This window comes from Corallococcus silvisoli (genome assembly GCF_009909145.1).
Lineage (GTDB): Bacteria > Myxococcota > Myxococcia > Myxococcales > Myxococcaceae > Corallococcus > Corallococcus silvisoli.
The window spans coordinates 1-115343 of sequence record NZ_JAAAPJ010000002.1; the positions used below are offsets into that span (position 1 = coordinate 1).

Annotated in this window: 62 protein-coding genes and 2 pseudogenes (1 of these 64 running past the window's edge); 26 read left to right on the plus strand and 38 right to left on the minus strand. The window is 70.4% G+C overall.

The genetic code is table 11. From position 1 onward, the window contains the following. A pseudogene (locus GTY96_RS37500) lies at positions 1-199 on the plus strand (ISNCY family transposase); the annotation flags it as partial. Here GTY96_RS37500 and GTY96_RS05935 read toward each other — a convergent pair. The 6 genes and pseudogenes from GTY96_RS05935 to GTY96_RS05960 form a co-directional block, all read right to left on the minus strand. After that, a pseudogene (locus tag GTY96_RS05935) lies at positions 196-485 on the minus strand (transposase); the annotation flags it as partial. The pseudogenes GTY96_RS37500 and GTY96_RS05935 overlap by 4 nt on opposite strands. 121 nt (positions 486-606) lie before the next feature. Next, positions 607-1071 (minus strand): SUKH-3 domain-containing protein, encoded by a 465-nt coding sequence (locus tag GTY96_RS05940; protein ID WP_161664155.1) that lies wholly within the window; start codon positions 1069-1071, stop codon positions 607-609. Between the two features lie 10 nt (positions 1072-1081). Then, positions 1082-15055, minus strand: coding sequence for an RHS repeat-associated core domain-containing protein (locus GTY96_RS05945; RefSeq protein ID WP_161664156.1), 13974 nt, complete (start codon positions 15053-15055; stop codon positions 1082-1084). Positions 15056-15063: 8 nt separating this feature from the next. Next, positions 15064-15909 (minus strand): peptidylprolyl isomerase, encoded by an 846-nt coding sequence (locus GTY96_RS05950; RefSeq protein WP_143902068.1) that lies wholly within the window; start codon positions 15907-15909, stop codon positions 15064-15066. Further along, entirely contained in the window at positions 15906-47153 is a 31248-nt protein-coding gene (locus GTY96_RS05955; RefSeq protein ID WP_161664157.1) for an Ig-like domain-containing protein, read from the minus strand. Before GTY96_RS05955 ends, GTY96_RS05950 begins: the two co-directional genes overlap by 4 nt. 28 nt (positions 47154-47181) lie before the next feature. Continuing rightward, positions 47182-48087 (minus strand): peptidylprolyl isomerase, encoded by a 906-nt coding sequence (locus GTY96_RS05960; protein WP_161664158.1) that lies wholly within the window; start codon positions 48085-48087, stop codon positions 47182-47184. A 179-nt stretch (positions 48088-48266) separates the two neighbouring features. Here GTY96_RS05960 and GTY96_RS05965 point away from each other — a divergent pair, with 179 nt between their 5' ends. Further along, complete coding sequence (locus GTY96_RS05965; protein WP_235685421.1) at positions 48267-49223, plus strand: peptidyl-prolyl cis-trans isomerase; 957 nt, start codon at positions 48267-48269, stop codon at positions 49221-49223. A gap of 376 nt (positions 49224-49599) precedes the next feature. Here GTY96_RS05965 and GTY96_RS05970 read toward each other — a convergent pair whose 3' ends face one another. The 5 genes from GTY96_RS05970 to GTY96_RS05990 all read right to left on the minus strand — a co-directional run bounded on the left by GTY96_RS05970 (position 49600) and on the right by GTY96_RS05990 (position 52959). Continuing rightward, the gene (locus GTY96_RS05970) at positions 49600-50202 is read right to left on the minus strand and encodes an immunity protein Imm33 domain-containing protein (protein ID WP_161664160.1); all 603 of its coding nucleotides are present in this window, start codon (positions 50200-50202) and stop codon (positions 49600-49602) included. Between the two features lie 105 nt (positions 50203-50307). Beyond that, positions 50308-50529, minus strand: coding sequence for an integrase core domain-containing protein (locus tag GTY96_RS38695; RefSeq protein WP_407926971.1), 222 nt, complete (start codon positions 50527-50529; stop codon positions 50308-50310). Positions 50530-50994: 465 nt separating this feature from the next. Then, entirely contained in the window at positions 50995-51450 is a 456-nt protein-coding gene (locus GTY96_RS05980) for a DUF4265 domain-containing protein (RefSeq protein WP_161664162.1), read from the minus strand. A gap of 42 nt (positions 51451-51492) precedes the next feature. Then, a complete protein-coding gene (locus tag GTY96_RS05985) occupies positions 51493-51942 on the minus strand; it encodes a hypothetical protein (protein ID WP_161664163.1) in 450 nt (149 codons plus the stop codon). An 819-nt stretch (positions 51943-52761) separates the two neighbouring features. Then, positions 52762-52959 (minus strand): hypothetical protein, encoded by a 198-nt coding sequence (locus GTY96_RS05990; RefSeq protein ID WP_143899139.1) that lies wholly within the window; start codon positions 52957-52959, stop codon positions 52762-52764. A 201-nt stretch (positions 52960-53160) separates the two neighbouring features. Between GTY96_RS05990 and GTY96_RS05995 the strand changes: the two genes are divergently transcribed. The 8 genes from GTY96_RS05995 to GTY96_RS06030 all read left to right on the plus strand — a co-directional run bounded on the left by GTY96_RS05995 (position 53161) and on the right by GTY96_RS06030 (position 63291). Then, positions 53161-54825, plus strand: coding sequence for a metallophosphoesterase (locus GTY96_RS05995; RefSeq protein WP_161664164.1), 1665 nt, complete (start codon positions 53161-53163; stop codon positions 54823-54825). 331 nt (positions 54826-55156) lie between these two features. Beyond that, on the plus strand, positions 55157-56521 hold the full coding sequence (locus tag GTY96_RS06000) for an RsmB/NOP family class I SAM-dependent RNA methyltransferase (RefSeq protein WP_370456550.1): 1365 nt from the start codon (positions 55157-55159) through the stop codon (positions 56519-56521). A gap of 34 nt (positions 56522-56555) precedes the next feature. Beyond that, positions 56556-58328: a M61 family metallopeptidase gene (locus GTY96_RS06005; RefSeq protein ID WP_143899142.1), complete on the plus strand. Its 1773-nt coding sequence runs from the start codon at positions 56556-56558 to the stop codon at positions 58326-58328. A 13-nt stretch (positions 58329-58341) separates the two neighbouring features. Further along, on the plus strand, positions 58342-59772 hold the full coding sequence (locus GTY96_RS06010; protein ID WP_161664165.1) for a tetratricopeptide repeat protein: 1431 nt from the start codon (positions 58342-58344) through the stop codon (positions 59770-59772). A gap of 94 nt (positions 59773-59866) precedes the next feature. Then, positions 59867-60229, plus strand: a complete 363-nt coding sequence (locus GTY96_RS06015; protein WP_235685422.1) for a carboxypeptidase-like regulatory domain-containing protein — start codon at positions 59867-59869, stop codon at positions 60227-60229. A 279-nt stretch (positions 60230-60508) separates the two neighbouring features. Then, entirely contained in the window at positions 60509-61387 is an 879-nt protein-coding gene (locus GTY96_RS06020) for a ribonuclease HII (RefSeq protein WP_161664166.1), read from the plus strand. After that, positions 61384-62019, plus strand: coding sequence for a hypothetical protein (locus GTY96_RS06025; RefSeq protein ID WP_143899145.1), 636 nt, complete (start codon positions 61384-61386; stop codon positions 62017-62019). The genes GTY96_RS06020 and GTY96_RS06025 overlap by 4 nt, the downstream gene beginning before the upstream one ends. A 129-nt stretch (positions 62020-62148) precedes the next feature. Continuing rightward, positions 62149-63291, plus strand: a complete 1143-nt coding sequence (locus tag GTY96_RS06030) for an SGNH/GDSL hydrolase family protein (RefSeq protein ID WP_161664167.1) — start codon at positions 62149-62151, stop codon at positions 63289-63291. A gap of 15 nt (positions 63292-63306) precedes the next feature. On the opposite strand, the gene GTY96_RS06035 is transcribed toward GTY96_RS06030, so the two are convergent. The 6 genes from GTY96_RS06035 to GTY96_RS06060 all read right to left on the minus strand — a co-directional run bounded on the left by GTY96_RS06035 (position 63307) and on the right by GTY96_RS06060 (position 71371). Further along, positions 63307-65709: a hypothetical protein gene (locus tag GTY96_RS06035; RefSeq protein WP_143899147.1), complete on the minus strand. Its 2403-nt coding sequence runs from the start codon at positions 65707-65709 to the stop codon at positions 63307-63309. Between the two features lie 264 nt (positions 65710-65973). Continuing rightward, complete coding sequence (locus GTY96_RS06040) at positions 65974-66534, minus strand: GNAT family N-acetyltransferase (protein WP_161664168.1); 561 nt, start codon at positions 66532-66534, stop codon at positions 65974-65976. Positions 66535-66549: 15 nt separating this feature from the next. Continuing rightward, complete coding sequence (dusA, locus tag GTY96_RS06045) at positions 66550-67551, minus strand: tRNA dihydrouridine(20/20a) synthase DusA (RefSeq protein ID WP_143899149.1); 1002 nt, start codon at positions 67549-67551, stop codon at positions 66550-66552. A gap of 239 nt (positions 67552-67790) precedes the next feature. Further along, the gene (locus tag GTY96_RS06050; RefSeq protein ID WP_143899150.1) at positions 67791-68315 is read right to left on the minus strand and encodes a hypothetical protein; all 525 of its coding nucleotides are present in this window, start codon (positions 68313-68315) and stop codon (positions 67791-67793) included. A gap of 84 nt (positions 68316-68399) precedes the next feature. Beyond that, positions 68400-69371: a squalene/phytoene synthase family protein gene (locus tag GTY96_RS06055; RefSeq protein ID WP_161664169.1), complete on the minus strand. Its 972-nt coding sequence runs from the start codon at positions 69369-69371 to the stop codon at positions 68400-68402. 263 nt (positions 69372-69634) lie between these two features. Further along, the gene (locus tag GTY96_RS06060) at positions 69635-71371 is read right to left on the minus strand and encodes a dipeptidase (RefSeq protein WP_161664170.1); all 1737 of its coding nucleotides are present in this window, start codon (positions 71369-71371) and stop codon (positions 69635-69637) included. A 216-nt stretch (positions 71372-71587) separates the two neighbouring features. On the opposite strand from GTY96_RS06060, the gene GTY96_RS06065 reads away from it, so the two are divergent. Beyond that, a complete protein-coding gene (locus GTY96_RS06065) occupies positions 71588-71734 on the plus strand; it encodes a hypothetical protein (RefSeq protein WP_161664171.1) in 147 nt (48 codons plus the stop codon). 24 nt (positions 71735-71758) lie between these two features. On the opposite strand, the gene acs is transcribed toward GTY96_RS06065, so the two are convergent. Then, entirely contained in the window at positions 71759-73711 is a 1953-nt protein-coding gene (gene acs, locus GTY96_RS06070) for an acetate--CoA ligase (protein ID WP_161664172.1), read from the minus strand. 62 nt (positions 73712-73773) lie between these two features. Then, a complete protein-coding gene (locus tag GTY96_RS06075) occupies positions 73774-74256 on the minus strand; it encodes a hypothetical protein (RefSeq protein ID WP_255441942.1) in 483 nt (160 codons plus the stop codon). Between the two features lie 72 nt (positions 74257-74328). Here GTY96_RS06075 and GTY96_RS06080 point away from each other — a divergent pair, with 72 nt between their 5' ends. The 4 genes from GTY96_RS06080 (at position 74329) to GTY96_RS06095 (ending at position 81267) form a co-directional block, all read left to right on the plus strand. Then, a complete protein-coding gene (locus tag GTY96_RS06080; protein ID WP_143899155.1) occupies positions 74329-74751 on the plus strand; it encodes an NUDIX domain-containing protein in 423 nt (140 codons plus the stop codon). A gap of 19 nt (positions 74752-74770) precedes the next feature. After that, positions 74771-76531, plus strand: a complete 1761-nt coding sequence (locus GTY96_RS06085) for a site-2 protease family protein (protein ID WP_235685423.1) — start codon at positions 74771-74773, stop codon at positions 76529-76531. A 168-nt stretch (positions 76532-76699) separates the two neighbouring features. Continuing rightward, positions 76700-80500, plus strand: a complete 3801-nt coding sequence (locus GTY96_RS06090; RefSeq protein ID WP_161664173.1) for an ATP-binding protein — start codon at positions 76700-76702, stop codon at positions 80498-80500. Positions 80501-80586: 86 nt separating this feature from the next. Further along, positions 80587-81267 carry a hypothetical protein gene (locus tag GTY96_RS06095; RefSeq protein ID WP_161664174.1) on the plus strand — a complete coding sequence of 227 codons (681 nt, stop codon included), beginning with the start codon at positions 80587-80589 and terminating at the stop codon, positions 81265-81267. On the opposite strand, the gene GTY96_RS06100 is transcribed toward GTY96_RS06095, so the two are convergent. The 10 genes from GTY96_RS06100 to uppS all read right to left on the minus strand — a co-directional run bounded on the left by GTY96_RS06100 (position 81268) and on the right by uppS (position 91353). Further along, a complete protein-coding gene (locus GTY96_RS06100; protein ID WP_161664175.1) occupies positions 81268-81930 on the minus strand; it encodes a molybdenum cofactor biosynthesis protein in 663 nt (220 codons plus the stop codon). It abuts the gene before it with no gap. A gap of 24 nt (positions 81931-81954) precedes the next feature. Further along, the gene (locus tag GTY96_RS06105) at positions 81955-83766 is read right to left on the minus strand and encodes a PKD domain-containing protein (protein ID WP_143899159.1); all 1812 of its coding nucleotides are present in this window, start codon (positions 83764-83766) and stop codon (positions 81955-81957) included. 10 nt (positions 83767-83776) lie between these two features. After that, positions 83777-84496, minus strand: coding sequence for an MXAN_2562 family outer membrane beta-barrel protein (locus tag GTY96_RS06110; protein ID WP_143899160.1), 720 nt, complete (start codon positions 84494-84496; stop codon positions 83777-83779). Next, on the minus strand, positions 84493-85518 hold the full coding sequence (locus tag GTY96_RS06115; protein ID WP_328700781.1) for an MXAN_2561 family MXYO-CTERM-anchored protein: 1026 nt from the start codon (positions 85516-85518) through the stop codon (positions 84493-84495). Before GTY96_RS06115 ends, GTY96_RS06110 begins: the two co-directional genes overlap by 4 nt. A gap of 127 nt (positions 85519-85645) precedes the next feature. Continuing rightward, positions 85646-86677, minus strand: coding sequence for an aspartate-semialdehyde dehydrogenase (locus GTY96_RS06120; RefSeq protein ID WP_143899162.1), 1032 nt, complete (start codon positions 86675-86677; stop codon positions 85646-85648). A 69-nt stretch (positions 86678-86746) separates the two neighbouring features. After that, positions 86747-87490, minus strand: coding sequence for a tRNA (adenosine(37)-N6)-threonylcarbamoyltransferase complex dimerization subunit type 1 TsaB (gene tsaB, locus GTY96_RS06125; protein WP_143899163.1), 744 nt, complete (start codon positions 87488-87490; stop codon positions 86747-86749). A gap of 32 nt (positions 87491-87522) precedes the next feature. After that, complete coding sequence (locus GTY96_RS06130) at positions 87523-88005, minus strand: septal ring lytic transglycosylase RlpA family protein (protein WP_143899164.1); 483 nt, start codon at positions 88003-88005, stop codon at positions 87523-87525. A 10-nt stretch (positions 88006-88015) separates the two neighbouring features. Next, positions 88016-89647, minus strand: coding sequence for an RIP metalloprotease RseP (gene rseP / locus GTY96_RS06135; RefSeq protein WP_143899165.1), 1632 nt, complete (start codon positions 89645-89647; stop codon positions 88016-88018). A gap of 84 nt (positions 89648-89731) precedes the next feature. Continuing rightward, complete coding sequence (locus GTY96_RS06140) at positions 89732-90562, minus strand: phosphatidate cytidylyltransferase (RefSeq protein ID WP_143899166.1); 831 nt, start codon at positions 90560-90562, stop codon at positions 89732-89734. After that, positions 90559-91353 (minus strand): polyprenyl diphosphate synthase, encoded by a 795-nt coding sequence (uppS, locus tag GTY96_RS06145; RefSeq protein ID WP_143899167.1) that lies wholly within the window; start codon positions 91351-91353, stop codon positions 90559-90561. Before uppS ends, GTY96_RS06140 begins: the two co-directional genes overlap by 4 nt. Before the next feature lie 137 nt (positions 91354-91490). On the opposite strand from uppS, the gene GTY96_RS06150 reads away from it, so the two are divergent. Both GTY96_RS06150 and GTY96_RS38530 read left to right on the plus strand, forming a co-directional pair. Further along, entirely contained in the window at positions 91491-92399 is a 909-nt protein-coding gene (locus tag GTY96_RS06150; RefSeq protein WP_235685424.1) for a tetratricopeptide repeat protein, read from the plus strand. Continuing rightward, a complete protein-coding gene (locus GTY96_RS38530; protein ID WP_143899168.1) occupies positions 92396-94219 on the plus strand; it encodes a putative metal-binding motif-containing protein in 1824 nt (607 codons plus the stop codon). Before GTY96_RS06150 ends, GTY96_RS38530 begins: the two co-directional genes overlap by 4 nt. A gap of 50 nt (positions 94220-94269) precedes the next feature. Here the strand turns inward: GTY96_RS38530 and GTY96_RS06160 are convergent, their stop codons facing one another. Then, complete coding sequence (locus GTY96_RS06160; protein WP_161664176.1) at positions 94270-96225, minus strand: protein kinase domain-containing protein; 1956 nt, start codon at positions 96223-96225, stop codon at positions 94270-94272. Positions 96226-96457: 232 nt separating this feature from the next. Here GTY96_RS06160 and GTY96_RS06165 point away from each other — a divergent pair, with 232 nt between their 5' ends. Further along, positions 96458-97579, plus strand: a complete 1122-nt coding sequence (locus GTY96_RS06165; RefSeq protein WP_161664177.1) for a serine/threonine-protein kinase — start codon at positions 96458-96460, stop codon at positions 97577-97579. After that, positions 97576-98526, plus strand: a complete 951-nt coding sequence (locus GTY96_RS06170) for an RluA family pseudouridine synthase (RefSeq protein ID WP_161664178.1) — start codon at positions 97576-97578, stop codon at positions 98524-98526. The genes GTY96_RS06165 and GTY96_RS06170 overlap by 4 nt, the downstream gene beginning before the upstream one ends. Here GTY96_RS06170 and GTY96_RS06175 read toward each other — a convergent pair. Beyond that, on the minus strand, positions 98523-98936 hold the full coding sequence (locus tag GTY96_RS06175; protein ID WP_161664179.1) for a secondary thiamine-phosphate synthase enzyme YjbQ: 414 nt from the start codon (positions 98934-98936) through the stop codon (positions 98523-98525). The genes GTY96_RS06170 and GTY96_RS06175 overlap by 4 nt on opposite strands. Before the next feature lie 41 nt (positions 98937-98977). Between GTY96_RS06175 and GTY96_RS06180 the strand changes: the two genes are divergently transcribed. Next, complete coding sequence (locus tag GTY96_RS06180) at positions 98978-100183, plus strand: DNA polymerase IV (RefSeq protein ID WP_143899173.1); 1206 nt, start codon at positions 98978-98980, stop codon at positions 100181-100183. A gap of 136 nt (positions 100184-100319) precedes the next feature. Here GTY96_RS06180 and pcnB read toward each other — a convergent pair whose 3' ends face one another. From pcnB to GTY96_RS06215, 7 genes are all read right to left on the minus strand, one after another. Next, the gene (gene pcnB / locus GTY96_RS06185) at positions 100320-102041 is read right to left on the minus strand and encodes a polynucleotide adenylyltransferase PcnB (RefSeq protein WP_143899174.1); all 1722 of its coding nucleotides are present in this window, start codon (positions 102039-102041) and stop codon (positions 100320-100322) included. A 421-nt stretch (positions 102042-102462) separates the two neighbouring features. Continuing rightward, complete coding sequence (locus GTY96_RS06190) at positions 102463-103512, minus strand: phosphatase domain-containing protein (protein ID WP_143899175.1); 1050 nt, start codon at positions 103510-103512, stop codon at positions 102463-102465. Continuing rightward, positions 103509-104543: a phosphate acyltransferase PlsX gene (plsX, locus tag GTY96_RS06195; protein WP_143899176.1), complete on the minus strand. Its 1035-nt coding sequence runs from the start codon at positions 104541-104543 to the stop codon at positions 103509-103511. Before plsX ends, GTY96_RS06190 begins: the two co-directional genes overlap by 4 nt. Positions 104544-104553: 10 nt before the next feature. Continuing rightward, the gene (locus GTY96_RS06200; protein ID WP_161664180.1) at positions 104554-105852 is read right to left on the minus strand and encodes an MFS transporter; all 1299 of its coding nucleotides are present in this window, start codon (positions 105850-105852) and stop codon (positions 104554-104556) included. Between the two features lie 110 nt (positions 105853-105962). After that, positions 105963-107990 (minus strand): adventurous gliding motility protein GltC, encoded by a 2028-nt coding sequence (gltC, locus tag GTY96_RS06205; protein WP_186001807.1) that lies wholly within the window; start codon positions 107988-107990, stop codon positions 105963-105965. Positions 107991-107995: 5 nt separating this feature from the next. After that, the gene (locus tag GTY96_RS06210) at positions 107996-108877 is read right to left on the minus strand and encodes an outer membrane beta-barrel domain-containing protein (RefSeq protein WP_161664181.1); all 882 of its coding nucleotides are present in this window, start codon (positions 108875-108877) and stop codon (positions 107996-107998) included. Further along, positions 108874-109701, minus strand: coding sequence for an outer membrane beta-barrel domain-containing protein (locus GTY96_RS06215; RefSeq protein ID WP_143899247.1), 828 nt, complete (start codon positions 109699-109701; stop codon positions 108874-108876). The genes GTY96_RS06210 and GTY96_RS06215 overlap by 4 nt, the downstream gene beginning before the upstream one ends. 268 nt (positions 109702-109969) lie before the next feature. Between GTY96_RS06215 and cglC the strand changes: the two genes are divergently transcribed. The 6 genes from cglC to GTY96_RS06245 form a co-directional block, all read left to right on the plus strand. Then, a complete protein-coding gene (cglC, locus tag GTY96_RS06220) occupies positions 109970-110476 on the plus strand; it encodes an adventurous gliding motility lipoprotein CglC (RefSeq protein ID WP_143899180.1) in 507 nt (168 codons plus the stop codon). Between the two features lie 102 nt (positions 110477-110578). Continuing rightward, a complete protein-coding gene (locus GTY96_RS06225; RefSeq protein WP_143899181.1) occupies positions 110579-112018 on the plus strand; it encodes a vWA domain-containing protein in 1440 nt (479 codons plus the stop codon). Between the two features lie 270 nt (positions 112019-112288). Further along, positions 112289-112753, plus strand: a complete 465-nt coding sequence (gene purE, locus GTY96_RS06230; RefSeq protein WP_161664182.1) for a 5-(carboxyamino)imidazole ribonucleotide mutase — start codon at positions 112289-112291, stop codon at positions 112751-112753. Then, on the plus strand, positions 112750-113892 hold the full coding sequence (purK, locus tag GTY96_RS06235) for a 5-(carboxyamino)imidazole ribonucleotide synthase (protein WP_161664183.1): 1143 nt from the start codon (positions 112750-112752) through the stop codon (positions 113890-113892). Before purE ends, purK begins: the two co-directional genes overlap by 4 nt. A 5-nt stretch (positions 113893-113897) precedes the next feature. Beyond that, positions 113898-114374, plus strand: a complete 477-nt coding sequence (gene ybaK, locus GTY96_RS06240; RefSeq protein WP_161664184.1) for a Cys-tRNA(Pro) deacylase — start codon at positions 113898-113900, stop codon at positions 114372-114374. Between the two features lie 67 nt (positions 114375-114441). Beyond that, positions 114442-115343, plus strand: partial view of an AAA family ATPase gene (locus GTY96_RS06245; protein WP_143899185.1) — the 5' portion only. It continues 331 nt past the right edge of the window; only the first 902 of its 1233 coding nucleotides appear in the window; its start codon is at positions 114442-114444; the stop codon falls past the right edge of the window.

Genomic DNA, 115343 nt, shown 5'->3' on the forward strand with positions numbered 1-115343 from the left:
GCGCATCGCGGCGCCCGCCGAGCACGGTCGTAGTCCGCCTTCAATCCTTCCGGCACGTCGTTGGCCGGACGGTTACCAATTACGCGCTCAGCTCGAAGCCCGGCGCGTCCCCCGCATCATGGGCCGACGCTTTCGCGCCGACCCGGACGGCTACCTCCGAGGCATCGAAGAGGAGCTCAGGCCATATTTGCTGGCGTAGTTTTTTTAGGATGTCACGCTCCTCGCGCAGCACCCGCACCTCGCGCCGCAGGCGCTCAAGCTCGGCGCGCTCATCCGAGGCGGTACTGCTCACCCTCGGAGCTGGTCTGCTCTTTGTTGCTGGGGGCATCACTGCCGCTCCCCTCCAACTGCTTCTTCCAGTCGCGGATGCTCTGCTCGGTGCAGCCGAACTCTCTTGCGAGACTCTTGCCAGACCTGCCGGCCTTCAGCAGTTCGACGACCCGCTCACGGAACTCCGGCGGGTATGGGGGGCGTGACTTCGGCATCGTGGAACCCTTTTCGCACAGCGGGTGGGACTCCACGAAACCGGGGCAACTTCACTCGCCCTCGGACATGGCGCTTCGCCGCTTCCGCCCCGACATTCACACAAACAAATACCATCAAACATCAAGGACCAATAGGACTCCCTAGCAGCTTCGGCATCCGCCCCACAAGCAAAGCGTCCATCGCCTCAACCACACCCAAACCAAAATACCAAGCCCCCTCACCAACAGCAAACACACGCTCATCCTCAGCAATCGCCAAATACGCCTCGCCGTCAAAAACCCTACCCAATGGATAAAGCCCCACGCCAAGAAAAACTTCATACCTGCCAAACAACTTCCTACTCCTAACGGCCACCATCGGATCAACAACAAACGACTGGCGATGACATGTCAGCCCAACCCCGTCCTGCCTAACAACAATGCCTCCAAACTGCCGGAGCGCCCTTTCAGCAGCCGGGAAAATCTTAAACCCCCCCTGCGCCTCCAACATTTCCCTCCAAAGAGCCACTTGATCGCCCACATCACGTCCCTCCACCCAACCAGCAGCAACAAGCCGCGACCTAGCCACACTCGACAAAACACCCATCTCATCCTCCTTATTCCGAAATATACTTAATACCAATAAAATCCAAGACATACTGACAGGAAGAACATGGCACATGCGGCCCGAGATGCATCTCCAGGCCATCAGCATTTGGCCCACGCATCCTGGCTGTACTTATTGTAGACCCAGGAAGCTTGGACTCCTCCCCTGCATCGAAGACCTTGGACAGACAATCAGCCTCACCGCACCTCTTATGATATGGACTCTTCTTTGGCGCCCGATCATACAATGCCTCGACCCTCTCATTAATCTTACGCGGCCGACCCATCGTGCTCATACCAGTATAGACATCCCCTCCTCGAAGCTCCAAGGCAGCAGCCGTCCCAGAGGCCTCGTCATTACCCGCCGCCAACTCACGCTCTCGAACTGCCTTTGCATGATTTTTTGCCGCCAAGGGGGCTTTTGATGGCCTAGGGCTGCGGATTCCGCTTCCCTTCGCGCCCCTTTTCCATGGCGCAAGGTTCACATGACCACGCGGAGAAGTTAGTTCTAGACTACCCCAGGCGTCCTCAACCGCATTGAGCGCCTTCTGTGTCTGTGGACTGACAAGCGGCCCACCTGCATCTTGAGCGGCCAAGACGCTTCCGGCGCCCGCGACAAAAAGCTCAGAGCTCGCCCCCACACCATCCCAAAATCTCTCACACTCCCACCATGCCCCACGACATTCGCCGTACCTCGAAACATCAACACCTGAAACACCAAACACTACCTTATCACCAGTCACCACCCCCGTAGCCTTCACCGATGCGCTAAAGACACCATAAACAAGCAACGCCTCAGAAAAAACAGCACTCGCAGCAATGGCAGGAGAGGCCACTGCACCGATAGACACATTCAACAAAACTGGATCCACCACACTCCGCCGAAAATCAGCATCATTGAGCGCCTCTTCTTCATACCGAGCAGCGCTTATGTAGTTTCCTAGCGCAACTTTCTTGGCTGCGTCGTCCTGAGCTACCAGCAAATCTGCTGTAGCCTTCTCTTGCATAGACTCAGCCAAACACAGCTTCCAGCTTCGATTTCCGTACTTCCTTGAGCACCGCCCGTCAGGATCCGAAAATACAAGCGGACTCCCACGACCATAGAGCCACGGATTGAGTTCTGTGGGGATCGTCAACGATCCTGCCGCGTCCAGAGGATCATTTGACAGGAAACGACCTGTCTTCGTGTCCAACCAGCGCTGCTGGGCATATGTGAGCCCTGCTTCCGAATCCCAGGCGTGTCCGGTGTACCCAAGGCTCGCCTGAGAGGGTGTAGGGGCCGTCTCATTGCGATACGAACCCCAGGCGTCGTACCGGTGCTGGGTGCCCGCTCCTGTCGCAGCGTAGCGCCCCACCGCACTGCCCAATCCATCGTGGGCAATGCGCTCGGCGCCCACAGCCACCGTCATGCCTCCGCCCTGCGTGTAAAGCAGCGCAGGCTGCCCCGCCAAGCGCTCCTCCACCAGCGCGCCTCCAGCCCACTGGTACGTCGACGTCTGCGCTCCCGTCGTCCGTGCCACCCGCAGCCCATCCCAGCCGTACTGGTATTGCGTCGTGACGCTGCCGCCCTCCCCCGCTACTTCGGACGCCAACGTCACCTTCGTCAGCCGTCCCGCTGCGTCCCAGCCATAGTCCTTGCGCGCCCCGCCCCGTTGCTCCGACTTCACCCTTCCCACCAGGTCCGTCACATATGTGGCCAGCCGCTGCTGCGCCGGGTTCGGCTCCAATTCGTTGAAGAGCCCTTCCAGTCCGCCCCTCGCATCCAGCCCATAGCGCCAGTGCCGCTGCGCCACCGCCGTGCTGAATGCCTCCGGCGTCAACCCTCCCGGATACCCGGCCGCGGTCTCCTTCTCCTCCAGCCGCGTCCCGTCCACCGCAAGCCGGTACAGCACCGCCCGCCCATCCTCGTACTTCACCCCCGTCAGCCGGTCCGCCCCGTCATACCCGTACTTCGTCCGCTTCAGCGTCCCCGCCGGAGCATCCCGGTAGTCTTCCGTCAGCCGGTTGCCCCGGGCGTCGTACGTGTACTCGAAGAGACTCTTCAGCCCCGCCGCTGTGGCCAGCGTGTCACAAGCCGCATCCGCGTTCGCATTGAGCACCGCCTTCAGCCGACCGCGCCCCTCGTAGCAGCGGCGCTCCACCAGGCCGCCGCCCTTCACCGACAGCAGCCTCCCGCCTCCGGCCTCCCACTCGAAGTCCGTCGTCCCCGCAGGGCCAATCGTCGAACTCAGCCGCTCCAGCGAGTCATACCCATACGTCACCACTCCCGCCGGAGACGTCACAGTCAGGCGTTGCCCACTGGGCCGGTACGTGTAATCCACCGCATCCGTGCCGCGTGCCTGTCGCGTCAGCAACCGCCGCGCGTCATACGTGTAGACATTCGCCAGGGTCTGCGTTCCTCGCGTCTCCTCCACTCGCCACGGCTGGTCCGCCGCCGTGTATGACAGCGCCACCGCCGTCAACTCCGTGTTCGGCGCGCTCGCAGCCCCGGGCTGGTACGCCACCCGCGACGGACGCCCACGGCCGTCCACCAGCGTCACCACCGTGTCGTGGTTCGCATCCACCTGCGTGGACACGCCCCCACTCCACGTCGTCAGCCACGTCGACGTCCCTCGCGTCCGCTGCACCTGACGCCCCAGGGCGTCATAGGAGAAGGTCTGCGCTGGCGTCGGACTGCCCGTCGGAGGCTTCACCTCCGTCAGCCGCAACAGCCCGTCATAACCATATACAAAGGCACCCACCGCGGGATGCTGCGCCCCCAGCAACTCGCCTCGCGCCCCTCGCGAGTACGTCCACATCTGACTCTCACCGGGACTCTCCGCCCCGTACGTCACCGTCTCCAGCGTCCCGTTCGCGTCGTACGTATAAGTCGTCGCATCCCACGCGCTGGCCTTCCCGTAGCGCGCCAACAACTTCAGGCCTCGCGGACTGTACTCATAGTGCGTCTGTCTTCCATCCGGATGCGTCTGGTCCGTCACGCGCCCCGCGGCGTCATAGCTGTACTGCGTCGTCTCGCCGCCGTAGGACTCCGTCTTCAAAAGGCCATTCACATACGCGTACGTCGTCGCTGGCATCCCTGCCTTCTGCTGCTTCGCCAGTACGCCCGCGGCGTCGTAATCCCAGACGTCCGCATACCCTCCCTGCTTCAGCCACACCACGTTGCCCAGCGAGTCCACTTCCGCCTGCGCACTGCGCGTGTCGCTCTGGACTCCCGCGGTGTCCACGCTCGTCGTCGTCGAGGTGCGCTTCACCCACGCTGTCGTCGTCTCATACCGGTACGACGCGCCCCCCGACGCCCACGTCTCCTTCTGCTCCAACACCCGACCACGGTCGTCCCGCGAGTCATACGTCGTGCCCGCCGTCCACCCCGTCCCCTCCGTCACCACCCGTGACTTCTCCCACGGCCCCTCCCACGCCACCGTCACATCCCGACGGGCCGTTCCGCCCACCACGCTTTCCTTCACCAGGCGGTCGCGCGCGTTGTGGCGCCGCGTCGTCACGATGGAGCCGCCAGCTCCCAGGACCGCCGTCTCCATCGTCTCGTGGGTGTCCGGGAGATAGGCATACGTCCACTCCATTTTCGGCGTCGTTCCATAGGCCGCCACCGTGCGCACCGCCGGCCTCCCCAACCCGTCGTACGTCTGCGTGCTCTCGTAGCCAGGGTGAGGACCGAGCTCCTTCTCCACCCGGCCCACGTTGTCCCGCACGTATGTCTTGGTGAAGTTCTCCGGGTCCTTCACCCGCAGCAGTTGTCCCGCCGCGTCGTAGGTGCTGAGCGTCACCGCCCCCGTCGGAGACACGTGCCGGTACACGTCTCCCCGCTCCGTGTAGCGGTATGTGTCCACCGCCGCGTGGCCGTCCACGTCGCGCCGCGTCTCCAGCACCCGTCCCGCCGTATCCATCAACTGCGTCTGCGTCTCCGTGCGCGGGCCGCTGCCCGTGTCGATGGTGCGCGTCAGCGTCACCAGCCGCGCGGGATCGTCATACGTCCGCGTCTCCACCAGCGACAGCGAGCGGCCATTCGACGTCTGCACGGTGCGCGTCGTGCGCGTCAGCCGCCCCAGCACGTCCGAGTACTCCATCTGCTCCACGAGCCCCAGCTCCGCGTCCTCGACCCGCGTCACCCGGCCTGCCGCGTCGTAGATGCGCTCCTCATGGACCGCGCCGTCCACCCGCTCGCTGTCTGTCTTCCTCGGACGCCCCATCGCATCCAGTCGCGTCAGCGCCAACGCGTGGTTTCCCGTGGCTCCCTGCACCCGGCGCACCACGTTGCCCTGCGCATCCAGCGTCACCGACTCCGTGTCGCCGTCCCCCCAATCCCACGACACCGCTCGGCCCGCTTCGTCGTAGGCCACCTTCGTCTCTCGCTTCAGCGCATCCGTGATGACCGTGGGATGCCCCTCCGCGTCCAGCGTGTACTGCATCTCCGTGACGCCATTGACCGTGACACGAACCAACCGGCCCGCGCTGTCATGGACGTTGACCCGCACGTCGCCCTTCGCATCCGTCGTGCTCTTCAGCTGACCATTCTCATACGCATACGAGGTCGTCACGATGCGCGCGGGGTCCCCCACACGCAGGGACTCACTCATCAACTGCCCGTCCTCGTACGTCATCGTCCGCAGGTGCGCGGACGTCGTGCCGCCCGCCTCCGCATCCGCCTGCGCCAGCGTCTCCGTCACCGTCAGGACCGGCTTGCCCTCCGGCGACTGCGTCTCCGCGTACGCGTATGTCCACTGCTCCGGTGGCGTCCCGGACCGCTCCAGCGTCAGCACCCGCCCCAGCCCGTCGTACGTCCACGCTTCGTAGACGCCCGTCTCCAACTCCTCGGAGCGCAGCACCCGGCCGTACGCGTCGTACGTCACCATCCTCGACAGGATGCCCAACCCCGTGGCCCCCTCCAGCGACGTCACCGTCTTACGCGCCTGGCCCAGGCCGTTGAAGTCGTCATTGCGCACCGTGCGGCCCTGCGCGTCGGTGAAGCGCTTGAGCAGACCGTCCGCGTCGTACTCCGGCGCCTGGAACACCGCCTTCGTGCCCTCGGCGTTGGACAGCTTCAGCTCCGTCAAGTCTCCCGTCGCGTTGCGGGGACTCGTGATGCTCGCCGACCCCAGCCCCACCTTCACCGTCGACGTCGTCGGCAGGCCGAAGCGTGCATCCAGCTCGAAGTGCACGAGCTTCCGGTCCAGCCCCAGGCCCGCCACCGGCAGGCTGTTGTCCGGCCCCTTCGTCAACACGGCGTCCGTCAATTGCAGACTCGCGTCGGACGTCATGTTCATCACGCGCCCGGTGGGCGACTCCGAACGGTCCACCACCACCTTCTGACCCTTCGTGTCGCTGGGCCACTGCTGCTTCGTCTGCCCCGCGGGCGTCTGACTCGTGGACACGTTGTTGGACGTGTTGAGCTGCAAGTCCACCTGTACGTTGTCAGGCCGCGTGACGGAGCGCTTGCCACCCGTGCCGTACGCCATCGTCAGCTTCCCGCCCGCCATCCCCGTCTCCACCACCTCCGACACCACCTCGCGCGTCGACACATGCGGGTGCGGCGCCCGCGGCGACTGCCGCAGGTACCTGGCGGACCACTGCACCGGCCCCACCGCGTCCTCCGTGGCGCCATGGATGATCCGCGCCACGGACAGCTCGTTGAGCGCCGCCCACCGCGCCGTCGCCCCCAGCGACTGGGGCACGGGCTCGTATTCGTAGCTGTAGATGAGGAACGGGCTCCCTGGCCGCCGCGCCGCCCGCGTGAGGTTGCCAACCCCGTCACGCGTGAACGTCGCCGTGTAGGTGCCTCCCATGCCTCCAGCCAGCGTCACGGTCTTCAGCCACTGGAAGCCCTGGCTGCGCACCATCAACCGCAACAGCGGAGAGACGCCGGGCGCCTGCACGTCCACCGGCTCGTAGCCGAAGGCCAGCTGCACCTCTCCCGACTCTCCTCGCCGCGTCGCCGTCGACACCAGGTCCGACGACGGCAGATATGCGAGCGTCGTCCAGCCCTTGCCGTCGGCGCGCCTGTGCGCATCACCGAAGCGCGTGAGCAGCCAGCGGCGCTTGCCCTCGTCCCAGGGGCCCATGGCCCTCCGGTTGAACTCGAAGCGCTCGCCCCGAGGCGTCGTCAGGACGACGGTGTCGCCCTCGGACGCCGCCACCGGCGCATCCACCGTCAGCGTGAAACCGTGCGTGTTGTCCGTCGTGCACGCGCTCGCGTTGCCCCGCGACGCGGGCTCCGACGACGGTGGCGTCACGCAGCCTGGGAAGCCGTAGGCCTGCCCGTTGACGACCACCACGTACCGGCCAAAGCGCTCCTCGCGGACGAAGCCCTCGAAGTTGTGACGCCAGCCCAGGCCCAGCGGTGCGAGCTCGTTGTCCTGGTTGTTGTACGTGCGCGAGAACCCAAAGGCCCCGTTGAGGAACGGCACGGAGAAGTCCTCGTGGGAGAACGACAGGTGCCCGTCCGACGCGCTCACGCCAGACACCGAGGCCTGCCCCACGGCCCGCGCGTTCGCGGCGTTGTAGGAGCCCTCGGGCTTGCCCAGCGCCGTTACCGTCCGTTCGCCGGCAGCGAGGCTCGCCGCGGACTCCAACACCAGGTACACCGGCCGCGCACCCAGTGGACTGCCCGGCATGCTCGCCAGGTCGGACGGCAGCGCCAGTTGGAAGCGCCTCGCCCCCGACGCCGAGGCCTGCGGCGACAGCTGCAGCTGCTCGCGTACGCGGCCACGCTCCGTCTCATCCACGTTGAACGACCCGTCCACCGCGCGTGACAGCAGCGCCTCCTTGAGGAGGTTGCCCATGGACTGCTCACAGCCAGGGGTGCTGCACAGCTTCAGCACTCCCGCGCTGAACTGCTCCGGCTCCACGAAGAAGTTGCTCATCGCCGGGCGGCCCACCGGACGGCCGATGGCCGCCGTGCCATCCGCGGCGTCCGGCTCCACGGCCGCCTCCGCCAGGTACTCCGTCGACGCCGCCAGCACGTCCTTGCGTGACGCGAGCCCGAAGAGATTGAAGCGGTAGAGGACGTTCTCCGCGTTCCCGCTCAGGTACAGCTCCAGGTACAGGATGTCGCTCGCGCTGAGCACCTCCGCCAGGTACTCGCCCCCGCAGTTGGCCACGAGGGTGTGGGCCACTGCGTCCACCTTCAACGGACAGTCGATGCCGAACGCGTCACTGCCCAGGCGCACCCGGTAGTCGCCACTCAGCGTGCCCGCGCGACCCGGGTCCTCCGGCTCCATCAGGTGGGCCAGGAAGTCATACGCCAGGTCGCGCTCCGCCGCGGCCGGCTCCGCCACCTGGGACAGGTCACGCGACGAACCGTCTCCCTTCGCTTCCACGCTCGTCGGCTTCAACCCGAGGATGCGGAACTCGTGCTCGCGCGCCATGTCGTACTGCTCGGACAGCGCACCCTTCGTGTCGTAGCGCTTGAAGACGTTCTTCAGGACCAGGGCCTGCGCCGGCAGCCCCGGCGGGTTCGTTCCCCGCGGGCTCGGCTCCTCGAAGTGCGGCGGTCTCGCCACGTCCTCGGAGGGGCTCACCCAACCGTCGCCGTTCTGGTCGCGCTCCAGCAACCGGCTGCCCACGATGTGCAGGTAGTAGTTCGCGCTCAGCAGGCTGTTGACGGTCTCCGTCTTTCCATCCGCGTTGAGCCTCCGGAGCGCCGCCTCCACGTGCACCGAGTGCTGCCCCGGCGCCACCGGGAAGGTCGTCACCGCGGGCTGCTCCACCGCGCTGCCCGTCACCCGGACGATCTGCCCGGCCAGCGGAGGCACCCCCGGCGGCACGTCGCTCAGCTCCTGGTCATCCTGGAGGCACGAAGCCAACTGGAGGGCCGACGCGGTCGCCGGCAGCTCCGAACAGAACACCTCCAGCGGCACGCCCGCGTCCGCGTCGTCGTCCGTCAGCAGGCCCGGCGCGCACGCGCCGCCGTCCGCCTGGAGCCCGCGCACGCAGGTGCCCCCGTCCGAGCCCCCATCCGGAGCGCCCGCTCCCGGGCCCGCCGCCAGTCGACGCTCCCGACGGACGCGCCAATGGGTCACCACCTGCACGTAGTCGTCGCGCGTCGTCCCGGCGCCGCCCGTGCGGATGAGGTGCTTCTTCGCCGCCTGCGGCACCCCGTCGTCCTGTGCGCGCCGCTGCACCCGCACGTCGATCTCCGGCGGGTACAGGTCCACATCCCCGGGGATGCCCAGCTCCTGCTGCGTGCAGTGGGAGATGGCGAAGGTCTGCGAGCCCTCCTGAATCTGGAGGGGACCGTTCGCGTCCGCCGGACACTTGCCGTCCACCCGGGCGTTGCGGTTGATGGCCGGCACCGTCACCGTCGCCATGCCTGAATAGCCCGTGGCGTGGTTGACGGCGAACACCACCAGCCGGTCTCCTTCCGACAACCGGAGGAAGCCGCTGTTGCTGTCAGTGCACTCGTTCTTCTGGAACAGGCGCTCCTCCGCCGTCCTGGCGCCCTCCACCAGCAACTGCTCGCACCGCATGCGCGTCGCCCGCGAGACGGAGTTCGTCGGCCCCAGCCGCAGCCGCGAGTACTGGCCCTGTGGCACTTCCGGCGGGTTCGCCGGATCCGGACACGCCTGGACCGACGGACGCGTCACCGCGTAGCGCGCCAACGGATGATCCAGGTCCCCTTCACGGAAGAAGTGCACCTCCGTCGTGGCGACGTCGGCCTCGGAGATGCGCAGCACCTCGCCTGTCTGAGGATCCCGCTGGGTCGGTGCCGCGCCCGCGCACACCGCCGGGATCCGCTGCCCGTCCTTGTGCTTGAAGGTGATGCCGCCGTGCAGCAGCCGCACATCCACCAGCACGTCCGCCCGCGTCGCGCCCCCTGGGTACAGCCAGAACATGGGCGAGCAGACGGGGAACGAACCGCCCACGCTGTCGAAGCGCGTGTTGCCCTCCGCGTCCAGCCGCGCCACGAACCGGGGCCCCAGCGGGATGTCCGCGCAGGCGATGCTCTGCGTGTTGGGCGCGGGAACCTGCACGAGCGTGCTGTACTTGCCCGCCTCGCCCGTCTGCGCCGCGGTGTCGTTCACGCTGGTGATGTCCACGCGCACGCCCTGGAAGCGCGCCGCGCCGTGCAGCGGATCCACCTCACCTTCGGAGCTCACCTCCGAGCGTCGCAGGAGCAACGTCGCGCGCTTGGGGATGCCCACGCCGCCATCGACAGGGAGCGGCGTCAACGTCGCCTTCAGCTCGATGGCGCGCGTGTCGAACCGCGTGGCCCCCGTCAGGACGAGCGTCGTCGTCCCGGGCGCCAATGTCACCACCGTGGCCAGCGTCGCTTCACTGGACTGCTGGACCGTCCACGTCGCGCCCGAGCCCGGCGCGAGTGGCGTGCCGTCCGGGGAAACACCCGAGAGGCTCGCGGTGACCATTTCGCCGCCCGGGTCCGCGAGGGCCGCGTTGGCGTCATACCGCGCGACGAAGCCGATGCCCTGCGTGTACGGCAGGTCCACCTCCACCGTCTGTCCGAGCGAAGCCTCCGCGGGCGCCGTCAATTCCAGGCGCGTCTCGTCCTCCGCGGGCGCGCGCACCACGCCCCACGCGTGGGCCGTCCCTCCAGGGAAGGAGTCCATCGCGCTCAGCCCCAGCGGCACGAGGCCCAGCAGCCCCTGGGCATGGGCCTGCGTCAGGATCAAGCCGGCCACTTCCCTCCAGAGCGAGCGCTGCTTCGGCGGGGACGTCCGCAGGCCCAGCCCGCCGTCCGTCGCCCCACCGCCGCCCGTCGTTCCCCCGCCTGACTGGGCCAGCGCGGCCTCCACCTTCAGCTGCTGGGCGGGGGTGATCTCCATGTAGCCGAAGAACTCGAACGAGGACGAAGCCACGGGCCCGTCCGACACCACCGACTTGCGGTCCGTGCTCACGTGGGCGAAGCCGACGCGCTTGAGCGCCAGGCGCCGCTCATCGAACGCGATGAGCACCACCATGCGTCCGGCCGGCAGCTGCGTGTCCTCGGGGAGCGGGAGCGTCAGCGTCACCGGCTTGAGGAACTGCACGCGCTCGGGCCCAAGCTGCCACAGCGCCGCCAGCGATGCCCGGTCCTCCATGGGGACCGGACGGCCATGGGGCGGCAGCTCCGTCACCGTGAGGGTGCCCTCCGCCGAGCCATCCGCGAAGGTCAGGCCCCCCTCGGGCACGTCGAAGCGCAGCGCGCCATGCACGCCGTTGAACGTCAACGCCCCTCCGACCACGCCGTTCACCGGCTGCGCCGAGGCGCCCTCCACCGGGAAGAGCATCAGGGGCCGGTCCTGCGTCTCCTGCTCGGCCGACACGAAGAGCGGGCGACGGACCGTGGGCAACGACCGGCCATCCGAAGTGGCGCCTCCCTCGTAGCGCACCACCACCTGCTGACCGCCGCGAACGCCCATCAGCGCCCAGTTGCCATCCGGCCCCGTGCGCGTCGACTGGCCTGCCTGCCCCACCACCTCCACGCGCACGCCGGACAGCGGGAACTGGCGTTCGTCCAGCACCACGCCGCGCACCACCGTCAACGGACGGCGGACGGTGAACTCGCTGGCGAACGCCGTGGACTGATCCGGCCCCGTCGCCGCCTGCGCATCCTTGACGCTGACATAGATGCGCTCCCCAGCCGGGAGTGCCTCGCGCGCGACGAACGTCACCGTCTGCCCGCCGGGCGCCACCGAGTAGCCCCCCTGGAGCTTCTCGCCCCGCGCCCGCACCTCGAAGTGGCTGGCCACGGTGGCCGCGTCCACCGGCTTGTTGAAGGACACGCTCACGAGCGCGTCCGTCTCCACTCCCGTCGCCCCTGGCGCCGGAGCCACGCCGGACACCGCCAGCGGCTCATGCTCCACGTCGCGGTAGCGCACCCCGACGCTCGCCCGGCTGGACATGCCGTTGGCGTCCGTCGCCACCACTTCGATGGTGTTCGGGCCCAGGGCCAGCGCCACCTTCAGCGCGTACACCCCTGGAGACACGAGCGTGGCCGGGAGCGAACCGATGGCCACCGTCACGGGCGCCGTCCCACCGCTCACCTGGACGCGTACGTCGATCTGATCCGAGTCCGCCTCGGTCCCATCCGCTGGTGTGAGCACGGTCACCTGCGGCGGCACGCTGGCGATGTTCAGCACCTGGTTGAGCACGCGACGGTTTCCGGCGAGGTCCTCCGCCACGATTTCAATGGTGTTCGCCCCCACCTGGAGCGGCACCGGCACCGCGAAGCTGCCAGCCACCAGGGTCACGGGCACGCCCGCCACCGTCACACGTGACAGGTGCGCATCACCCGCGGTCCCCTTCAGCAGGTACGGGCTCTGCGTCACCGTCGCGGGGTTCGTCGCAGGGGCTGTGATGTCGAGCCAGGGCCGCGTTCGATCCACGGACACCTCGCGCACCGCCGAGGCCACCCGCCCCCGCGCGTCCGTCACCTCGACCGTCAAGGTCTGGGGCCCTTCCAGAAGCCCGACGGAGGCGCTGAAGTACCGCGCCGCCACCGTCGCGGCGAAGCCATTGACCGTCACCTGGAGCGGCAGCTCACCGCCCTCGACCTGGCCCGTCACCGCGAAGCGGGAGCCCCCCAACACCGCGCCCTCGTCGGGCGCCGTGACCACCAGCCTCGGAGCGGGCTGCGGCTCCGGAGCGCCCGCATCCAGTTCGAACGGAGGCCCCGCGTCAGCGCCCGTGGAACCACCGTCCTGCGGGCCCTGCGCCCCGCCATCCTGCGAGGGCTGCGTGCCCGCATCCTGACCGGGAGGCACGCCCGCGTCGCCGCCCCTGGGCATCCGGAGGAGCTGAAGCGTCCTTTGAACGCTCGCCCCACCCCTGTCCGTCACCCGGATGACGACGGTCCGCGCTCCGACCTCGACCGCGAGGACATGGGCGAAGGTCCCGTCGGCGTGGACGACCACCGGGCTCCCATCCACCGTCACCACCGGCGTGTCGGTGGGGTCGGGAACAGAGGCTTCACCGCGAACCGTGACGCTGCTCTCCGTGAAGACGTAGCCGTCTGGCGGGTCCGTCACGATGAGCGTGGGCAGTGCCATGGCGCGCGTCACCGTGCGCGAAAGAGATGTGACGTTGCCCGCGGCGTCCGTCGCGATGAGGGTCAGCGTGTTGACGCCCGCCGCGAGCGCGGCCTGCGTGGAGAAGGCCCCCTGCGCGTCGGGGGTCACCGGAATGCCAGCCACCGTCAGCGTCACGGGGGTCGCGTCCGCCACCATCCCCGAGACCGTCACCTCGGCGGTGCTCACGACTGCGTTGTCCAACGGGGTATCCACCGCCAGGACCGGAGGAGACGTGTCGCGGTGGAGCTGCACCGGGAGCGTCCCCGTGCTTCCCAGGTTGTCGTACGCCACCACCTGAAAGACGTTGCTGCCCTCCGTCAGCGACACGGTGGTACGCCAGTTCCCATCCTCTCCATGGACGAAGGAGGTCTCCCCCACCTTCACATCCCCCACGGTCTCGTCGTCCGCCACATGGACGACCAGCTCCACGGAGGTTTGATTCGTCACCGTGCCGTTGATGGGGGACACCAGTGTCAGCACCGGAGGTGGATTGATGGTGAAGCGGATCAGTTGGACGTTGTAGTTGTACGCGGCGTCACGGGCCACGATGTACAGCGTGTGGGGACCGAGGGCGGTCACCACCATGCCGTTGCTGAATTCGCCAGAGTCCAGGCTGACGATGAACGCCTCGATATAGGGACTGGTGACCTCCACCGTGATGGTCACCGGACCGGGATACATCTGCTGATCCGCGACGCCCGTGACCACCACGGTGGGGGGCTCGGTGCGAATGGCGAAGTGGATCCGCTTCAGCGCGACGCGCCCCTGGGCATCCTCCGCCCTGACAAGCAGGTCGTAGTCGTCCTGAAGCGAAACCGGGTCTCCGCTCTGGAGAGGCAGACCATTCAAGATGGCGGTGGTGACGACAGGCGCCGCTCCTCCAGTCGCGCTGAAGACAGGGGTCACCGGTCCCCTGGTGACAAGCCCCTCGGAGACACCGCTGATCTCGAGCACCGGGGACTCGCTGTCCAGCACGACCGGCCGGCACTCGCGGCGGGTGTTGCCACAGCTGTCATGGATGGTGGTGGTGACAGCGTTGATGCCTTCGGTGAGGGCCATCTCGAACTGGAAGCCGTCATGCCCCACGAGCCCCGCGGTCTGTCCATTGACCGTGACATCCTTCGTATCGATGCCAAACCGGCCGGAGAAGTGGGCGGGCGATGACGTGAAATACGCGCCCGGCTCTGGCTCGTACAGCATCAGGGAGGGGGGAATCGCGTCCGCGTCGAACACGGCCACCCGGGCGCTGCCGCCGCTGCTTCCCTGCACCTCCAGCCTCAGGGTGTTGTTGGCCTGAAGCGGGACGGCCGCGGCGAACGTCCGCCGTTCGGCCACGGGAACATTCGCGAGCAGATCCACGCCATTGAGCAGCACCTGAGCCGTGGTGTCCTCGCCCACCAGGTCCACCATCACGATGCCGAGCGTCTCCGAGCTCTTCCAGTCGAAGGAATCCTCCTTCAGGGGATCGCTGACCACCTGCGCCACGAGATTCGACAGGACGCACGGCAGGTTGGTCAGCGCCGCGACCGAGGCCCGGACCTCTCCGCTTCCAGTGGCTGACACCGTCAGGAGGCTGGGCGCGCCCAGCACCACCCGGCGCACCGCGAGGGGCGTGCCGGGAGCAAGCGTCAGCACCGCCTCGCCATCCAAGGTGACCTGCGCGGTCTGCACGCCATTCAGGCCCTGACCGTCGCCGTTCTGGACCACGAGCAGGACCTGCTCCCCCGCCGCGCCGGGAATCTGCGCGCTGCCCTGGGTGCCGCCCGAGACCACCAGGGTGCCGCCGCGCCACGACGTATTCGTCGACACCGGCTCCACCGACGAACACGCCTGGGCGAGCGCCGGAGTGAGCGGCGCCCGGGACACGAACACAGGCGCCGCTGGCGCCACCGGTGCGTCCTGCTTCTTGCTGCAACCCGCCACCACCGTCAGCGCCAGGGCTCCCCAAAGCCACGCGCGTCGCATCCCCCTGCTCATCGCGACTCCCCCTCGGTCCGCCCAGACGCCTTCCCGGTGGACAGCCGCTCCGGGTAGCGCTTCACGGTGATGTCCTTGCGAAGCTGCTCCGTCCGCTCCTGCACGGCGTCGTTGCGGGCCTGCGCCGCGAGCACGCCCCGCACTTCCTCGAAGGAGGGCACCACCGTGCGCGGAGCTTCCAACGCCTTCGCCACATGCAACCCGAAGGGCGTCGTGAACGGGGCGGAAGGCACACCCGGCTTCAGCTCCGCCACCGCCGCGAAGAAGCGCGGATCCACCTGGCCCTCGCGCAGCACGCCCAGGTCTCCGCCCTGACTGCCCGTGGCCGCATCCTCCGACGTCTCCCTGGCCACCACCGCGAAGTCCTCACCTCCCACCAGCCGCGCATAGACGCGGTTGATGCGAGCCTGCGCCGCCACGCGCTCCGCTTCGGTCGCCTGCGGCTGCACGTAGACCACGATGTGGGCCACGTGCACTTCGCGCCGGGCCAGGGAATCCTTCTGGGCCGCGTAGCGCTGGCGCAGGGCCTCTTCCGTGGAGGCCTTCGCGCCCACGGACTCTACATACGCATGCGCGAGCACCTCGCGTCTCGCGGCCTCCAGACGTGCCGTGAGCGCCGGGTCCTTGAGCAGACCGTCGCGCCGAGCCGCCTCCGCGAGCAACGTCCGGTCCACCACCGCCTCCAGCGCGGCCTCTGGCGTCCCCCCCGCCTGCTGTTGCAGCGCGACGTCCGCGAGCAACACCGGCGTGTCCCCGACCCGCGCGACCTCCTCCCGCGATCCACACGCCCCCAGCCCACACACCGCCAGCACCAGCACTCCCCAAACCAGCCCCGGCTTCACTGTCCGCCTCCAGAGGACTGACGGACGAAATCGCCCGCGCAGTCACCGTCACCACAACTCCAGACATCGTTCCGAGCCGCCGCACCACCGCCAACCGACTCCAGCATCGCATGCCAGCCCCAGCGGGACTCCCAGTCCCCGCCGGGCAAGGACATCCTCTCCGCGCCGGCCAGGACCGAGGCCAGGAGCGGTCCGGAAGCCGGCGTGAGCACGGCCTCCACATCTTGCGCCTGTTGCTTCTGAGTCGCAGGAGGCGCCGCCGGGCGCCGGACCTTCGGAGCAGCGGTTCCGGAGCCCGAGGACTCACGGTCCTCGGGGGGCATTCCGCGCCCCATGGACGAAGAGCCGTGGTCGCGCTCCCTCGCCCTCATCGACGGGGCGATGTCGACGCACCGGTGCGCGGTGCCATCCGCCGCGCATGTCTGCGACGCGTTGCAACTGAACCAGGGGCGGCCCGGATCACAGGGCTCGTCCCACGACAGGACGCCTGTGACGTGCATCGTCGTGTCACGCGTCCCGCTGACGATGATGAAGGCGGATCTGTCCCCATTGACGTAGAGCCTGTTCGTGCTCGGCACGCCGCCGTCGGCCAACGCCTGGACCTGTGTTCCTCCCGCGAGCGAGGCGCTGTCGGGCGTACCGCCCGCGAGGTCACTCCCCCCGGGCACACCGCCATCCGGCAGGCCGCCATCCGGCAGGCCGCCATCCGGCAGGCCGCCATCCGGCGGTTCCTCGGAGAACGCGCTGCGCATCAAGGACGGATCCACCGCGACCTTGCAGGTCTGATCGGAGACGGCGCAGCCACCACTGCGCAGGGAGACCGTGGCGAATGGAGCGTCGACGTAGACGTAGCCTGAGCCCGGCATGCGCACACCGAAGACCCGGTCGGGCGCGGCGGGGCCGCACTTCTGCTCTTCATCCTTCGTCGCTCCCACCAGGGAGACCGGGGTGAACTCCGAGGTGACGACCAGGGGGGCGGCGCAGCTCTCACCGTCGCCCCCTCCCTCCACCTCGCCCGCGGCGGATCCACATCCCGGATCCTCGGGCCAGTCTTTTCCATTCACCCCGTCGTCATCGACGCCATTCGAGCACTCCGGCTGAACCGGGGGATCCGTTTCGTCGTCATCTTGAGGAGAGGAGCACCCCGGATCCTCCGGGTAGTCGATCAGCTCATCCTCGTCATTGTTGTTCTCGGAGTCGCTGCACTGAGCCATCCGGCAGCGCATCTCTCCATCCGTGGGCAGGCAATACGACCCGGACTCGCAGGCGAACCAGGGTTGGGTCGGATCGCAGGTGGTCCCATCGTAGAGGGTCCCCGAGACCTGCAGTTGGGCATCCTCGGAGCCACTGACCACGAGGAAGTAGGTGCCGGCCTCCAATGACTTCGACACCTTCCCGGTCACCCCGTAGTCATTCGGATGATCGAAGTACCCTCTGCCGCACCTCAACTCGGAGGTCTCGAGGGGGCAGACCGAGCGCAGCGCGACGTTGGCGTAGTCCGCCCTGGCCGTGAAGGCGCCGTCGCCGGGGAAGTGGAAGCCGTAGACACGGTCAGGGGCAGGGACCGAGCAGCTTGATTCGAAGTCCGTCGACGCGGTGGTGAGCGACACGGACGTCAGCGCGGCGGTGATGACCGCCGGAGCGGCGCAGCTCTCTCCATTGCCCGGGACCTCCTGGCCCCCAGCCGCGAAGCCACATGCCGGGTCGTTGGGGAAGTCCATCAAGCCGTCCCCATCGTCATCCACGTTGTTTCCACAGATGGGCAGCGGATCCGGGTCCTCCTCCGAGGTGTCCTCCGGCGACGTGCATCCTGGATCGTAGGGGTAGTCCACCCGCCCGTCCGGAGGTGAATCGTTGTCCTTGCCGTCCATGCAGGCTGGCAGGTTGCAACGATGAACACCGTGGACGTCCGGCTCGCAGGTTCCAGCGACGCAGACGAAGTCCTGCGAAGCCGGATCGCACTTCGCGTCCTGGCCCAACTGCGCGCTGAGGAGCTTGAGAGTGGACGGGCCGGTTGTTCCCAGTGGGTACTGGACGAAGATCCGTGCATCAGCAGACAGGTTCTTCACCGTCTGGATGCCTGTCTTGCAGTCGGAAGTCGGATCCTCGCACGCCTCCGTTACGACCGCCGGCGTCTGGGTTTCAAAAGTGAGCCTCTTCACGGGCCCGTCGAAGGGCAGCGACACCCAGGTTCCCGTGTTGACACCCGTATACCCGGAGCACCAGGGGGCGCCCGGCGCGGCCGCGGGCTCCAGGTAGGTCAACGGGATTCCGGCCGGCACAGGAAGCGCGCACCACTGTCCCGCGCCTGCCGCGAGCACGGGCAGGGTCTTCATGGCCGTCGCACGGAGTCCCGACTGGTCCTCCGCCTCCAGCTCGACCTGGACGGTCCCCTCCACATCCCAACGGAGGGGAAAGGCCACGTAGTCGCTGGGGGACGAGGTGATCGCATACAGGTCGCCGTCCACCCGGAACGACACCCAGGACACCGGCGTCAGCTCATCCGACAGCAAGCCATGGATTTGCATGTTGCGCCCGGCGACCAGGTAGCTGGTCGCGACCGTGACGCTGGGGGGGAAGTTGAGGCCCACGGGGTAGGTGGCAACCGTGCTGTCGCTCTCCCCCAGGGCGTCTTCTGCCGTCGCGGACAGGTTCGCCGTGAAGGGAGGCACCCGAGCAGTCGCGCACAGCGACTTGCAGGAAGCGCTATCGCAGCCCAACGACTGAGCCAGGAGCGTTCCGTTCAGGCGCAGCTCCACGCGAGTGAGCTTCGAACTGTCGGACACCTGCATGCAGAACTGCTTGGAGTACCCCTCGTACAAGGGCCCTGTCACGGTGGAGAGGGTCACCACCGGCTTCAGGTTGGGCAGGGCCTGCACGGTCGCGGCCTGCCGGATCTCCCGGCCACCGCGATCCACAGCCACCGCGGTGAGCGACACCGCGCCGGAGGGTCCGGCCGCTGGCAGCACGAACTGCGTGTACAGCAGCCCCTGGGCCGTGGTGGCGACCTGCACTCCATCCGCCAGCAGGCTCAGCGAGGCGAGATCGCCGTCCGGATCGGAGGCGTTCACCGCCACCGTGACGACGTCACCCGAGCGGGCCGACGACGGCGCGGAGAAGGAAGTGATCACCGGCGGCTCCCCGTCGGGCTTGACCGTGTATTCCACCGTATTGCCCAGAGTGCGGCCCTGCGGGTCTCTCACCTGCAGCGTCAGCGAGATCTTCTGGGCCACGCGCTCCTGCGGGATGCGCAGGACATAGCGCACGCTCTTCCCGCTGCCATCGGAGGCCAGGACTTCGTTCGTCGCGACGGGGACCCCGTCCATCAACAGCTCCAGCGTGTACGGACCATTTCCCCAGTAGTAGGGGGCGCTCTGGATGACGTTCTCGAATGGCAGGGCACGAAGCACCGCCGGAAGACCGGTGGGCGCCACCGTGAACAGGGGCGTCGGATTGACGCTCACCTGCCTCTGGACTGAAGCAGTCCGGCCCGCCGCATCCACGAGTTCCGCGCGGAGCATCTCCGTCAAGGGGGCCTGCACCACGGGCATCCGGACCGTCAAGGTGATGTCCGGAATCCCTCCGCTCATGATGCCCTCTCCCAGGTTCCTGTCCCCCAGTAGCAGACGGACCGTCGCGGGAAAGACGACCCCAGACGCGGCCAGGGACACCGTGGCCGCCTGCCCCGACAAATAGGACGCGCTGACTCGGCTGAAGACAAGGCCCAGCGGCTGCTGCGGCACCTGCGGCGCCGCCACCCTGATGTTCACGGGTGCGGAGAGCGTGGACGTGCCATTGGCGGAGCGCACCCGTACCTGGAGCGAAACCTCGGTGCCCACGGCGCCATCCAGGGGCACCGACATTGGCGACTGCGGATCGACGTCATCCAGGATGCCCAAGGAGCGACCGTTCACCAGGAGCTCCGCGGTGTTCATCCCGAAGCCAGAGGCCGCGCTCATCACCAGGTACTCAGACCCAGCGGCCACCTCCGTACCCGGCAGCGGCAACGCGATGCGGACCGACGGCGCAGCGCGCAGGAAGTCCACCGGGAAGCGGCGGACCCCCAGGTAGCCATCCGCGACAATCAGGTCCGACCCCGCCACCACGGCGTCATCCGCGCGTCCCGCGGGCACCGCTCCCACCAGCCGGGGGGCGTCCGGGTCCGTCAGGTCGAAGAGCTGCACTCCCCCAGCCGCTTCGCTCACGATGGCCAGGCGGCCATGCAGGCGGAGCCGCGTCACGGCCCCCACGGTGGGCACGGTCGCCCGCCGCACGCCGCCGGTGTCAGTCACCTGCCAGGTCGTCAGCCCCGTGGCGTTGCCTGTCACCAGCAAGCTGTCGTCCAGCGCCAGCGCCAGCACCGGGAGCTCCGCCTGCGTCGCCCAGCGACGCAGGACTCCGGAGCCATCCACGCCCACCAGGGTCCAGCCCGCCGACCCCAATGCCACCGCCGCCTTCCGCTCGTCGCCCGAGATGTCCAACGTCCCGACAGACAGGGTGAGCCCCGTGGCCCCCGTGTCCGGAAGCAGCGCGAGGCTCGACACCCTCTGCGCCTTGATGCCCCAGAGGCGGCCCGGAGACACGCTGAAGCGTGAGACCTCACCCAGCTGGCTGAGCCCCGTCACCGCGTCGATGGTCCCATTGCCTCGGTCCACCACGCGGTAGACCACGTTGCCGTAGAGGCTGAAGAGAGACCCGCCCGCCTGCTCGAGCTGCGTCGTGTTCGTGAAAGCAAAGCTCTTGAGGATCTCCAGCATCCCCGGCTTGGACAACCCCAACTGCCGGACGCCCGCGCTCCCCACGGCGACGAGCACGCCGTCGTGGAAGGCCGTCAATCCCAGCGGAGCAGGCGCCACGGAATAGGTGGCGGAAGGCGTGGTGGCCACCGCTTCCTCACGTCCGGGCAGCGCTCTCAGCTCCACCCCGGCGGCACCCGCCGCCAACATCACATCTCCAGAGACCGCCAGATCGCGGGCCTCCAGGGAGGACGCGGCCACCAGGGCCACCGTCATGGGCTCACGAACGTCCGCGATTCGCAGGAAGCCGTCCTCGCACAGGACATAGGCGCGTCCATCCACCACCTGCATCGCGCGCGCCGGAGCCCCGAGCGGAACGGAGAACGAGCCCCCGTCCCAGTACTCCCGGACACGGAGGAAGCGATCCGTGGCGACCACGAGCCTGTTCCCATCCCGCTTCGCGGCGATGACAGACTCCCCTGCCGGCAGGTACAGGTTGGCGGGCACTGGGGCCGCAGGCCAGCCTCCGACCCGGAACAGCATCTGGACCTGATTGACGTTGAGTCTGGCCAGGTAGCCATCCCGTCCGCCCGCGAGCAACGTGCTCGAACCCCAGAGGTAGGAGGCCTGGGTCAGCACCGGCCGAGCGGGATCATGAAGGTCGATGAAGTTCGGGTACTCCAGGGGAACCGACCCCTTGGAGGCGTAGGCCGTCCCCGCGAACGTGAAGACCTGCTCCAGGGAGTGCTCGACGTGCCCGACATGCCGGGGAGCCGTGGCGGTGGTCACGTCCACGATGTCCAGCCCCGGGTCCCCGTAGGCGAGGAGCACCAGGTTGCCCTGGACCGCCATGGAACGCGGGGGTGAGGCGGACGTGAAGCGGCCCAGGTGGGTCAGCGAGGGCACTGGCCCGCGCGTCAACTGCCCCACCTCGAAGCCCGTGGCCGTGCGGACATAGACGCGGTCCTCGAGCACTTCGATCTGCTCGGCGCCCGCGAAGTCCTGCGCGAACAGCGAACCCGGTTGGGGCGCGAGAGGCGCCACGACCTTCCACACCGTCGGCGTCAGCGACGGCGTGAGGCCCGCGCGGTCGGTGACCGTGACCTCCAGCTTCAGCTCCACACCCGGCTGGGTTTCCGGCGGCACGACATAGCGGAGCCGGCCGCTCCCCGTGGCGACGACAGTTCCATCCCGCTTCAGCACCTGCTGGATGCGCGCCACTCCACCCGCGTCCTGCGCCGTCACCGTCGACATCAGCGGGCTCCCGGCCGCGATCCGTCCCGCGGTCGGCTCCACCGTCACCGTCACCAGCGGCGCCGTGGTGTCGTCCACCACGATGAGGTCCTTCGTCCGCGGCGCGGACTCACGCCCGGAGGTGTCCACCGCGATCGCTTCGATCCTCACGGACGTGCTGCCTGTCACCTGCGGCATCAGCAGCGAGGCCACATAGGGTGCCGCCACCACGCGCTGCTGCTCCACGGCCTGCAGGTCCGGCCCGATGACGCGGAAGCGGACCTCCCTGACCGTCGCCGGAGAGGTCGTGGCGATCACCCGCACGCGCGTCCCCTCCAGGATGGAGGTCGACTCCACGGGCTCCAGCGCGCTCACGACCGGGGCGGTCCCCGTGTCGTCGAGGACCTGGAGTTGGGCGGACTTCGCCGGGCCATGGCGGCCCTGCGCATCCACCGCGACGGCGGTCACGGTCACCGTGCCATCCTGGGCGACCTGCGGCGCGCGCAGCACGCCTGCCCATGCGGGCGCGGTGAAGACAACGGGCGCACCTCCCGCCACCGACACCTCGACGCGGGCCACCTGATTCGGCGACGCCGCCACCGGGCGCACCTGGAACTCCGTGCCCTCCAGAACCCCGACGTCAGGAACCTCCAGCGCCACGAGCACTGGCCCCACCCCAGCGTCCACCAGCGACACCGGCTGTGAAGCCTGGGCCACGTTGCCAGCCAGGTCCCGTACCCGCAGGGACACCAGCGCCTCACCGACCGTGAGCGGCAGGTCCACCGACGCGGGCAGGACGTTGTCGAGCGCCTCCACGACGCGACCGTCGACCAGCAGTTCGGCGGTGAAGGCATTCAGTGGCTCCGCGCCATCCGCCCATGTCGTCGTGAGCGCCAGGCGCGCGCCTGGCGCCGTGGTGGCGGCCAGGGCGAGTGTCAGCTGGGGCAGCGCGGGCCCACGCCCCAGGGCGAGCCGGGACAGCATCGTCCCCTTCGCCGCGAAGACGGTGTTGCCCGAAGCCACCAGGCGTCCCTGCACTTCCGGGTACCGGCCCGCCACCCGCGGCGCCGCCCGAGCATCCAGCACCGTCAGCCCGGCATCGGAGCCCGCAAGCAACCATGGTCCGAGCGTCGCCACGGACGTCGCCGTGCCACCCAGCGGCTTCTCCCCCACCAGCGACAGCGCTCCATCCGCGAGGGTGAAGCAACGCGCAATCGTTCCCACCACGCAGGCTCGCTCCGCGCCCAGGGCGGTGACGGCGACGCCCTCGGTCTGCACCCACGCCACCCGCTTCGGCGCCGGAGGAACCGTCAGGTCGACCGCGGACAGATATCCCCCCGCCAGCGCGTAGAGCCGGTCGCCCTGAAGCGCCAGCGCCGTGACGTTCCCCATGGGCAGGCGTGCACGCAGCGCGCCCGCCGGGTCGTATGACTCCAGTCCCTCATCGGTTCCGATGACGAAGCCACCGCGGAACGCGCCCACGGACGTGGGCTCGCGGCGCAGTGTCACGCTTCCGACCGTGGACAGGTCCTCCGCGTCCAGAAGCAGCAGCGTTCCCGCTCCCGCCAGGCGCGACACCACGGCCACTCGTTCACCCCGGACGGCGAGCCCCGCGGGCTCACCTTCCAGGCTCCGTCGCGACGCCAGCGTTCCATCCGCTCGCGACCGGCGCTCCACCGCCGCGCCGCCACCCGCGTCGTCTCGGAGGACGAAGAGTTCGTCTCCCTGGAGCGCCAGGGCCTTCACGGTGTCGACTCCGTCCAGCACGGAGCGCGACGCAGGGCCCTGCGCGAAGACCGCCAGGATCCCCTCGGATGCGGCCGCCACCGTGCCGCCCAGCCCCGAAGCCTGAGCCGCCACGCGGACCGGGGCACCTTCAGGCCCCAGCGGCAACACATTCCCCGTCGAGCCTGTCGAGACACCCGCATCCGCGACAAAGAGCTGCTGTTGGACGAGGGCGCCCACGCTCGCCGTGGCCAGCGCCGAGACCGATGCGCCACCCGCGAACACTGGCCCCTCCAACTCCACCGGCAACACGAGGGTCGGCGGCAGGGCATTGCTGTCCTGGACAATGATCTGCCGGAGCGACGTGGCCTCGATCCCTGCGTTGTCGCGCACCAGGGCCTTCACCGTGGCGCGGCTTCCCCCAGCCCCCACCGCGGGCGCCGTGAAGTTCGCGCTCCACGGCGGCGAGGTCAGGACGCGCTCCTGGGCATCCAGGGCGAGCACCACGTGCTTGATTCCGGCGGACGCGGCCACTTCGGCGCTCACGCTCACCTGGGTCCCCTCCGTGTAGGTCCATTCGCCCGCCGGAGAGACGAGGGAGATCATCGGTGCGCTGGCGGGCTCGACCGTCACCGTGAGCGACGGGGCTGTCCCTTCGTTCCCCCGGGCGTCCAACGCATGGGCCACGAACGTCACCGGGGTCGGCGCTGTCACCACGGGCGCGGTCCAGCGCGTCGACCAGGTCGGTCCAGTCAGCGTCTCCAGATCCACCCCATCCTTCGTGAAGCGGACGGACTTCACGGCGTTGTTGTCCGTGGCACTCACGCGCAGCTCCACCGCACGCCCCGAGGCCACCCGCGTATCCGCCGCCGGCGACAGGAATGCCACCACGGGCGCGGTGATGTCCGGCGTCACCGTGAGCAACACGGGCGCGGCGCTGCCCACGAGCTGTGCATCGTCCACGGCGCGGGCCGTGAGCGCGTAGGTTTCGGGTCCCGCCCCCACCCGCGGCGCCTTCAGGGCGTAGGTCAGCGGGCCGGTGGGATTCGTGACGAGCTTCAGCGACGCCTCATCGAGCCGCAGCTCCAGGCTCCTCACGCTTGAGTTGTCCGTGGCGACCACCACCACGTCGAGCGACGCCCCTTCCTCCAGGGTGAGCTGCGCGACCGCGGGCGCGGTGAAGGCGACCGTCGGCGGCAGGTCGTTCACCACCTGCACGGTGATGGCATCCGTCTGCTTGACGTTGCCCGCCGCGTCCTCGGCCCATGCCACCAGCGCCGAAGAGGAGCCCACCTTCCCCGTGGGCCAGGTGTACGTGAAGATGCCGTTGCTCCCAGCCACGGCGACCCCGTCCACGAACAGCTTGCGTGCGCTGATTTGACCGGAGTCATCCGTCGCGCGGACCTCGAAGGTCCAGACCGTCTGGGCGCTGAAGCGGTCGCCGTTCACCACGGGCAGGCCGGAGCCCTTCGCGATGAGCTCCACCGAAGGAGGCACGCCATCCACCGTGCGGAACGTCACCGTGCCGCCCTGCACGAGGGCATTGCCCACCAGGTCGGTGACGCCCTGCACGCTCAACGTGTACTGCGTCGTCTGCTCCAGGGCCGCGGACGGCACCAGGGTGAGGCTCCGTCCATCCGGGGCCACCGTCACCGTCGCCGCGACCTCGAGCCCCGTGAGGGTCCGCCGGAGCGTCGCCTGCGCAGCGCTCGCCGGGGCGATGGGCTCGTCGAAGCGGACCGTGAACCGAGACGCCACGGGCACGCTCTGTCCACCCGACGCGCCGGACGGCTCCCACGACACCACGGCGGGCGGACGCAGATCCGCGCGACTGACCAGCGCGCCCAGTGACACCGCCGCGGTCCCGGGCTGCTCCAGCCGCAGCGCCACGGGCCCGGCGGCCCCCGCGGCGAGCTCCACGGTCAGCGAGGTGCCCGTCAGGGCGACGACCTTCACGGGGGCCGTTGCCTCGAAGACCGCGAGCCCGCGCGTGAACCGCCCACCCGTGAACGTCACGGTGCCACCCTCGAGCGGAACCACCGCGGGCATGACTCCGCTGACGAACGGCTGGGCGACATAGGTGAACGCCCCGTCCCATCGCAGCCAGGGCTGCGTGCTGGACTCCAGCGCCACCGTCACCGGACCAGCCACGTCCGCCGCCGGCGTGTGGACGCGCAGCGCGGTATCGCTGCGGCCCGCTTCCGGAACCACGCCCGTGCCGCCGAAGTAGACCTTCGACACATTGTCCAACTGGAAGCCGGTGAGCAGCACGGACGTCCCACCCGCCACGTCCCCATGGTCGGGAAGGATGGACGTGAGTCCCATCGTGGTGCCCTCGGCGCCGCCGACGACCGGGAAGCGCCAGGGGCCTCGCAGGGTACCCCCGACCGCCCCGGAGCCCGCCAGCTGCGCCTCGGCCACGTAGACGGTTCCCGCCATCAGCGAAGGCACCGGCGTGTAGCCGCGCAGGTACCCCGTGCCGACAGACGATCCCGGGACGGGAGTCGAGCCGGCCACGGACTTCACCACCAGCGTGCTCGCCGTTGCCACCGACGGGGAGAGGAAGGGCGACAGCGTCATCGACACCGTCCCTCCGGGAGGCAGGTCGCCACCCGGCGCCGGCGATGTCGTCACCGCCACGGGATAGGGCAGGTGGAACGTCTTCATCGTGGACGCATTCGCCGCCACCGCGACGCCGCCCACCACCAGGGTGCGCGCATTCGGCAGCCCGCTCGCCGGGGCCCAGGTGCGCTCCTGGAACACGCCTGCGTCAGGCGCCGTCGTGTCCACCCAGGACAACCGCGTGCGTCCCCCCACCCACGCCCACGGCCCCGAGAGCGCCACGGACAGCGCGTCGTTGCCAGCCGTCTGCGAGTCCCAACCGCCCACCAACGCAGGCTCCCTGGGCATCGTGGCATCCACCAATCGGATGCCGGTTCCCAGCCCCAGGAGGACCTGGTTGCCCTCCACGGCCATGGACCACGCGGGCGCCGGCAGGTTGTCCACCTGCCCCAGCGTCTCCAACTGACCGCTGGTGAAGTCCCTCAGCTCCAGCCGCGACACGCCCCCCTGCTCCACGAGCAGTGCCAGCGCGCCCTGGACCCGAGCAAGGCCTCGGAGCATGCCGCCCGACAGGGTGGTCTGCGCGACCACGCGCAGCTGTCCGTCCACCCGGCCCAGCAGCACCACCTCATTGCCACCCGCGACCGCGACATAGGCCGCGTCTCGCGAGGCCACGACGGCCGTCGGCACCACGCCCTCGGGCACGAGCAGCACCCGCTCCTGCTCCTGCGGCGAGCATGCGCCCGGATCGACGCTGGCGCAGTTGCCCAGCGCGTAGCGCACCAGACGCCCGGGCCCCACGAGGTAGGCCTCGTCACCGCTGACCGTCAGGGCCGTGGCATTGGCCACGCCTGGGACGTCGTTCGGAAGGTCATACAGCGTCTCGTTCGGAGCCAGGCCGCGCACGACCAGCCTGCCCCCCCGCGCCACCAACAACGTGCTGCCCACCCGGGCCATCGCATCCGCGCCCAGGGACGACGATCCCGTCTCCTCCAGCGTGAACGTGAAGGGCGTGGACCAGAGCGCACTCTGCTCGGTGGTGTCCGGGCCCGGCGTCGCCACGCGGAGGGGAACCGACCCCGTGAGGTTATCCGGCACGCGGACGCGCAGCTGGGTCGCCGACAGCAGCTCGACCGATGGCGCGAGCACCGTGCCGAAGTACACCCGGCTCCCACCGTACAGCCCCTGTCCCGTCAGCGTGATGAGGCTCTGGCTGTTGAACTGAGCCGACGTCGCCGACACCGCCGTCAGCACCGGCGGCGCCAGGTAGCGATAGGCTCCCAGCCGCGAAACGGAGAGTCCTCCGGGGTTCACGATCTCGACCGCGGCGGGTCCGGCCACGCCCGCGGGCACCGTCACCTGGACGCTGCGGCCATCGCCGGACACCTCCACCTGTGTCGCGGGGGCGCCGCCGAACGTCACGCCGCAGCCAACCGCGAAGTGCTCACCCGTCAGCGTCACGCGATTGCCGCCCGCCTCCAGTCCGTGAGCCGGGAACACCCTCGTCAGCTCCGGCAGCTCCGCCGACACCAGCGAGGCCGTCTTGAAGCGCACATCCACGTCCGTGCCCAGCGCCCCACCGGACAGGTCCGCCAGCGTGGCGCCGACGTGCAGCCGGTATTGGGAGGACGGGCTCAGCGGTGAATACGGCTCCAGGACCACGTCCGCCCCACGCGTTGTCGCCACCACCCGCCGCGCGACAGCGACCGCCGCATCGCCGTTCGCCGACACCTTCGACAACGTCACGCCCTGCGCCGTGTTGACGTCGGCGAGGGTCGTCACGTGCACCTGGGGGGCCGTTCCCACCGACACCGTCTCACCCTCGGAGGGCGTCGTCCCGACGACCTCCAGGTGGTCCAGCTCCACGACCGACAGGGAGCCAGCCAGCGTGGCCGACGACGAGGGCGCCTGCGACAGCGGCAGCTCCACCGGCGAGCCCTGCCCATCCAGGAACAACGTGCCCACCAACAGGTAGTCACCCGCGAACGCCGCCGTGCGCGCATCGCCCACGACCTGCAACCGCTCCAGTGCCACCGGCACGCCACCCACCGGCACGGCGAAGCGCTGCACCTTGCCGCCGCCCCCGGACACGTACGCCACTCCGCCCGCCACCCAGGTCTGCTCGGCCGACATCCAGGTCCGCCCCAGCGGATCCGTCAGGACCAGCACGCCTCCCGCCGCCGGATGCGGCGGGTCCGCCAGCTCCACCATCTGCACCTGACGCGCCGTGCCCAGCGACGCGAATACGCGCGTGCCGCTCACGGCGAGGTGTCTCGCCGGCATGGACAACGGGAAGCCGTCGCCCAGTTCGGACAACGCCCCGTTCGCCGCGTCCAGCACGTGCAGCCGCGGCGTCGCCGGATTGCCGTCCGCCACCACCAGCAGAGACCCGTACAACACCATCGCCCTGGCGCCACCGGACAGGAGCCGCTGGCCCACCGGCAACGGTTCCGCCGTCTCTCCCAGCCGGTACATCGAAACGCCTGTCCCATCCGCGACGAACAACAGGTCGTCCTTCACCAGCACGTCGAACGCCCCACCCGTCACCGGAAGGGACGTCTGCGCGACCGGCGAAGCAGGGGTCGCGACATTCCACCGCAGCACGCCCGCGGGCCCCGCCGCCACGTAGAGCGCGTCGCCTGCCTTCGCGAGCCGCCGCGCCCCCCCCGCCGCGCTGAAGGTGAGGGTCTTCTCCTCGCGCAGGATGGGCAGCTCGTTCAGCCGCGCGATGAGCAGCCCGCCCTGCGTCGTGGCCCGGGATGCCTCGTACACGACCGAGCCATCCGCGTTGGTGAGGGCCGTCTCTCCGCCCAGCGCGACATACGCCGTGCCTTCGTCCACCAGCACGTGCGCCACGGGCAGGGTGGGCAGCCGCGAGACCGCGCCCGCTCCATAGAGGAACGGCAGCGGCTGGGACGCGGGCTGATCTGGAAGCCCCAGCGTCACGTCCACCAGCCCGGAGGCATGCGGCGGCGCCTTCGCCTCCGCGCGATCCATGGAGGACACGCGCACTTCGAACGACTGTATCCCGCCGAACGTCACCGTCATCTCCGGCTGGAAGCCGTGACCGGTGAGACTCACCACGACGCCGCCTTGCTGCGGCGCCTGCGACGGCGTCATGGCGACCAGTTGGAGCAGATCCCGGTAGAGGAAACCGCCCAGGCGCCGAGCCATCAGGCCTGACGGCTCGTCGATGACCTCCACCATGGCGGGCCCTGCCATCGCCGCGATGGACGGGGGAATCCGCACCTGCAGCGCGCTGTCGGAATACGACGTCACCTCCGCGTCCTGGCCGCCTACCCGCACCCGGGTGCCGGGCACGCCCGCCAGCGGCGCACGGAATCCGCCACCCTCGAGCGTGACGGTGGTGGTGACATTCGCCCGCCCGGAGGCGGGCTCCAGCCGTGTGATGACCGGCTGACGCGCGTCCAGGCCCGCGATGGTGAAGACGGCCTCCACCGGCGATGCCAGAGGCCGCGTGTCGAAGCCCTTCACGCCCGCCGTGATTCTCACGCGGACCTGGGACCCCGGCGGGAAGGCTACGTTCGGAGTGAAGATGGACGTCGAGCCGCGCGTGGCGAACACGGTCTCGTACGAACCCGCCGCACCGACCCAGCCCGAGCCCTCGTTCACGCTCACCTGGAAGGTGTTCTCCGTCACGCTCTCCTTCACGACCGGAAGGCTGAAGCGCGCTTGGATGGACCGCCCGGTCGGCACGATGCTGCCCGCGGCGGGCTCCAGTTCCACCGCCAGCAGGTCCGACGGCGGCACCTCGATGACGGTGCTGCGGCCAGCCGTGGCTGCGAACAACGAGCCACCCACGAAGCTCAGGCCCACCACCGGGCTTCCCAGGTCCGACGACTGGAGGACCTTGGGTGCGGACTCGTTGGACAGGTCGAAGACGTACAGCTTCGTCCCCACCGTCACGTAGGCACGGCCCGAGCGCACGAGCAGGCGGCTCGACACCAGCTGCTCATACGTGCGCACCCCGGAGAACACCGAGATGTGTCCCACCGACGCGCCCGTCCGTGTGTGGATGGAGAGCGTCAGGCCGTTGCCCTTGCCCGCGGCCACGGACGAGGTGAGCGTGTAGAAGCGATCCACGCCCAGCTCCAACGCCAGCACGTCGGCGTTGAGCGACACCGTGTCCTGGTTCTCCAGCCTGGGTCCGCCGCCATGGAACACCTGCACGCCGCCCCACGCGGCGCCTGGGTCCGTGACGCCCACGTAGATGAGCTCCCCCTCCACCCGGACGCTCGTCGCGAGCGACCCTCCCGTGGACGCGCTGGCCGTCAGGAACGGCGCCTCTGGCCGAGACACGTCCACTGCCTGGAGCCCCATCGCGTCCACGGCCAGGAACGCCAGGGCACCGGAGAGGTCCAGCCCGCGCACCGCTGCCTGCGTGGAGAGCCCGCCCAGCCGCAACGGGTGCTCCTCCACCTTCACGTCGAAGAGCTCCAGCCCGAAGTAGCCGCTGTTGGCCACACCTACCGCGAGCTGATCGCCCCTCAGGGAGATCTCCGACGCCACGCGGGGCGGGAAGCCCGGCAGGTCCAGCGACGAGCCCACCGGCAGGTCGTACGAGAAATAACCCACCTGCACCTGGGTGCCGCCGGGGCGGGCGAGCCACACTGGCACCAGCGCCGGGTGGTCCACCGCGGGCGTGATGAACTTCAGCGAGGACAGGTCTCGAACATCCACATCCAGGTTCTGCGACCCCACCACGTCACTCCAATGGGGCGCCACGAAGACGCGCGTTCCTGGGGCCAGGGCCCGTCCCGACAGGGACACCGACACGGCCGTTCCGCCCGCCACAGGACCGTGGTCCGGTACGAGGCTCACGCCAATCCCCTCCAGGGGCTCCAGGTAGAGCACGGACGACGGCAGCACCGCGACCGGGCCCCCGGCGTTTCGGACCTCGAGGTCCGCCGGGCCCGCCACGGTGGTCGCCGGAGCCACCACGCTCAACTGACCGTCGCTGTCGACGGTGAAGGTCGCGGGATTGCCCCCCACGAAGACGGCGGACGTGCCAGTGAAGTGCGTCCCCGTCACTGTCAACGGTGTGCCTCCAGCCAGCGAGGCGGACGGCGGCGTCACCGCGACAAGCGTCGGGGTCCGGCTGCCGACAGCCGCCGTGTGGAACGCGAGCTGGAACGGGATGAGCAACGCGCCGCCTCGCTGATCCGTCACGGACGAGGCCACTGACAGTTGGTAGTCGCGGTCCGGCAGCAGGTCCTCGTCCGCATGGACCGTCAACACCGCGCCATCGACCGTCAACGTCACGTCCACCGTATCGCCGGGCTGGCCATTCGTGCCAGGCAACAGCCGCAGCACGACGCTGCTGTCCGTGAAGGACGGCGCGGCCAGGGGGCGGTTGAAGCGCACCGTCAGCACCGCGGCCTCGGGCGGGACGAGCGCCCGGCGCTCGGGCTCCATCCCCGTCACGTAGAGGAACGGCACCGACAGCTCCGTCAGCTGATTGCGTCCGGCGAGCAACAGTCGGTCCTCCACCGCCACCACGTCCAGGGCCGGCTCCACATTGCCGCCGCTCACCAGCTTGGGCTGGAGCGGATCCGCCACGTCCACCAGCACCACGCTCCCCTCCGCGGCCGCGACGAAGAGCATGTCGCCCAGCAGGCGCAACCGCTGCGGGTGGCCAGGGGTGTTGGACATCGCCTCGTCGAACAGCAACGTCCGCACCAGTGACGGGCTCTCCGGGTCCGACACGTCGAAGAACAGGAGCCCCTGGTCCGCCGCGGCGACGATGGCGACATCGCCCACCACCACCACGTCCGTCAGGGCCGAGTTCGCGGAGATCGACTTGGACGTCGCGCCCGGCCTCGACGAGGCGAAGACGTGCAGCCGTCCGTGCGGCGTGTATCCCTCAAACGGATTCGCGTGGTCGCCCCCGGCATGGCCCTTGAGCGTGTTGAACGGCGGGGGCGGCAGCTCGAACGGGTCTCCAGATCCCGTCGAGCAGTTGAAGGCACCCTCGTGCGAGCCCGTGACCACGAACGCACGGCCATGGGCGAACGTCGCGCCGAAGACGTCCTCTCCGAGCGCCAGCTCACCCACGCGCATCGGGTCGCTCGGCACGCGCGTGTCGAACAACACCATCTTTCCGTCGGTGCCGTGCGCCTTCGGACTGCCGGGGCACTGTGCCTTCGGGTCCAACGTCAGGGTGGTGCTCAGCAGCCAGGCGCCCGTGGGCGTCGGCAGCACACGGGTGGCGAGCGGCGGCGTGTCCGCGCTCCCATTGTCCAGCGGAGCCCTGCCCAGCAGGGTCAACCGCAGGCTCTGGGACGCATCCAGCACGGCCAGACCGCTCTGCCCATTCGCCACGAGCAGCTGTCCGCCCCGGACCGCCACATCCAGCGAGTCCGGCATCACCTCCACGTCCGGAGGCTCCACCTGCCCCAACAGGCCCATGCGCGTCGCGAAGAAGCGATCCACGAGCACGTCCGGAGGCTCCACGATCTGATTGCCGGACGTCCGAGGACGGCCGGGCTGCGAGGCGTCGAACACCAACGCCCGGAAGGACTCGGGGATGCGGCCCTTGCCGGTGAGCGCCCCCTCATACGTCTGGAGGAAGGTGTTGCCATTGCCGCTGGCACCCGCCGCCGCGAACACCTGGAGGGGGTCCGCCGGGTTGGCCACGAGCGCGTGAGGCGAGGCCGCCACCACGCTCTCCTCCCCGGAGAACGCCAGGCCATAGCCCACCTCCGACGTCGAGCGCACGCGAGACAGCCCATCCGGCGACACCAGCGTCACGTCCGCCGCGCCAAAGGAGCCGGGCGGAGCCAGCGCCGTCAGCTCATGGAACGAAGTCACCGCCACGTCCCTGGCGGGCAAGCCCCGCACCAGGACCCGCGTGGAGCCCAGCGCGTCCGCCCACTCCGGCAGGAACCCGTCGCCCGACACCCGCACGGTGCTGTTCCCGCGCGGATTGAGGAAGCGGGGCATGGCGCTCCCCACGCGCAGAGGCGCCACGTACAGGAAGCCGCCCGCGCGACGCGCGGAGAGGCCAGACAACTGCACCAGCTCCACATCCGCCAGACCCACGGCGCCCGGGGGCGTCTTCACGCGCAGCCGCGTGGTCGACCACTCCTGAACCTCCGCCGTCACCCCGCCCACCTTCACCATCACACCTGGCTCGAAGCCGCTGCCGAGCACCTCGACGCGGCTCCCCCCGGACGTGGGCCCCACGCGGGGCACCACCTGGGAGATGACCGGCACGCGCCCCGCCGCGTCCGCCACGCGGAACGACAGCGAGAAGGGCGCGATGAGTGACGCGGCCCCTGGCGTCTGGAGGGCTTGAGACACATGGAGCTGCATCGCGGCGCCCGCGGGCAGCGGCGCGGAGGGCCGGAACATCAACGTGCTGCGCTGGGCACTGGACGTGCCCACCTCCAGGGGCAGTCCCGGCACCGGCACGCCATTGGCCGTGAGCGAGAAGGCCGACTCCGCGGTGTCGGCCTTGATGGCCGACGAGAAGAAGACAGTCACGGACGGCAGGTCCGTGGCGACCACGTCCCCCTCCGCCACGCTCGCGCCAGAAACGGACAGCTCCGCCGCGTCGCCGAACTCCAGCGACCAACCGAGGATCCCGCGCTCGCGCACGCTCACCAGCCGGCCCCCGGCCGTCGCCACGGCACGGGCGTCACCGCCCTGGGTGCCGATGACGTGGTAGAGCAGCTTCGGATCGAGCAGGTTGTTGAGGTCCACCACCGCCACACCCGCGGCCCCCGCGGCCACATAGGCCAGACGGCCCGCGAGCCGCACGTCCCAGGCGAAGCCCTTCACGTCCAGGCTGGCGAGGCGTACCGGCACCGGCTGCGACACGTCGACCAGCACCAGCCCCGCATCCCCCGCCGCCACCACAGCCACGTCCCCCAGCATCCGCACGCGCTGGGCGGACAAGGCTTCGGGCAATGTCGTCAGCACGGAGGGCATCGCCGCGACGTTCCACACCTGGAGCTGTCCCGGCCCCACCTTGAAGTCGGCCGTGCGAGCTCCCGTTCCCACCACGGCCCGGCTTCCCCATGCGGCCACCGCCTGCGCACCCGCGCTGACGTCCGCGGTGTGCACGGGAAACGCCTCCACGGACACGTCGAACGAATGAAGCCCGCTGGCCGCGGCTGCCGCCATCAGGCGCTCGTCCCTCACGTCCACGCCGAACACGCCGTGGGTGCCCGCGCGCACCGTCCGGAGGATGGACACCCTCGTCGCTGGATCATCCACGTCCACGACCGCGACCGAGCCCCCCTTGGCGACACCGTTCTCGTCGCGCGACACGAGGCCGACATAGAGCAGGTCCTTCGTCGCGGCCGTGCCTGGCACGTACGCCACGGAGGTCGCCTCGTCGGGCAGGTCCAGGTGCGCGACGACGCGGTCATCCCGGCCGTCCTTGTCCTTGTCCACCAGGCCGCCCCGCTGATCGAACGGGATGTCGTCGCCGTCGTGGTGGTACCGCCCCGACAGGCTCACGACGTCCAGTGAGCGCTCTCCCACGACGAAGGCCCAGTCATCCACGACCACCACGTCCCGGAGCGCGCGGGCCAACGGCACCGCGGAGCCCATGGGCTGGTCGAAGGTGAAGCCACCCGCCAGGGTGTCCTCGACGAAGACCTCCGGGGTCGCCGGGTCGAACTGACGGATCGTCACGTCCGCAGGACCCCGCAGGCCATTGGGCGTGAACGCTTCCAAGAGCCCCAGGCCCAGCACCCGCACGGAGTCCGCGGGACGGCCACCGAAGCGCACCTGCACGGTGCCGTTGGGAGAGAAGCCCTTGCCCGAGAGGAGCACCCGCGTGCCCCCGGTGGTCGGCCCTCGCGCGGGCGTGACCGCCAGCAGGTCGAGCGGATCCACGTAGAGATAGGCGCCCAGCAGCTCGACGTGGCTGCCGCCGCTCCGCTTGACGGTGATGGTGGCGGCGCCCGCCGCCGCTCCCTTGGGAGCCTTGATCCGAGCCTGCTTGCCTCCATCGAACACTTCGAGCACGTCCGCCCGGACGCCGTTGAAGCTCACCTCCAGCTCCCGGTCCGACTGGAAGCCCTTGCCTTGGAGGAGGACCTCCGTCTGGACGGAGGTCGGGCCCTGGCGCGGCGACACGCTGTCAACCACCAGCGGCGCCTCGTCCGTGTAGAGGACGGTGGTGAACTCCGCCACGTAGCGGCCCGGCATGGGCGCGCCGTCCGCCGAGGAGAGGAGTCCCTCGACGCGCAGCTGATACGTCCTGCCGGTCAACAACGGACCGGCAGGGTGCACGATCACCGTTTTCCCCGCCGCGGTCACCGTCGCCCCCACGGAGGCCCCCTCGGCGGAGCCATCCAGCAGGACCAGCCGGACGGTGCTGGCATTGGCGTTGGATACCGGCAGGTTGAGCGCCACTGTCAGCGGATCCGTCACGAGGACGTCATCCGCGCCATCGGAGGGCTGGCTGCCGGTCACCACGGGGAAGGGCATGGTGACGACACTGACCGCGTCCTGGGCCACGGGCTGGCCCACGCGCCCCACGGTCTGCTGGACGGTCGCCACGATCAGTCCTCCAGCCACCGCCACGTCGGACAGCTTCGACGCCGGGTACAGGTCCACCGCGTTCACGGACTGGGGCAGAGCGGGTTCGGAGGCCAGGAGCACCTGCACCAGCGCGGACGGCCCGTAGGCGGAGGCCACGCTCAGGTGCGGTCCCATCGCGACGCTCGTGAACTTCATGCCGCGCACCAGGGGAACCACCGGCGACGCGTCCCGGGGACGCGAGAGCTGGGCCAGCGAAAGCGTCCGCAGGGCCTCGGACGACACCCTCAAGCCGTTGCGGCCGGACAGGGCCACGTCCGAGGTGCCTCCTGTCAGCTCTCCCAATACGGGGAGCCCGGGCTTCGCGAGGTCCACCACCAGCAACCGTTCATTCGCTCCCGACTTCGCGGTGAGGACCGCGACGTGCCCGGACACCTGCACGTCCTCGATGGAGGGCGACAGCATCTGTCCACCGAAGAGGAACTGCGTCACCGAGCCCAGCAGCACGGGCCGCGCGGAGTCCTGCAGGGAGTACAGCACCACGCCGCCGTTCCCCGCGGCCATCAGCGCCAGGTCTCCCGCGATGGCCAGGCCCTTCGCCTGCCCCACCGACGGGAAGGCCGCCTTGAGCTTGGGCTGGCTGGGGTTGGCCGCGTCGAAGACGAGCAGCGAGGGCCCTCCCTCGCCCACGACGTCCACGTAGGGCAGCGTCGCCCCGTTCGCCACGACGTACGCGTAGTGGCCCCGGATGGCCAGGGCCGCCGGTTGATACGGAGGAGGGATGCCAACCAGCCCCTTCAAGGCCGCATGCGCGGGGTCGGACACGTCCACCAACGACAGCGCGCCGTGGACGCTCTTCTCCAACATCTGCGCGGCATCCAACGCGGACACATAGACGTTCGATGGGGACAGGACCCACGCCACCCCCTCGGACAGCGCCAGCTTGATGGGCGGCTCCGAGGACAGCTTCCCAGCCGGCCGCAGGGGGCCATCCACGCCGGGCACATAACGGCCCACGGAGGACGCCACCGCCAGGTCCGTGTACAGGTAGGCCCCGGGCGCGACCACGCGCTTCTCATCCGGGTTCGTGACCACCACATCCGCGGGACCGAACGCCCCCGGAGGCACCTCCACCGTGAGCAGGCCCGGTGACACTACGCGCACCGCCGGGGACAGCGTGCCACCCACCTTGACGGTCGCGCCGCGCTGGAAGCCCGCGCCGATCACTTCCACCGTGTTGCCGCCCGCGAGCGGACCGGTGGCCGGCGACACGAAGTCCACGTGCAACACCTTGAGGTAGAGGTACCCGCCGAACAGCGACCCTTCCAGACCATTGGGGTTGACGACCGTCACGGTGGCCGCGCCCTCTTCGGCGCTGGGAGGTGCCTTCGCCCTCAAGAAGAGGCCGCTGTCGTCGACCGTGACCTCGGTCGCCTCCGCGCCGGAGAAGAAGACCCGGGCGCCGGGCATGAGGTTCGTCCCCGTCAGCTTCACGAGCGTGCCGCCCTCCTGGGGTCCCGACGAAGGCAGGAGCTCCGAGACGGTCGGCGGCTCCGCGTTCGCCATGCGCGTCGTGAAGCGCGTCCGGAAGGCCATTCCCAGGGTCCAGCCCTGGCTGGACGCCAGTTCGGGCCCCACGGTGAGGAAGTACTCCGTGGCCAGCGACAGCTGCGACGTGGGACGCACGCGCAGCCGGCGATCCGTCACCTCCACCGTCACGGGAACCGGCGGCCCCACCACGGGATCTCCCGCGCGCAACACCACCGTGCCCTCGAGCAGGCTGGCCTGCGAGATCGCCTCCGACAGGAAGACGTCGATCTTCGCTCCATTCAAGGCATCGGCGGACACCGGCATCTGCCGCGCCCCGTCCTCCGGGGTGACGGACGTCACGACCATCCGCTGGAGCCCGAAACGCACGAGTTCGCGGTCCATCACCGTCAGCGCTCCGCTCGCGGCCCCCACCACCTGGGAGGCACGCGGCAGGTTGGCGCGCACGAGCGTCTGCGCGGTGCCCTGCGGGGGGAAGGTGGACACCGACAGCATGCCCTTCACTGGCTGCGAGTCCTGGTCCGTCAGCCCGCTGGTGGCGAGCACGAGATTCCCCGACACGCTCACCGATTCGAGCCCCGTGGCCAGCAGGTCCTTGCGAGCCGGAGCGTGCGACAGCAGCGACACGAGCCGTGGCGCCTCCGGGCGCGAGAAGTCCACCTCCGCCAGATACGCACCGGCGCCCTGACATGCGACGAACGCACGCGAGCCCACGGCCGACACCGCGCTGGCCGCGCCGGGCACCGCGACGAAGCTGCGCTCCGGCGACACCATGGGGAGCTTGGGATTGCGCAAATCGAGGATGCGCAACCCACCGCTCCCAGCGGCCACCAGCAACAGGTGGCCAGACACGAAGACCCCCTGCGCGCCCTCCGCGCCCACCACGGGAACCGTCCGCACGCGCTGCGGGAGGTTCGGGTCGGACAGGTCCACCACCACCACGCCCTCGGTGCCATTGGCGACGTAGGCGAGCCGGTCCTTCACCGCCACGCCCCGGACGTCCGTGCCAGGAAGGTCCACGCTGCCCAGGACCTTCATCTGCCCCGGATTCACCACCGACAACAGCGGCGGGATGTACTGGCCCTGCAGCGTGTGTCCCGGCGTCAACACCAGCGCGTGCGTGCCGTAGAAGGCGACCGCCGCGGGGGGAGCCGTGAAGGGCACGTAGGACGACTGTTGGATCGCCCCCGTGGAGAGCTGGGCGTAGACGAGCGCATTGCCCTGGAGCAGTTCCAGGCTGTTCAGCCCCTGCGCGCCCACCACCACCCGGCCTGTCTCGTCCGCCGCCACGGGGCCCAGCCGTCCGGAGCTGAAGGGACTCAGCCGCGCCAGCGATGGCTGCAGGCCCAGCTCCACCTCGACGGTCGGTGAGGTTCCCTTGTTGCCTGTCGGATCATCGGCCGTGGCGTAGAGGGGCAGCAGCTGCCCGGCACGGTCGTTCGGCAGCAGCGCGCTTCGCGAATACAAGGGCCGGCCCGCGGGGCCTGGCTGCGACTGCGTCGTGGAGTCCACGAACGTGCCATCCACATAGAACGCGACCTCGCTCACCTGGACGTTGTCGCGGGCGGCGGCCTTCAGCACCAGGAGGCTGCCGCCGGTCACGACGTCGCCCGCGGGCGGCTCCACCCACTCCACGTCCGGAGGGACGGTGTCGCTCACGGTGCCCACGTCCACCGGGGCGGACTCGGTCTCCTGGTTGGCGTTGTCCACCGCGACCGCGGTGATGACGAATCGCCGGTTGCGGCTGCCCACGGGGGCGACGAACGTCCCCACGTAGACGTCGGGGGCTCCCGGAATCCCCGCGGGGTGCTCGGCCACATCCACCCGCTTGCCGTCCACCAGGAAGATGACCTTCCGGATGCCGGTATCCGGGTCCAGCGCCTTCGCTTCGATGCGGACACGGCCGCCGTCGAAGACGTTCGTTCCGGCGAGCGGCTTCTGCAGCACCACCGTGGGCTTCTGGTCTTTCTTCACCAGCACGTCCAGCGGGGCCGACCACGCCTCGCGCCCCGCCACATCCAGCACGTGAGCGCGCAAGCGCACCGTCTGGTCCACCTGCGCCGCCGGTGCCTCGTAGGCGAAGGTGAAGGGCCGCAGGTAGCGCCGCGCGACCTCCGTGGCTCCGGCTTCCGGCCCCGCGTGCAGCGACACGTGCGCGACGCCCAGGCTGACGTTCGACACGACCGCGGTGAAGTCCGAAGCCAGCCCCACCACCACGTCGCTGGACCCCTGGAGTGCCACCGCCAGGGGCTTCTCGTTCACGACGGTGAGCTCCGCCCGCGCCTGCTTCTCGTTGCCGGAGGTGTCCACCGCGCGGGCGACGAACGTCAGCGCCGTGTCAGGGGTATTCTCGGGCCTTGTGGGCACGCGGTAGGTGAAGCGGTACGGCGGCACGGGCAGCGTGGCCAACGGGGTGAGGGGGCCACTGCCCTCTTGCACCGAGAAGACCACCGCGGCGACGCCGACGTTGTCCTCGGCCACGACCTCCAGGTCCACGTTCATCCCCGCGACGATCTCCGAGCGGTCCGCGGGCGTGAGGAAGCGCACCGTGGGCGGCTGGGCGTCCGCTTGGACTTGCAGGGTCACCACCGGAGCCTCGGCCACATGGCCGAACGTGTCCTTCGCGCGGGCGCGCACCGTGAGGGGGTGTTTGGCGGAGCCGTACGGCAGCGGCACGCGGAACGAGAACGGCTTCTCCGTGGCGGTGTAACGCAGGGGGCCTGTCACCCCGCCCTCGACCACCGCCTCGACCCACGCCAGGCCGACGTCGTCCTGCGCCGCCAGCACGAGGCCGAAGTCCCGACCCTCGGTGAGGATGTCGCCATCATGCGGCTGGGCCACCGCGACCGTCGGGGGAGCGTCCTCCCCCACGGGCAGCACCACCACCTGGCTGAAGACGGCATGGCCGTATGTGTCCACCGCCTTCGCCTGGAGGGACAGCGTCTGTGCCCCGGGAGGCACCGTCACCAGGAAGGTGAACGGGGGCTGGTACACGGGAGGCAGGTCCTCGTCGTTCATCCGCAACTGCACCGACGCGATGCCCACGTCGTCCTCGGCGGCGACCGAGACCGCGACGCGGCTGCCGCTGACGACGGTCCGGCCATCCGGCGGTGACACGATGGCCACCGAAGGCTCGCGGTCGCGGACCACGCGAATGGGTTGGATGAAGGACGCGGTCTTGCCGGACACGTCCCGGGCTTCCGCGGCCACGAAGTAGTCCATGTCCATGCTGCCCAACGAGGGCAGCGCGGGCGCCACCGCCTGGGCGGTGATGAGCGGCGCGTAGATGTCCACTTCCGAGGACGGGAACGCGTTCTCCTGCGGGAAGCCACCGGCGGTGTGGAACACCTGGAGCTCCGCCATGCTGGGACCCGCGAGCAGCTTCACCTGATCCACGAAGACGTTGTCCCAGGCCGCCGCCGACACGCGGAACGAGGTCTTCTCCACCACCGCCTGGCGGAGCGTGGGCAAAAGGACCTGCACGGAGGGGCTCTTGTCGTCCGCCACCACGAGGGTGGACCGCTCGACGACGGAGGCGTGGCCCTCCTTGTCCGTGGCCACCACCCGCACATCGAAGTACGTCTGCGAGCGCGATGGATCCAGCGCGAGGAAGCCGGGAGGCAACCGGACGCGGCCGCCATAGGATTTCAGCCTGGAGATGTCCCGGTAGGGCGAGTTCTCATCGCCGGCGACCAGTGCCTGGAAGGCGGCTCGGACGCGGACGTCCACGGGAACGGGCAGCCCGTTGATCAACCCGTCCTGCAAGACGGGGATGGGCACGCCCTGAGCGCCATCGATCTGGAGCGCGGACTGGCCGTTGAGGAAGAACTCCACCTTCGCGACTCCCGTGTCGTCGCCCGCGAGCGCCTGCACGAAGAGCTGGATGCTGCCTTCGACGAGGGTGGCGTTCTGCTCGGGCGCGGAAAGGGCGAGCGCTGGCGCCTGGGGCTTGCGCCCCTCCACCACGAGCCGGGCCATTCCCACGTTGCCAGCCGTGTCCGTCACCGTGACGCGCAGCACGGAGGGAGCGCCGTCCCACGCCACGGGGGGCGTGAACGTCACCGGATGCGACACACTCGCCTGGGCCGGCGCGACCGTGCGCGAGACCGGGGGGGCATCGCCAAACGCGGTGGTGATGAGCGCCACCCCCACGTCATCCGAAGCCTCCAGGGTCAGGGTGGCCGGGATGCCCTGCACGAGCCGCACGAGCCCGCTGTCCAACTCCGTCGCGGACACCGACTCCACCGCGGACTCGAGCTTCACCCACCGCACCGTGGGCGCCGTGTCCGCGCGCACATGCACGAAGGCCGGAGGCGACAGGAACGCATTGCCCGCACGGTCCCTCGCCACCACCGTCAAGGCCACGGGAGCCCCGGTGGCGGTGGGCTGGAGCACCAGCGTGCGCTGCGCCGAAGCGGCGGGGCGCGTGAACGATTCGCGGACCGCGCCATCCACCAACAGCTCCGCGGACTCCACCTCCACGTTGTCGCGGAAGGACACGAGCACGGAGACGGGCATGCCCGCCACCACGGAGCCCCCGTTGGACGGCTGGAGCACCGCGGCCACCGGGGCCTCCAGGTCGGGCTGCACGCTGACCGTCCGGACCGCGCGCGCGCGGTGTCCCTGGCCATCCCCCGCGAAGGCGGTCAACACCGCCGTGCGAGGCGCCCAGCCCAGCGGAGGCCTCAGGGCGAGCTGCGGCTGCAGCGCGCGGCCCGGCAAGGACGCGATGACGTTCCAGCGCGCGGTCGCGAGCCACGTCCCGGCCGCCACCGCCCGCACCTGCACCGAGCCCGCGTCATAGACGAGCTGCGTCCGGCTGATCTCCACGGCCGCCCCAGGCGCGCCGCCGGATGACAGCTCCACGTCGATTTCATCCACCGTCAGGGCGGCCGGGAAGCCCAGGTCGACCTCGTAGGACGGCGCCTTGAACTCCACCTCCCGGTGCCCCGCGCTCAGCGTCGCGAGGAAGGTCTTCACCTCCGGAAGGGCCTCCGCTCCAGCGCCCAGGCGGTAGCGGTACCCGACGCGCGCCTTGAGCGACTGGCCGGACGGCGGCGCGACCACCTTCAACTTCGCGCGGCCCGGCTGGTTCCCCAGCCCCGCCGCTGGGGGCACCACGCGCACTCGCCCTGAGGTCACCTCCAGTTGGGAGGTGCGCCCTTCGCCCAGGGACCAGGTCAACAGGGAGGCGAGCCCCGCGCCGGTCGCGCCCGGCGTCGCCACGTCGAACGCCTCTGGTGCTCCGTCAACGGGGGTGGCCTCGGACGTCGCCAGCACCGCGAAGCCGGACTCCACCTTCACGTCGTCCCGCAGCTCGGCCTGGAGGGACTCCGAGCGCTCTTCGGTGAGGACCGCGCCCGCCGCGGGGACAAGCCACGACACCGTCGGCGCGGCGTCCGGCATCAGCACGCGGGTGAGGACCTGCTCCGTCGCCTTGCCCGTCGCATCCACCGCCCGAGCCGAGAAGACGAGCGGACGGGAGCCGGAGGCCAGCTGCGGCAACGCGACGCTCACGGTCGCAGTGACCGTCGCTCCCGGGGTGATGGCCGGCAGCGTCAACGGGGTGTTGTCCAGCCGGGCTTCGAGTGTCTTCACCTGGCCGTCGTCACTGGCCTGAAGCACCAGCTCCACGGTCGTGCCCGCGACGCACGTCGTGTCATCCGGCGTCTTCCGCAGGGACAGCGTCAAGCGGGGCGCCTCGCGGTCCACCTTCTCCTTCACATCGAGCGTCACCTCGGTGTCGGCGGAGTTGCCGGCGGGGTCGAACGCGCGCGCGATGAGGTGGTGCCGAGTGGGGCTCAAGGCGGGCAGGGACACCGTCCCCGCGTAGGTGCCCACGTACTCTCGGCTGAGCAGGATCGTCCCCGGCCCCAGGGGGTCGGGAGTCCGCACTTCGTCGAAGCGCTCATCGACGTTCGGCAGCGACACCGCGGGCGTCAATGGGTTGCCGTCCACGAGGATGGCCACGGAGGACACCCGCACGTCGTCGCGGACCTCCACGCGGACGCCCAACGTGCCACCGGGCACGACCTCCACGGTGCTGGCGGACGGAGCCACCCGGCTCACCCTCGGCTTCTGGGTGTCAGGCGCCACGGCCAGGGTGACGGTCACGGGCTGCGAGTCCTGCGGCTTCGTGTCCCTCGCGATGACGCCCACGGTCGCGGGCTGCCCCAGGTGGACGATGGGCGCGCGGACCACCACGGTCTGGGGCTGGGTGACGTTCCGGACCGGCCCCGTCGCGGGCAGCGTGCCCTGGAGGATGCCGCCAGACACGCCCACCCAGCCGATGACGCCGTCGTCGTCGCCGAGCGACACCGTCATGCGCACATCCTCACCCTCCTTGTAGGGGCTGCCGGGAGGCGGGGCGAGCACCGTCACGGTGGGCGGCGCGTCCTCGACCACGAGCACCTTCAGCGTCCGCTCCGCGGTCCGGGCTGGCGAGCCCTGCGACCCGAGGTCCGACGCCACGGCGCGCAACGTCACCTCCTGATTCGCGTCCCCTTCGGCCAGCGGGACCTGGAACGTGTAGACGCGATAGAGCCCCTGCACCTCGCCGGTGGTGAGGCGAGCCACCCGGGCCGAGCCTCGGTACAACTCCACCCACGCCACGCCCACGTTGTCGGAGGCCACGACCTCCACCTTCAGCGAGCGCTTCGCGAAGACCCTCGCGCCCTCTCCAGGCGAACGGAACCCCACGAGCGGCGCCTGGTCGTCCTCGACCAGGTGGATGATCCGGGTCGCCTCCGCCTGATGCCCACCGGAGTCAGTGGCCACCGCGCGGAGCGTCTCCGTCCGGGCTCCGCCCGTGAGCGGAAGTTCGAAGCGGTACGGCGCCGCCACCAGCGACGCCACCCGCGTGGCCCCCAGGTAGAGCTCCACCTGCTGCACGGCCACGTCGTCCGTCGCGTTGACCAGCACTTCCAGGGACGTACCAAGCGTCGCGGAGGTCTCCGCGCCCGGCCGCACGAACGCCACGCTCGGCGGGCCATCCGCCTTGGACTGGAACAGGATCTCCGGCGAGATGCCCACATTGCCGGCGGCATCCGTGGCATGCACCCGCAGCCGGTGGCTTCCCAGCGTGGCGATGGACGCCTTGGGGAGGATGAAGTGGGTGATGAACGAGCCTGACGTGGCGCCGTTGCGGGCCGGGGCGGAGTCCGTGAAGACAGGCTGGACGGCGCTGTCGAGGAAGAGCTCCACCTTCTTGACGCCCACGTCATCCAGGCCGGCCGCGGTCACAAGCAGGTCCTGGGTGGTGACCACGGAGGCGTTCATCAGCGGCGTGACAAGGGACACCGAGGGCGGCAACAAGTCCGGGGACGCGGTCAACCTGCGCGTCACGGCGGTCTCCATGCCAACGGAGTCTCGCGCCACCGCCTTGAGGACCAGGGTCCTGCCCACGGCGTCCACGGGCACGAACACCTCCGCGGCGTACGGGGCCGCGCTGGACAGGCCCACCACCACTCCGTCGACGTACCAGGTCACCTGCAACGGCGGCGGCGAGTCGTCCGACACGTCCGCGGTGAGCAGCACGCGGGAGCCCGCGAGGATGGGGTCGGAGATCCCGGGGCTGACGATGTTGATCTGCGGCGGGCGGTCCGCCTTCACATGGGCCCGGAACCCCACGCTGCGCGCGTTGCCGCCCACATCGATGGCCTGCACCGCCACCTGCACGTCCGACCCCAGCAGCGAGGTGGGGGGCGTCCAGGTGAAGGTGAACTCCGTGGACCCGGAAGGCGATCCTTCGAAGGACACCTTCGCGAGCCGCTGGGTGGCGACCGTGGCCCCATTGACCATCAGGCGCACGTCCACCCCGAACGCCAGCGCGTCGTCCGCCACCGCACCGCTCACGAGGAAAGGCGCGCCCGCGGTGACATCCACGGGAGACGCGGCGGGTGTCTTCAGGGTGACGAGGGGCGCGGAGTCCGCCGCGACACGGACGGGGAGCGACTGCGCGGGAACCGGAGCGCCGAAGCCGTCCACCGCCTCCGCGCGCAGGATGACGCCGGTGCCGGCCGCCGTCAGCGGAGGGATGAAGGTCACCTCCCAGAAGGGCACCAGCAAGAGCTGATCCACGCCCTTCTCCGACTTCAACGTGCGAACCTCCACCCGGGGAGCGGAGGCCAGCCCGAGCGGCGCGCCATCCACGGTGAAGCGGACGGACTGGAAGTCGCTTGGGGACAACGAGCCCTGCCGCCAGTCGCCGCTCGTCACGCGCACCGTCTGGGGCAGGCCGGCGACCAGCACCTGACCCGCCTCGGGCGCGTCGTACACGAGGGTGCGGCTGCTGGGCGCCGGCGCGCCGGTCACCGGGATGCGCAGCTCGGCGGCGGCGCTCTCGTGGTTCGCGGTGTCCACCGCCACGGCGCTCAGCACCAGGGTCGCCCCCACCGTGGAGGGCGCCTTGACCTGGAGGGTGAAGGGCGCCTCGATGTCCGTCACGGTGGGAACACCGTTGACGCGGAACTCCACCCGTGTGACGCCGACATCGTCGGTCACCAGGGCCTTCACCTCCAGCTCACCTCCGGCCACCACGGAGCTGGGCGCGCTCAGCTTCACCTCCGGAAAGGCGTCCCGCGCATCCACCCAGAGCGACACCTCGGCCTGGTCCGGGTACTTCGCGAACACGCGCGTGGGCTGGGCCTGAAGCGACGTGACGCGACCTTCCGAGGACACCTGGAGGCGTGACGCATCCTCGGAGCGCCACTGTGTTCCCAGCGCGGACGGTGAGAGGTCCACGCGCTGGCCGTTGGAGAGCGTCCCCACCAGTCGCAGTTGCAGCGAGCCTCCCACCCTCTCGATGACCGCGGGCGCCTCCGACGGCACGGGGACGACCTCCAGCGACGCCAGGGTCGCGCTGGAGTCCACGAGGACGGGCACCTCCGCGGTGAGCCCCGCGTAGTGCACGCGCACCACGGTCTCCCGCGCCGAGCCGGTGGCCCGCGCCACCACCTGACCGTCACGCGTGACCATGGCCACGGACGGGTCGTCCGACTCATAGGTGGCGCCGCTGGCCCCGCCGCTGACGTCCACCTCGCCCGCGATGGCGAAGACCGCCGTCACCTTCAGTGGCACCCGCTGCCCGAAGCCCTCCGACAGCAGCAGCGACGTGGGGCTGGCGCGCAGGAACAAGACCGGATCGAAGGCGGCCGAGTCGGTGAACTCCACCGTGGAGGTGTGCACCGTCCGGCCGAACGCATCCACCAGCGCCACGTCCGCCACCACCACGCCATCCGAGGGGATGCGCTCTCCCTGCACCGGCACCGCGAAAGCCACGCGGCCTGGCGCGGCCACCCGGGGGCGCGCGACCAGCCGGCGCCCCACCGCGAACGCATGCGACTCCACCTCCGCGAGGTCGCCCTTCACGGTGCGCAGCAGGGCCGCGGACGCGCCCAGCACCGTCAGCTCCGCGCGCGCCACGCTCCCCTGGAAGGCCACGTCCACCAACAGCTGACCGGTGTCCACCGACGCCCGGGCCCGCACCGCGTCCGGCGCGAAGGCTGGCGGCGGAAGGGTCGCATCGAGCACGACCTGCACCGCGGTCGCGGTCACGCCCTCGTCAGCCACCGGGGTCGCGGAGACCACCAGCCGGCCGTCCGCCGGAAACCCCTGCGACAGCGGAACGAGCACGTGGAAGGGAACCGCGCCGGCCTGATCACGCGACACCATCACGCGCGCGAGGTCGACGAAGCCCCCCTTCGTGGCGGAGGTGCCCTGGAGGGTCACGGCCACCTGGGACGCGCCCCCGTCGACCTCGAAGCCCAGCTCGACCGAGCGGGCCCCTGGCTGGATCGACCTCAGGGGATAGACGGATGCGACCGAGGGCGCGGCCTGGGCCAGGGCGAGCCCCGGCATGGCGCAGCCCAGCACGAAAATCATCGCCGCCAACGCCCGCAGGCGCGGTGTGGAGAAACGCTCCATGGATACTTCCCCCTCTCCCGCCGACACGTCAGGGACGCGCCGTGACCTCGACCTGTACGTCCGAACCACTCCGCAGCCGCGCGCGCAGCGCATCGAACACCTTGCGCTGCCGCACCGGCGCCAGCCGCCCCTCGACCTCCGCCCGCACTTCCTCATACGGAGGGACCCGCGCGGGCCGGCGCTCCAGCAGCTGCACCACCGCGAAACCTTCCTCGGTCTCCACCACCGGGGAAACCTGCCCCGGCGTCCTCAGCGCGAACGCGGCCGCCTCCAGCCGCCGGTCCGGCAGTTCGCCCCGGGCGAACACGCCCAGGTCGCCGCCACGCGCGCGCTCCGGGCCATCCCCGCTCGCCTGCACCTGGGCGAGCGGCTCCTTCTGGAGACGCCGCGCGAACTCCTCCGCCCGGGTGCGCGCCCGGGCGCGATCGCCCGCGCTGCCCTGCCGTTCGAAGCGGGCCAGCACCCGCCCCAGGCGGATCCGCTCCGGCTGTTCGAACTCCTGCCGGTTCGCGTCGTACCAGCCTCGCAACTCCTGCTCGGTCGCGGCGCCAGCGGCTCGCTCCTCCTGGGTCAGGAGCGCCTGCACGATGAGCCGCTCCTCCAGCTCGCGTACCTGCCGGGCGATGTCCTCGCGTCCCGCCAGCCCCTGGCGCTTCGCCTCCGTCACCAGCAGGCGCTTGTCCACCAGCGACCAGGCGAATTCACGCTGACCGGCCTCGCTCGCGAACTGCTCGCGCAGGGCTGGCGGCAACCGCCGCGATTCGCGCTCCCACTCCTCCCGGGTGACGACGCCTCCGTCGAAGCGGGCCACCAGTTCGCGGGGAAGCGGTGCCTTCGGGCCGGCCGACGCCGTCGTTTCGAGAGGCCGTCCTTCACAGGAGCTCAGCGCGAGCAGCAACAACGCGCGGTGGAGGGTGTGAACAGGCGATTGCAAAGGATTCCTCTGAGACGGAGAAGACAGCCGCAGTGTGCACGATCTGGCGTTTGAGCAGCAATAGCACGCGCCCCTGACGCGTTTGAATTCACCGCCGCCTCTTTGTTACGGTTCCCCATGAATCGCAGCCGGGCGTTGGGGCCCAGGCTCGCCGGAATTCCCTCCAGGGATTGCATTTCATGAATATCGCCAAAATTGCTGCCACCACAACAACAGCCCTGTTTCTCCTGAATGCATGCAAGGGTTCAGGATTGTCACAGGAGGGGAGCACAAATGACCCAGTGGTGGCGCGAGTGGGCCCGGGTGCAATCACCGCGAGTGAATACAAAGCAAGACTCGAAGAGCAACCGCCCCTCATCCGGTCCCGCTACGGTTCGCTGGAAATGAAGAAAGAGTTCCTTGACACGCTGGTCCGCTTCGAAGTGCTTGCGCAGGAAGCCCGGCGTCAGGGGTTGGAGAAGGATCCGGAGTTCCAGGCAGCAGTGGAGAAGCTGCTGGTCCAGCGGCTGGTCCAGAAGCAGGCGGCGAGCGTGGCGACCGTGCCCCCCACGGACGACGAGGTGCGCAAATACTATCAGGAGCACCTCACGGAGTTCGTCCGGCCCGAAAAGGTACGGGTAAGTCAGGTCTTCCTGGCGTCCGCGGAAGGGGACGCCAAGCGGGCCTCGGTGAAGGCGGAGGCGGACAAGTTGGTGGCGGAGATCCGCAAGCAGGAGGCGGGTCCGGTGAAGACGGCGTTCGCGGAGCAGGTCCGGAAGCGCTCGGACGATGCGGCCTCTCGGGATGCGGGAGGCGACCTGGGCCTGTTGACACACGAGCAACTGGCGGCGAAGTGGGGCCAGCCCGTCGCGGATGCCACCTTCGGCCTACAGACCCTCGGCGAGGTCGGACTCGTGGCGTCCTCGCGCGGGTTGCACCTCTTGAAGCTGACGGCCCGGCAGCCGGGCTTTTCCCAGACGGTGGACCAGGTGAAGCCGCGCATCGAGAGCCGCCTGATGGTCGAAAAGCGCTCGCGGGCCATGGATGATCTGATGGCGGGGCTGCTGGGCAAGACGAAGGTGGAGGTCGATGAGAAGGTATTGAGCAGCCTTTCTGTCGACAAGGATGGCGTGGGCAACGCGCAACCTTCGCCCTGAGGAGAAAAGCGGCCCAGCCTTTCCATCGCGAAGGCAGGGCCCCTTCGCCCTTCCCTGCTGGCAAGCCGAGGAGGGCTTCGTCGACCCGTTCTTCGCCTCGGCGAAAATAGCGAGCCCTGCGTCGGAAAGACGAAGCGGGACAAGGCGACGACGGTCATGGCCGCTGCAGACGGAGCTGGTCCTTCTCTCGCCATTGCGCGGCGAGCGCTTCTCCCCACGCAACCAGCCTCTTCGGAAGCACCCTCGACGAGAGCCTCATCGACGAGCTTCCCCGCGACTCATCGGCGACAAGGCCTATGACGCTGAGTCGCTCGGCGATCGGCTGTGGCACGAGCAGGGAGTGACCTTGAAACACGAGCGACCACGCTTCAGACGCCTACTTCATCAGCTCAACTCCTTCCGAATCAAACACCGAAACCACCTGACTCCCCTTGAACACAACAACAAAACGACCCGGCAACGCCAAGACACGCGCAAGCGCTGGACGAATGCGCAACAACTGCCAAACCCTCAGGCTCCTCAAGGCAAAGTCTCCTCCATCCGCCAACGAACCCACAAACCACCCAGAATCCCCCGCCTCGACATCAACGCTCCTCTCAAGATAGACCCATTCCGCAGAAAGACAGCCCTCCGCAACAACAACCTTGTCCCACAAATTCGCCTGCTCAGGCTCGACCCCCAGCGCCCGAGCACAGCCCAACTGAGCCACCAACAACGCCAACAGAAAAGAAATATCATCGCCGTCTCCAAGGACAGCCTGCCCGTCAACAACAGGGAGCCCTACAGTCATCCGACCTCCTCGCTCTCCAATCAAAAACAACATCCCCCCGAAATTAAAGACATCGCCCGCCCTGAAGACCCTCCCTTCCGCACTCATCCGACCGATAACATCTAGAAGAACAGCCGCCTGAGCAGCAAGTCCATCGGAGCAGAACACGACAAATTCCCTACCACCCACTTCGCGCACGAACTCACCCATTTGCCACCAGCTCCCGACACAACTCCGCCACCGACATCCCTGGCTCCTTCGGACCATTGACTACAGGAAATGTACCAGCCGAGATGAGTCGGGTGCCACTGCCTCTCATTGCCGTCGAACCTCCAGAGGCGTCAGGCAGCCGAGGCTCGAGTGAGGCCGGGCCTGACTGTAGTGCTGTCGCCACGCAGCGATGACAACCTTCGCCTCTGCCCTGGAACGGAACCATCCCATGCTGAGGCACTCGTCGCGAAATCGTCCGTTGAAGCTCTGGTCGGTGCCGTTCTGCGAGGGCTTGCCTGGAGCGATGTGCGCCACTTCGATGTGCATCTCCTCGTCCCACCGCAGGATGGCCGGGGCCACGAACTCCGACCTGGTGTCACTGCGCAGGTGCCCGCCCCCCCCCCTCCCTGGCTCACCCACTTCGACAACAGCCCGACCCCTCGTCCGAACCGGATGGCGCCCGCGAAATCAGTGGCGACGCATTCGCGCGTCCACTCGTCCACCACGGTGAGTCATTTAAGCTGCGGCCCGTTGGCGCAACCGTCGAAGACGTCGTCGTAGGCTCACATTTTCTTGGCCCCCCTTGGCGGCAACCGGCGCGGGCGGCTGCTCGCCACGTACCAGCTGGGCCGTCTGCGCGGCATCTGCAAGTCCTCCTTCCGCCAGTGTCGATATGCCCTGTCTGGACACATCCGGTGGCCGTCGCGCCCCGGTCGGTCAGCTCCTTCCAGCAGGGTCGATCTGGGCCCCTGCTCTCTGTCGACCGCCGAGTGAACAGTCATGAGAGGTGTTCTAGCGCTGCCACCAAGACAACGGAGCCTTTGAGATGGGATCGTAGGCATTCGCAAACATCCAACTGGCCCCCTCGACACGCGAGACGGCCTCATCGAAATAATCGGCCATCCGGTCGAACCCCACCGCGGCCGGGACAGTAAAGATAACGACGGTCTCTCCGCCACCATCCAACCATCCCCCAAGTCTGGAAACCTCTTCGGCCATCCGCTCGGTCTCAGGGCCACGGTTCATTCCCTCCGCCGGAAAGAAGAACCAAATACAAAAATTTCCACCCCGCTTGAGCACCGTGAAGCCCCCGTCACCCACCAGCTCAATCTCATCCCCCGCGGCGAGCCCCTCGACCAAACCGGGTGAGTACAACAAGCGGTAGTGTCCCCCCACCTGCTCTATGGGCAGAGTCTCTTTCAACGGCCGAGAACCAGGGCTGACTCGTGCATTCAGCGCAATTTCCACGACCCACCCACACCCTCTCCGACCCCAAGGAACGCCACGACTTCATTCGCCAGGACATGGACCGTTCGCGAGTGGCGAAGGAGGGCAGAGGTCGAGGGCGCAATCGAGCTCCGCAGGCAGCACCGTGAGAGTCTTCTGGCCCGCCACCTGCCGGAGGAACCACTTCGGAGGCAGGGCGCCAATGCTGAAGTCGACCAGCTTCTGGCCATTGTAGGACCACGCCACGAGCATCGCCTTGCCTTCGATTTCAATCACGAGGCCAAACCTGCGCTGATTGTCTTTCGTGCTCACTTCGACTGACTTGAAGGCCAGCTCGACGGCGCGGTCGCACGCGTCGAGCCGGGCGCCCTCGAGACGCTTCGTCGCAAGCTCGACCCGCGCCCTCCACGCCGCTGCAACGGAGTCGGCAACGGGTGCGCCGCCGCGCGTCGGTGTGCTGGGAGCGGAACCGAGCATCATCAGGGTGGCAACGACGATGAGGGGGCGGATCATTGACGCTCCGGGTGCGTGGAAGAGACGCAGACTCGTCGATGATAGCGGAGTGAAGCCGGGAAGCTCTTGTAGAACCGCGTCAAGCTCGCCTCCCGGCGAACCGCGTGAACGCATCCGTGTCCACGCGGACACCCTCTGCGAACAAAGAGAACCGCGCCCCGCTCCAATTGAGCCAGCACTGGCGGGGTTGATCCGTGCGCACAGGTGGCTTCACCTGCGCTCATTCACGGCGCTCAGCCCTGATGGACCGCCACTGGAACCACGGCGGATTCGACTCCTTGCGCATCCAGTAGCTGCTTCAGCCACTGCATCTCCGCCCGGGTCCCTTCCCGCACGACGCCGGGAATCCGAGCCCGCAGCGCACCTGTTTCAGCGAGAGACAACCGCAACTCCGACCTCAGGAGCCGCAACGCGAACACGATCCGGCGGCCCGAGTCATGAACAGCCAGTCCCCAAGTCCCCTCCTCCCGGAGCAGCGCCTGGAGGAATGGCTCTGGCGGTATCCCAAAGCCGTCCATCTCGCGCTGCCTCCCACAGGATTCACACCGGGATGAGGCCCAGTACCTGAGACCTCCGAGCGTGGTCTGCCCGCAGTACAGGTCGACGGCGCGACCGCAGTCTCCACATGCGGTCTGCTCCACCTTCGTCGCTGGCATCCGTGCTCTCCCGATGGCGCCGGCATCCCGACGAACGTCTCCGAACCCGCTCACTTGTCGGAGCCGCCGTCCATTCCTGACACCGGGGTGCCCTCACCGCGGAACACTCGCACCGCACCTCCTCACGGCGCAGCCCCAGCGTCGCTGACAGGACTCCCGTGGCTCAGGCCCTCGCGCCGTCGTCGTACGACACGCGCAGGCCCTGGTGCGTCACGGTGATGAACGGACGGCCCCTCCAGCCGCAGTGCGTACAGACCGCGTTCGGGCCGCTCGCCGAGACCCGCACCGGCAGGTCCGACTCGCACACGGGGCACCCTTCCGGCAGGGTGTACTCACGAGGCTTCGCGTGGACTTCGGTCATGTCTTCAGCCGTAACGCAGCCTCCGGACCCTGCAAGGCCAGCGCCCCCCGAACCTGACGCCCACGTGAGCTGCCCCTCTGGCCAGCACCCCGCCATGGCCAACGCCCGCCACCCTGCCTCCCCTTGAAGTCTGTCTTTCGGATGAACGTTGGACGATGAACGGTTGGGCCCCGGTCCCGAATGTCTCGGGCCGGAGGATGCATGGACCGGACGAAGTCCCTTTCGCTCGCCGCCCTGGCTGCCCTGCTTGCCGCGTGCCTCGCCTCGTGTGAGGCGATCGCCCTGCCGCGCGACCCCTATCTCCAGCGCGTGGGCCCCGACACCGCGACCGTGGCCTTCCGGCTGACCGCGAACTGCGCCGCCTCCGAGGTGCGCTATGGCGTGGGCACTCCCACCCAGACAGCCCGGTCCACCGACACCGCGAGAATCCACGCCGTGGTCCTCACCGGCCTCTCGCCCGCCACCACCTATACGTATTCCGTGGAGGCCTGCGGTGAGACAACCCCCGCGAAGACCTTCACCACCGCCCCCGTGCCAGGCACCCGGCATGTGCACTTCGCCGCCGTGGGCGACTTCGGCACCGGCGGCAGCGACCAGAAACAGGTGGCCGCCGCCATGCTCGCCAACAAGCCGGAGCTCTTCGTCGCCCTGGGTGACAACGCCTACTCGTCCGGCACCGAGGCCGAGTTCCAGAACAACCTCTTCACCCCCATGGCCGCCCTGCTCGCGCAGGTGCCCATGTTCGCCACGCCCGGCAACCACGAGTACGTGACCAAGGAGGCCCAGCCGTACCTGGACAACCTCTACCTGCCCACCAACAACCCCGCGGGCTCCGAGCGCTACTACTCGTTCGACTGGGGCCACGTGCACTTCGTGTCCATCGACTCGAACTGCGCCATCGGGCTCGCCTCCGCGTCCAAGTGCACGCTCGACGCTCAGAAGGCCTTCGTGGAGAAGGACCTCGCCTCCACGACGCAGCCGTGGAAGATCGCCTTCTTCCACCACCCGCCCTGGTCCAGCGGCGAGCACGGCTCCCAGCTCACCCTGCGCCGCCAGTTCGGCCCCCTGTTCGAGAAGTACGGCGTGGACCTGGTCCTCACCGGCCATGACCACGACTACGAGCGCAGCAAGCCCATGCTCGGTGACGCCGAGGCCGGCAAGAACGAGCAGGGCGTTCCCTACCTCGTCGTCGGTGGCGGTGGCGCCACGCTGCGCACGTTCACCACGTCGCGCCCGTCCTGGAGCGTCGTGCGCGACGACGCGGCCCACGGCTTCCTCGACGTGAACGTCGTGGGTGGCACCCTCACGGCGAAGCTCGTGAAGACGGACGGCGGCATCCTCGACACGTTCACCCTCGACAAGCAGCTGCCCGCGCAGCCCGAACAGCCCCAGGGCACGCTGAACGTCGCCGTCGACAGCGCCAACGGCACCGCGCCCCACACGGCCTCGTTCACCGCGACGGCCTCCCAGGCGAACGCCACCGTCACCTGGGACTTCGGCGACGGCGCCACCGCGCAGGGCCCCCAGGCACAGCACGTCTTCGCCCAGGCGGGCACCTACACCGTGACCACCACCGCCACCGTCCAGGGCGCATCCCCCCTGACCGCCACCACCGTCGTCACCGTGACGGCCAGCGGCACGCCCGCCCCCGGCACCCCCGACCCCGACCCCGGCCCCCCGAACCCCGCCCCCTCCGACCCGTCACCGAGCCCGGAGCTGCCCTCCACGCCCGCGACGCCCGGCGTCACGCCCGTGGAGTCCTCCACCCCGGGTGGAGGCTGCGCCGCGGGCCCGTCCGTTGCCCTGATTCCCGCGGGCGCGGCCCTGGTCGCGGGGCTCGCCCGCCGTCGGCGCCGGAGCCGCTGACCCCACCGGCCGGGCCCCTCCCTCGGGCCTGGGAGCGCCCTGGCGTCGCGCGAGGCCCGCCCCCGGCCCCCTGGGGTGGACCTCGGTGCCCCAGGGCCCGGGGAAGGCCCCCGGACGCCTCCGCCCGGTCCCTCCAGGGCCTTCCGGGGGCGTCTTTTGCGTTCCCTGCTTGTCAACGTGGCCCAGGGGATGCAAAGGCCCCTGCCACATGGCCACGACTCGCAAGCCTGGACCTTCCCGCGGTGCCGCCTCCAAGCCCGGCGGGCCCCGCTCGTCCCGCCCCGGCGGCCCGAAGCGCAAGGAAGCCGGCGGACGCTCCGACAAACCGAAGATGAGCCGCGCCCAGCACGAACGCGCGCGCCCCAACCCGAACCGCCCCCTGCGCGAGGACCTCATCCTCCAGGCCTGCCTGGAGGCCTACGGCGGCGTGCGCCGCGAGGGCCGCCTGTCCGACCGCGCCCTGGAGTTCGTGCTGCGCCGCAAGACGCTGCTCTACTCCACCGAGCGCCGCGCCGTGGCCGAGCGCGTCTACGCGCTGCTGCGCCGCCAGCGCACCGTGGACTTCCTGCTGGAGCGCTCCCACCGGAACTTCGACGTGCTGGACGGCACCCGCCAGGACGTCATGCGGCTCGCCGCGTCCCGCATCCTCCATGGCGAGGACCCCACCTACGTCGCGCGCACCAGCGGACTCACCGGGCCGGACATCACCGTGCTCGACCGCCTCCCGGATGCCGCCGCGGAGCTGGACGCGCTGCCCGAGGCGAAGCGCTTCCCCATCGCCGCGTCGCTGCCGGACTTCCTCGCCGACCGCTTCCGCGCCGTCTTCGGCAAGGACGCCGCGCGCGCCGCCGAGGCGATGAACGAGCGCGCCCCCCTCATCGCCCGCGTCAACGCGCTCAAGGGCGACCGGGCCCAGCTCCAGGAGCGCCTCGCCCAGGAGGACGTGGAGTCCACGAGGCCCACGGCCCTGTCCCCCTTCGGCATCGTGCTGGAGACGCGGCTCAACATCTTCTCCCTCCAGAACTTCAAGGACGGCTGGATGGAGATCCAAGACGAGGGCAGCCAGCTGCTGGGCATGCTCGTGGACGCGCCGCCCACCCGCGTGGTGGACGCCTGCGCGGGCGCGGGCGGCAAGACGCTGCAGCTGGCCGCGCAGATGAAGAACCGGGGCGACCTGCACGCGCTCGACGTGGACGAAGGCCGCATGGAGGACCTGCGCAAGCGCGCGCGCCGCGCCGGCGTGCACAACGTGCGCACGCAGCTCATCCCCCACGAGGGCCCGGAGGCGGACGCCGCGCTCACGTCCCTCAAGGGCCTGGCGGACCGCGTGCTGGTGGACGCGCCGTGCAGCGGCACCGGCACCTTCCGCCGCAAGCCGGACGCCCGCTACCGCCTCACGCCAGAGGACCTGGAGATGCACGTGGGCCGGCAGAAGGCCCTGCTCGCCCGCTTCGCCATGCTGGTGAAGCCCGGCGGCCGGCTCATCTACGGCACGTGCAGCGTGCTGCGCGAGGAGAACGAAGAGGTGGTGGAGGACTTCCTGTCCAAGCACCCCGACTTCAGCGTGCGCCCGGTGGCGGAGGTCCTGGGCGCGGAGCTGGGCGCGAAGCTCGGCACCGGCCCCTTCCTGCGGCTCGCCCCGCACACCCACGGCACCGACGGCTTCTTCGGCGCCGTGCTCGTCCGCGCGAAGTAACCCCCGCCGTCCCCCCAGAGAAAGGCCCCTGGCCATGTCGCAAGCCGTCCACTACCGCGTCGCCATGCCCCGCCCGCATGCGCACCTGTTCGAGGTGGAGGCGACGTTCCCCGCCGGGCCCGACGTGCTCGAAGCGGTGATGCCGGTGTGGACGCCGGGCAGCTACCTGGTGCGCGAGTACGCCCGCCAGGTGCAGGACGTCACCGCCGTGGGGGCGGACGGCCAGGCCGTGCCGGTGCGCCGCGTGGACAAGCGCACCTGGAGCGTGGACGCGGGGGGGCGGTCCGTCACGCTGCGCTACCGCGTCTACGCGAACGAGCTCACCGTGCGCACCAGCCACCTGGACGGCAGCCACGGCTACTTCAACGGCGCCACCGTGTTCCTCTACACGGAGGGCACGCGCGCCCTGCCCCACCACGTCACCGTGGACGCGCCCCCGGGCTGGCGCACGTTCTGCGCGCTGGACTCCGAGGGGGCCACGTTCCAGGCGCCGGACTACGACTCGCTCGTGGACAGCCCCTTCGAGGTGGGGCCGCACACCCCGCTCACCTTCACCGCCGCGGGCGTACCCCACGAGGTCGTGGTGTGGGGCGACAGCGTGCCGGACGCGGACCGGCTGTGCGCGGACATGCAGCGCATCTGCGAGACGCAGGCGCGCATGTACGAAGGCCTGCCGCTGAAGCGCTACCTCTTCCTCGTCTACCTCACCGACAAGGGCCGCGGAGGGCTGGAGCACCAGGCCTCCACCGCGCTGCTGTTCCCGCGCACCGGGCTGTCCTCGCACCGGGGCTGGGAGGACTTCCTCACGCTGGTGGCGCACGAGTACTTCCACCTGTGGAACATCAAGCGGGTGAAGCCGCGCGCGCTGGTGCCGTTCGACTACTCCCAGGAGAACTACACCACCCTGCTGTGGGCCTTCGAGGGCGGCACCGCCTACTACGACAACCTCCTGGTGCGCCGCGCGGGCCTGATGTCCGCGTCGCGGTACCTGGCGCGGCTGGGGGAGACGTTCAGCCTGCTGCACTCCACCCCGGGCCGCCGCGTGCAGACGCTCACCGAGGCGTCGCTCGTCAGCTGGGTGAAGCACTACCGCCCGGACGAACACTCCACCAACAGCGCCATCTCCTACTACCTCAAGGGAGAGGTGGTGTGCGCGCTCCTGGACCTGGAGCTGCGTCGCGCCACCCACGACGCGAAGAGCCTGGATGATGTCATGCGGTTGCTGTGGCAACGCCATGGCGACGGCTCCGGCGTCCCGGAGGACGGCGTGGAGAAGACCGCGAGCGAGGTCGCGGGCGTGGACCTGACGCCCTTCTTCGACCGCGCGGTGCGCTCCACGGAGGACCTGGACTACGGCGTCTTCGCGCACGTGGGGCTGGAGGTGTCCTTCCGCGTGCGCGAAGCCCCCAACGACAAGGGCGGCACGCCGCCGCGGCTCAAGGGCGAGCCCAAGCCGAAGGGCTGGCTGGGCGTCACCCTGCGCGGCTCCTCCACGCTCTCCACGGTGCCGGAGGGGACGCCCGCGCTGGAGGCCGGCCTGTACCCGGAGGACGACGTGGTGGCGCTGGACGGCTGGCGCGTGGACGGCGCGGGGCTCATCGCCCGCTGCGAGGACAAGCGCCCCGGAGACACCGTGCGGGTGACGCTGTTCCGCCGCGACCGGCTGCTGGAGGTGCCGGTGGTGCTGGGCCAGAAGCCGGCGGACGCCGTGTGGCTCCAGCGCGTGGAGCGCCCCACCGACGCGCAGAAGGCCGCCTTCCAGACCTGGCTGGGCGCCCCCTGGGACGAGACTCCCGGCCCGGCGTAGGCTTGACGGCCGAATGGCCGCCATCCCCCCCACCGCCTGCGCCGCCCACCCCACGGTCACCGCCGGCTGGCGCTGTGAGCACTGCGAGGCCCTGCTGTGCCCCGCGTGCGTGGAGGCCCGCCGCATGGGCCCGGTGGAGTACTTCGCCTGCGGCGGCTGCGGGGGGACGGCGAACGTGCTCCTGCGCCACCGCTCCCACCGCGCCCTCCGGGAGCGCCTCGCGGGCGCGCTGCGCTTTCCCTTCACCGTCCCGGGCCTCCAGCTGCTCATCGCGGTCAGCGGGGTGCTGGCCGTCCTGCGGTCGCTTGGAGGAGGGCTCCGCGTCATCAAGGCATTGCCGCTGACGCTCGCGCTGGGCGTCTTCTGGGCCGCCTTCTTCGCGCTCGTGCGAGGAACGGCCCGGGGCGACTCCGAGCCGGAGTCCCCTGGCTTCACCCACCTCTTCCGGGACAACCTCCAGCCCGGGCTGCGCGGCCTGGGCGTCACCATGGGCGTCTTCCTGCCCGCGCTCATCCGCGCCACCCTCCTGCTGCCCCCGGCGTCCGGAGGCGAGATCTTCGCGAGGCTCACCCACCCGCTGGAGGCCCTGTGGGTGCCGACCGTGTGGGGGGACCCGTTCGTCTGGGGGCTCGCGCTCGTGGGCCTCGCGTGGTTGCCCTGGGCGCTGTTGCTGGCCGCCACGTCCCAGTCGCTCTTCAGCGCGCTGAATCCGCTGCGCACGCTCGCGTGCGTCCGCGCGGTGGGGCGCGACGCGGCCACCGTGACGGGAGTGTTCCTGCTGCTGGCCTTCCTCCAGGGCGTGATGCACTGGGGCGCGGAGGTGCTGCTCGACCTCGACGTCTTCCTCCTGCCCAACCTCGTCGCGGAGGCGCTGACGAGTCTGGTGCCCTTCGCCACCGCGAGCATGCTGGGGCTCGTCCTCTACGTGCACGGCGACACGCTGGGCTACCTGCCCGCGCGCGACTTCCTGGAGCCCACGCTGGGCGACGCCACCCCTCACCGCGCCCCCCCGGCGCTGCGTGAGGCCCCGGCCCCGGAGGCCGACGACCCCGACACGCCCAACACCGCGGCGGCCCGCGCGCGGCAGATGGACGCGCTCGCCGCGGCGGTGGACGCTCGCGATGTGGCGAAGGCGCTGGCGCTGTATGGCGACCTGCACGTTCTGCCCCGCCTGAAGCTTTCGCCTTCGCATCACCTGTTCGTCGGACAGGCCGCGGCGGTGGAAGGAGATTTCCCACTGTCGGTCAAAGCGTTGGAAGCCGCGGCCGACACGGCGCCCGACGACCCCACCGCGCCCCGCGCGCTGGTGCTGCTTGCGCGCGTGCAAGGGGAGAAGATGGGAAACGCGGCGCGCGCGGAGGAAATCTACCGGTACATCCTGCACCGCTATCCGGCCACGGAGGCCGCCCGTTTTGCCCACTCGAGGCTGACGTCCCAAGCGTGAACCACGCATTGCAGCCCCCGTCCCCCGTTATCAGATTCATCGCATGGGACGGGTTGGGGGCGTGGGGATGGGGAAGCGTTGGCGGATGCAGGGGATGGTGGGACTTCTCGCGAGCGTGCTCGTGGCAGGGTGCGATGAGGCCCCCAGCGCGAACCGCCACGAGGACAGCTGCGCGGAGCCGGTGTCGCTGCGCGTGAGCGTGATGTCCTCGGACGGCGCGTTCGTCCAGGGCGCCACCGTGACGGCGACGAACCTGGAGAGCAACGTCAGCATCTCCGGCATGACGGACGAGCGCGGCGTCACCACGGCCGTCAACGAGACGCTCGCGCCCAGCCCCATCCGCGTGATGGCCACGGCGGGCACGCACGTGTCGCGCGCCGAGCGCGTGGAGTGGACGTGTGAGGGCTGTCACTGCACGCCTGTTCCCGACAGCGTGACACTCCAGTTGCAGGACTGATGTCGCTGTTTCATCGGCGGGAACCGGGGCGAGCCTGAAATCCGCCGTCCCGGGCCGTCCGGCGGTTGTGCACACCCCACCGTGCGCGGTACCACTTACGCCATGCGTCAAGTCCGCATGCGCGCCTCCGCGTCGGTCAGGCTCTCTCGCAGCCCAGCCGCCCGTCCGTCCGCTCTGACGGCGTGCGGCCATGCGTGTTGTCGCGGCACTGGTGTTCCCCCACTCCAGTAAGCCGTGCAACCGCGCTACCCGCTGGGTAGGCCATCCCGAAGGTCCCCCATGTCCGCAGAGAGTTTGCAGGCGCTGCTCGAATGCTCGGTCTCCGAGCTGACTGGCCGGTACGTCACGCAGGCCCAGCCCGTGCCCCAGGGCTTGTTGGAAGCGCTGGAGGCGGATCCCCGCCAGGGGGCGCAGGCGCTCGCGCGCAGGCTGCGGACGCGCCAGGAGAAGAACCGGGCGGAGGGCCAGCGGCTGCGGCACCTGCTGAAGTTCGAGACGGAGCTGTGGGAGCAGGGCCTGCTGAAGGTGGCGGGAGTGGACGAGGCGGGCATGGCCCCGCTCGCGGGCCCCGTCGTCGCGGCGGCGGCCATCCTGCCCAAGGGCTATCGGCTCAAGGGCCTGGACGACTCGAAGAAGATCCTGGACCCGGACAAGCGCGAGGCGCTGGCGGAGGCCCTCAAGCGCGACGTGGTGGCGTGGGCGGTGGGCCGGGCGGAGGTGGAGGAGATTGATCAGCTCAACATCTACCACGCGGGCCTGCTCGCCATGCGCCGCGCGGTGGAGGGGCTGGGGCTGACGCCGGACTACGTGCTGGTGGACGCGCGCACGATTCCCCAGTGCCCGGCTCCGCAGCGGGGCATCATCAAGGGGGACTCGCTGTCGCTGAGCATCGCGGCGGCGTCCGTGCTGGCGAAGACGACGCGCGACCGGCTGATGGCCGAGCTGGACGCGCGCTATCCCGGCTATGGGCTGGCGGCGCACAAGGGCTACCCCACCGCGCAGCATGTGCAGGCCATCCAGGCCTTGGGCGTGCTGCCCATCCACCGCCGGAGCTTCGGTCCGGTGCGCGAGGCGCTCGGGCTGGCGCAGCCCTCCGGGCCCGTCCCGATGCAGTCGGAGCTGTTCGCCGCTACTCCTATCCCGATGGCCAAGCGATGAGCGCGGATCGGGACATCGACGGGTGGCTGGCGGAGCGAGGCGTCACGCTGATGGACGCCCGTGCCCGCGCCCGGGGTGTGCTGGAGGAGGCGGGGCTCACGCGGCCAGGCAAGGCGCGCATGAGCGAGCCCAAGCTGCTGCGCGCGGCCGAGCTGCTGACCGAGCGTTTCTTCCAGGTGTGCGCGGATCCCGCCTGCCTCCAGGTGGCGACGGCGAGCGGCCGGGAGCCCCTGCGGGTGGAGCCCCGCAGCCACTGCGCGCGATGCGGCGGTTCGGCCAACCGTCGCGCGGAGGTGGCGTTCCTGGAGATGTGCCTCCAGCGCGGCGTCCACCGGGTGGTGGTGGTGGGCGGCTCGCCCGCGGTGCGCGAGGAGCTGGAGGCGAAGCTGGGCGCAGACATCTCCCTGCGCATGGTGGACGGCACGGAGCGCCGGACCTCCGACCGCGCGAAGAGCGACCTGGAGTGGGCGGACCTGGTGCTGGTGTGGGGCGCCACGGAGCTGCACCACAAGGTGTCTGGCCACTACACGCACGGCCCCCCCGCGCATCACCACAAGGTGGTGCACGTGGTGCGCCGGGGCGTGGCCGCGCTGCTCGATGAGGCGATGATCCACCTGCAGCGCACGCGCTGAAGCCCGGGGAGGACCGAGGCCAGGGAGGTCGGGGGAGACGCGCTTCCATCTCCTTCCCACCGGGGGGTACGCTCCGGGTGAACACGGGCGTGGGCTCAAGGTGAGCCCCCCGACGCGCGAGCGACCTCCATGCCCCGCATCCAGATCGACAACCTGATCATCTTCGGCGACAGCATGTCGGACATCGGCAACAAGGCCGCCACCGGCCTGGGCGGGTTCGCGAACACCGTCGGGCTCATGCAGGTCAACGAGCTCGGGCGCTTCAGCGACGGGAAGAACTGGACGGACTTCGTCTGGGAGTGGGCTGGCGGCCTCTCGATGTTCCGGGGCGCGGACCCGTTCAACGAGGAGTCCACCGCCAAGAAAGAGAGCGTGGCGGCGACCGTGGTCCACCGTTCGCTCACCGTGGATTCGAACGAGGACTCCGGCTTCGGCCGGCCCATCACCTATGTGAACTACGCCGAGGGCGGCGCGATGGGGGCCTCCGACCGGCCCTCGACCGGGCTCGGAACGTTTCGCCAGCAGGTGCTCCGCTTCCGGGCGGAGCTGACGCGGTGCCCGCTGTCCGGGACGACGCTGTTCATCATCTGGTTCGGGCTGAACGACCTGGTGACCAACAAGCGAGACCCCGCGACGATGAAGCAGGTCGTCCTTGAGATGTTCGGGCTCATCCGAGAGCTCCACATCGCGACCGCGGGCCAGGGCCACTTCCTGTTGATCAACCTGCCGGACCCCGCGGACGCGGCGCGCTACGCGAAGAAGAAGACAGAGAAGCTCGTGTGGGGTTTCACCAAGGGAGCCATGAGCTTCAACGCGCTGCTCGCGGAGTTCGTCGGGGCGGCCAATCCCAATCACTTCCGGCTGGTGGACATGTTCACCGCCCTCAAGATGATCAACGCCTCCCTGGACAGGAACCACCTGACGGCGGGAGCGCAGGCAGGAAGGGTCCCCGTGAACTATCCCCACGTCGGGCCGCTCCCCGCCCCTCCCCTGGTGCCCGGCCCGCCCATTCCCCGGCTCGCGCCCCCTCCCTCCAGTCCCCACGCCCGTTCAAAGCCATTCGTGGCGGTGGACGCCCCCCGGTTCTCATACCGGTACGCCCCGCTGCCCCCGACCCCGGTCGCGACGAGCGACAAGGCGCATCCCACCCAGGCGGTCTACCGGCTCATGGCCCGGGAGATCGCGCGAAACATCGTGGGCCGCTATGAGCTTGGGAAGCTCAGCCAGAGCATCGAGTGCCGGGGAGTCGAACCCGAAGCCGACGCGGCCTGACACATCCCCGCCGGCTCAGCCCTCCCTGCGGAGGATCTGATTCTTGTACCAGCTCATGGACGTGTTCACGATGACGCGCGCGTCGCCCTCCGTGTACTCCGTCATCGTGTTGGGCCGGAAGCACCGTTCGATGCGCATGGTGACCAGGTTGTTGTCGATGCCCGTGATGCGCCCGACGACGTCGTACGCGACCATGTAGTCCACGCGGATCAGATCGCCGACCTGATAGTCCGCGGGGGGAGGCGGCACGACCACCGCGACAGCGCTACCGCCGCCGCCCCCTGAACTCGAGGAGGCGGTGGAAGTGGTCGTCGTCGAGGCCGTGGACGACCCACCCTGGCCCTTCTTCTGGGCGCGCTCACTGCGCTTCGCGGCGATCTCCGACGCCCGGATCGCCCGGTGCTCGTCGAAGCGGAACTGGAAGGAACTGGACGCAGGCATCGTGGCGGAAGGACGTGAAGACGACGCCGTCCCCAGGAGCGTGGCGTACCGGGGATAGACGCTCATCGTGAACCAGAGCATGAAGAGCATCTTCTGCTCCTCCGCGTCCTCCAGCCCTCCGAGCGTGAGCATCTGCCTGCGCAACTCATTGAACTGGTCGGAGGACAGGAAGCCCTTCTGGACGACCTTCTGCTTGAGCTGGTTGTAGTCACGGAGGTGATGCTCCGCGAGCTTTTCAATCATCTTGTTGATTCGGTTTTCGCTGATCGATGAGTATTTGAGGAAGCCCGTGTCCCGGTTTTCGATCTGGAAGAAGAGCGGATAGCCCTTGATGGGATTCGCCGTGTTCATCGCCGCGTCGCAGCGCATGAAGTAGTCCATCAGCTCGGTGAAGCTGTCGCCCTCGAAGAGACACAGCTGCTTGATGCGGGAAGCACCCACCGGGTTGGGAAGGTCCGGGAGGCTCTTGGTCCGGTCGAAGTAGAGCGTCGGAACGCCCAGATACATCAGGCGCTCCATCGAACCGCTCCGCATGCCGACCTGGATGACCCGGTGCTGCGAGGCGAGCTGGAGCAGGAAGTTGATCTGCGCGCCCATGGGCCTGCCCTTGAAGGGTTCGCGCTCGAAGAACTTGATGAGGTTGTGGTCCTTGACGCCCTTCTTGAAGCCGCTGCGCAGGTTCAGCAGCGTGCCGACGTCCTCTTCCGAGTACCCGTAGTGCTTGTTCAGGTACATGCTGAGCCGCTTGTATTCCTCCGCGGTCAGGCGCTTGCTGAGCGAGATGCCGAGGACGAGCGCGGCATGCTCCAGCGCGGTCTTGGACAGCGCCGCGGTGCGGGACGCGTCCGCGACGGTCGAGCCGAAGTCCTCCACGAGCTCATCGCCGATGGGGACGAACAGGATGGGCACCTTCGTTTCGGTGGAGAGCGCCTTCACCATGTGACGGACCTGCTTGTAGAGGGTCACGTTGGTGTGGTGTTGGGGCTTGCCAGGGCTGGGCGCCTTGCCCGAGTCATCCCGCTCGTAGTCCCCCAGGATGGCGCTCGCCTCGTCCTTCTTCGCGCCGCGAATCCAGAACAGCAGGATGATGGGTTCGGGCGCTTCGCCTTCGCGCAGCCCCATCCGGGTGACCGGGTCCTTGCGCCCCAGCAGGTCGGTCATGAACTGCCGGAGGAACAGCTGGTTGGCGTCCGCGTAGTCCCGCGTGCAGTGGAGGACGGCCCGGCGCAGCGCGTCCGCCACGACCGCGAAGCCCCTCGCGGTGATGCATTGGCGAACGTAGTCCGTGGACTTGCTGATGTAGGCGAACTGGACCTCCGCCTCGTCCCCGAGCGAGAACGTCCAGCCCACCAGGGTCTTGAACGCCTCCCGCGTGCGCGGGCCCAGGCTCCTCACGAGGAAACGGAGGGAGTCCTCGGCATAGCCGGAGTGCGCCTTGAGGTAGTCGCGCAGGCGCTCGTGATCCTTCCGGGAGAGGGGCTTCGCCAGTGAGAAGCCGAGGACCCCGGCGGCATACGCGAGGGTGGCCGGGTCCACCTTCACCAGACTGTCGAGCTGGGCATCCAACGACTTGAGCCACAGGCTCGGATCGTTCTCCTCCCCCGTGAGGAAGAGGGACACGAGCCGGGGGTTGCTTTTGAACATCTCCCGGTTGGCGGTGATGATCAGCTCGTTGTCACCGCCCTCGTATTCAACGACGTCGACGTTGTCGCGGAAGCGGCAGCGCGCGAGCACGAGCTGGGGGCCCAGCTGCCCGAAGGACTCGAAGTAGCCCAGCCGCGTCTGGACCTTCCGGGTGTAGTCCTGGACCTCCTGTGAGGCGCCCAGCACGCCGGGTTGATACAGGTCGTCGTTGATCCAGAAGAGGCCGATCCGCAGGGCGTCCACCGCGAGCGCCCGGTTCAACACCAGGGCGTAGATGAGCCCGTAGGTGTCGCCGTCCTGGAACAGATGGTGATTGATGAAGACGACGCGCATGGGCTCACCCCTGCGCTCACTCTCGCGACCCGGGAGAGACCGGTCAATGACCCATGGGGTTTCACGATGACAGGTATTACAGGCCGGTGGTGCGACAGCCGCCCCCAGAAACCAGACATCGCATCCATAAAACAGGCCATCCCATTCTGGCCGACTGGACTCACAATCGTGCGCGCATGCCGCGGCAGCACGGACGCGGTCGGGCCTCCAAGGGCTCACGGCGTCAGACCCTCCAGTTCGACAGGGGGTCCAGAAGCCGAGGCATCAGCGCGGCGTGGAGGCCCACTCCCGACCGAGCAGCGCGTACTGGAACTCATCGCCCCAGGCGCCCTTGAAGAAGATGTTCTCGATGAAGTGCCCCTCCCGCCGCATGCCCACGCGCTCCAGCACGGTGGCCGCGGCGGTGTTCTTCGCGTCCGTCACGGCGAAGACGCGGTGCAGGGACAGGGTTCCAAAGACATACTCCAGCAGGGTTCGCACGGCCTCGGTCCCCAGGCCCTGGCCCTGGTGCTCGCGAGACAGGGTGAAGCCAATCTCTCCCAGCCGTGGATCATCCGCGTCCACCCGCAGCGCGCAGTCCCCCATGAGGACGTCGGTGTCCCTCGACGCGATGGCGAACTGGAACCAGCCGGGCTCGCCGGGCTGCCGGCCGCGCATGTCTTCGATGAGCTGGCGTCCCCGGCTCGCGTCGTAGTCCGTCCAGCTCTGGTACCGCGCCACCTCGGGGTCGTTCCGGTAGGCCACCAGCGCGCCCAGGTCCTCCGCGCGCAGCCGCCTCAACACGAGCCTCCGAGCCACCACCCTCTGGAACTCCGGCACCGCCATGCGCCCCCTCCCGCGTCAGGCCACGGCCTGGAGGGAGGCTTCGCGCGGCACCTTCGCGGCGGCGGCGAGCACCACCTCGGGCCCCGCGCCGTCCTTGTGGGCGTTCTCGCTCAGGTGGCGGCGCCAGGCGCGCGCGCCCTGCAGCCCCTGGAAGAGGCCCAGCATGTGCCGGGTGATGGCCCCCAGCGGGGCGCCCTGGCTCCGCTGCGTTTCGATGTACGGCATCATCGCGTCCACCACCTCGTGTCGCGTGAGGGGGACCTGCGTGCTCCCGAAGAAGCGCCGGTCGGCGTCCGCCAGCAGGTACGGCGACTCGTAGGGCGCGCGCCCCATCATCACGCCGTCCACGCGGCCCAGGTGCTCGGCCGCCGCGTCCAGCGTCTTCACGCCGCCGTTGAGCGTGATGTCCAGGTGCGGGTACTCCGCCTTCAGCCGGTGCACCAGCTCGTAGCGCAGCGGCGGCACGTCCCGGTTCTCCTTGGGGCTCAGGCCCTGCAACCACGCCTTGCGCGCGTGCACGATGAAGCGCGTGCAACCGGCCGCGGAGACGCGCCGCACGAAGTCCTCCAGCGTCGGCCACTCCTCCATGTCGTCGATGGCGATGCGCGACTTCACCGTCACCGGGATGCGCACGGCCTCGCGCATGGCGGCCACGCCCCGGGCCACCAGGTCCGGCTCCGCCATCAGGCACGCACCAAACCGGCCGGACTGCACGCGGTCGCTGGGGCAGCCGACATTGAGGTTGATCTCGTCGTAGCCCCACTCCTCGCCAATGCGCGCCGAGGCCGCCAGGTCCGCGGGCTCCGAGCCCCCCAACTGGAGGGCCACCGGGTGCTCGTCCGGCGTGAAGCCCAGCAGGCGGTCGCGCTTGCCGTGCAACACCGCGCCCGTGGTCACCATCTCCGTGTAGAGCAGCGTGCGCCGCGAAATCTGGCGGAAGAAGTACCGGCAGTGCCGGTCCGTCCAGTCCATCATCGGCGCGACACACAGCGGCATGGGGTAGGCCAGGGCAGTCATCGCCCTACCCATATCCGGACTCCCGCCGTCCGCCCAGGGTCTCCCAGGGGCCCCTCCGGAAGCAGGCGGCCGGACAGGCTCCCATGCCCGCCCCACCATGCCCCCTGCCCCGCCATGGCTTCGCGCCGCCCGGAACAACGCGGACGGGTGCGACGCCATCCGCCGCGCCCATGGCCGCCCCGGCCGCTTCGAGGAGCACCGCCCTCAAGCGCGCGGCCTGAGCCGGACGCCGCCGGACCTCAGGCCGGAGGGCCCAGCACCACGCCCTGCTCCGCGAGCCACGCATCCACCAACCGCTGGCCCGCGTCCGTCAGCGTGAAGCCCAGCCCGGCCCACTGCTGGCCGTTGAGCATCACCACCTGCCCCAACGCCCGGCCGAACGCCGCTTCCGGCGCCATGTGCTTGAGCAGCGCGCCCGCGTAGTGGTGGAGGAACAGGTCGAAGTTCTTGGCGAAGTCCGGGTGCCCGGGAATCGAGTCGCTGCGCGTGTCCGCCGCCATGTCATAGCCCTGGATGAGCGCGCCGAACCCCAGCACCTCCACCAGGAACGCATGCATCCGCTCCTGCCCCCGGACCCGGCCCGGCAACCACCGCTCCGGCCCCGAGGGCGTCTGGAACGTCCACAGCCCGCGCTGACGCGTGGCGGCGAAGGGCAGCCCCCTCACCTCTCCCCGGACCGCGCGGCGCTGAACCCGCAGCGGCGTCGCGCCTGAACGCGCGGGGAAGTACACGATGACCGCCGGAGCAGAGCGGGCGCAGTTCATGAGGGGCACGACTCCCGAGGGGGAACACCAGCATCGGAATTATCCGGCGCCAGCGCGCCCGAGTTGCGTCGTGGGCAACACTTTTCAGGGGCCGCCGGGCGGGGGGCCGGCGAGCGCCTCCACGGACGCGGGGAGCATGCCCCGCTCCAGCGCGGCGTGGAGCATGTTCATCTGGGCGGTGACCACCGCGCGCGACACCTTGGCGCCAGCGCCGTCGCGCACCAGCAGCTCCAGCGTGGCCTGGGCCAGCAGCAGGGGCAGCGTGGTGAAGGCGAGCACGTCCCGGGGCGCCCCCGCCAGGTGCAGGGCCCGCACGTAGCGTGCGGCCGCGACCAGGTCCTCGCCCGCCAGCCGCTCCACGTCCTGGAGCCGCACGCGCTCCGGCAGCCACAAGCGGCCCTCCTGGCGGTCCTGCCGCGCGTCCTTGAGGATGTTGACCAGCTGCAAGCCCTCGCCGAACAGCGGGGCCAGCGACCGCAGGTGAGGCGAGAACGGCGCGAGGCGCGGATCCAGGACGAACAGCTCCGTGAGCAGCTCGCCGACCAGTCCCGCCACGATGTAGCAATAGTCACGCAGGGACTGGAGTGAATCGAGCGTCAACTGCCCGCCGGCGGTGGCGCCCGCGAGCACCTTGCGCATGCCCTGCACCGTCTTCAGCACGAAGTGGCGCAGGATGGCGCCGGCCTCCGGGCGCAGCGCATCCAGGCTCGCCAGCAACGAAGGGGTGCGCCCGAGGAGATCCAGGTAGCCCGCGTTCTCGCTGGGGCGGCGGGACAGCCACTCCCGCGACATCGCCCCGGCGTCGGCCTCCGGGGCTTCCTGGAGCAGGGACTCGAAGCCGGCCAGCGCCTCGCGCCGCGCCTCGCGCGTCCAGGGGGCCGCGTCCTCCAGCGTGTCGGCGACGCGCAGGAGCAGGTAGCCCAGGCCCACCTCGCGGCGCAGGGGCTCGTCGAGCAGCGGGATGGCGAGCGCGAACGTGCGGCTCGTCCGAACGAGCAGGTCCGCCAGTTCGTCATCCCGGAACGGCAGGGCCGTCACTGTGGGGGCGTCACTCAAGGAACCGTCCTTCGGGAAGGGGCACGGGGGATTGCCCTGGGCCCTGACTGCCACAAGCCATCCACCGACACACGCGAGAACCGCCGCGCCGCGTGCCAGGGCCACCGCACCGAAGGCGCCCTGCAAGCACCCCGCCCGGCCCCGGCTCCAATACCGGGAGTCACGGCGCCAGGGCGCGCGGGAGGCCACGCCATGTTCCAGACACGCGGACGGGGGCCCGCGCGGCGACGCGCTTCCGGTGCACGGGCCCCGCCGAGGACGGCTCAGGGCGCCGGAGCGACGGTCGGCTTCGGCTGGGCCGGGGCCGCGGGCTGAACCGGCGCCGCGGGGGCGGGGGCGGGGGCGGGAGCCGCCACGGGCTCGGCCTGGGGCTTCGGCTCGGGCTTCTCGTGCGACTCCAGCATCTTGCCGTTGTCGGCCGCGATGCGGCGGTACCACGCGTCCGGGTAGCGGGGGTGGCCGACCTTGCCCGTGGCGTCACGCACGTTGCCGTCGATGTACTTCACCAGCAGCTGCTCGCCCAGCTTGCGCCAGCGCGAGTGCACCTTGTCGCCCTGCTGCAGGGAGTACTCGGTGAGGTACTGGCGGGCCTGCTCCGGCGTGCGCTTGTAGAGCACCTGCGCGATGCTCTCCACGTTGGCCTGGTCCGCCAGGAACTGGCCCTCCAGCTCCCCCTGCGCCTTCTGCACGTCCACGATCATGTCGCTCCAGCGCCCGTAGGCCTGGTTCGACACCCAGTTGAAGACCCAGAAGGACGAGTCCCAGGAGAAGTCACCCCGGCTGGCCACGCCCTGGGCGAAGTTCTTCGGCGCCTGCCGGATGCCCGCGTACATGGGCGTGTAGACGGTGGTGAAGGTGTCATCCACGCCGAACCAGAGCACCCCGCCGATGGCGTCCGGCAGCGACGAGCGCATCTGCGCGACGAACGAGAAGCCCGTCTGCTGCGTGGAGATGGCGCGCTCGTGCACGTAGCTCTTGCCGTCCACATCCCAGGTCATCGGCCGCCAGCGGTAGGGCACCGCGTAGGGGCCCGCGCCCACGTCCTTGGACATGTCCAGCGGCGTGCCTTCGAAGTGGTCGCGCATGAGGGCCATCGCGTCCTGCACGGACACCTTCTTGTCCGGCTTCACCCACAGGGGCAGCCGCTTGCTGGGGTCCGCGCCGTCCGCGAACTCGATGCCCAGCTTCAGCGACGGGGCCGCGCGGCGGAAGATGCTCCACACGCGCGCCTCGCTGAAGCGCTGCCCCCCGAAGTCCAGCGGGTGGTACGTGTCCGCGAAGCTGAAGTCCTTGTCCGCGCCGGTGTACCAGCCCTTCGCGCGCGCGAAGGAGATGACGTCCGGCGAGTACAGCGTCGTGGCGGGGTCATTGAGCGGGAACTGGCGGATGCGCGACTGGTTGGCGTGCGCGGAGATGAAGCCGTCCGGCAGCTTGCGGGCCACCCACACCGCGCCCTTCTGGCCCTCGCCCTTGCCAATCAGCTCCAGGATCCACGCCTCCTTCGGGTCGGCGATGGAGAACGTCTCGCCCGTGGAGGCGTAGCCGTACTCCGCGACCAGCCCGGTCATCACCTGGATGGCCTCGCGCGCCGTCTTCGCGCGCTCCAGCGCGATGTAGATGAGCGAGCCGTAGTCGATGAGGCCCGCGGGCCCCTCCAGCTCCTTGCGGCCCGTGAAGGTGGACTCGCTGATGGAGAGCTGGTGCTCGTTCATGTTGCCCACCACCGAATAGGTGGCGGGCAGCTCCTGGATGCGCCCCAGGAACTTGCCGGTGTCCCACTCCACGACGTCGCGCATGGCGCCGGCCGCGTGGCGGCGCGCGGGCGTGTAGTACAGCTCGCCGTACAGCTCGTGCGCGTCCGCCGCGTAGGTGATGAACGTGGAGCCGTCCGACGTGGCGCCCTTCGTCACCAGCATGCTGGTGCATGCATCCGCGACGGGGGCGACGAGCACCGCCGTGAGCGGCAGCGCGGCGAAGAGGGTCGAGGGGAATCGGGTCATGGCGGCGCAATCTAGCAGGACCTTCGGCCCCTGCCCGCCCGGGCAGGTTGCCCGACCGTCTGGCGCCCGGGCTCCATGCGTGAAGCCAATGGCCGCCGAGCGCCGCGCTACTTCCCGGCCCTCGCGACGCATGGCACCGCCGCCCCGGGGACGATAGGGTTGCCGTTCACAGTCCCTGGGCCGCCCCTGGCCCCAGGACTCCCTTTGGAGGAAGCCGTGACGGAGATCGTGGTGGGCCTGGTGGTGTTCTTCGTCCTCACGGTCGTCCTGGGCCCCGCCCTGTGGAGCTCGCGCATCTGGTGGAGCAAGGCGGACCGGGAAAACGTGCGGGACAAGCACGGCCGCCCCCGCAAGGACGCGTAGGGCAGCCGCTCCGCTGGCCGGGCGCTACTCGTCGCCCTGGCGCAGCGCGGCCAACACGTTGAGGTCCTCCAGCGTGGTGGTGTCCTGTGACGACGGCCTGCCCGCGGCCACGTCGCGCAAGAGCCGGCGCATGATCTTCCCGGAGCGCGTCTTGGGCAGCCCTTCGGCGAAGCGGATCTCATCCGGCCGGGCGATGGCGCCAATCTCCTTGCCCACGTGCGTGGCCAGCTCCTTCTTGAGCGCCTCCGAGGGCGCGTGGCCCTGCTTGAGCGTCACGAAGGCCACGAGCGCCGTGCCCTTCAGGTCGTCCGGGCGCCCCACCACCGCGGCCTCGGACACCTTGGGGTGCGCGACGAGCGCGCTCTCCACCTCCGCGGTGCCCAGGCGGTGGCCCGCGACGTTCACCACGTCGTCCACGCGGCCCATCAGCCACACGTAGCCGTCCGCGTCCGTGCGGGCGCCGTCGCCGGTGAAGTACATGCCGGGCAGCTCGCTGAAGTACGTGTTCACGTACCGCTCCGGGTCTCCGTACACGGTGCGCAGCATGGACGGCCAGGGCTTGGTCACGAAGAGCAGGCCCCCCTGCCCCTTCGGCACGCGCTTGCCCTCGCGGTCCAATATCTCCGCGTGGATGCCGGGCAGCGGGAAGGTGGCGGAGCCGGGCTTGGTGGGCGTGGCGCCGGGCAGCGGGGAGACCATGATGCCGCCGGTCTCCGTCTGCCACCACGTGTCCACGACGGGGCAGCGTCCCCCTCCGATGACGTCGCGGTACCACATCCAGGCCTCGGGGTTGATGGGCTCCCCCACGCTGCCCAGCAGGCGCAGCGAGGACAGGTCGTGCTGCTTCACCGGAGCGTCGCCCAGGCGCATGAAGGCGCGGATGGCGGTGGGCGCGGTGTAGAGGATGGTGGCCTTGTAGCGCTCGATGATGTCCCAGAAGCGGTCCGGCCCCGGCTGCGTGGGCGCGCCTTCGTAGATGACCGTGGTGACGCCGTTCATCAGCGGGCCGTAGACGACGTACGTGTGGCCCGTCACCCAGCCCACGTCCGCGGTGCACCAGTAGATGTCGTCGTCGCGCAGGTCGAACACCCAGCGCGTGGTGAGCGACGCGTTCATCGCGTAGCCGCCCGTGGTGTGCAGCACGCCCTTGGGCTTCCCGGTGGAGCCGGAGGTGTAGAGGATGAACAGCGGGTGTTCGCTCTCCACCCACTCGGGCTCGCAGACGTCGGACTGGGCCTTCAGCAGCGCGTCCCACGCCACGAACTTCGGCCCTTGCGGCAGCTTCCCGTCGCCGGTGCGCGTGAGCACGACGACCTTCTCGATGCTGGGGGCCTGCGGGAGCGCGGCCTCCACGTTCTTCATCAGCGGCACCACCGCGCCCTTGCGCCAGCCGCCGTCCGCGGTGAGCAGCACCTTCGCGCCCGCGTCCTTCATGCGGTCCTGGAGCGCTTCGGCGGAGAAGCCGCCGAACACCACCGAGTGCACCGCGCCCACCCGCGCGCACGCGAGCATCGCGACGGCCGCCTCCGGCACCATGGGCATGTAGATGCCCACGCGGTCGCCCTTCTTCACGCCCAGGGACTTGAGGCCATTGGCCAGCCGGTTCACCTGCTGGGACAGCTCGCCGTAGGTGACCGTCCTGCGGTCGCCGGGCTCGCCCTCGAAGAGGATGGCGGGCTTGTCGTGGAGCTTCGGCAGGTGCCGGTCCAGGCAGTTGTAGGCGAGGTTGGTCTTGCCCTCCACGAACCAGCGCGCGTGGGGCGGCTTCCAGTCCAGCACCGTCTGGAAGGGCTGCTTCCAGAAGAGCTCCTCGCGGGCGCGGTCGCCCCAGTACTTCTCCGGATCCTTCGCGGCCTCGTCCCACAGCCGCTGATAGTCCTGCATGCCGCGGATGTGGGCCCGCCGGGAGAAGTCCTCGGGCGGGGGGAAGACGCGGGATTCGGTCAGGACCGAGACGATTTCCTGCGTGTCTGCCATGGACGTCCCTCCAGCTGCGCGTGGGAACCGCCCTCCTGTTCTAGGAACCCCTTGGCGCTATCTCAAGGATTCCCTCCACAGCGGGTGCCGTCCTGAACGCCGTCGAAGCGGAGCCACAGCTCGCAGGTGCAGTTCGTGTCGTTGTTGGCGTCGTAGGTGAGCCGCAGTTGACCACTGAACTGCGTCGAGCAGACGGTGGTGGCGTCCAGGTGCACCCGGACCTGGTCGAGCAGGCACTCCTTGTCCTCCGTCGTGGTGCTGACATTGGCCACGCTGCCGTCGGCGGTGAACGCCTGGCCCTCCTCGAGAAAGAAGCCCAGCAGCTGCATGTTCTCCACGCCGAAGTCGGCGCGCACCACGCGGCCGGAGATTTGAAGGTTCAGCTGGAGCTCGCCCCGGATGCGCGCCAGGAGCCCGCAGTCGTCGCGCAGCGTCTCCGTGGGGATGAGTTCGTACTCGCCCTCGTTCTGGCTGTACGGCAGGCAGCCCGTCAGGAGCGCGGACGCAGCGAGGACCGCGACACAGAGGCGTTGGAGGGTAGACACGGCACGCACCATCGCCCACGGGCGGCATCCGGAGCGGGCGCTCGCGAAGGGGCGGGGGTAGAGTGCGACGCCATGCCTGAATACCGCAACCCCAAACCCACCGTGGACTGCATCATCGAGTTGCCCGGCGAGCGCATCGTCCTCATCCGCCGCGCCAATCCGCCCATGGGCTGGGCGCTGCCAGGCGGCTTCGTGGACGAGGGCGAGCCCTTGGACCATGCGGCCGTCCGCGAGGCGAAGGAGGAGACAGGCCTGGACGTGACGCTGGAGGAGCAGTTCTTCAGCTATTCGGATCCGAAGCGCGACCCGCGGCTGCACACGATTTCGACGGTGTTCATCGCGAAGGCGACGGGCGAGCCGGTGGGCGCGGACGACGCGGCGGAGGCGCGGACGTTCACCGTGGACGCGCTGCCCAAGGACCTGTGCTTCGACCACGGCACCATCCTGTCCGACTACCTGACCTACAAGCGCACCGGGAAGCGCCGCAAGCTGTAGTCGCCCGGGGCCTCGCTGAATGCACTACCTGTTCGTCCTCCTGGCGCTCGGGGCGCTGCTCATCGTGCATGAGCTGGGGCACCTGGTGGCCGCGCGCCTGCTGGGCGTGCGGGTGCCGCGCTTCACCGTGGGCTTCGGGCCGCCGCTCCTGTCGTTCCGGCTGGGCGGGACGCAGTTCGTGCTGGGCGCGGTGCCGCTGGGCGCGTCCGCGAACCTGCAGGGGATGAACCCGCACCGCTCCGCGGACGAGGACACGACGGGGTTCGGCACGCTGGGACCGCTCAAGCGGATGGCCATCATCCTGGCGGGGCCGGTGGCGAACTACGCGGTGGCGCTGGGGCTGCTGTTCGCCCTGTATTCGTCGGGGACGCACGTGGTGGTGCCGCTGACGGTGGGCACGGTGCTGCCGGGGTCGGAAGCGGCGCGGGCACAGCTGTTGCCGGGAGACCGGCTGGTGCGCGTGGACGGCAAGCCGCTGGCGAGCTGGTCGGACTTCGTGTCGCGGGTGGCGGACGGCGTGGGCCGGCAGTTGGAGTTGTCCGTGGAGCGGCACGGCGAGCCGCGCACGGTGACGGTGAAGCCCCGGGCGGATGAGCGCGGCGCGGGGCGCATTGGCGTGAGCCAGCAGTACGTGTTCCGCACGCACGCGCCGGCCGAGGCGTTCACCCAGTCCCTCGTGCACACCGGGCGCGTGGCGTCCGAGGCGATGTCCACGTTGGTGACGATGGTGCGTGGACCGGAGCTCGTGGGCCGGGCTGGACCGGGGGCGCTGATGCGCCAGGAGTCGTCCGACGTCGCGTCGGCCACTTCGTCCGGCCTGGATGCGCTGGTGCGCGCGCTGGTCGCGGCCTCCGTGGCGCTCGCGATGCTGACGCTGGTGCCGGTGCCAGGGCTGGACGGGGGCCGGGTGCTGCTGCTCGCCATCGAGGCGGTGAGCGGCCGGCGCATCCCTCCGCGCGTGGAGACGGTCGCGCAGACGGCGGGGTTCCTCTTCCTGTCGATTGGCATCGTGGCCACGGCGGGCGCGGAGATCCGTCGCGCGCTGCCGTCGCCGGCGCCGGAGGCTCCGCGCACCGGGACGGGCGGCGTGGCGGCGTCTGTCTCCGCCCCTGTGCTCACGGGGTCGGACGCGGGGACGAGCCCCGTGCCGCCGAAGCCGGTGGGAGCGACCGCGGTGGCCCTGGCGCCACCGGGGCAGGACGCGGGCACACCTGGGCTCGCCGTGACGCCGCCTGCCGCGGGCACCGGGATCCTTGTCCAGGACGCGGGCACGCCCGCCAGCGCCGCGGTAGCGCCGCCGGTTCAGGACGCGGGCGCGCCCAGGGTCGCGGTGGTGCCGCCTCAGGACGCAGGGCCCGCTGGAGTCGCGACGAGTGCTCTCCAGGACGCGGGGGCGCTCGGCGTGGCCTCGGCTTCACCCGCACAGGGCACCGGGTCGAACAGCGTGGCCTCGGGGCCTCCGGCACAGGACGCGGGGGCGCTCGGCGTGGCCTCGGGTCCTCCAGCACAAGGCCCGGGGTCGAACAGCGTGGCCTCGGGTTCCGCGGTGCCAGTCGCCGGTCCGCTCGGCGTGGCCTCGGGTCCTCCGGGCCAGGACTCGGGCAGGCCTGGAGTCGCCACCCTCCCCCTCCCGGACGGGGGAGCGCCCGGCGTCGCTTCCGGTTCTCCGAGCCCCAGCGCGGGAAAGCCCGGGCTCGCCTCAAGTCCTCCGGGCCAGGACGCGGGGGCCGCGAGCCCCGTTCGGGAAGCGGCGCCTGTCGCGACGCCAGCCCCGCCCTGACCCACGGGTCCGGCCGCTCCGCTCCTCACCAACCAGGGAGCAGCCGCCCTTGCCAATGGCTGCTGGCTCACGGATGCGATCAACGCCGTTGATTGCGAGCGCCCACGTGCACCAATAGAAGCAGAAGCCGAGGCAGTCCCCCTCACCTCGCGCCGCCAAGAGAACCGCATGCCCCTGCCCTTGCCCCCATCCCGCCCCCCCTCCGAGGAGCACCACTTCGCGGGCGGCGGTGAGATGGGCGCGCTGGTGCGCTCGCTGGACTGGTCCCGGACGCCGCTGGGTCCCTCGCGCGACTGGCCCGTCAGCTTGAAGACGATGGTCGGCGTCGTGCTCAACAACCGGTTCCCCATGCTCATGTGGTGGGGCCCTGAGATGATCCAGGTCTACAACGACGCCTACCGCCCGGTGCTCGGCAACAAGCACCCCGGCTCGCTGGGCGCCCCCGGCGAAGCGATGTGGCGGGAGATCTGGGACGTCGTCGGCCCCATGGCGCGAGGCGTGCTGGAGGGAGGCCCCGCGACGTGGAGCGAGAACCTGGCGCTCTTCATCAACAGCCGGGGCTTCACCGAAGAGACGTTCCACACGTTCTCGTACAGCCCCATCCCCAACGAACAGGGCGGCGTCGGCGGCGTGCTTGTCACCGTGCGCGAAACCACGGAGGAGGTGCAGCACGACCGGCAGCTGCGCATGCTGCGCGACCTGGCGGCCCGCTCCGCCGACGCGAAGTCCCCCGACCAGGCGTGCCGCACCTGCCTGGAGGTGTTCGCGGACAACGACCTGGACCTGCCCTTCACCCTGCTCTACCTGCTGGACGCGAACGGAGACACCGCGCGCCGCGCGGGCAGCAGCCTGCTGCCCGACGCCGTGCTGGAGGCACTGCCCGTCCAGCAATCCCTCTCCGCCGAGTCCGCCGCCGACTGGCCCTTCGCCCAGGCCGCCCGCTCACGCGAGGCCGTCGTCGTGGAGGGGCTGGCCCAGCGCATCGGAGGCCTGCCTGGGGGCCGCTGGAACAGCCCGCCAGCGCTCGCCGTGGTGCGGGCCCTGACGCGGCCCGGCCAATCCCAGCCCTCCGGCTTCCTCGTGGGCGGCGTCAGCCCCCGGCGCCTGCTCGACGCGAACTACCACGCCTTCTTCCAGCTCACCGCCGAGCAGGTCGCCGCCGTGGTCGCCAACGCCCGCGCCTACGAGGAGGAGCGCCAGCGCGCGGAAGCGCTCGCCGCGCTGGACCGCGCGAAGACGGCGTTCTTCAGCAACATCAGCCACGAGCTGCGCACGCCGCTCACGCTCTTGTTGGGGCCCACCGAGGACGCCCTCTCCAGCCCCCAGCGGACGCTCCAGGGCGAGTCGCTGGAGACGGTGCACCGCAACGCCGTGCGCCTGCGCAAGCTGGTCAACACGCTGCTGGACTTCGCGCGCATCGAGGCCGGACGCGTGCGGGCCGCCTACGAACCCACCGACCTCGCGTCCCTCACCGCCGGGCTCGCCAGCGCCTTCCGCTCCGCCATCGAGCGCGCGGGCCTGGTGCTCGACGTGGACTGTCCGCCCCTGCCGGAGCCGGCCTGGGTGGACCACGAGATGTGGGAGAAGATCGTCCTCAACCTGGTGTCCAACGCGCTGAAGTTCACGTTCACGGGCACCATCCGCGTGGCGCAGGCGTGGCGGGACGGGCACATCGAGCTGTGCGTCACCGACACCGGCACGGGCATCCCCGCGCACGAACTGCCCCGGCTCTTCGAGCGCTTCCATCGCGTCCACGGCGCCCGCGCGCGCTCCCACGAAGGCTCCGGCATCGGACTGGCGCTGGTGCATGAGCTGGTGCGCCTGCACGGGGGCACCCTCACCGTCCAGAGCGAGCTGGACCAGGGCACCACCTTCACCGTTCGCATCCCCACCGGCTTCGCGCATCTGCCCTCGGAGCAGGTGACGTCCGCGCGCGGCCACCGTCCGCTCTCGGCGGGCACGGACCCCTACGTGCGCGACGCCCTGGGGTGGCTCGTGGGGACGCCCCCCGTGCCCGACGAGGACACCGGACCGCCGGCGGACGGCGGCGCTTCCGCGCGCGCGCTGGAGGAGCGCGGGCGCGTGCTGCTCGCGGACGACAACGCGGACATGCGCGAGTACGTGAGCCGGCTGCTGGGCGCCCACTGGACGGTGGAGGCGGTCGGGGACGGCGAGGCCGCGCTGGAGGCCGCGCTCGCCCGTCCGCCGGACCTCATCCTGTCCGACGTGATGATGCCGCGCCTGGACGGCTTCGGGCTGCTCCAGGCGCTGCGCGCCGACGAGCGCACCCGCACGGTGCCCGTCATCCTCCTGTCCGCCCGCGCGGGAGAGGAGGCCCAGGAGGAGGGACTGTCCGCGGGCGCGGATGACTACCTGGTGAAGCCCTTCTCCACCCGCGAGCTGCTGTCGCGGGTCACCGCGCAGTTCACCCGCTCCCGGCTGCGCAAGCTGGAGGCCGCGCACGGCGAGCGGCTGGCGCGCATCTTCCAGCACGCGCCCGTGGGCATCGCCATCCTGCGCGGCCCGGAGCACGTCTACGAGTTCGCCAACCAGAACTACCTGAGGCTCATCGCGAACCGCGACGTGATGGGCAAGGGCATCCGGGACGCCCTGCCGGACCTGGCCCACCAGGGCATCTACGAGTTGCTGGACACCGTCTACCGCACGAACGAGCCCTACATCGGGCGCTCCCTGCGCGTCGTCTTCAGCCACTCGCCGGAGCTGGCGTCGCAGGAGATCTTCTTCGACTTCGTCTACCAGCCCATGAGCGACCCCCAGGGGCAGGTGGAGGCCATCATCGTGGTGGTCTTCGACGTGACGGAGCTGGCCACCGCGCGGCGCGAGGCGGAGTCCGCCAACCGCGCCAAGGACGAGTTCCTGGCGATGCTCGGCCACGAGCTGCGCAACCCCCTGGCCCCCATCCTCACCGCGCTCCAGCTCATGCGCCTGCGGGGCGACACCGCCGCGGAGCGCGAGCGCACCCTCATCGAGCGGCAGGTGACGCACCTGGTGCGCATGGTGGACGACCTGCTGGACGTCAGCCGCGTCACCCGGGGCAAGGTCACCCTCAAGCGCGAGCGCACCTCGCTCACCGACGTGGTGGCCAAGGCCATCGAGCAGACGAGCCCCCTCATCGAGCAGCGCCAGCACACGCTGGAGGTGGACCTCCCCGAGCACGGCACCGACCTGGACGCGGACCCCACGCGGCTCGCGCAGGTGTTCGCCAACCTGCTCACCAACGCCGCCAAGTACACCGAGCCGGGCGGCTTCCTGGCCGTGACGGGCACGCGCGAGGGCCAGGAGCTGGTCGTCAGCGTGCGCGACACCGGCGTGGGCATCGCGCCGGAGATGCTGCCGCGCGTGTTCGACCTCTTCGTCCAGGAGCACCAGGCGCTGGACCGCTCCCAGGGCGGGCTGGGGTTGGGGCTCGCCATCGCGCGCAGCCTGGTGACGCTGCACGGGGGAACCATCAGCGCCCAGAGCGCGGGCCGGGGGCGCGGCAGCACCTTCACCGTGCGGCTGCCCGCGCTGGAGGCGGAAGCCCCTGCCGCGCTGCCCACGCTCCAGCCCGGGGCCCGGATGACGCCCGCGCCCGCCCAGGTGAGCGCGCGCGTGCTCATCGTGGATGACAACCGGGACGCGGCGGACGTGCTCTCCGAATCGCTCGAGTTCCTGGGGTGCGCGACGCACGTGGCCTACGACGGCCCCAGCGGCCTGGAGGCGGCGAAGGACTTCCGCCCTGAAATCGCGCTCCTGGACATCGGCTTGCCCGTGATGGACGGCTATGAGCTGGCGAGGCTGTTGCGCCAGCAGGAGGAGCCGCGCCCCCTGAAGCTGGTGGCGGTGACGGGCTACGGCCAGGAATCCGACCGTCAGCGCTCCAAGGCCGCGGGCTTCGACGCGCACCTGGTGAAGCCGCTGCACTTCGAGACGCTGGAGACGCTCCTCAAGGACCTGACGGGGGCCTGAGCGTCCGGCCGCCCGTCGGCCGGGGGACGCCCGGGCGTGGGAAGCCGGGCCCCGAGGCCCCGAAGGCCCTATGCTCCCGCCCGACCATGCCCACCCCTTCCGCGCCCTCCGCCTCCGTGGCGGACGGCGGACTCTTCTGCGAGCTGTACTGGGGCACCTCCCTGGCGGAGGCCTGGAGCTATGGCCCCGAGCTGGGCCAGGTCCACGCCGCGCCCGACGAGACGGCCCCCCTGCCCCTCTACGGCTTCACGCTGCCAGAGGAGCCCTTCCTGCTCGCCGAGCGCACGCCGAAGGGCTGGCGCATCCACGTGCCCCCGTCCGCCCGCGTGGAGAAGCGCCTCAAGGACGACGCCTTCCAGCCGGTGGCCCCGGACGAACTGACGGGCGCGCCGGGCCGCGCGTCGGTGGAGCTGCGCGAGGGCATGACGCTGCGCCTGATGGAGGGCGAGCTGAGGCTGCTCGTGCAGCCCTCGGTGGTGAAGGAGCGCGCGGGCCGCTTCCGCGTTCGCGACGTGGCGTGGCTCATCACCGTGGCCATCCTCTTCCTGAGCGCGCCCATCGCGTTCCTCGCCATGGGGCCGGACCCGGCGCGCATCGCCGCGAACAACGCGCGGGCGTTGCAGGCCGCCCATGACAAGGAAGAGGCCCGGCGCAAGGCGATGGGCTTGGATCAGCCGCTGCGTCCGCTGACAGAGGCGGAGAAGGCGACGCAGAAGCAGGACGGCGGCACGCGCGTCACCGTCCCCGCGAGCTTCGGCGTGCGCTAGCTAGGGCCCCAGCCCCACCCAGACCTCGCCGTCCTCGAAGAACTCCTTCTTCCAGATGGGCACATCCTGCTTGAGCCGCTCGATGGCGTGCTCACAGCCGCGGAAGGCCTCCTTGCGGTGCGCGGAGGCCGCCGCGATGACCACGGCCAGCTCCCCCGGCACGAGCGTGCCCACGCGGTGCACGATGGCCAACCGCGTGCCCGGCCAGGAACGCGCGACCTCCTCGCCAATCTCCTCGAGCTTCGCCTCCGCCATGGGAGCGTAGGCCTCGTACTCCAGCCGGAGGACGCGCCGGCCCCGCGTCTGGTTGCGCACGGCGCCGGAGAACGTCACCAGCCCACCGGCCGTCTCCCCCGCCACCGCGTCCACCACCTGGGCGAGCTGGAGCGGACGGTCCACCACCGCGAAGAGGCCCGGAGCCCCGCCGGCCACGGGCGGAATCAGCGCCAGCTCCGCGTTCGGGGACACCGGCGAGTCCAGCCCCACGAACTGCTGCTCCACCGCCACGCGCAGGTGCGGCAGCAGCGGCGCCAGCGAGGGGTGCAGCGCGGAGAGCAGCGCGAGCACATCCGCCACGCGAGCGCCGGGCGGCACGTCCAGGGATTCCCGCGACACCCCCGCGCGCTCGCGGGCCGCGGCGAAGTACAGCACCGTGATGGGCATGTCCTTGTGCGCCTCCTGGCGTCCCTAGCGCTCGCGCAGCACCACGCGGCCCTGGAGCCGGCCCCCACCCTCCGTGGGAGAGAAGTCGAGGAACCCGTATTCGAACGGCGTGAGCCGCTCCAGCAGCGCCGTCACGAACACCTGGCTCGCCATCAGCTGCGCCGCCCCCACGCCCGGCACCGAACGCGCGCTCGCGAGGTCCGCCTTCAGCTGCCCCATGTCCACCATCAGCGACAGGTGGCCCGGGCCGAACGCATCCCCGCCGAAGCGCGTGCGCAGCGTCCGGCCCACGTCCCCCGACTCGCGGCCGGAGAGCACCTCGCCCGCCTCCAGCGTCGCGCGCTCCGGGGTGAGCGTGAGCGACACCGGCTGCTCCAGCAGCCGCGTGCGGAAGCGCGTGGTGTTGCCCTGCGCCTCCTTCTGGAAGACGAGCGCGTTGTCCTCAAGCTGCTTCTGGACGAGCTTGAGCACGGGCTCGAGACCGGTGAGGCCCGCCTCCATCACCACGGTGCCCTTGGGCGCGGGGCGCGGGTTGCGGACGAAGCTCTGGAAGAAGGCCGCCGCGTCGAAGTAGACGAGCATGGCCACGTCGCCGCGCAGCGCCTTGAGCAGCGGCTCCGCGTCCAGCCCCTGCTTGCGCCAGCGCTCCAGCGTCCGCTCGCGCCGGGGCGACCGCGGCGAGCCGAACACCAGCCTCGCCAGCTCCTCCGGAGGTACCGACAACTGCGCCGCCGCCACCGGCCCCACCGCCGCGCGCCCCAGCAGCGCGGAGGCCGGGCCCCGCGTCTCGCCCAGCAGCGGTCGCGACGACGACAGGAAGCCGTCCAGCTCCGCCTGATCCGCCTGCACCGCCAGCGCGCCGAAGAAGCCGCGCACCGGCATGTCCTCCTTCTCCGCCTCTGGCACCGGCGGCGAGGAGAAGAGGAACACGCTGCCATCGCGCACCTTGGCGCGCAGCTCCGCCAGGAGCACGTTCTCCGCCATGCCCGGCCCGGACAGCGCCTCCACGTGGCGGCGCACGCGCTCCACGTCCGCCGACTCCTCCACCGCCGCCAGCGCCTTCACCGTCTCCCCAGGCGCGGGCGCGTCCGGCGAATCTGGCACCGCGAGGTACACGTAGCCTCGGTCCGCGAACAGCAGCATGGACCGGCCGCCATCCACCGGATCCACCCGGGCGCTTCCGTCCTCGCGGGGCAGCACCTGATGGCCCGCGCTCCGCAGCTCGCGCGACACCGCCGCGATGGCCGCCTTCGGGTCCGTCACGCCCAGCAGCGCCACCACGCCGTCGAAGTCCGGCAGCAGGAAGAAGCCGAAGCCCTCCTCGGGGTCCACCTCCGAGCGGCCGCCGGACACGCCGCGCAGCAAGAGCGGCACCAGCGGCGCGTCCTCCAGCGTGCGGCGGGCATTCGCGGCGCCCACCATCCGCTCGTAGAAGCCCATCAGCCCTTCCACGTTGCCGCGCAGGCGGGGCACCCAGAGCACCGTCTGCGCGTCCGCCGGCACCGCGCGGAGCACCGGACGCGGCACCACGGTGAGCACCACCCGGGCCAGCTCCTTCTGCCCGTCGAGCGCCCGCACCGTGTAGCGGCCCGCGGTGGCCCACGCATGGCGCGCGCCCGCGGCCGTCTGGGGCGGCGTTCCGTCCCCGAAGTCCCAGGTGACCGTGGGCGCCTTCGGGGACTGGGAGCCGAAGGACTCGGGGACGCCCGCCTCCAGCGTGCGCTCCGGCCCCAGGTCGGGCCGGACGCCGTGGCAGGCGGAGGTTCCCAGCCCCACGGCGGCCATCAGCAGGAACAGCGGAAGCGGGGATGGGAGCGCGCGGGGACGGGACGCCATGGGCGTACCGTTAGTAATCCAACGCCAACCCGAAACTCCAGCGCCGGCTCCCCAGGTTCAGGCCCTTGCCGCCGAAGTTGTTCACTTCCGCGTAGGTGTATTCGGCGAAGAGGTACGAGTGGTTGACACCCAGGTCGGAGTCGAAGTCGCGAGCGAAGCGCGGCTCCAGCACGTCCAGGAGGAACGACACGCCGGCGGTGGCCGCGTAGCCCCACTTCGCGCCGCTGGCCTTGTTGCCATCGACGATCTCGGTGCCCGTGCCCTTGGTCATCCACCACGGAGTCAGGACGAGCCCCAGCTTGCCGTACGGCACCAGCGGGATGCCCCAGCGGAAGGCCGCGTAGTCGAACTTGTAGAAGGCGTTGAGCTGCAGGGGCACCACCTTCAGCGCCGACTTGTCCGCGGCCGGGGTGCCGTCATCGAGCAGCGCGTTGGCGTACTTCTCCGCGTAGCCCGCCGACAGCCCGAGGCCCGCCGTGCCGATGCCCTGGTAGAAGAACCGCTGCAGCTCCGCTTCGATGAGCAGCAGCGACGAATCCCCGAAGGTGTCCTCGTACGGCGTCGCGCCGTTGAGGGCCTTCTCGCTGTCGATGCGTGGCTTGTAGCCGCCCCCTCGGAAGAGCACCGCGCCGGTGCGCGGTGAGCGCGTGGGCGTCGTCACCTCCTGCGCCACCGCTGGAACCGCCAAGAGAAGCGCCGCGACTCCCAGGCCCACTGCCCTGCTGCTCATGACACCTTCCTCCGAGACGACAGCCAGAGGCTCAGCGCGGCCAGCACCGCGCCGCCAGCGATGCCTCCACCGGTCGCGGCACAACCGCCGCGCTCCTCGCCGCCGTCCTCGATGTACTTATCGAACAGACCATTGCTCTTCACCGGCGTGGCGTCCACCGTGGCGGAGCCAGGACTCACGTTGCCCGCGGCGTCCGTGACGGTCGCCTGAATCCGGTACGTCACGCCATTCACCAGGCCGGTGAGCACGACGTTGCCCTCGCCCGCGGCCTTCGTGACGCGCGTCACCGGCCCCGTGGTGCCCTCCACCGCCAGCGCGCCCACCAACCCCTGCCCGCCAGCGTCCGGACCCGCGTCGGCGGTGCCCGCGTCATCCGTTCCGGCATCCTGCGTCCCGGCATCGCCCGTGCCCGCGTCGCCCGTACCCGCGTCGCTGCTCGTCGCCGCCACCATCGCCGCCTCCACCGCGATGGTGGAGTCATCCTCCGCCCCATCCACCTGCACCGACAGCGCCGAGTCACGCACGATGACCTTGGCGATGACGGGGGTCGCGGGCGGTTCAGGGTCGTAATCCACCACGAAGGCCGGCGTGCCGACGCTGGTGTAGGCCGTCTGGCACTCCAGCAGGCTGTTCGTCTGGCGCGCGGACGCGCACAGGTTGAAGGAGATATCCGCCGCCTGCGTGTCGCACGTCGACCCGGCTCCCCTCGCGGCGAGCAGATCCGCCACGCTGAAGATCAACGTGCCGCTCGTCGCGCTGGAGTTTGACAGCGTCTCCAGCTTGAGGTCCGTGGTGCCGGGCTCCGAACCGCAGCTCTTCTCGGTGACATAGATGAAGAGCGATCCGCCACAGATGTTCCCGCTGCGCGTGAAGCTGAAACGACGCTGTGTGCCGCAATCGCTCTTGGGCACGAGGATGGTCAGGCCCGAGGTGGAGGACGAGCTCGTGAACGTCACGGTAGGCCCACTCTGGGCCACGGCCGTGGACGCGACGAGCAGGAGAGCCGTAATGAGAAGGCGCATGGATGAACGAAGAGGCTAGCAAGGGCGGGGCCACCCACAACCCCCGTCCAGACAGCCCGTTTCCCAGCGAAAACCCCGGGTTCGCGCGCCAAACAGGCAAGGCGTCCCCGGGGGCTTTGCCAAATTGTCAGGCGGGGCGCTCGGCGAGCTTCAGGCCGGCATCCACCAGGTGGGCGGCGGCCCGGCCGGCGTTGTCCACCGACGCGAAGAGCGTCACCCACTCCGGGGCCTGGGGGAAGGCGCGCACCCGGCCCACATGGACGGCCGGGTCGCTCATCACCAGCATGGGCATGGGGTAGATGCGCTCGCCCGGGGCATCCAGGACCTTGAGCGCCGGGGACGTCTTCAGGGCGGCGCGCACCTGCTCCACCGGGCCGGGCTTCTTGAGCTGCACGTTCACGGTGAGGCCGTGGCCGTGGAAGGTGGGCACCTGCACCGCGGTGCCGGCGAGTACGGGCGTCTCCCCCAGGGCGGAGAACAGGCGCGCGGCCTCCAGCGTCCAGCCGCCCTCCTCTTCCGTCCAGGGGCTGTTCACCATGAAGCCGCCCACCTGGGGCACCAGGTTGAAGCCCACGCGGTGCGGGAAGACCTGCGGCTCTGGTTCACGGCCGGACAGCAGGTCCGCCGTCTGCTTCTCCAGCTCCGCGATGCCGCGCACGCCCGCGCTGGAGGCGCCCATCAGCGCCGTCACCTGCGCGCGCACCACGCCGAACGCGCGGCGCAGGGGCTCCACCAGGTGCACGGTGGCGCTGGTGATGATGCCCGGCAGGCTCACCACCCGGCCCTTGAAGCTGAAGCCCGGCCCCAGGGCCTCCAGGTTGAAGCCCGGCAGGATGAGCGGCACGTTGCCGTCGCTCCGGAAGGCGCTGCTCGCGTCCACCACCCAGGCCCCCGCGGCCTGCGCGGCCGGGGCCAGCGTGCGGGACGCCTCGGCCGGCGTGGCCAGCAGGACCACGTGGATGCCGCGGAAGGCGTCCGCGGAGGCCTGCTCCACCTCCAGCGAGTCCTCGCCGTACTCCACCTCCAGGCCCTTGGAGCGCTCCGAACCGAAGGCCCGCACCTGCTCCATGGGCACGTCGCGGGCATACAGCGCGGCCAGCACCTCGCGGCCCACCACGCCCGTGGCGCCCACGACGGCAATCCGAAGGTTCTCTCTCATGATGGGCTCCTTTACGTCACCGCCCCCCAGCGCGCGAGCACGACGCGCACGCCCCTGACGGGCAGCCCTTCAATCTTCCTTGAGCCGCGCGGTGGGCGCGGGGCCCGGCAGCGGCGGGAACTTGGGGTTGCGCTCCGGCTCCGACGCCCGGACGTAGTGCGGCTCCAGGGCGAAGAGCGCCTGCTGGGAGTACGCCTCCGGCAGCCGCGCCAGGCGCCCCACCTCCACCGCGGACGGGAAGGCGGGGCCGGACAGGAGCCGGTGCGGCGCGACGCCGTGCTTCTCCAGCGCCTGCCGGTAGTCCGCGAGGGCCGGCCCCAGCGCCACCGCTTCAGGTTCGGCGGCCATCCGCTGGGCCACCTCCTCCGGCGACATCGCGGTCTCCGGCGCCAGCGCCTCCACGGCGTGGCCCACGCGGCGGTAGGCCCCCAGGTACAGGTCGTCCTTGCGCGCCACCGCCAGGCAGAACAGCGGCACGCCCTCGGGACCCTCCAGCGCCACCGCCGCCAGCGACGACGCGCCGGCCACCTTGAGGCCCGTGGCGTAGGCGAGCGCCTTCACCGTGGCCAGCCCGATGCGCAGGCCGGTGAAGGACCCCGGCCCCAGGCCCACCGCCAGCCCCTCCAGGTCCTGGAGCTTCAGGCCGTGGCGCTGGAGCAGCTCCCCGACGACACCGGGCAGCGCCTCGCTCTGCTTTTCGGGCGGAGGCACCACCACGTGCTCCACCGCGCGCACGTCCTCCCCCCGGCGTTCCACCAGGGCGAGCGACAAGGTCAGCGTGGAGGTGTCCAGCGCGAGCAACACAGGCGACATCCCTTCTCGAGTTCTTCGTCAGGGGCCCCGGCTCAGGCCGGAGCCACCCAGAAATCCACCGGCAGCTGCGACACGTGCGTGGCGCACCGGTACAGCCGCACGCGCGCCAGCCCCGTGTCCAGCATGCCCAGCGCCTTCGCCGCGGCCTTCGACACGTCGATGACGCGGCCATCCACGAAGGGGCCGCGGTCATTGACGCGCACCTCCACGTGGCGGCCGTTCTCCATGTTCAGCACCTTCACGCAGGCGCCGAAGCGCTCCGTGCGGTGCGCGGCGGTGAGCGCGTTCTGGTTGAACCGCTCCCCGCTGGCGGTGGGCCGGCCATGGAGGCCGGGGCCGTAGAAGGACGCGAGTCCTTCCCCCAGGTAGTTGCGCGGCATCTTCTCCCGGCGCGTCACCTTCGTGCCGTCATCACCGCCTGGGGAGGTCTCCGGCGGCTGGGGCTTCGCCGCGCGCGACGCGCAGCCAGCGAGCAGTCCCATCCCCAGGAGCACGAGCGCGGTCCGTCCTCGCATCACCACCTCGCTAGCGGGTCACGTCGTTGGTCACGGCCAGCAGCATCAGCAGGATGAGCAGCGCCAGGCCCACCATGTTCGCCACCTCGCGCACGCGCACGGGGATGGGGCGGCGGCGGATGCCCTCCCACGCCGCGGACAGCAGGTGGAAGCCGTCCAGCACCGGGATGGGCAGCAGGTTCATCACCCCCAGGTTGATGGAGATGATGGCCATCAGGTTGAGGAAGCTGTCCATGCCCTGCTCGGCGCTCTTCGCGGCCAGCTGGTACATCATGATGGGGCCGCCAATCGTGCTGGGCGACACCTTGCCCACCACCAGCCCGCCCAGCACCTGGACCATCTGCCCGACGATCTTCGGGACGATGAGCGCGGCTTCCTTGAACGCCGCCACGGGGCCCAGGTCGATGGTCACCTTCTCCACCGGCGGCAGGTCCGCGGTGCTGAAGCCCCAGGGGCGCACGCCGAACACCAGCGGGGCGCTGGTCTGACCGTAGTCATCGCGCGTCTTGAGCGGGGCCTGCGCCAGCTTCTCCGTGCGCTCGCCCTTCTCGCCGCGCCACGTGAGCGTGAAGGGCTGGGCCTGCAGGCCATTGAGCACCGTCGCCAGCTTGTTGAAGGACTTCAGCGGCATGCCGTTGATGGCCACGATGCGGTCGCCCGGAACGAGGCCCGCGCCTTCCGCCACGCTGCCGGGGGCCACGCTCGCCACGTACAGGTCCACCGCCTCCGCGCCCAGCGCCGCCGCGCCCTCTCCGGACTGGCGCGGCAGGGACACCTTCACCACCTCCGGCATCCGGCCGGTGACGGCGCCCACCGACACGGGCTGGAGGCGCGCGACCGTCAGCGCCATGGGGGTGCCTTCCGGCACCTTGGCCACCTCACGGTAGAGGGCGGCCTCGTCCTGGACGTGCACGCCGTTGACGGCGAGCACGCGGTCGAAGGTCTTGAGCCCCGCGGCCGCGGCGGCGGAGTCCTCGGGCACCCCCACCACCGGCGGCTGCGGATAGGGGCTCACGCCAATCATTCCGCGCTCGACGGTGTCCACCGGGGACGTCTCCGAGCTCTTCTCCGGCGTCACCTCCACCACGCGCTGCTGGCCCTCGCGCTCCAGGGTGATGGGCACCGGCCGGTCGAACTTGCCGACGAACGCGTCGCGCATGTCGTCGAAGGTGCGGACGGGCTCGCCCTCCACGGAGAGGATGCGGTCTCCGGGGCGGATGCCCGCGGCGGCGGCGGCCATGTCCGGCGACACCATGCCCACGCGCGTGGACAGCGTCTGCTGGGGGCCCAGGAAGACGAAGAAGTAGACGAGGATGGGGAACAGCAGGTTGAAGGCCGGGCCCGCCAGCACGATGAGGCCGCGCTTCCAGGGCGGCTGCGCCAGGAAGCCCCGCGACGCCTCCTCCGGCGACAGCTCCTCGTGGGGCAGGTCGCCGGCCATCTTCACGAAGCCGCCCAGGGGCAGCAGCGCCACCTGATACTCCGTCTCACCCTTGGTGAAGCCGATGAGCTTCGGCCCGAACCCGATGGAGAACTTGAGGACCTTCACCCCGCAGGCCTTGGCCACGAGGAAGTGGCCAAGCTCGTGCACCGTCACGAGCACGCCCAGCAAGAGGATGAAGTACCCGAGGTTCTGGAGCATGGCCGGAAGAGTAATCGCGCCCCCTGATACCGACAACGCGCAACGCAGGTCGCGCGGCGGGCGGGCAGGCGCGAAATCGGGCACTTACGGCAGCAAGTGCCTCACGAACTGCACATAGACGAACACCAGCGGCGCGTTGAACACCAGCGCGTCGATGCGGTCGAGCACGCCGCCATGTCCGGGGATGAGTTTTCCGGAGTCCTTCACCCCGTAGGCGCGCTTGAGCATGGACTCGCACAGGTCGCCCACGGGTCCCAGCAGGCCGCCGGCGATCCCCAGCAGCACACAGTCCCACACGGTGAAGATGGGGAAGAAGCCCACCTTGGCGATGAACATGCCCAGCACCGAGCCGACCATGCCGCCGAAGAAGCCCTCCCACGTCTTGTTGGGGCTGACCGCGGGGTAGAGCTTGTGCTTCCCGAGGAAGCGCCCCGCGAAGTAGGCGAGCGTGTCGTTGGCCCAGGTGATGGTCAGCGCGCAGATGACCCACGCGAGGCCCTCGCCGGGCAGCAGCCGCAGCGCGGACAGCGCGGTGAGGCCGATGGCGCCGTAGAGGAAGCCCGTGACGAGGTGGGCGGCGCGGACGGGGGCCTCCGCGAGCGCGCCCCGGAACAGGTTGTAGATCCACGCGAAGAAGAAGAAGACGGACGTCACCCAGAAGGCCGTCTCGCCGGTGCGCGCGGCGTCCCGCAGGGGGAGCAGCGGCATGAGGAAGGCGGCGGCCATTCCCACCCAGGCGGCGGCGCCCAGCCGCTTCTGGGTGATGAGGTAGTACTCGCCGGTGCAGACGGCCGCGGCGGCGCCCAGGAGCACGGCGCTGTACCACCCGCCCAGGAACAGCAGCAGGAGCACCAGCGGCAGCAGGGTGACGCCAGTGACGGCCCGGATGAGGAGGTTCTTGTTCTTCTCGTTCACGCCTTGGCCCGCTGGGGGGTGTCGTCCCGGTTGACCTGGGCGGACGTCAGCCCGAAGCGCCGCTCGCGGCCCTGGTACTGCGACAGGCAGCGCAGGAACTCTTCGGTGCGGAAGTCAGGCCACAGGGCGTCGGTGAAGCACAGCTCGGCGTACGCCAGTTGCCAGAGCAGGAAGTTGGAGATCCGAAGCTCGCCGCTGGTGCGCACGATGAGGTCCACCGGCGGCAGCCCGGCGGTCCACAGCCGCGACTCCAGGTCATGCGCCTCCAGGCGCGCGGGGTCCAGCTCGCCGCGGGCGGCGGCCTCGGCCAGGTCGCGCGCCGCGCGCAGCAGCTCCTCGCGGCCGCCGTAGGAGAGCGCCAGGGTGAGGACCATCCCGGTGTTGTGGGCGGAGTCGGCCCGCAGGCGCTCCAGGGGCTCGCGCACGTAGCGGGGCAGCTTGTCCACCTCGCCAATGGCGTTGAGGCGGATGCCGTTGTCGAGGATCTCGGCGCGCTCGGACTCCAGGTACTCGCGCAGCAGCTCCATCAGCCCGGCGACCTCTTCCGGGGGACGGGCCCAGTTCTGGGAGGAGAAGGCGTAGAGGGTGAGCGCCTGGACTCCCACCCGGCGGGCGGCCCGGGTGACCTCCCGGACGCTCACGCTGCCCTCGCGGTGCCCCTCCAGGCGAGGCTGGCCGCGAAGCTCCGCCCAGCGACCGTTGCCGTCCATGATGATGCCCACGTGGCGCGGGAGTGGCCGGGCCTTGACCTGGACCTCGAGAGCGGTGGGCAACACGGTGGGGCGATCCATGAAGCCGCGCACCCTAGCGGCGGCGTCGCGTCGCGTCCACGGGCGCGTGGCCGCTCGGTCCCTCTCCTGCGGCGAGTGGTCATCTGGCGGGGCTGAATGGTTCAGTGGGGGGAAGAGAGCGGCTAAAGTGGGCTTCCATGAAAACTCCTCATGCCCTTCCCTCCTCCCAGCTGCTGGCCGGGGTGCTGAGCCTGTGCCTCGTCGGAGCGGGCCCGGCCGCAGGGCAGGCGGGGGAGCCCAGGACTTCGGCGGCCCCGGAGTCGTCCCGCGCCTTCCAGGATGCGATGGCGGAGGTCGCCCGGCTCTACGACGCTCTGGAGTATGAACAAGCGCTGTCGGCGGTGACCCGGGCGAAGCGCCTGGCGCGCTCGGAGGGCGAGCGGAGCGCGTCGGCTGTCTATGAAGGGCTGCTGCAGGCGGACCTGGGCCGGAGAGAGAAGGCCCTGGCGTCGTTCCGGGAGGGGCTGTCGCTGGACCCCGAGGCGACGCTGCCGGTGAAGGTCTCGCCGAAGGTGGTGGGCGACTTCGAGGCGGTCCGGCGCGAACTCCAGCGCGCCCGCCCTGCCCTGGCGCGGTCGGCGACCTCGCGTCCCGGAGAGCCGGTCCCGCCCTCCCCGCGCGCGCCAGCCCCCGCTCCGGAGGAGGAGGCCCGCGCCCAGGACGCGCCCATGCGGGTGGCCGCGGCGCCTTCCGTGCTCACGCCCTCGGCGGAGTCCTCCAGGCCGGCAACGGCACCCGGCGTGGACCTGAAGTCGGACGCGCGGCGGTCACCTTCCCACCGGCTCCCCTCCGTGGCCCTGGTGCTGCTGGGCACGGGCGTGGTGGCGGGAGGGGTGGGGAGCTACTTCGGGCTCCAGTCCCGAAGCAACGTGCGCGCCGCGCGCGACGCGGAGCTGACGCAGGACGCGAACAGGAGCCTGGAGGACGCGCGTCCCCAGGCCCTGGTCGCGAACATCCTCTTTGGCGCGGCGATCGCGGCGGCGGCCGGCGCGGTCACCACGTACGTGCTCGGGCAGGGCAGCGTGGCTTCGGAAGGGACGCCATGAAGGCATGGCTCGCGATGGCGGCCGGGGTGTGGCTGGGCCTGGGCTGCACGGTGCCTGGCGACGAGGCGGTCCGGCTCCAAAGGCTTTGCAGGGGGCGCGACCTGGGCGCGCGCGAGGACGTCCTGCGGCTGGCGGATGACGCCACCTGCGACAGGGCGGTGGTGGTGGCCATCGAGGCCCGTGGCTTCAATCCGGGCTGCATCGACCTTTTGCTTCGGGACTCCGCCCACGAAGCGCTGGGGGCCCTCCAGCTGACCGGCCCCTCCCGGGTGACCCGGGAGCTTCCGCGCCAGCTTCGCGTCCTGCTTTCGCCGAGGCAGGGCGATTCGCTGGAGCTGCTCGCCACCGCCCACGAAGGCGCTTGTGGGACCCAAGTCGTGAGCCATTGGACCCAGCGGCTCCAGGTCAGGCCGGGGGCGGTGGGCAGTGAGACCGTCGTGGTGTCCGCGACGGACCAGGACAACGACGGCTACGTCACCGCGGCCGAGGGCGGCACGGACTGCGACGATCAGGATCCCACCGTCCATCCAGGCCAGGCGGAGACCCGCTGTGACGGCAAGGACGAAAACTGCGACGGTGCGAAGGATTCGGAGTTCGGCGTGGGCTCGGCGTGTGTCGAGGGCGCCGCTTGCGCTGGCGTCCGGAGCTGTCGCGCGGATCAGCTCGACGCGGAGTGCGTCAGCTACGAGCGGGGCCCGGCCTGGTTCGTGGATGAGGATGGCGACGGACAGAGCGGGACCTTCGTGGGCAATGCCTGCTCGCCCCCCATCGCGGGCGCGAGCCTCACCGCCGGCGACTGCGATGAGAGCTCCCCCTTCGTGGCCTTGGGCCTCCCAGAGGTGTGCGACCGGTTGGACAACGACTGCGACGGCCAAGTGGACAACACCTTCTGCTCAGGCAACGCGGGCTGGCGGCAGATGCCCGATGCGGGGACCGCGCGGTGGGATGCGGTGGCGGGCTACGGACAGGACCGTGCGTGGGTCGTGGGGGACGGGGGCCGGATGGCCCATGTGGTGGGCAACACGATCGCCGCGCAGACAAGCTGTGCTGGCACCTGGCAGGCCCTGTGGGCCAGTCACACGGGACGACTGTTCCTGGCGGGCGCCGCGGGCTCCCTGGCGATGAGGACGCTCGGTACCGGCTGCACCATCACCCAGGTTCCGGGCGTCACGGGAAACCTTCGAGGGCTCACCGGCTTCGAAGGCGTGGACGGCGAGTCACCCACGATCTACGCCGTATCGGATGACGGGAGCGTCGTGCGCTGGGCGCCGCCGGCGGCCCCGGTGCGGATCAATCAGGTCGTCGGCGAGCTGCGCGCCATCTCAGGCGCCGGAACCGAGGACTCGATGGTCGCCGTGGGCGGGGTGCCGCTGTCCATCGAATTCGATGGCGGGGTGACGTCATACCTCCCGCGGGCCTTCCGCCATGTCCCGGCGTCGGGCGGCTGGCAGGAAGAGCCCCTCGACCCGGATGGGGGCGTGACCGGCATCATCCAGGACGTCCACGTGCTGCATGGAGGCCATGCCTTCGCGACCACCAGCACCGGCCAGATCCTGGCCCGCGACCATGGCGTCTGGCGCCCCCTCCCGAACATCACTGGCAGCGGGGCGTTCAAGGGCACGTTCACCTCCGTGGTCGCCCATTCCAAGAGCGTGGTGTACGTGGCCGCATCGAAGGACATCTACCGCTACAGCGAGGGAGCATGGAGCCTGGACTTCGACGGTGGAAGCGGGAACCTGCTGTACTCCATCGACGGGCCTTCCCCCACGAACGTCTGGGCGGTCGGCGACAAGGGCACGGTGGTGCACCTGTCCTTCTGACCGAACCGGCTCGGGAGGTGGTGACGCGGCCACGGAGGGCCCCCTCCCGATCATTCCGTCAGCAAGTTGAGCTTGAAGATGTTGTCCTGCCCCGCCTTCACCTCGAAGCGCTGGCTCAGGTCCTTGCCCAGGTCCTTGTTCACGACGCGCACCCAGTGGGTCCCTTCCGGGACCTCGATGGCCGCGAAGGGCGTCTGCCCCATCGGCTTCCCATCCAGGTAGATGCTCGCGTAGGGGCGGATCCGGAACTCCACCCGTCCCCTGGGTCGGTCGACCCGGCGGACCGCCACCGGTCGTGCGGGAGCCGGACTCCCCCGCTCGCGCGTCCCCGCCTCCACCGAGGCGGCCCGCACGGCCGGGGACTCCGCGGCGGGCTGGGCCGTGCGCCCAGCCATGAGCGAGGCCTCCGTCGCGGATGGGGGCCCGTCTCCCTCGCCCGAGACCTGCGCGCCAGGGGGCATCCCCGCGTCGACCTGGTCCACCACGGCCATGGCCACGGCTGGGGGCTGGACTGGCGGGGCCGCGAGCGCCGGCGGCCCGGCGCGCCTGGAGGGAGCCTCCGAAGTGTCGGCCCCGATCGCCTCCACGGCGCGCGCACCTGGCGCCGGAGCGCCGCTCCCGCCCCGCCCCAGGAGCAGCCAGCCCCCCGCCGACACCAGCAGGCCCAACGCCGCGCCCACGACGAGCCGGGCCCGGCGACTGGAGCGCGGCCCGCGCTCGGACACCGAGGGCGTCATCGGAACGGTCGGCGCCGACGAAGCCCGCGGCTCCTCCACCGGCGTCATCGGCACTGTCGGCCGCAACGACAGCGGAAGCCGTGGAGCCGTGGAGCCCTCGGAGGGCGCCGAAGGCGCGGCGACGGGCCCCTGGTCGCCCTGCGGGGCCGCTCCAGCCACGGACCTTCGCGCGGCGCGTCCGCCGTGCCCCTCACGCGGTGACACGGGGGTGGTCAGCGCTCGCGACTGGCTCGGCTCGAGGGGAGCCTCCATCGCCACGGGCGCCGCCGGAGTCTCGCCCGCGGGCTGCAGCACCGCGGTCTCCGGGCCGCGCCCTGGCTGCCTCACGGGGAGCGGCGGCGTGGGCGCCACGGGGACGTGCTCGGACACCCGCACCACCAGCTGGGCGATCTCGTACGCGCCCACCGGCTCCCCCAGAGACATCACGAAGCGCTCCAGGTCCGCCTGGAACGCGCGGCAGTCCGGATACCGCTGGTCCCGGTCCTTCGCGAGGGCCCGCTCCAGGATGCGTTGCAGCGCCTCCGGCAGGTCCGACCTCCGGGCCACCGCGGGCACGAAGGGTTCGAAGAGGATGGCCTGCATCATCCCCACATCCGTCGTCGCCTCGAAGGGGCGCACGCCGGTGAGCAGCTCGTAGAGCACCATCCCCAGCGCGTACACGTCCACGCGCCCGTCCATGGACCGGGCCTGGAGCTGCTCCGGCGGCATGTACGCCACCTTGCCCTTCACCACGCCCGTCTGCGTGCGGGGCCCCTGCCCCGTCACCTTCGCGATGCCGAAGTCCACGACCTTCACCGCGCCCTGCCGGGAGACCAGCACGTTCTCCGGAGAGATGTCGCGGTGGACCAGCCCCAGCGGGGCCCCCGTCTCCGAGTCCTTCAGTGCGTGCGCGAACGCCAGCCCTTCGGCCGCGGCGGCCACCATCTTCGCGCACACGCCCCACGGCAGCGGGACCCCTTGCGCCACCGACCGCTTGATGAGCCGGCGCAGCGTGGGCCCGTCGATGTACTCCATCGCCAGGAAGTAGCTGCCGTCCGCCTCACCGAAGTCGAAGATCTGCACCACGTTCGGGTGGTCCAACTGGGCGGCCAGCTTCGCCTCGCCCAGGAACATCTCCACGAACGCCTCGTCCTCCGCCAGGTGGGGCAGGATGCGCTTGAGCACCAGGGTCTTCTCGAAGCCCCGAGGCCCGGCCGCCTTCGCGAGGAACACCTCCGCCATGCCCCCGGAGGCGAGCTTCCGCACCAGCTGGTACTTCCCCAGTTGCATGACTGGTGAGCTTTCCCATGGTTCGAGGGAAAAGTGAAACGCCCCCGGGGCCCGACGTCGAACCCGAATGACGTCCGGACGAGCCGCGACTTCCAGGTTTACATGACCATGAAGTTCACCCACGGTCCCCCTGAAAAAGTGAACGTCCCCCGAGCCAGGGAGCGAGGGGCGCTCGGGGACCGTTCAGCGTGTTTGACCGTGACGTGACGTGCTCCGTAGGATCCGCGCTCCCATGCCCCCCAAGGCCATTGGTCCCTACCGCGTGCTGGAGACGCTCGGCAGTGGCGGGGCCGGGACCGTCTATCGGGCCCTGGACCGCCGCAGCAACGACGAGGTCGCGCTGAAGCTCCTGTCGACGGGTCCGTCGCTGGACGACCGCGCGGCCCGGAGGCTCGCGCGCGAATTCGAGACGCTGGCGGACCTGGCCCACCCCAACGTGGTGAAGGTCTTCGAGGCGGGCGTCCACGCGGGCCAGCCGTACCTGGCCATGGAGCTCATCGAAGGGCTCACGCTGCGCCACTACCTGGACGTGAGCTTCAACGACCTGCACACGCCCACGCCTTCGTCCCGCGGGCCGCTGTCCATCCGCCGCACCGCGGACGACGACTTCGGCAGCGTCGACAGCCCGGACGACGACTCGGACGAGGACGCCGTCCTGGAGGACGACGGCACCTTCGGACTGGATGCGTTCGCGGAGGAGGCTCCCAGCGAGGACCTGGCCAGCTTCAGCGGAGCGGGGGCCGGGGACGACTCGGATTCGGTCGACCTGCCGGCGGATCCGCGCCGTGAGCCCGCGCGCAAGCCCGTGGCCCCGTCGCGCCCCGCCGCGCCCCGCATGGCGGACCTCAACCGTCCGGAGCGCATGGGCAAGCTGAAGGACGCGATGCTCCAGGTGTGCGAGGCGCTGGCGTACATCCACGGCCACGGGCTGGTGCACCGCGACTTGAAGCCGTCCAACATCATGGTGGACGACGACCGTCAGGTGCGGCTGATGGACTTCGGGCTGGCGAAGTTCCTCGCGGACGACGCGGGCATCACCGCGGACGGCAAGCTGGTGGGCACCTACCGGTACATGGCCCCGGAGCAGATCCTGGGAGAGCCGCTCGACGGGCGCGCGGACCTGTACAGCCTGGGCGTCATCCTGTACGAGCTGATGAGCGGGCGTCCGCCGTTCGACGCGAAAACGCCGCACGAGCTGTGGCGCCAGGTGCTGGAGACGGAGGCACCGCCACTGCTCGCGCTCAACCTGCATGGCGACCCGCAGCTGGCGCGGGTGGCCCATCGCCTCATCCGCAAGGAGCCGGACGACCGGTTCCAGACGGCCGAGGAAGTCTACGAGGCCCTCTCCGAGTGAGCACCGCGACAACGCACACCCTCACCGTGGACGCCGCGAAGGCGGGCCAGCGCGTGGACCTGTTCGTGGGCGAGGCCCTGGGCCTGTCCCGCGCGCGCATGAAGCGCCTCTTCGAGGAGGGCCAGGTGCGCGTGGATGGCCGCCCCGCGAAGAAGGGCCTCACCGTGACCGCCGGCCAGAAGGTCTCGGTGACGGTGGAGGAGGCGCCGCGCGAGGCCGTGCCGGACACGGACTTCCCGCTCGTCGTGCTGCACGAGGACGCGTCGCTGCTCTTCGTGGACAAGCCCGCGGGCCGGCCCTCGCACCCCCTGCACCCGGGTGAGACGGGCACGGTGGCCAACGCCCTGGTGGCGCGCTACCCCGAGTGCGCCCAGGCCTCGCAGGACCCGCGCGAGGGCGGCCTCTGCCACCGCCTGGACGTGGAGACGTCCGGCGTCGTCGCGGCGGCCCGCACGCGGGAGGCGTGGACCGCCGTGCGCGAGTCCTTCAGCGGCCGCGAGGTGGACAAGCGCTACCTGGCGCTGGTGACGGGCCCGCTGGCGGACGAGGGCGAGGTGGAGGTGCCCCTGCGTCACCACCCGCGCCACCCGGACCGCGTGGAGCCCGCCCCCTACGGCGCCGAGGATGCCCGCGAAGCGCTGTCCCACTTCCGCGTCCTGTCGAGGGCCGGGGACTACAGCCTCGTGGAGGTGCGCATCCTCACCGGCGTGCTGCACCAGGTGCGAGCGCACCTGGCCGGCGTGGGCGCCCCGCTGGTGGGGGACGCGCTCTATGGCGGCCGCGAGGCGCCGGAGCTGGGGCGGTTCTTCCTGCACGCCCGCTCGCTCACCGTGCCGCACCCCGTGACGAAGGCGCCCGTGAAGGTGGAGAGCCCGCTGCCGGTGGAGCTGGTGGCGGAGCTGGGGCGGCATGGCCTGACGTGGCCGGTGGCGGACGGGGCGGCCTAGGCCCCCATCACCTTGACGATGACGCGCTTGCGGCGCTGGCCGTCGAACTCCGCGTAGAACACCTGCTGCCAGGGGCCCAGGTCCAGCTTGCCGGCGGTGACGGGAATCAGCACCTGAGGGTGGACGAGCATGGACTTCAGGTGCGCGTCGCCGTTGTCCTCGCCGGAGCGGTGGTGGCGGTAGTCGGGGCCGGAGGGCGCCAGGTGCTGGAGCCACTCCCAGATGTCCTCGTGGAGGCCGGGCTCGTCGTCGTTGACGAAGACGCCCGCGGTGATGTGCATGGCGGACACCAGCACCATGCCCTCCTGGATGCCGCTCTTCTTCACCAGCGCGGCCACCGTGTCGGTGAGGCGCACCAGTTCACGCCGGGCCTGTGTCTCGAACCAGAGGTATTCGGTAAGGGTCTTCATGGCTCGCACTGTCAGAGGGGGCCACTAGAGTGACTCACGCCATGCGAGCCATCCTCCACGTGGACATGGACGCCTTCTATGCGTCCGTCGAGCAGCGCGACAACCCGTCCCTGAGGGGCAAGCCGGTCATCGTCGGCGGGCATGCGCAGCGCGGCGTGGTGGTGGCCGCGTCCTACGAGGTGCGCCCCTTCGGGGTGAGAAGCGCGATGCCCATGGCCCGGGCGGTGAAGCAGGCCCCGCACGCCATCGTCGTGAAGCCGCGCTTCTCCGCCTACGCCGAAGCGAGCGAGCAGGTCTTCGCCATCTTCGAGCGGTACACGCCGCTCATCGAGCCCCTGTCCCTGGACGAGGCGTTCCTGGACGTCACGGCGTCGGTGGGGCTGTTCGGCGCGGCGGCGGACATCGCGAAGCGGATCCGCAAGGAGATCGCCCACGAGCTGAACCTTCCGGCGTCCGCGGGCATCGCGACGGCGAAGTTCGTGGCGAAGATCGCCTCCGACCTGGCGAAGCCCAACGGCCAGCGCGAGGTGCGGCCGGAGGAGACGGTGGCCTTCCTGGCGGGGCTGCCGGTGTCCCGGCTGTGGGGGGTGGGGCCCAAGACGGAAGAGGCGATGAAGCGCGCGGGGCTCAACAGCATCGGGGACGTGGCCGAGCGGGAGCTGTCCTGGCTGGAGGAGCGCTTCGGCGCGAGCAGCGGCAAGCACCTGTGGGAGCTGTCGCACGGCATCGACGCGCGGGACGTGGTGCCGGACCGGGCGGCCAAGAGCGTGGGCGCGGAGGACACGTTCGAGGAGGACCTGACGGGGCTGGAGGCGCTGAAGCCGCACGTGCACGCGCAGGCGCTGCGGGTGGCGAGGCGGCTGCGGCGGGCGTCCCTGAAGGGCCGCGTGGTGCAGCTCAAGTTGAAGTTCGCGGACTTCACGCTCATCACCCGGCGGACCACGCTGCGCGAGGCCACGGACGACGGTCAGCTGCTCTACCGGGCGGCGCTGGAGCTGCTGGAGCGCGCGCACGAGGGCAAGGCGCTGCGGCTCACGGGCGTGAGCGTGCAGTTGGACGAGGACGAAGCGCAGCTGGGGTTGTTCCCCGCGGCGGCGCCCAAGTCATCGAAGCTGAACGAGGCGATGGACCGCATCGCCGCGCGCTTCGGAAGCAAGGCCATCACCATGGCGGACATCGCCGGGGCGGAGGCCTCGGATGACGACCACCACCGCTCCGAGCGACCCGTGGAGAAGCCGAAGCGGTAGGCGCGGGGACCGGCGTCACGCGGCTCGCGTGGCGGCGGATGGACGAACGCATCCGGCCCGAGCTCCTTGTCTCGCGCGTGGCCTCCGGTGGACGCGCGACGGGCCGAAGCGCGGAGGCGCTCCGGCCCGGTGGGAACTATCCTTCGCCCGCGTCGGAGCCCGAGGAGGCCGGACGCTCCGCGCCCGAACCGTTGCCCTCGCCGCTCCCACTGCCGGTGCGACGACGACGGCGGCGGCGGCGCTTGCGGCGGGGGCCTTCGGAGTCCCCGGCGTTGGCCCCGGCGCGCGGCGGCGGCACCTCTCCGGCCTGCCACGCGTCCAGCGCCTCGCGCCCCTCGCCCGTCGCCTCCACCGTCATCGCGAAGACGGCCAGCGCCTCGTTGAAGAGCGGGTGGCGGCGGAAGGCGCCCGTCTTCTTGCGGCGCTCCCCGGACAGCGTGCGCTGCATCAGGAGCAGCATGCGGCAGCGCTCGGCGATGCGGCGCGGCAGCCTCGCGGCCTCCACGAAGCCCGCGAGCAGATCCTCGATGACGCGCGACACGGACGCGCGGCCCTCGTCCTGCGACTCCTCCGCGGGCGGCTGCGCGCGGCTGATGGGCACCAGCAGCGTCGCCAGCAGGATGGCGTCGTCCAGCACCTCGCCCGCCGACACGCGCTTATCCAGCGCCTGCGCGAAGGCGTAGAAGGTCTTCTCCCCCTCCTTGCCGTGCACCCGCAGGTACTCGTCCACCGGCGGCAGGAGCAGCTTCAGCGCGTCCAGCGCCGCCAGCAGCTTCAGCGCCGGGGCGGACACCCCGCCGCGGATGAGGCGGAAGGTCTCCTCCAAGAGGCGCGCGGGCGCGCAGCGCGGCAGGTCCTCCACCGCGCCCTCCATCGCCGCGTACGTGCGCGACTCGATGTCCAGGTCCAGCTTCGCCGCGAAGCGCACCGCGCGCAGGATGCGCACCGGGTCCTCGCGCATGCGGATCTCCGGGTCGCCAATCGTCCGGATGAAGCGCTCATCCAGGTCGCGCCGTCCGCGCACGTAGTCGATGACCCGGCCTTCGCTCGCGTCGTAGAACAGGCCGTTGATGGTGAAGTCGCGGCGGCGCGCGTCCTGCTGCGCCGTGCCGAAGACGTTGTCGTGGGTGATGAGCAGGTCTTCGCCGCCCTGCCCCTCGTCCGCCCCCGGCGCCGGCTCCAGCTCCGTCGGGTTGGCGCGGAAGGTGGACACCTCCACGATCTTCCCGCCCTTGAAGTAGACGTGCGCCAGCCGGAAGCGCCGTCCGATGAGGCGGCAGTTGCGGAAGATGGCGCGCACCTCGCCCGGGTGGGCGCTGGTGGCCACGTCGAAGTCCTTTGGCTTGCGCCCCAGGAGCAGGTCGCGCACACAGCCGCCCACCAGGTACGCCTGGTGCCCGTGCTGGTGCAGCCGCAGGACGACCTTGAGCGCGTCCGGATCCATCTCGTCCGGGTCGATCTCCGCGGGCTCGCCCGTGCGCGTGGTGGTGGGCGCCTGCAGCTCCGGCTCGTTCGCGGCGGGCTCCGGCTCCGGCTCCAGGATGACGGCCTCGGGCTCCTCGGCCTCCTCCCCCGCCTCGGCGGCGGCCTGGGCATCCTCGGCCTCGGCGGCCTTCAGGGCTTCGGTGGCGCGCTGGATTTCATCGCTCACCTCGGGCTCGGCCGGGCCAGCGTCCTCGGTGTCGTCATCGTCGTCGAACCCGTCGTCGTCCCCCGCATCCGCGGAGTAGGAGGGCTCGGAAGGGGCCTCGAGGGCCCGGGAAGGGGTTTCGTGTTCGCTGGGGCGCTCGGAGGAGTCCGCCGACGCAGGGGTCGCGGTGCGCTCCTCCTGGCCCGTCAGGTCCAGGGGGGAAGACATGGAAAGAACCTCGTGCGCGGCTCCGGGGCCCTCCGCCGCTGCCGCCTCGAAGGAGGCCTTTCCGCGCGCGTCGTCTCCGGGCGCGGCTGGCAGCGTTCCGCCAGGGGGCGGGGGATGGGTCGGGTCTCGCGTCATTCGCCTCGGAAGGGACAGCCGTCTAGCACGCATCCTCCCACCCATGGGGGTCGCGCTTAAGGACATTCTTCAGGGACATCCGGGGTCCGCCAGGGCCCCCGCCCGCCCGCCGGGCGCCTGGAACGTCCCAGGCTCCGGAAAAACGCCCCGCTGCCCATCGAAGGCGCTTCCATTGGATAACACCCCGCCCACGCACATGCCGGCCAGGGGCCCGCCATCCAGAGGCCCCGGCCGACGGGACGCCCCCCAGGCGGGCAGGCACCCGGCCCCCTGCGCCCGGCGTCCTTCAGGACGTCGGCGGCTTCAGGGTGCGGCCCTTGTGGGTCCGGGGCAGCGCGTGGGAGATGAGCGACACGTAGTCCACCGCCTGGACGCGCGGCGGGGGGGGCTGGGTGCCCAGCGCGGCCAGGCGCTTGCTGAACGCGGCCAGGATGTCCGGCATGGGGCGCATGGCCTTGAGCAGCGCGTTGGGCCCCTCCATCGCCTGGGACAGCGCGATGGCCGCCTGCTGCAGCGGCAGCCCGCGCCGGAGCAGGTCCTGGAACGAGTTCGACAGCGTGATGATGTTGTGCCCCGCCGTCTGCACCATCTCCACGGCGATCTTCAGCACCTGCGGCGCCGTGAGGTGGCCGTCCGCCAGCAGCACCAGCGCCGCCTGGAAGTAGTTGAAGATGGGCACCACGCGCGGGCCATAGGGCGTGAAGTGCGCGGGCGGGGTCAGCCGGTCCAGGTGGATGAAGATGCGCCGCACCGGGTCCGCGATGGGGATCTTCTTCCACGCCTCCTGCACCCGCGCGGCGTCGTCCGGGTACACCCCGCCCGCCTCCAGCACCTGCGACAGCACGCGCTCGTCCACGCGGCCCGCGATGAGGTCCGCGTAGAGCGAATAGATGAACGCGTCCGCCTCCGCGTCGTCCCCGAAGAGGACCTCCTCGGCCTCCACCGGCGCGTTGACGCGGCTCTCCAGGATGGCCGGCAGCTTGTAGCCCACCTGCCCCCGGAGCGCCCGGAAGCGCCCGCGCAGCAGGTTGCCCACGTTGTCCTTGAGGACGAACTCATCCCACTGGACGCCGTCCAGCTTGAGCTTCTCCTCCAGCACCGCGCGCATCTGCTTGGGGCTGCCGGACACGATGCACAGCCGCGAGTCGCCCTGCTCGGCCAGCTCGCGGATGAGCGCGGACGCCCCCGGCACGGCGACCTTCTCATGGGCCTTCTGGAAGGCGGTGCGGAACAGGTCGCGCAGCGACTCGAAGTCCGTCTGGAGGTACGTCTTGTCCAGGTCCCACCGGTAGATGCGGCGGGGGGGACGCGGGTCGATGCGGTCCGGCAGGCTCACCGCGCGAGACCCTCCTGGATGGCGGTGCCCAGCTCGTTCGCCACCGCCTTCGCCGCCACCTTGCCCGCGTTCGCGATGGCGCGCGCCTTGGAGCGGCCGTGCGCCTTGATGAAGATGCGGTCGAACCCGAGGATGGGCGCGCCGCCGTACTGCTCCCAGTCCGTGATGTCCTTGAGCCGGTCGATGCCGCTCGACAGCATGGCCAGGCCCGCCCGCCAGCGCAGGCTCTCCTTGTAGGCGTACTGGGCCAGCTCCATCACCGTGTCGTGCACGCCCTCCAGCATCTTCAGGCACACGTTGCCCACGAAGCCGTCCGTCACGATGACGTCCACCGTGCCGCGCGGGATGTCGATGCCCTCCACGTTCCCCGTGAAGTTGAGCCCCGACATCTGGGACAGCCGCTGGTGCGCCTCCACCACGCGCGGGGGGCCCTTCTGCGGCTCGACGCCGTTGGACAGCAGCGCCACCTTGGGCCGCTCGTTGCGGGAGATGATGCGCGCATAGGCGCTGCCCATCACGGCGAACGCCACCAGGTCCTCCGCGGTGGCCTCCACCGTGGCGCCCACGTCGAGGATGAGGCTGAACGGATCCTGCTTCGCGCCGCGCACGCCCCGCGTCGGGTACACCGTGGCCAGCGCCGCGCGGCGCACGCCGGGAATCAGCTGGAAGTGGCGCTTGCACGCGAGCACGCCCGCGCCCGTGTTGCCCGCGGACACCAGCGCGTGCGCCTCTCCCTCGGCCACCAGCCGGGCGGCCACCGCCACGGAGGACTCGGGTTTGCGCGCCAGCGCCTCGCCGGGCTTCTCGTCCATGCCCACGTAGTCGCCCGCGTGGTGCACGGAGATGCGCTCCCCGTTGTGCTTGATGCCCGCCAGGGCCTCGTCGATGACCGGCCGGTCCCCCACGAGCAACGCGTGGATGTGCGGAGACTCCAGCGAAAGCTGGGCGGCGCCTCGCACCACCTCAACCGGGCCGTGATCGCTCCCCATCACGTCGAACGCGATGGTGATGTGCTGCGGCTTGCCCACCATGGTCCCCATCCTATGAGCTTTGTTCCGCGCCCGCTCCCGACATTCTCACCTGAGTGACCAGTGACAGTGCCAAAAGTCCACCCAACGCCACCAACACCGCGCCCGTCCCGTAGGGGGCCGCCGGGCCCAGCCGGGTGAAGAGCAGCCCGCCCAGCGCCGGCCCGACGATGCGGCCCAGCGACCCGCTCGCCTGGTACGCGCCCAGCACCGCCCCCTGGCGCTCGGAGGGCGCGTGCAGGGACACCAGCGCGGACAGGCACGGCGTGACGAGCGCGGACCCCACCGCCAGCAGCCCCATCATCGGGAACAGCCACCCGTACGACGGGGCCACCGGCAGGAGCGCCAGCCCCGCCGCCGTCAGGCCGAACCCCACCACGGCCACCGGGGCCTCCCGCCCTCCCCTCCCCCCCGCCCCGTCGGACGGCCCGTGCGCGGGCGCCACCAGGCGGCGCACCAGCCCGCCCTGCACCAGCGCGGACAGCACCCCCACCACCGCGAAGAGCGCCCCGGAGCGCAGGCTGGCCTCCCTGAGGGTGGCCGCGTCCGGCAGCGCCGCGTGCACCAGCCACCCGCCCTCCAGCGGCACCGGCCCGGACGACAGGAAGCGCGTCAAGAGGTACACGGAGAAGGTGCCCTCCATCTGCGCGAAGGCCACCGTGTAGAGCAGCACCAGCACCACGCACCGGCCCACGACGGGAAGCGTCATCACGGCCGTGGCGCCCTTCATGGAGCGCACGGTGGCGGACGGCGACCCGGCGTGGCGCGTCTCCGGGAGGAAGAACCAGGTGTTGAGCAGGTTGAGCGCGGACAGCCCCGCCGCGAACAGCCCGATGGCGAGGTTGCCGCCCCACGCCCCCAGGATGCCGCCCAGCGCCGGCCCCAGCACGAAGCCCAGGCCGAACGCCGCGCCGATGATGCCCATGCCCCGCGCGCGCTCGTGCGGCTTCGTGATGTCCGCCACCACCGCCTGCGCCGTGGACACGTTGCCCCCGGACACGCCGTCGATGACGCGCGACAGGAACAGCAGCGGCAGCGTGTGCGCGAAGGCGAACAGCACATAGCCCAGGAGCGACCCCACCTGGGACACCAGCAGCACCGGCCGCCGGCCGAACCGGTCCGACAGCCGCCCCATCACCGGCGCCGCCACCAGCTGCATCAGCGAATACACCGCGACGAGCAGCCCCACCGCGAACGGAGACGCGCCAAAGCGCACGCCGTACACCCCCAGCTGGGGAATCAGGATGCCGAACCCGATGAGATCCAGGACGGCGATGCCGAACACCACCCGCAGCGACGCCTCCCGAGCCACCCTCGAACTCCCCTCGTCCTGAAGGACCGTTGAAAAAGACAAAACCGCCGGAGCGCACGTGCAGGGCGCTCCGGCGGGCCGGGAAGAATCCCACTGTCAGCCGAAGGCGTCTACATCGCCTCCGCGGACTGGATGTTGCGGTTGGCCGTGTCGCGCTCGATGCAGCCCTTGGTCAGGGTGTACTGGTACGTGCCCAGCTCGTCGCGCCAGTACTCGCCCTCGTACGGCCAGTAGAGCTGGTCGTCCTGCACCGCCACGGAGTACTTGTACTTCTTGACGATGGCCGTGCGGCCGCCCGCCTTGAGCTGTTCCTCCAGGAACTCCTTCTCCTTGGTGGTCGTCTCGAACTTGATGCGCAGGCCGTTGGCGAGCAGCAGCTTGAGCGCGCCCAGCTCCGTCTCCAGCTTGCCCTTGGCCATGATGCCGGCCTTGGCGATGAGGCTGGTGCGCTGGACCTTCAGGCCCTCCAGCAGCTGCTTGGTCAGCTCCGAGTACTTGAACGTGTCGCCCTTGTTGGAGAACAGGTCCATCTCGCCTTCGAGCTCCAGGATGGAGTCGTTGGTCTTCTTCAGGTCCTGGTCCGTGAGGGCCAGCCGCAGGATGCGCTCCAGCAGCACGTCCGTGCCGTTCTTCTCCAGGCCGTCCTTGTTCTTCTTCTGCACCTCGGCGAGCACCGTGTAGTACTCGCTCGCGTCCATGTTCTTCTTCACGAGCGCGTCCAGCTCGTCGTGCACGGGCAAGTAGGTGCGCTCGAAGTCCTGGAGGATGAGGTTGGACTCCCGGTAGCGGCAGTTCTCGTAATAGATGACCGCCTTGAGGATGAGCGCCTCCGGGAAGTACTCCTCGCGGAAGAAGGGCGACGACAGGGTGATGAGGTTGCCCAGCGCCTGCTCGTACTGGCCGATGCGGTAGTTGGCCCAGGAGGACTCGAAGAGGGCCTCCAGCCACTGCGTGTTCCCGCGCTCCACCTTGTTCAGATAGAAGATGGAGAAGCGGTTCTGCTGCATGCCGTAGTGCGTGCGCGCCAACTGCATGAAGGCCAGCTCGCGCAGCGACTTGTCCAGCTTCGCCTGCTCGCCGGTGCGGCCCACCATGGGACGGGTGAGGCGCACCACCTCCTTCATCGCCTCCACCGACGCCAGCACGTCCGTGTTGCCGCGCTTGAGCGCCGCGTCCTTGTTGCGCGTGCCGTTGCGGAAGAAGGCCAGGCCCTCCAGGTACTTCGCGCGCGGGTAGAACACATCCGTGCGCGGGATGGTCAGCGCCAGGCGCTTCACTTCCTCGAAGGACTTGTCCGCGTTGTCCATCTGGCCCACCTGGTCCAGCGCGCGGCCACGCACGAAGTGGTAGCGCGCCAGCAGGTAGCGGAACTCGTTGCGGAACTTCTCCGGGAACTCGTAGTTCGCGTACCGGGCGATCTCATCCAGGATGACCGTCTCGTTCTGCGTCTTGCGGCTGATGAAGAACAGCCACTCCAGGCTCGACTTGAAGAACTTCGTGGACGGGCCCGCCGCGAGGATCTTCGAGAACTCGCCCAGCGACGAGTGGTACAGCCCCATGCGGTAGAGCGCCTTGGCCAGCACGTAGCGCGCCTCGACGTGCAGGCCCTGGAGCTTCGCGTCCCCCAGGAGCTCGTGCGAGGCCATGGCGGCCTTCTCGTACTCGTCGTTCTTGAACAGCGAGATGGCCGCGTCCAGGCGCTGGCGGTCCGCCGTCTTGCCGGACACGTCCACCGCGTCGAACGTCATCGTGGGCGCGGGCGGCTTGTCGTTGTCGCCCGTGAGGTCCAGGCCCAGGCCCGGGCTGCCCTGGGGAGCGGGCTTCGACGCGGGCGAGGACTTCGCCGCGGGAGTGCCCGACACGGGAGAAGGGGTGACGGCGCTGGGCGGCGTGGCGGGGTTGCCCGCGGGGGCCGCGGTGCTGGAGGAGGCGTTGCCCTCGGTGTCCTCCGCCGGCGCGGCCGTCTTGCCCTTGCCGCGCTTGGTGGAGGTCTTCTTCTTGGCCGAGGACGAACCCTTCTTCTTCTTCTTGGACTGCCCCGAGAGGTCCAGTCCTTCGAAGGACTGCGCCAGCGTGGGGGCCGTGTACGCGAGCGAGAGCCCGAGGACGGCGAGGCGGAGGAACCGGTGGGTGCGCATCATGCTTAGGAACCGGAGGGGAAGAAGAAGGACAGGCCCAGCTCGAACAGGATCTGGTTGCGGAGATAGTTGGGCGTCGGCTCCCGGCCCTTCTCCACGTAGATGAGGTCGCGCAGCTCCGTGCGCAGCGTCATCCAGCGGTTGAAGAAGAAGCGCAGGCCCACGCCCACGTTGCCGCCGCCCGTGAGGTACGCCTTGCTGCCCGCGACCGGGGTCCCGTCCACGAGCGACGTCGCCGGGCCCTTGTACTGGATGACCGACGCGCCAACGACGCCGTACATGTCGAAGTGGACGAACTTCTCCGCCAGCAGGGACAGCTTTCCGTAGATGGGCGCCCACTGGACGTCCAGGCCGCCCATCAGCGTGAGCTGGCCCGGGGCCCGCCCGTCCAGCTCAGCGCGGGTGGGCGCGCGGCAGCCGCGGGTGTCGCCCGCCTCGCCTTCGGTGAAGGTGCAGATCTGCGCGGAGCCCGCCACGCTGTTCAGCGCGTAGCCAGCGCGCAGGCCCACGCCCAGCGTCTCCATGGGGAAGTACGTCACGGTGCCGCCAAAGACGTACTTCTTGTAGAACGCGTCGCGGATGGTGACGGACGCGGAGGGGCTGATTTCGAACCGGCCCTTCTTGAGGAACATGTGGCCGGACACCGGCCGGATGCGCTCGCGAAGGGGCCCCAGGGCGTCCTTGTCGACCTCGGACACGTCGCCGGCTTCCTCCTCCTGGGAGGTGTTCGGCGGCTGCGAATTGGCGGCGGTCTTCGGAGCGGGCGCCGGAGCCGGAGCCGGGGTGGCGGGGGCGGCCGCGGCCGGCGCGGGCGCCGGGTCGGCGGCGCTGGCGAGCGCGGGCACACCCGCGCACAGGGTCAGGAGCAGGCGGACGGCGGGCTTCATTCGGAATCCCTCCCCGTCGAGTGCAGCGGCAGGAAGATGGAGATGCCCGCGTTGAGGGTCATGACGTTCTGGATGGCGCCCTTGCTGCTGCCCAGGGGCTGATCCACATAGGAGGTGTTGATGAGGGCCACGTTGACGGCCAGGTAGTCCTTGGTGACGAACCGCATGCCCAGCCCCAGGTCCGCGGCCGGGTTGAGGCCGCGATCAGGCAGCGCGGAGGTCTCCGTCTTCACCACGCCCAGTCCGCCCAGCAGGTAGCCGTCGAAGTGGAGGATGGAGTTGAGGAACGACACCTTGCCGTAGAGCGGCGCCCACTCGATGTCGCCCATCGCGGACCACTGCGGCACGGAGTTGTAGATCTTGCTGTTGAAGGTGCGCTTCGCCGTGCGGACATCATCCGACGGCACCACCTGCATCAGCGACCCGCGCGCGGAGATGGCCAGCGTGTCCGCCAGGTACCAGGCGCCCCGCAGCGAACCGCCCACCTTCGAATAGAAGGGGTCGTTCACGGAGATGCTCACGAGCGGCGTGAGCTCGAACCGGTGCTTCTTCAGGTACACCTTGCGCTGCACGCTCTTCACCCGGTCATCCTGGGTGATGTCCGTGAGCGGCATCAGCGCCTCGGGCGGTATCTCCTTCACCGTCGTGGCGGCAGGCGGCGACGCGGGGCGGGCTTCGTCGTCCGGCGGCGGCGCGGGGTTCTCTGCGGGAGGTTTGGCCTGGGCGTCCTCGGTCAGATCGAGGCCCATGCCTTCCTGGTTCTGGGCGAGGGCCAGCGCGGGCCACATCAGGCTCAGCGCAAGCAGCAGCGTGGGGCGGTTCAAGTCCGGGCGCTCCGTGGGGGGAGGGAACGTACTGCCACCGGAAGGCAGCATGACATCAGCCGCCCCATCCTATCGGCCGTATTCCCAACCATCAACCGCCTCGACGCGCCTGTCTCCTCTGTAATCCTCCGGTATCCCTTCACAATTCCACCCCACTCGCGTACCGCGGGTCAGTGGTTGGAGTGAGGAGACGCTGTGCTACCGTTTCCGCGTTCCGGGCGTCGTCATCCCCCAAGCCCCGCATCCCTCCCTTCTAGAGGTCTCAACGATGTTCGTGCGATCCGCGCTCTTCCTGTCCGCCGTCCTCCTGATGGGGGGCTGCGACGTCACCACCGAGTTGGGCAAGCCGTGCCGTCTGGTGCGCAAGGCCACGGCCGATGAGCAGGCGCAGGGCCCCACCAAGTTCGTGGAGATCCAGGAGAAGGACATCGCGGCGGATCAGGACTTCATCTCCTTTGGCGCGCTGGACTGCGAGGACCTCATCTGCGTGCGCGATGACTCGAGCCCCCGCAGCGAGGACCCGCAGGCGGTGGCGCTGGGCTACTGCAGCAAGGAGTGCGTGCAGGGCACCACCACGGGCTGCGACATCACCCGCACCGTCGACGACGTGCAGGCGGGCCTCAAGGACCGCATGACGTGCCGGCCCCTGCTCCTGGACCAGGCGACGCTGGACGCCATCCGCGTGGCGGACGAGACCTACTACCGGCGCACCTTCGGCGAGAACAACTCGCCCTACTTCTGCGCGGGCGCGACGCCGGCCTCGCAGGGCACCTGAACGGCGCACTGAACAGTCGCCTCGCGCGAAAGGGTTAGACCTTTTCGCGCACCCCGTACGTAAAGGCAGGGCCCGCGTCTCACACGCCTTCGGAGCCCAGCCATGAATCGTACGGTCCTGTTCCTCGCCCTGGCCGGCGGCCTCGCCCTCACCGCGCTGGTGCTGGGCATGCCCCGGGGGGGCGGCACGCAACCCACGCCCCAGGTCGTCGTCACGACGCCGACCCCGACCCCGCCCTCCCCGCCCGTCCCCGTGGGGCCCCGGTCGTCCTCGGGCAGCCTCCAGGTGACGAGCCGGCTGTCGCACCCGTACGTGCCGGTGGGCCCGTCGGAGATGTACGTGACGGTGGACCTCACCGGCGCGGAGGTGCCCGGCGCGAAGCGCAGCCCCGTGAACCTGGCCGTCGTCATCGACCGGTCCGGGTCCATGAGCGGCTACAAGCTCCAGCAGGCGAAGCAGGCCGCGCGGCACCTGGTGACGCTGCTGCGCGACGAGGACCGGCTGGCCATCGTGCACTACGGCTCGGATGTGAAGAGCCTCCCGTCGCTGCCGGCGACCGCGAGCAACCGCGAGCGGATGATGCAGTTCATCGACGGCATCTGGGATGACGGCGGCACCAACATCAGCGCGGGCCTGAGCGTGGGCCGCACGCAGCTGGCCTCCGCCATGGGGGGCGAGGCCCGCGTCCACCGCCTCATCCTGATGAGCGACGGCCAGCCCACGGAGGGCGTGTCGGACGCGGAGGGCCTGAAGAACGTGGTGAAGGACATCCGCGCCTCCGGCATCACGGTGAGCTCCATTGGCGTGGGCACCGACTTCAACGAGGACCTGATGCAGGCGTTCGCCGAGTACGGCGCCGGCGCGTACGGCTTCCTGGAGGACGCGAGCAAGCTGTCCACCCTCTTCCAGCGCGACCTGCAGCAGGCCACCACCGCGGTGGCGCGCAACGTGGAGCTGTCGTTCGAGCTGCCCCCCGGAACGAGCCTGGACGAGGTGCTGGGCTACCGCGCGCACCAGGCCGGCAACACCGTGCGCGTGGCGCTGCCGGACTTCTCCGCGGGCCAGTCCGAGCGCGTGGTGGCGCGGCTCCACGTGACGGGCACGGCGCCGGGCCAGTCCGTGCAGGTGGCCGGGCTGCGGGTCGCCTACACCGACCTGCTCGTGCAGAAGAACGTGGAGGACGCGTCCACGCTGGCCGCGGTGGCCACCGACGTGCAGGAGGAGGTGGCGCGGCGCCAGGACAAGGAGGCCACGGTGTACGCGGCCCGGGCCCGCAGCGCGCAGAACCTCCAGAAGGCCGCGGAGGCGATGAGCCAGGGCCGGAAGGACGAGGCGAAGGGCTACCTCAGCCAGAACCAGGTGCTCTTCCAAGAGGCGGGCGCCGTGGCGGGCGCCGCGGCGGTGGCCGCGGACCAGGCCGACCAGGCCCGCGCGATGAAGGAATACGACGACGCGGAGACGGAGGAGGCCCAGCGGGCCGCGGTGAAGAGCAGCAAGGTGAAGGCGCTCAAGAGCTTCGGCCGCATGGGCTCCACGTACTGACGCACGAAGGGCTCTCCAGAGCGGGCCCCGCCGTCACGCGAACGTGACGGTGGGGCCTTGGCGTCTGGAAACCCAGGGACAGGAGGGGGCGGCGCTCGGTCTCCCGCCCTCCGGGTGGCGCGAAGGGGCATCTTCGCGGTTGACCCGAGGAATCGCGTGGCCCTATCTCCGCGTTCTTCCAGGCTTCACTCCCTGGAACACGGAAGCGGCGCACTGGAGGCGCGAGACAGCATGGCGGCGAGCGCGAGCACCCCGTGGGTTGGGGTCATCATGGGCGGCAGAAGCGACCTCGAACACCTGCAACCGGCGATCGACATCCTCGCCGAGCTGCGCATCCCGCATGAGGTGCGCATCGTGTCCGCGCACCGCACCCCGGACTGGATGATGGAGTACGCGTCCACCGCGGAGGGGCGCGGCCTGTCCGTCATCATCGCCGCGGCGGGCGGCGCGGCGCACCTGCCCGGAATGGTGTCCAGCAAGACGCTGCTGCCCGTGCTGGGCGTGCCCATGCCCACCACGGTGCTCTCCGGCTTCGACGCGCTGCTCTCCATCGTGCAGATGCCCAAGGGCGTCCCGGTGGGCACGCAGGCCATCGGGAAGCCGGGGGCCGCCAACGCGGCGCTGCACGCGGCGGCCATCCTGGCGCTGAAGTACCCGGAGGTCCGCGAGCGGCTGGGCGCGTGGCGCAAGGCGCGCACCGACGAGGTCCTGGCGCAGCGAGAGGTGGCGGGATGACGGCGCGCGTGGTCCTTCCCGGTGGGACGCTGGGCATCCTGGGCGGCGGCCAGTTGGGGCGCATGATGGCGCTCGCCGCGCGCACGCTGGGCTACCAGGTGCAGGCGTTGGATCCGGACTCGGCGTGCCCTTCGCGCTCGGTGGTGGACCGCTGCATCACCGCGTCCTTCGCCGACACGGCGGCCGCGGAGGACCTGGCGCGCGCGTGCGACGTGGTGACGCTGGAGATTGAAAAGGTGGCGCTGTCCACGCTCAACGCGGTGGCCCGCCACGCGCCCATGCGGCCCGGCGCCTCCGTGCTGGAGATGGTGCAGCACCGCGGCCGGCAGAAGGGCTGGCTCGCGAAGGGCGGCTTTCCGCTGGGGCCGTGGCGGGAGGCGAACTCGGAGGCGGAACTCTCGGAGGCCATCGCCGCGCTGGGCGGCAAGTGCTTCATCAAGTCCAGCGAGGGCGGCTACGACGGGCGCGGCCAGTACGAGGTGAAGCAGGCCTCCGAGGCGGGCGTCGCGTGGAAGGAGCTGGGCGAGCGCTCCGTGGTGGTGGAGGCCGCGCTGGACCTGAAGGCGGAGCTGTCCGTGCTGGTCGCCCGGGGGCCGGATGGCCAGCTGGCGGTGTACCCGCCGGCGTTCAACCATCACGAGGAGCGCATCCTCGCGTGGTCGCTTTTGCCGGGACCGCTGCCGGACGCCGTGCTGTCGCAGGCGTCGCAGGTGGCTCGCGACATCACCTCCGCGCTGAAGGTGGAGGGGCTGCTGGTGGTGGAGATGTTCCTCCTGGGCGACGGGGCGCTCCTGGTGAACGAGGTGGCGCCCCGGCCGCACAACAGCTTCCATTCGACGGAGGTGGCGTGCTTGACGAGTCAGTTCGAGCAGGCCGTGCGCGCGGTGTGCAACCTGCCCCTGGGCTCCGTGGAGGTGGTGCGCCCCGCCGCCATCGTGAACCTGCTGGGCGACCTGTGGCTGCGCGAAGGCGGCCCCCGGTTCGCGCAGGCGCTGGCGCTGCCCGGCGTCCGGCTGCACCTGTACGGCAAGCGTGACGCGCGCAAGGGCCGCAAGATGGGCCACCTGTCCGCGGTGGGGCGCACGCCCGAGGACGCGCTCGAGCGCGTGAAGGCCGCCGCCACGCTCCTGGGGATGTAACGCCCGTGAAGACGAACGCCGCCCGCCTGCTGGATTCGCTCGGCATCGCGTACACCCTGCGCGACTACGACGTGGATCCGGACGACCTGTCCGCGGAGACGGTGGCCGCCAAGGTGGGCATGCCGCCGGAGCAGGTCTTCAAGACGCTGGTGGCGAAGGGCGACCGCACCGGCGTGCTGATGGCGGTCGTGCCCGGCAACGCGGAGCTGGACCTGAAGTCCCTCGCGCGGCTCAGCGGCGACCGCAAGGTGGAGACGGTCCCGCTCAAGGAGCTGCAGCCGCTCACCGGCTACATCCGGGGCGGCGTCACCGCGCTGGGGGGCAAGAAGGACTACCCCGTCTTCGTGGATGAGACGCTGGAGCTGTTCGACACCGTCGCCGTGTCGGCCGGGGTGCGGGGCACGCAACTGGTGCTCGCCCCCGCGGACTACCTGCGCGTGACGAAGGGCCGGACGGGACCCATCTCGCGCCCGAAGGCGTAGACCCTTTTCGCCGCCCGCGCGTTCGAAGGGACATTCCCGGCCCGAGGGCCGTTCCCGGGGTGTCCCGATGAATGCCGCCGTGTTGCAGTTCCACCACCGCGAAGCCTTCGAGCAGACCGTCACGCGCGCGCTGGCGGCAGGCGCCGGGGCGGGCCTCCTGCAGTGGCTCACCCTGCGCGTGGGCATGCCGGTGCCGCTGACGTGGCTGGTCCCCGCCGCGGTGGTGCTGGCGTGCGCCCGGGGCGACCGGTGGGACCGGGGCCTGCTCAGCGGGCTGGGGCTGCTGCTCGTGGGCTTGCCGTATGGCCTGGGCCTTTCGCCCGCGTGGACGGTGGCGACGAGCGGCGCGGCCGCCGGGGCCCTGCTGGTGCGCGCCCGCCTCAACGACCTGGGCGAGGAGGGCCAGGTGGCGGAGGCCCGCCCCACGCTCATCCACTACGGGCTGGGCAGCGTGCTGGGCGCCGGGCTCACCCTGGCGGGCGGCGTGGTGGCGAAGGTCCTGGCGGTGCGGCTGGCCTCCGTGGCCACGCCCACCTTGCTGGCCGCGGTGGTGGTGGGTGGCATCGTGGGGTTGTTCGTGGGGCTGGGGGCCATCGCCGCGCACCTGGGGCTGACGGCCGACCCGGTGGAGGCGCGCGCGGAGGAGCTGCTGCCCCAGCTGTCGGGTGACTTCCACACGCTGTCCGAGCGCGCGCTGTCGCTCTATCGGCAGTGCGGACAGTCGCTGGCGAAGCTGCCTCGGGAGCCCGCGCGCGAGGAGCTGGCCCGCACGCTGGCGCGCATCACCCGCGGCGCGGTGGAGCTGGCGTCCGAGTGGGCCGGCGTGGAGGCCCAGTTGGAGGAGCGCGCCACGGCGGAGCTCCAGGCGGAGCGGGACAGCCTGGAGCGCGGCGCGCGCGCCAGCACCGACCCGGTGGCCCGGCGCCAATTGGAGGTCGCGGCGGCGTCGCTGGCCGAGGAGGTGGAGCG

Bases quoted from the DNA above. Each gene is read 5' to 3' on its own strand.
- GTY96_RS05965 (WP_235685421.1), top strand. From the start codon at position 48,267: ATGAATATCGCCAAAATTGCTGCCACCACAACAACAGCCCTGTTTCTC.
- GTY96_RS06105 (WP_143899159.1), bottom strand. From the start codon at position 83,766: ATGGCGTCCCGTCCCCGCGCGCTCCCATCCCCGCTTCCGCTGTTCCTG.
- GTY96_RS06225 (WP_143899181.1), top strand. From the start codon at position 110,579: ATGAATCGTACGGTCCTGTTCCTCGCCCTGGCCGGCGGCCTCGCCCTC.
- purE (WP_161664182.1), top strand. From the start codon at position 112,289: ATGGGCGGCAGAAGCGACCTCGAACACCTGCAACCGGCGATCGACATC.
- GTY96_RS06090 (WP_161664173.1), top strand. From the start codon at position 76,700: ATGCCCCTGCCCTTGCCCCCATCCCGCCCCCCCTCCGAGGAGCACCAC.
- pcnB (WP_143899174.1), bottom strand. From the start codon at position 102,041: ATGTCTTCCCCCCTGGACCTGACGGGCCAGGAGGAGCGCACCGCGACC.
- gltC (WP_186001807.1), bottom strand. From the start codon at position 107,990: ATGCGCACCCACCGGTTCCTCCGCCTCGCCGTCCTCGGGCTCTCGCTC.
- acs (WP_161664172.1), bottom strand. From the start codon at position 73,711: ATGGCAGACACGCAGGAAATCGTCTCGGTCCTGACCGAATCCCGCGTC.
- rseP (WP_143899165.1), bottom strand. From the start codon at position 89,647: ATGCTCCAGAACCTCGGGTACTTCATCCTCTTGCTGGGCGTGCTCGTG.
- GTY96_RS06010 (WP_161664165.1), top strand. From the start codon at position 58,342: ATGGCCGCCATCCCCCCCACCGCCTGCGCCGCCCACCCCACGGTCACC.
- GTY96_RS06005 (WP_143899142.1), top strand. From the start codon at position 56,556: ATGTCGCAAGCCGTCCACTACCGCGTCGCCATGCCCCGCCCGCATGCG.
- uppS (WP_143899167.1), bottom strand. From the start codon at position 91,353: ATGGATCGCCCCACCGTGTTGCCCACCGCTCTCGAGGTCCAGGTCAAG.
- GTY96_RS06100 (WP_161664175.1), bottom strand. From the start codon at position 81,930: ATGCCCATCACGGTGCTGTACTTCGCCGCGGCCCGCGAGCGCGCGGGG.
- GTY96_RS06025 (WP_143899145.1), top strand. From the start codon at position 61,384: ATGAGCGCGGATCGGGACATCGACGGGTGGCTGGCGGAGCGAGGCGTC.
- GTY96_RS05955 (WP_161664157.1), bottom strand. From the start codon at position 47,153: ATGGAGCGTTTCTCCACACCGCGCCTGCGGGCGTTGGCGGCGATGATT.
- GTY96_RS06035 (WP_143899147.1), bottom strand. From the start codon at position 65,709: ATGCGCGTCGTCTTCATCAATCACCATCTGTTCCAGGACGGCGACACC.
- GTY96_RS06175 (WP_161664179.1), bottom strand. From the start codon at position 98,936: ATGAAGACCCTTACCGAATACCTCTGGTTCGAGACACAGGCCCGGCGT.
- GTY96_RS06015 (WP_235685422.1), top strand. From the start codon at position 59,867: ATGGTGGGACTTCTCGCGAGCGTGCTCGTGGCAGGGTGCGATGAGGCC.
- GTY96_RS06130 (WP_143899164.1), bottom strand. From the start codon at position 88,005: ATGCGAGGACGGACCGCGCTCGTGCTCCTGGGGATGGGACTGCTCGCT.
- GTY96_RS06000 (WP_370456550.1), top strand. From the start codon at position 55,157: ATGAGCCGCGCCCAGCACGAACGCGCGCGCCCCAACCCGAACCGCCCC.
- cglC (WP_143899180.1), top strand. From the start codon at position 109,970: ATGTTCGTGCGATCCGCGCTCTTCCTGTCCGCCGTCCTCCTGATGGGG.
- plsX (WP_143899176.1), bottom strand. From the start codon at position 104,543: ATGGTGGGCAAGCCGCAGCACATCACCATCGCGTTCGACGTGATGGGG.
- GTY96_RS05985 (WP_161664163.1), bottom strand. From the start codon at position 51,942: ATGATCCGCCCCCTCATCGTCGTTGCCACCCTGATGATGCTCGGTTCC.
- GTY96_RS06060 (WP_161664170.1), bottom strand. From the start codon at position 71,371: ATGACCCGATTCCCCTCGACCCTCTTCGCCGCGCTGCCGCTCACGGCG.
- GTY96_RS06085 (WP_235685423.1), top strand. From the start codon at position 74,771: ATGCACTACCTGTTCGTCCTCCTGGCGCTCGGGGCGCTGCTCATCGTG.
- dusA (WP_143899149.1), bottom strand. From the start codon at position 67,551: ATGACTGCCCTGGCCTACCCCATGCCGCTGTGTGTCGCGCCGATGATG.
- GTY96_RS06115 (WP_328700781.1), bottom strand. From the start codon at position 85,518: ATGCGCCTTCTCATTACGGCTCTCCTGCTCGTCGCGTCCACGGCCGTG.
- GTY96_RS06050 (WP_143899150.1), bottom strand. From the start codon at position 68,315: ATGAACTGCGCCCGCTCTGCTCCGGCGGTCATCGTGTACTTCCCCGCG.
- GTY96_RS06030 (WP_161664167.1), top strand. From the start codon at position 62,149: ATGCCCCGCATCCAGATCGACAACCTGATCATCTTCGGCGACAGCATG.
- purK (WP_161664183.1), top strand. From the start codon at position 112,750: ATGACGGCGCGCGTGGTCCTTCCCGGTGGGACGCTGGGCATCCTGGGC.
- GTY96_RS06020 (WP_161664166.1), top strand. From the start codon at position 60,509: ATGTCCGCAGAGAGTTTGCAGGCGCTGCTCGAATGCTCGGTCTCCGAG.
- GTY96_RS06150 (WP_235685424.1), top strand. From the start codon at position 91,491: ATGAAAACTCCTCATGCCCTTCCCTCCTCCCAGCTGCTGGCCGGGGTG.
- GTY96_RS06040 (WP_161664168.1), bottom strand. From the start codon at position 66,534: ATGGCGGTGCCGGAGTTCCAGAGGGTGGTGGCTCGGAGGCTCGTGTTG.
- GTY96_RS06110 (WP_143899160.1), bottom strand. From the start codon at position 84,496: ATGAGCAGCAGGGCAGTGGGCCTGGGAGTCGCGGCGCTTCTCTTGGCG.
- GTY96_RS06095 (WP_161664174.1), top strand. From the start codon at position 80,587: ATGCCCACCCCTTCCGCGCCCTCCGCCTCCGTGGCGGACGGCGGACTC.
- GTY96_RS06080 (WP_143899155.1), top strand. From the start codon at position 74,329: ATGCCTGAATACCGCAACCCCAAACCCACCGTGGACTGCATCATCGAG.
- GTY96_RS06120 (WP_143899162.1), bottom strand. From the start codon at position 86,677: ATGAGAGAGAACCTTCGGATTGCCGTCGTGGGCGCCACGGGCGTGGTG.
- GTY96_RS06180 (WP_143899173.1), top strand. From the start codon at position 98,978: ATGCGAGCCATCCTCCACGTGGACATGGACGCCTTCTATGCGTCCGTC.
- GTY96_RS05990 (WP_143899139.1), bottom strand. From the start codon at position 52,959: ATGACCGAAGTCCACGCGAAGCCTCGTGAGTACACCCTGCCGGAAGGG.
- GTY96_RS05940 (WP_161664155.1), bottom strand. From the start codon at position 1,071: ATGGGTGTTTTGTCGAGTGTGGCTAGGTCGCGGCTTGTTGCTGCTGGT.
- GTY96_RS05995 (WP_161664164.1), top strand. From the start codon at position 53,161: ATGGACCGGACGAAGTCCCTTTCGCTCGCCGCCCTGGCTGCCCTGCTT.
- GTY96_RS06210 (WP_161664181.1), bottom strand. From the start codon at position 108,877: ATGAAGCCCGCCGTCCGCCTGCTCCTGACCCTGTGCGCGGGTGTGCCC.
- tsaB (WP_143899163.1), bottom strand. From the start codon at position 87,490: ATGTCGCCTGTGTTGCTCGCGCTGGACACCTCCACGCTGACCTTGTCG.
- GTY96_RS06160 (WP_161664176.1), bottom strand. From the start codon at position 96,225: ATGCAACTGGGGAAGTACCAGCTGGTGCGGAAGCTCGCCTCCGGGGGC.
- GTY96_RS05945 (WP_161664156.1), bottom strand. From the start codon at position 15,055: ATGCGACGCGCGTGGCTTTGGGGAGCCCTGGCGCTGACGGTGGTGGCG.
- GTY96_RS38695 (WP_407926971.1), bottom strand. From the start codon at position 50,529: ATGCACATCGAAGTGGCGCACATCGCTCCAGGCAAGCCCTCGCAGAAC.
- GTY96_RS38530 (WP_143899168.1), top strand. From the start codon at position 92,396: ATGAAGGCATGGCTCGCGATGGCGGCCGGGGTGTGGCTGGGCCTGGGC.
- GTY96_RS06165 (WP_161664177.1), top strand. From the start codon at position 96,458: ATGCCCCCCAAGGCCATTGGTCCCTACCGCGTGCTGGAGACGCTCGGC.
- GTY96_RS05970 (WP_161664160.1), bottom strand. From the start codon at position 50,202: ATGGGTGAGTTCGTGCGCGAAGTGGGTGGTAGGGAATTTGTCGTGTTC.